This is a genomic window from Arthrobacter sp. JSM 101049 (genome assembly GCF_041679245.1).
Taxonomy (GTDB): Bacteria; Actinomycetota; Actinomycetes; order Actinomycetales; family Micrococcaceae; genus Arthrobacter_H.
This window is the reverse complement of the sequence record NZ_JBGFFC010000001.1, coordinates 1-115,343: the sequence shown is the minus strand read 5'-3', so window position 1 is coordinate 115,343 and position 115,343 is coordinate 1. Positions and strand designations below refer to the sequence as shown.

103 protein-coding genes, 3 tRNA genes, 1 pseudogene and 1 riboswitch (1 of these 108 running past the window's edge) are annotated in these 115,343 nt (G+C 69.8%); of the genes and pseudogenes, 79 read left to right on the top strand and 28 right to left on the bottom strand.

Going from position 1 to position 115,343, the window contains the following annotated elements:
- The 7 genes in view from AB8M85_RS00535 to AB8M85_RS00505 are tightly spaced (at most 53 nt apart) and all read left to right on the top strand, a layout consistent with a single transcriptional unit that may run on beyond the window.
- Positions 1-237 carry the 3' end of a DUF58 domain-containing protein gene (locus AB8M85_RS00535; RefSeq protein WP_372696822.1) on the top strand. The gene continues 1,158 nt to the left of window position 1, outside the view, so only the last 237 of its 1,395 coding nucleotides appear in the window; its start codon lies beyond the left edge, outside the window; the stop codon is at positions 235-237.
- On the top strand, positions 234-2,630 hold the full coding sequence (locus AB8M85_RS00530; RefSeq protein WP_372696821.1) for a transglutaminaseTgpA domain-containing protein: 2,397 nt from the start codon (positions 234-236) through the stop codon (positions 2,628-2,630). Before AB8M85_RS00535 ends, AB8M85_RS00530 begins: the two co-directional genes overlap by 4 nt.
- Positions 2,631-2,633: 3 nt before the next feature.
- Positions 2,634-3,827 (top strand): RDD family protein, encoded by a 1,194-nt coding sequence (locus AB8M85_RS00525; protein ID WP_372696820.1) that lies wholly within the window; start codon positions 2,634-2,636, stop codon positions 3,825-3,827.
- Positions 3,824-4,672, top strand: coding sequence for a PP2C family serine/threonine-protein phosphatase (locus AB8M85_RS00520; protein ID WP_372696819.1), 849 nt, complete (start codon positions 3,824-3,826; stop codon positions 4,670-4,672). Before AB8M85_RS00525 ends, AB8M85_RS00520 begins: the two co-directional genes overlap by 4 nt.
- The gene (locus AB8M85_RS00515; protein ID WP_372696818.1) at positions 4,669-6,477 is read left to right on the top strand and encodes an FHA domain-containing protein; all 1,809 of its coding nucleotides are present in this window, start codon (positions 4,669-4,671) and stop codon (positions 6,475-6,477) included. Before AB8M85_RS00520 ends, AB8M85_RS00515 begins: the two co-directional genes overlap by 4 nt.
- Positions 6,474-8,225: a protein kinase gene (locus AB8M85_RS00510; RefSeq protein ID WP_372696817.1), complete on the top strand. Its 1,752-nt coding sequence runs from the start codon at positions 6,474-6,476 to the stop codon at positions 8,223-8,225. Before AB8M85_RS00515 ends, AB8M85_RS00510 begins: the two co-directional genes overlap by 4 nt.
- A gap of 53 nt (positions 8,226-8,278) precedes the next feature.
- Positions 8,279-8,980, top strand: a complete 702-nt coding sequence (locus AB8M85_RS00505; RefSeq protein WP_372696816.1) for a hypothetical protein — start codon at positions 8,279-8,281, stop codon at positions 8,978-8,980.
- A 222-nt stretch (positions 8,981-9,202) separates the two neighbouring features.
- On the opposite strand, the gene AB8M85_RS00500 is transcribed toward AB8M85_RS00505, so the two are convergent.
- Positions 9,203-9,700, bottom strand: a complete 498-nt coding sequence (locus tag AB8M85_RS00500) for a hypothetical protein (protein WP_372696814.1) — start codon at positions 9,698-9,700, stop codon at positions 9,203-9,205.
- A gap of 177 nt (positions 9,701-9,877) precedes the next feature.
- Between AB8M85_RS00500 and ligA the strand changes: the two genes are divergently transcribed.
- Complete coding sequence (ligA, locus tag AB8M85_RS00495) at positions 9,878-12,238, top strand: NAD-dependent DNA ligase LigA (RefSeq protein WP_372696813.1); 2,361 nt, start codon at positions 9,878-9,880, stop codon at positions 12,236-12,238.
- A complete protein-coding gene (locus AB8M85_RS00490; protein WP_372696812.1) occupies positions 12,235-13,071 on the top strand; it encodes an inositol monophosphatase in 837 nt (278 codons plus the stop codon). Before ligA ends, AB8M85_RS00490 begins: the two co-directional genes overlap by 4 nt.
- Before the next feature lie 7 nt (positions 13,072-13,078).
- Here the strand turns inward: AB8M85_RS00490 and AB8M85_RS00485 are convergent, their stop codons facing one another.
- The 8 genes from AB8M85_RS00485 to AB8M85_RS00450 all read right to left on the bottom strand — a co-directional run bounded on the left by AB8M85_RS00485 (position 13,079) and on the right by AB8M85_RS00450 (position 21,782).
- Positions 13,079-13,894 carry a sulfite exporter TauE/SafE family protein gene (locus tag AB8M85_RS00485; protein WP_372696811.1) on the bottom strand — a complete coding sequence of 272 codons (816 nt, stop codon included), beginning with the start codon at positions 13,892-13,894 and terminating at the stop codon, positions 13,079-13,081.
- A gap of 59 nt (positions 13,895-13,953) precedes the next feature.
- Positions 13,954-14,760: a glucosamine-6-phosphate deaminase gene (locus AB8M85_RS00480; protein ID WP_372696810.1), complete on the bottom strand. Its 807-nt coding sequence runs from the start codon at positions 14,758-14,760 to the stop codon at positions 13,954-13,956.
- Positions 14,761-14,818: 58 nt separating this feature from the next.
- Positions 14,819-15,799: an ROK family protein gene (locus AB8M85_RS00475; protein ID WP_372696809.1), complete on the bottom strand. Its 981-nt coding sequence runs from the start codon at positions 15,797-15,799 to the stop codon at positions 14,819-14,821.
- On the bottom strand, positions 15,796-17,271 hold the full coding sequence (locus tag AB8M85_RS00470; protein ID WP_372696808.1) for a glycoside hydrolase family 3 protein: 1,476 nt from the start codon (positions 17,269-17,271) through the stop codon (positions 15,796-15,798). The genes AB8M85_RS00475 and AB8M85_RS00470 overlap by 4 nt, the downstream gene beginning before the upstream one ends.
- Entirely contained in the window at positions 17,268-18,107 is an 840-nt protein-coding gene (locus tag AB8M85_RS00465; RefSeq protein WP_372696807.1) for a carbohydrate ABC transporter permease, read from the bottom strand. The genes AB8M85_RS00470 and AB8M85_RS00465 overlap by 4 nt, the downstream gene beginning before the upstream one ends.
- A complete protein-coding gene (locus tag AB8M85_RS00460) occupies positions 18,104-19,117 on the bottom strand; it encodes a carbohydrate ABC transporter permease (protein WP_372696806.1) in 1,014 nt (337 codons plus the stop codon). Before AB8M85_RS00460 ends, AB8M85_RS00465 begins: the two co-directional genes overlap by 4 nt.
- A 75-nt stretch (positions 19,118-19,192) precedes the next feature.
- Positions 19,193-20,560: an extracellular solute-binding protein gene (locus tag AB8M85_RS00455; protein WP_372696805.1), complete on the bottom strand. Its 1,368-nt coding sequence runs from the start codon at positions 20,558-20,560 to the stop codon at positions 19,193-19,195.
- Positions 20,561-20,630: 70 nt separating this feature from the next.
- The gene (locus AB8M85_RS00450; protein ID WP_372696804.1) at positions 20,631-21,782 is read right to left on the bottom strand and encodes an ROK family protein; all 1,152 of its coding nucleotides are present in this window, start codon (positions 21,780-21,782) and stop codon (positions 20,631-20,633) included.
- A 133-nt stretch (positions 21,783-21,915) separates the two neighbouring features.
- On the opposite strand from AB8M85_RS00450, the gene AB8M85_RS00445 reads away from it, so the two are divergent.
- The 6 genes from AB8M85_RS00445 (at position 21,916) to AB8M85_RS00420 (ending at position 27,778) form a co-directional block, all read left to right on the top strand.
- Positions 21,916-22,440 carry a GNAT family N-acetyltransferase gene (locus AB8M85_RS00445; RefSeq protein WP_372696803.1) on the top strand — a complete coding sequence of 175 codons (525 nt, stop codon included), beginning with the start codon at positions 21,916-21,918 and terminating at the stop codon, positions 22,438-22,440.
- Between the two features lie 86 nt (positions 22,441-22,526).
- Positions 22,527-22,823: an Asp-tRNA(Asn)/Glu-tRNA(Gln) amidotransferase subunit GatC gene (gene gatC, locus AB8M85_RS00440; RefSeq protein WP_372696802.1), complete on the top strand. Its 297-nt coding sequence runs from the start codon at positions 22,527-22,529 to the stop codon at positions 22,821-22,823.
- 3 nt (positions 22,824-22,826) lie between these two features.
- Positions 22,827-24,374 carry an Asp-tRNA(Asn)/Glu-tRNA(Gln) amidotransferase subunit GatA gene (gene gatA, locus AB8M85_RS00435; RefSeq protein WP_372696801.1) on the top strand — a complete coding sequence of 516 codons (1,548 nt, stop codon included), beginning with the start codon at positions 22,827-22,829 and terminating at the stop codon, positions 24,372-24,374.
- A gap of 1 nt (position 24,375) precedes the next feature.
- Positions 24,376-25,887, top strand: coding sequence for an Asp-tRNA(Asn)/Glu-tRNA(Gln) amidotransferase subunit GatB (gene gatB, locus AB8M85_RS00430; RefSeq protein ID WP_372696800.1), 1,512 nt, complete (start codon positions 24,376-24,378; stop codon positions 25,885-25,887).
- Between the two features lie 115 nt (positions 25,888-26,002).
- Positions 26,003-26,914 (top strand): aminoglycoside phosphotransferase family protein, encoded by a 912-nt coding sequence (locus tag AB8M85_RS00425; RefSeq protein WP_372696799.1) that lies wholly within the window; start codon positions 26,003-26,005, stop codon positions 26,912-26,914.
- A gap of 102 nt (positions 26,915-27,016) precedes the next feature.
- Positions 27,017-27,778, top strand: coding sequence for a type 1 glutamine amidotransferase domain-containing protein (locus tag AB8M85_RS00420; protein WP_372696798.1), 762 nt, complete (start codon positions 27,017-27,019; stop codon positions 27,776-27,778).
- A 25-nt stretch (positions 27,779-27,803) separates the two neighbouring features.
- Here the strand turns inward: AB8M85_RS00420 and AB8M85_RS00415 are convergent, their stop codons facing one another.
- Both AB8M85_RS00415 and AB8M85_RS00410 read right to left on the bottom strand, forming a co-directional pair.
- Positions 27,804-28,700 (bottom strand): ribonuclease Z, encoded by an 897-nt coding sequence (locus tag AB8M85_RS00415; protein ID WP_372696797.1) that lies wholly within the window; start codon positions 28,698-28,700, stop codon positions 27,804-27,806.
- A gap of 42 nt (positions 28,701-28,742) precedes the next feature.
- Complete coding sequence (locus AB8M85_RS00410; protein WP_372696796.1) at positions 28,743-29,651, bottom strand: LysR family transcriptional regulator; 909 nt, start codon at positions 29,649-29,651, stop codon at positions 28,743-28,745.
- A gap of 126 nt (positions 29,652-29,777) precedes the next feature.
- Here AB8M85_RS00410 and tdh point away from each other — a divergent pair, with 126 nt between their 5' ends.
- From tdh to AB8M85_RS00395, 3 genes are read left to right on the top strand one after another with little or no spacing between them, the layout of a single operon-like run.
- Positions 29,778-30,827: an L-threonine 3-dehydrogenase gene (gene tdh / locus AB8M85_RS00405; RefSeq protein ID WP_372696795.1), complete on the top strand. Its 1,050-nt coding sequence runs from the start codon at positions 29,778-29,780 to the stop codon at positions 30,825-30,827.
- A 25-nt stretch (positions 30,828-30,852) separates the two neighbouring features.
- Positions 30,853-32,052 (top strand): glycine C-acetyltransferase, encoded by a 1,200-nt coding sequence (locus tag AB8M85_RS00400; protein ID WP_372696794.1) that lies wholly within the window; start codon positions 30,853-30,855, stop codon positions 32,050-32,052.
- Between the two features lie 26 nt (positions 32,053-32,078).
- Complete coding sequence (locus tag AB8M85_RS00395) at positions 32,079-33,308, top strand: MFS transporter (RefSeq protein ID WP_372696793.1); 1,230 nt, start codon at positions 32,079-32,081, stop codon at positions 33,306-33,308.
- A gap of 143 nt (positions 33,309-33,451) precedes the next feature.
- On the opposite strand, the gene AB8M85_RS00390 is transcribed toward AB8M85_RS00395, so the two are convergent.
- Positions 33,452-36,724 carry an efflux RND transporter permease subunit gene (locus tag AB8M85_RS00390; protein ID WP_372696792.1) on the bottom strand — a complete coding sequence of 1,091 codons (3,273 nt, stop codon included), beginning with the start codon at positions 36,722-36,724 and terminating at the stop codon, positions 33,452-33,454.
- Positions 36,725-36,846: 122 nt separating this feature from the next.
- Here AB8M85_RS00390 and AB8M85_RS00385 point away from each other — a divergent pair, with 122 nt between their 5' ends.
- The gene (locus AB8M85_RS00385; RefSeq protein ID WP_372696791.1) at positions 36,847-37,311 is read left to right on the top strand and encodes a MarR family transcriptional regulator; all 465 of its coding nucleotides are present in this window, start codon (positions 36,847-36,849) and stop codon (positions 37,309-37,311) included.
- Positions 37,312-37,320: 9 nt separating this feature from the next.
- On the opposite strand, the gene AB8M85_RS00380 is transcribed toward AB8M85_RS00385, so the two are convergent.
- Both AB8M85_RS00380 and hutH read right to left on the bottom strand, forming a co-directional pair.
- Entirely contained in the window at positions 37,321-37,929 is a 609-nt protein-coding gene (locus tag AB8M85_RS00380; RefSeq protein WP_372696790.1) for a HutD family protein, read from the bottom strand.
- 46 nt (positions 37,930-37,975) lie between these two features.
- Positions 37,976-39,538 carry a histidine ammonia-lyase gene (gene hutH / locus AB8M85_RS00375; protein ID WP_372696789.1) on the bottom strand — a complete coding sequence of 521 codons (1,563 nt, stop codon included), beginning with the start codon at positions 39,536-39,538 and terminating at the stop codon, positions 37,976-37,978.
- A gap of 149 nt (positions 39,539-39,687) precedes the next feature.
- On the opposite strand from hutH, the gene AB8M85_RS00370 reads away from it, so the two are divergent.
- The 5 genes from AB8M85_RS00370 to hutI are packed head-to-tail and all read left to right on the top strand — an operon-like array spanning position 39,688 to position 45,872.
- Positions 39,688-40,413: an IclR family transcriptional regulator gene (locus AB8M85_RS00370; RefSeq protein WP_372696788.1), complete on the top strand. Its 726-nt coding sequence runs from the start codon at positions 39,688-39,690 to the stop codon at positions 40,411-40,413.
- Complete coding sequence (hutU, locus tag AB8M85_RS00365; RefSeq protein ID WP_372696787.1) at positions 40,410-42,104, top strand: urocanate hydratase; 1,695 nt, start codon at positions 40,410-40,412, stop codon at positions 42,102-42,104. Before AB8M85_RS00370 ends, hutU begins: the two co-directional genes overlap by 4 nt.
- A 2-nt stretch (positions 42,105-42,106) precedes the next feature.
- Entirely contained in the window at positions 42,107-43,414 is a 1,308-nt protein-coding gene (locus AB8M85_RS00360; protein WP_372696786.1) for an allantoate amidohydrolase, read from the top strand.
- Positions 43,411-44,655, top strand: coding sequence for a formimidoylglutamate deiminase (locus AB8M85_RS00355; RefSeq protein WP_372696785.1), 1,245 nt, complete (start codon positions 43,411-43,413; stop codon positions 44,653-44,655). Before AB8M85_RS00360 ends, AB8M85_RS00355 begins: the two co-directional genes overlap by 4 nt.
- Positions 44,652-45,872 (top strand): imidazolonepropionase, encoded by a 1,221-nt coding sequence (gene hutI / locus AB8M85_RS00350; protein ID WP_372696784.1) that lies wholly within the window; start codon positions 44,652-44,654, stop codon positions 45,870-45,872. The genes AB8M85_RS00355 and hutI overlap by 4 nt, the downstream gene beginning before the upstream one ends.
- A gap of 45 nt (positions 45,873-45,917) precedes the next feature.
- Here the strand turns inward: hutI and AB8M85_RS00345 are convergent, their stop codons facing one another.
- Positions 45,918-46,127 carry a hypothetical protein gene (locus tag AB8M85_RS00345; RefSeq protein ID WP_372696783.1) on the bottom strand — a complete coding sequence of 70 codons (210 nt, stop codon included), beginning with the start codon at positions 46,125-46,127 and terminating at the stop codon, positions 45,918-45,920.
- Positions 46,128-46,332: 205 nt separating this feature from the next.
- Here AB8M85_RS00345 and AB8M85_RS00340 point away from each other — a divergent pair, with 205 nt between their 5' ends.
- From AB8M85_RS00340 to AB8M85_RS00325, 4 genes are all read left to right on the top strand, one after another.
- Positions 46,333-47,889, top strand: coding sequence for an LTA synthase family protein (locus tag AB8M85_RS00340; RefSeq protein WP_372696782.1), 1,557 nt, complete (start codon positions 46,333-46,335; stop codon positions 47,887-47,889).
- Positions 47,890-47,974: 85 nt separating this feature from the next.
- Positions 47,975-48,718 carry a CPBP family intramembrane glutamic endopeptidase gene (locus AB8M85_RS00335; RefSeq protein WP_372696781.1) on the top strand — a complete coding sequence of 248 codons (744 nt, stop codon included), beginning with the start codon at positions 47,975-47,977 and terminating at the stop codon, positions 48,716-48,718.
- 54 nt (positions 48,719-48,772) lie between these two features.
- Positions 48,773-49,360 (top strand): TetR/AcrR family transcriptional regulator, encoded by a 588-nt coding sequence (locus AB8M85_RS00330; protein WP_372696780.1) that lies wholly within the window; start codon positions 48,773-48,775, stop codon positions 49,358-49,360.
- Complete coding sequence (locus AB8M85_RS00325) at positions 49,357-50,514, top strand: GDSL-type esterase/lipase family protein (protein ID WP_372696779.1); 1,158 nt, start codon at positions 49,357-49,359, stop codon at positions 50,512-50,514. Before AB8M85_RS00330 ends, AB8M85_RS00325 begins: the two co-directional genes overlap by 4 nt.
- 185 nt (positions 50,515-50,699) lie before the next feature.
- Here AB8M85_RS00325 and AB8M85_RS00320 read toward each other — a convergent pair whose 3' ends face one another.
- The gene (locus AB8M85_RS00320) at positions 50,700-51,344 is read right to left on the bottom strand and encodes a VOC family protein (protein WP_372696778.1); all 645 of its coding nucleotides are present in this window, start codon (positions 51,342-51,344) and stop codon (positions 50,700-50,702) included.
- A gap of 161 nt (positions 51,345-51,505) precedes the next feature.
- Positions 51,506-51,622, top strand: a riboswitch (SAM riboswitch).
- A gap of 67 nt (positions 51,623-51,689) precedes the next feature.
- Here AB8M85_RS00320 and AB8M85_RS00315 point away from each other — a divergent pair.
- Both AB8M85_RS00315 and AB8M85_RS00310 read left to right on the top strand, forming a co-directional pair.
- A complete protein-coding gene (locus tag AB8M85_RS00315; protein WP_372696777.1) occupies positions 51,690-53,045 on the top strand; it encodes a bifunctional o-acetylhomoserine/o-acetylserine sulfhydrylase in 1,356 nt (451 codons plus the stop codon).
- A 17-nt stretch (positions 53,046-53,062) separates the two neighbouring features.
- Complete coding sequence (locus AB8M85_RS00310) at positions 53,063-54,220, top strand: homoserine O-acetyltransferase (RefSeq protein WP_372696776.1); 1,158 nt, start codon at positions 53,063-53,065, stop codon at positions 54,218-54,220.
- Between the two features lie 27 nt (positions 54,221-54,247).
- Here the strand turns inward: AB8M85_RS00310 and AB8M85_RS00305 are convergent, their stop codons facing one another.
- A complete protein-coding gene (locus AB8M85_RS00305) occupies positions 54,248-55,048 on the bottom strand; it encodes an SGNH/GDSL hydrolase family protein (protein ID WP_372697681.1) in 801 nt (266 codons plus the stop codon).
- A 181-nt stretch (positions 55,049-55,229) separates the two neighbouring features.
- On the opposite strand from AB8M85_RS00305, the gene AB8M85_RS00300 reads away from it, so the two are divergent.
- Entirely contained in the window at positions 55,230-55,877 is a 648-nt protein-coding gene (locus AB8M85_RS00300; RefSeq protein ID WP_372696775.1) for an alpha/beta hydrolase, read from the top strand.
- A gap of 26 nt (positions 55,878-55,903) precedes the next feature.
- On the opposite strand, the gene AB8M85_RS00295 is transcribed toward AB8M85_RS00300, so the two are convergent.
- Entirely contained in the window at positions 55,904-56,131 is a 228-nt protein-coding gene (locus AB8M85_RS00295) for an RNA-binding S4 domain-containing protein (protein ID WP_372696774.1), read from the bottom strand.
- A 58-nt stretch (positions 56,132-56,189) separates the two neighbouring features.
- On the opposite strand from AB8M85_RS00295, the gene AB8M85_RS00290 reads away from it, so the two are divergent.
- The 16 genes from AB8M85_RS00290 to AB8M85_RS00215 all read left to right on the top strand — a co-directional run bounded on the left by AB8M85_RS00290 (position 56,190) and on the right by AB8M85_RS00215 (position 72,438).
- Complete coding sequence (locus AB8M85_RS00290) at positions 56,190-57,188, top strand: DMT family transporter (protein ID WP_372696773.1); 999 nt, start codon at positions 56,190-56,192, stop codon at positions 57,186-57,188.
- A gap of 103 nt (positions 57,189-57,291) precedes the next feature.
- Positions 57,292-58,677: a glycine--tRNA ligase gene (locus AB8M85_RS00285; RefSeq protein WP_372696772.1), complete on the top strand. Its 1,386-nt coding sequence runs from the start codon at positions 57,292-57,294 to the stop codon at positions 58,675-58,677.
- Between the two features lie 77 nt (positions 58,678-58,754).
- Positions 58,755-59,666: a GNAT family N-acetyltransferase gene (locus AB8M85_RS00280; RefSeq protein WP_372696771.1), complete on the top strand. Its 912-nt coding sequence runs from the start codon at positions 58,755-58,757 to the stop codon at positions 59,664-59,666.
- 83 nt (positions 59,667-59,749) lie between these two features.
- A complete protein-coding gene (gene dusB / locus AB8M85_RS00275; protein ID WP_372697680.1) occupies positions 59,750-60,928 on the top strand; it encodes a tRNA dihydrouridine synthase DusB in 1,179 nt (392 codons plus the stop codon).
- Positions 60,921-62,240: a deoxyguanosinetriphosphate triphosphohydrolase gene (locus tag AB8M85_RS00270; RefSeq protein ID WP_372696770.1), complete on the top strand. Its 1,320-nt coding sequence runs from the start codon at positions 60,921-60,923 to the stop codon at positions 62,238-62,240. Before dusB ends, AB8M85_RS00270 begins: the two co-directional genes overlap by 8 nt.
- 132 nt (positions 62,241-62,372) lie before the next feature.
- Positions 62,373-64,379 (top strand): DNA primase, encoded by a 2,007-nt coding sequence (gene dnaG, locus AB8M85_RS00265; protein WP_372696769.1) that lies wholly within the window; start codon positions 62,373-62,375, stop codon positions 64,377-64,379.
- Positions 64,380-64,442: 63 nt separating this feature from the next.
- A tRNA-Asn gene (locus AB8M85_RS00260) sits at positions 64,443-64,515 on the top strand.
- Between the two features lie 117 nt (positions 64,516-64,632).
- Positions 64,633-66,060 (top strand): lipase maturation factor family protein, encoded by a 1,428-nt coding sequence (locus tag AB8M85_RS00255; protein WP_372696768.1) that lies wholly within the window; start codon positions 64,633-64,635, stop codon positions 66,058-66,060.
- 108 nt (positions 66,061-66,168) lie between these two features.
- Positions 66,169-66,978, top strand: coding sequence for an SGNH/GDSL hydrolase family protein (locus tag AB8M85_RS00250; RefSeq protein WP_372696767.1), 810 nt, complete (start codon positions 66,169-66,171; stop codon positions 66,976-66,978).
- Between the two features lie 70 nt (positions 66,979-67,048).
- A tRNA-Asn gene (locus AB8M85_RS00245) sits at positions 67,049-67,124 on the top strand.
- Between the two features lie 181 nt (positions 67,125-67,305).
- Positions 67,306-68,097: a phage holin family protein gene (locus tag AB8M85_RS00240; protein WP_372696766.1), complete on the top strand. Its 792-nt coding sequence runs from the start codon at positions 67,306-67,308 to the stop codon at positions 68,095-68,097.
- A 93-nt stretch (positions 68,098-68,190) separates the two neighbouring features.
- On the top strand, positions 68,191-68,811 hold the full coding sequence (locus AB8M85_RS00235; RefSeq protein WP_372696765.1) for a CDP-alcohol phosphatidyltransferase family protein: 621 nt from the start codon (positions 68,191-68,193) through the stop codon (positions 68,809-68,811).
- Positions 68,799-69,707 carry a DMT family transporter gene (locus AB8M85_RS00230; RefSeq protein WP_372696764.1) on the top strand — a complete coding sequence of 303 codons (909 nt, stop codon included), beginning with the start codon at positions 68,799-68,801 and terminating at the stop codon, positions 69,705-69,707. Before AB8M85_RS00235 ends, AB8M85_RS00230 begins: the two co-directional genes overlap by 13 nt.
- A gap of 76 nt (positions 69,708-69,783) precedes the next feature.
- Positions 69,784-70,974: a glycosyltransferase gene (locus tag AB8M85_RS00225; RefSeq protein WP_372696763.1), complete on the top strand. Its 1,191-nt coding sequence runs from the start codon at positions 69,784-69,786 to the stop codon at positions 70,972-70,974.
- Positions 70,975-71,055: 81 nt separating this feature from the next.
- Positions 71,056-71,129 (top strand) — tRNA-Ile (locus AB8M85_RS00220).
- Positions 71,130-71,217: 88 nt separating this feature from the next.
- On the top strand, positions 71,218-72,438 hold the full coding sequence (locus tag AB8M85_RS00215; RefSeq protein ID WP_372696761.1) for a glycosyltransferase: 1,221 nt from the start codon (positions 71,218-71,220) through the stop codon (positions 72,436-72,438).
- On the opposite strand, the gene AB8M85_RS00210 is transcribed toward AB8M85_RS00215, so the two are convergent.
- A complete protein-coding gene (locus AB8M85_RS00210; protein WP_372696760.1) occupies positions 72,398-72,985 on the bottom strand; it encodes a murein hydrolase activator EnvC in 588 nt (195 codons plus the stop codon). The genes AB8M85_RS00215 and AB8M85_RS00210 overlap by 41 nt on opposite strands.
- Before the next feature lie 410 nt (positions 72,986-73,395).
- Between AB8M85_RS00210 and rpsB the strand changes: the two genes are divergently transcribed.
- The 6 genes from rpsB to AB8M85_RS00180 all read left to right on the top strand — a co-directional run bounded on the left by rpsB (position 73,396) and on the right by AB8M85_RS00180 (position 78,430).
- Entirely contained in the window at positions 73,396-74,301 is a 906-nt protein-coding gene (gene rpsB / locus AB8M85_RS00205; protein ID WP_372696759.1) for a 30S ribosomal protein S2, read from the top strand.
- A gap of 121 nt (positions 74,302-74,422) precedes the next feature.
- Positions 74,423-75,262: a translation elongation factor Ts gene (gene tsf, locus AB8M85_RS00200; protein ID WP_372696758.1), complete on the top strand. Its 840-nt coding sequence runs from the start codon at positions 74,423-74,425 to the stop codon at positions 75,260-75,262.
- Between the two features lie 180 nt (positions 75,263-75,442).
- The gene (pyrH, locus tag AB8M85_RS00195; protein ID WP_372697679.1) at positions 75,443-76,162 is read left to right on the top strand and encodes a UMP kinase; all 720 of its coding nucleotides are present in this window, start codon (positions 75,443-75,445) and stop codon (positions 76,160-76,162) included.
- A gap of 85 nt (positions 76,163-76,247) precedes the next feature.
- A complete protein-coding gene (gene frr / locus AB8M85_RS00190; RefSeq protein ID WP_372696757.1) occupies positions 76,248-76,805 on the top strand; it encodes a ribosome recycling factor in 558 nt (185 codons plus the stop codon).
- Entirely contained in the window at positions 76,805-77,764 is a 960-nt protein-coding gene (locus AB8M85_RS00185; protein ID WP_372696756.1) for a phosphatidate cytidylyltransferase, read from the top strand. Before frr ends, AB8M85_RS00185 begins: the two co-directional genes overlap by 1 nt.
- A gap of 81 nt (positions 77,765-77,845) precedes the next feature.
- Entirely contained in the window at positions 77,846-78,430 is a 585-nt protein-coding gene (locus AB8M85_RS00180; protein WP_372696755.1) for a DivIVA domain-containing protein, read from the top strand.
- 27 nt (positions 78,431-78,457) lie between these two features.
- Here the strand turns inward: AB8M85_RS00180 and AB8M85_RS00175 are convergent, their stop codons facing one another.
- From AB8M85_RS00175 to AB8M85_RS00160, 4 genes are read right to left on the bottom strand one after another with little or no spacing between them, the layout of a single operon-like run.
- Positions 78,458-79,945 carry a cation acetate symporter gene (locus tag AB8M85_RS00175; protein WP_372696754.1) on the bottom strand — a complete coding sequence of 496 codons (1,488 nt, stop codon included), beginning with the start codon at positions 79,943-79,945 and terminating at the stop codon, positions 78,458-78,460.
- Positions 79,942-80,268 (bottom strand): hypothetical protein, encoded by a 327-nt coding sequence (locus tag AB8M85_RS00170; protein ID WP_372696753.1) that lies wholly within the window; start codon positions 80,266-80,268, stop codon positions 79,942-79,944. The genes AB8M85_RS00175 and AB8M85_RS00170 overlap by 4 nt, the downstream gene beginning before the upstream one ends.
- Before the next feature lie 56 nt (positions 80,269-80,324).
- Positions 80,325-81,041, bottom strand: coding sequence for a LytR/AlgR family response regulator transcription factor (locus AB8M85_RS00165; protein ID WP_372696752.1), 717 nt, complete (start codon positions 81,039-81,041; stop codon positions 80,325-80,327).
- Positions 81,042-81,076: 35 nt separating this feature from the next.
- Entirely contained in the window at positions 81,077-82,264 is a 1,188-nt protein-coding gene (locus AB8M85_RS00160; RefSeq protein ID WP_372696751.1) for a sensor histidine kinase, read from the bottom strand.
- Positions 82,265-82,618: 354 nt separating this feature from the next.
- On the opposite strand from AB8M85_RS00160, the gene AB8M85_RS00155 reads away from it, so the two are divergent.
- On the top strand, positions 82,619-82,930 hold the full coding sequence (locus tag AB8M85_RS00155) for a DUF485 domain-containing protein (protein WP_372697678.1): 312 nt from the start codon (positions 82,619-82,621) through the stop codon (positions 82,928-82,930).
- Positions 82,927-84,564 (top strand): cation acetate symporter, encoded by a 1,638-nt coding sequence (locus tag AB8M85_RS00150; RefSeq protein ID WP_372696750.1) that lies wholly within the window; start codon positions 82,927-82,929, stop codon positions 84,562-84,564. The genes AB8M85_RS00155 and AB8M85_RS00150 overlap by 4 nt, the downstream gene beginning before the upstream one ends.
- A gap of 114 nt (positions 84,565-84,678) precedes the next feature.
- On the opposite strand, the gene AB8M85_RS00145 is transcribed toward AB8M85_RS00150, so the two are convergent.
- Positions 84,679-85,140 (bottom strand): Lrp/AsnC family transcriptional regulator, encoded by a 462-nt coding sequence (locus AB8M85_RS00145; protein ID WP_372696749.1) that lies wholly within the window; start codon positions 85,138-85,140, stop codon positions 84,679-84,681.
- 203 nt (positions 85,141-85,343) lie between these two features.
- On the opposite strand from AB8M85_RS00145, the gene pdhA reads away from it, so the two are divergent.
- The 3 genes from pdhA to AB8M85_RS00130 are packed head-to-tail and all read left to right on the top strand — an operon-like array spanning position 85,344 to position 88,951.
- Complete coding sequence (pdhA, locus tag AB8M85_RS00140; protein ID WP_372696748.1) at positions 85,344-86,471, top strand: pyruvate dehydrogenase (acetyl-transferring) E1 component subunit alpha; 1,128 nt, start codon at positions 85,344-85,346, stop codon at positions 86,469-86,471.
- Positions 86,468-87,475, top strand: a complete 1,008-nt coding sequence (locus AB8M85_RS00135; RefSeq protein WP_372696747.1) for an alpha-ketoacid dehydrogenase subunit beta — start codon at positions 86,468-86,470, stop codon at positions 87,473-87,475. The genes pdhA and AB8M85_RS00135 overlap by 4 nt, the downstream gene beginning before the upstream one ends.
- Complete coding sequence (locus AB8M85_RS00130; RefSeq protein ID WP_372696746.1) at positions 87,476-88,951, top strand: dihydrolipoamide acetyltransferase family protein; 1,476 nt, start codon at positions 87,476-87,478, stop codon at positions 88,949-88,951. It abuts the gene before it with no gap.
- A gap of 84 nt (positions 88,952-89,035) precedes the next feature.
- On the opposite strand, the gene AB8M85_RS00125 is transcribed toward AB8M85_RS00130, so the two are convergent.
- Together AB8M85_RS00125 and AB8M85_RS00120 are read right to left on the bottom strand one after the other, a co-directional pair.
- Positions 89,036-89,500, bottom strand: coding sequence for a GNAT family N-acetyltransferase (locus AB8M85_RS00125; protein ID WP_372696745.1), 465 nt, complete (start codon positions 89,498-89,500; stop codon positions 89,036-89,038).
- Positions 89,501-89,591: 91 nt separating this feature from the next.
- Positions 89,592-90,278: a TetR/AcrR family transcriptional regulator gene (locus tag AB8M85_RS00120; protein WP_372696744.1), complete on the bottom strand. Its 687-nt coding sequence runs from the start codon at positions 90,276-90,278 to the stop codon at positions 89,592-89,594.
- 152 nt (positions 90,279-90,430) lie between these two features.
- On the opposite strand from AB8M85_RS00120, the gene AB8M85_RS00115 reads away from it, so the two are divergent.
- From AB8M85_RS00115 to AB8M85_RS00085, 7 genes are all read left to right on the top strand, one after another.
- Positions 90,431-92,038, top strand: a complete 1,608-nt coding sequence (locus AB8M85_RS00115) for a carboxyl transferase domain-containing protein (protein ID WP_372696743.1) — start codon at positions 90,431-90,433, stop codon at positions 92,036-92,038.
- A gap of 7 nt (positions 92,039-92,045) precedes the next feature.
- Complete coding sequence (locus AB8M85_RS00110) at positions 92,046-94,136, top strand: biotin carboxylase N-terminal domain-containing protein (protein ID WP_372696742.1); 2,091 nt, start codon at positions 92,046-92,048, stop codon at positions 94,134-94,136.
- Positions 94,137-94,146: 10 nt separating this feature from the next.
- Positions 94,147-95,310 carry an acyl-CoA dehydrogenase family protein gene (locus AB8M85_RS00105; protein ID WP_372696741.1) on the top strand — a complete coding sequence of 388 codons (1,164 nt, stop codon included), beginning with the start codon at positions 94,147-94,149 and terminating at the stop codon, positions 95,308-95,310.
- 22 nt (positions 95,311-95,332) lie between these two features.
- Positions 95,333-95,878, top strand: coding sequence for a MaoC family dehydratase (locus AB8M85_RS00100; RefSeq protein ID WP_372696740.1), 546 nt, complete (start codon positions 95,333-95,335; stop codon positions 95,876-95,878).
- On the top strand, positions 95,875-96,699 hold the full coding sequence (locus tag AB8M85_RS00095; RefSeq protein WP_372696739.1) for a CoA ester lyase: 825 nt from the start codon (positions 95,875-95,877) through the stop codon (positions 96,697-96,699). The genes AB8M85_RS00100 and AB8M85_RS00095 overlap by 4 nt, the downstream gene beginning before the upstream one ends.
- Positions 96,700-96,796: 97 nt before the next feature.
- Positions 96,797-97,228, top strand: a complete 432-nt coding sequence (locus AB8M85_RS00090; protein ID WP_372696738.1) for a MarR family winged helix-turn-helix transcriptional regulator — start codon at positions 96,797-96,799, stop codon at positions 97,226-97,228.
- Positions 97,229-97,295: 67 nt separating this feature from the next.
- Entirely contained in the window at positions 97,296-97,718 is a 423-nt protein-coding gene (locus AB8M85_RS00085) for an organic hydroperoxide resistance protein (RefSeq protein ID WP_372696737.1), read from the top strand.
- On the opposite strand, the gene AB8M85_RS00080 is transcribed toward AB8M85_RS00085, so the two are convergent.
- Both AB8M85_RS00080 and AB8M85_RS00075 read right to left on the bottom strand, forming a co-directional pair.
- A complete protein-coding gene (locus AB8M85_RS00080; protein WP_372696736.1) occupies positions 97,719-98,417 on the bottom strand; it encodes a response regulator in 699 nt (232 codons plus the stop codon).
- Positions 98,414-100,030 carry an ATP-binding protein gene (locus tag AB8M85_RS00075; RefSeq protein WP_372696735.1) on the bottom strand — a complete coding sequence of 539 codons (1,617 nt, stop codon included), beginning with the start codon at positions 100,028-100,030 and terminating at the stop codon, positions 98,414-98,416. Before AB8M85_RS00075 ends, AB8M85_RS00080 begins: the two co-directional genes overlap by 4 nt.
- A gap of 203 nt (positions 100,031-100,233) precedes the next feature.
- On the opposite strand from AB8M85_RS00075, the gene AB8M85_RS00070 reads away from it, so the two are divergent.
- From AB8M85_RS00070 to AB8M85_RS00005, 14 genes and pseudogenes are all read left to right on the top strand, one after another.
- Positions 100,234-101,238, top strand: coding sequence for a Bug family tripartite tricarboxylate transporter substrate binding protein (locus AB8M85_RS00070; protein WP_372696734.1), 1,005 nt, complete (start codon positions 100,234-100,236; stop codon positions 101,236-101,238).
- Entirely contained in the window at positions 101,235-101,738 is a 504-nt protein-coding gene (locus AB8M85_RS00065; protein ID WP_372696733.1) for a tripartite tricarboxylate transporter TctB family protein, read from the top strand. Before AB8M85_RS00070 ends, AB8M85_RS00065 begins: the two co-directional genes overlap by 4 nt.
- A gap of 15 nt (positions 101,739-101,753) precedes the next feature.
- Entirely contained in the window at positions 101,754-103,415 is a 1,662-nt protein-coding gene (locus tag AB8M85_RS00060; RefSeq protein WP_372697677.1) for a tripartite tricarboxylate transporter permease, read from the top strand.
- A gap of 141 nt (positions 103,416-103,556) precedes the next feature.
- Positions 103,557-104,114, top strand: a complete 558-nt coding sequence (locus AB8M85_RS00055; RefSeq protein ID WP_372696732.1) for a hypothetical protein — start codon at positions 103,557-103,559, stop codon at positions 104,112-104,114.
- A 51-nt stretch (positions 104,115-104,165) separates the two neighbouring features.
- A complete protein-coding gene (dxr, locus tag AB8M85_RS00050; RefSeq protein ID WP_372696731.1) occupies positions 104,166-105,395 on the top strand; it encodes a 1-deoxy-D-xylulose-5-phosphate reductoisomerase in 1,230 nt (409 codons plus the stop codon).
- Positions 105,392-106,756, top strand: coding sequence for an RIP metalloprotease (locus AB8M85_RS00045; protein WP_372696730.1), 1,365 nt, complete (start codon positions 105,392-105,394; stop codon positions 106,754-106,756). The genes dxr and AB8M85_RS00045 overlap by 4 nt, the downstream gene beginning before the upstream one ends.
- Positions 106,749-108,431: a hypothetical protein gene (locus tag AB8M85_RS00040; RefSeq protein ID WP_372696729.1), complete on the top strand. Its 1,683-nt coding sequence runs from the start codon at positions 106,749-106,751 to the stop codon at positions 108,429-108,431. Before AB8M85_RS00045 ends, AB8M85_RS00040 begins: the two co-directional genes overlap by 8 nt.
- A gap of 41 nt (positions 108,432-108,472) precedes the next feature.
- On the top strand, positions 108,473-108,763 hold the full coding sequence (locus AB8M85_RS00035) for a YciI family protein (RefSeq protein ID WP_372696728.1): 291 nt from the start codon (positions 108,473-108,475) through the stop codon (positions 108,761-108,763).
- An 81-nt stretch (positions 108,764-108,844) separates the two neighbouring features.
- On the top strand, positions 108,845-110,005 hold the full coding sequence (gene ispG / locus AB8M85_RS00030; RefSeq protein WP_372696727.1) for a flavodoxin-dependent (E)-4-hydroxy-3-methylbut-2-enyl-diphosphate synthase: 1,161 nt from the start codon (positions 108,845-108,847) through the stop codon (positions 110,003-110,005).
- Between the two features lie 179 nt (positions 110,006-110,184).
- On the top strand, positions 110,185-111,096 hold the full coding sequence (locus AB8M85_RS00025) for a GNAT family N-acetyltransferase (protein WP_372696726.1): 912 nt from the start codon (positions 110,185-110,187) through the stop codon (positions 111,094-111,096).
- Positions 111,097-111,223: 127 nt separating this feature from the next.
- Positions 111,224-112,090 carry a hypothetical protein gene (locus tag AB8M85_RS00020; protein WP_372696724.1) on the top strand — a complete coding sequence of 289 codons (867 nt, stop codon included), beginning with the start codon at positions 111,224-111,226 and terminating at the stop codon, positions 112,088-112,090.
- 144 nt (positions 112,091-112,234) lie between these two features.
- On the top strand, positions 112,235-114,034 hold the full coding sequence (locus tag AB8M85_RS00015) for a proline--tRNA ligase (protein WP_372696723.1): 1,800 nt from the start codon (positions 112,235-112,237) through the stop codon (positions 114,032-114,034).
- 12 nt (positions 114,035-114,046) lie between these two features.
- The gene (locus tag AB8M85_RS00010; RefSeq protein WP_372696722.1) at positions 114,047-114,871 is read left to right on the top strand and encodes a sulfite exporter TauE/SafE family protein; all 825 of its coding nucleotides are present in this window, start codon (positions 114,047-114,049) and stop codon (positions 114,869-114,871) included.
- Between the two features lie 93 nt (positions 114,872-114,964).
- A pseudogene (locus AB8M85_RS00005) lies at positions 114,965-115,343 on the top strand (hypothetical protein); the annotation flags it as partial.

Genomic DNA, 115,343 nt, shown 5'->3' with positions numbered 1-115,343 from the left:
CGCACCACCGCGGACACCGTGCCCAACGCCTCCGTCTTCTTCCTGGTCACCGGCCCGGTGGCCACGCCCTCGGACCTGCGGCGGGCCAGCACCCACGTGCCCGTCGGAGTCCGCGCCTTCGCCGTCCGCTGCGGGACCGGACTGGAACCGGCCCGGGCGACCATCGGGGACCTCACCGTCGTCACCGTCGGCGACCTGTCCGAACTTCCCCTGATCCTGCACCAGGTGGCCTCGTGAACGCGTTGCTGAAGCACCTGCGCCCCCACCTGCCCACGGCCCGCCGGGCCATCGACGCCGCCGTCCTGCTCGTCTGCCTGGTTCTGGGCGTGCTGGGCCTGCACGCCGCGTTCGGGGGCAACGGCCGCTACCTCGCCGCCGGGATCGGCGGCGCCGTGCTGGGCCTGGTGCTGGCCCACTGCATCGTGCGCTACCGGCTGGCGTTCCTGCCCGCCGCAGCCGTCGGCATCGGGACCTACCTGCTGCTGGGCACCATCCTGGCCACCCCGGCCGAGGCCATCGCCGGGGTCGTGCCCACGCTGGAATCGCTGCGCATCCTGCTCGCCGGGGTCGTGCTCTCGTGGAAGGACGTGCTCACCGTTGCCCCGCCGGTCGGCATCCGCGCCGGCATGCTGGTGGTCCCGTTCCTCAGCGCCTACCTCACCGCCCTGGTCGCCGGCCTGCTCGCCTGGCGGCTGCGCTCGCCCTTCTGGAGCACGATCCCGGTCACCGCGATGTTCATCATCGGGATCGCGTTCGGCACCCGGGACGTGCCGCTGCCGCTGCTGCGCGGGCTGGTCCTGGTCATGGCCCTGGTCTGCTGGCTGGCCTGGCGCCGCCAGGTCGACCGGGCCGTCGGCCCCGAGATGCAGTCACTGCACGACGGCGGTGCCTCCCCCCTCGCCCGGGCCGGACTGCTGCGCCGGGTCGGGATGGGCGCGGTGGTGCTGCTGGTCGCCGGCGGGCTCACCGCCGTGGCCGCCCCGATGCTGCAGGGCGGTGAGCAGCGCCAGGTGCTCCGCGACGCCGTCGTGCCCCCGATCGACCTCTACGACTACCCCAGCCCGCTGATGCGCTTCCGCACCTACGTCAAGGACCAGGCCGAGGAGCCGTTGCTCTCGGTCTCCGGGCTGCCCGAGGGCCAACGGATCCGGCTGGCCGCCCTGGACACCTACGACGGCATGGTCTTCAACGTGGACCCGCGGTCCGGCGGGAACTTCACCCCCGTCGGGGACATCTCCAACATCAACTCCGCGGGCGGCGACGACCCGCTGCGGGCCCAGGGCACCCTGGACATCACCATCGAGGGCTACGACGGCGTCTGGGTCCCCGGCGGCGGCAAGCTGCTGGGCCTGGACGTGGCCGGCGACGGCGCCGGCGAGCTGGCCGGATCCCTCTTCTACAACGACGACGCCGAGACCGCCCTGTCGACCACCGGGCTGCAACGCGGCGACCACTACACCGCGCAGGTGGAGTTCCCCGTCCAGATCGACCGCAAGAAGCTGGAGGCCTACGGGCTCTCCGAGATCACCATGCCCAAGCTGGCCAACGTCCCGCAGGTGGTCTCCGGCACGGCCGCCGACATGGCAGGGGACGGGCGCACCGCCGTCGAACGGGCAGCGGCCATGGAGGGCATCCTCCACGAGACCGGCTACTTCTCCAACGGCAAGGAGAACGAGGTGCCATCCCTCTCCGGCCACGGCGCCGCGCGCATCGCCGCGCTGCTGGACGCCGAATCGATGATCGGCGACGACGAGCAGTACGCCGCGGCCATGGCCCTGATGGCCCGCGACCAGGGCATGCCGGCCCGGGTGGTCATGGGGTTCTACCCGGAGAAGTACAACCCATCCGGCACCGTGCAGCTCACCGGCGCCGACGTGCACGCCTGGGTGGAGATCGCCTTCGAGAACGTCGGCTGGGTGGCCTTCAACCCGACCCCGGACAAGGACAAGGAACCGACCCCGCCGCAGCAGGAACCCCAGTCGGTCCCGCAGCCGCAGGTGCTGCAGCCGCCGCCCCCGCCACAGGACGACGCCGACCTGCCGCCGGAAACGGCACCGGACCCCCAAGACGTCGACGAGAAGGAGGACGGCTTCTGGGCGTTCTGGGGCCCGATCCTGGCCACGGTGGGGATCATCGCGATCCCTGTGGCGATCCTGCTGCTGCCCCTGCTGCTGGTCGCCCTGCTGAAGCTGCGCCGCCGCAAGCGCCGCCGCCAGCGCGGCCGCCCCGCGGACCGGGTCAGCGGCGGCTGGAACGAGGTCATCGCCCTGGCCACCGACCTCGGCTCCCGGCCCGAGCCCAAGGGCACCCGGCGGGAGAACGCCGCGGCACTGGGCGGGGACTTCCCGCAGACCGCCGGCACCGGGGTGCTGCTGGCCCGCCGCGCCGACGCAGCGGTCTTCGGCCACAGGGAACCCTCCGAGGCGCAGGTAACCGACTACTGGAACCAGGTGGACGAACACCTCGCCGGCATGGCTTCATCGGTAGGATTCTGGGGACGCCTGCGCGGAAAGTACTCACCGCGTTCGCTGGTCCTCGACGCCACCGCACGCATCACCGCCCGGCGGGCCCAGCGCGGGGAACGCGGGCGGGCAGTCCGTAGAGTAGAGACAACCGAGGAAAAGGAGTAGCCGGTGGCCCAGAACCTGAACCTGGTCAACGCCGTGGCCGGGAAGCGCCTGGTGGCCGGACTGCTGGACATCGTCCCGGTGGTGCTCGCCTGGATGGTCTTCTACGCCGTGAACCTGTCCACGCTGGCCTCCAGAGAGTACCTGACGACCTCGGACCTGATCTCCGGGATGGCGACGTCCTCGATGCTGCTCACGGTCTTCGTCCTCGCCTACGCCGTCGCCGTCTGGGGCTGGGAAGCCCAGACCGGCAAGACGCCCGGCAACCTGGCGCTGGGCCTGCGCACCTGCGACGAGGACGGTTTCGCCCCGGGCTGGGGCAAGGTCTTCATCCGACGCCTGCTGGTCGGCCTGGCCGGGATCGTCCCCGTGGCCGGGCCGGTGATCATGCTGCTCTCCAACCTCTGGGACCCCCACCACCAGCGCCAGGGCTGGCACGACAAGGCGGCCCGCACGCTGGTCGTCGACGTGAACCAGGGACGCAACCCGATCACCACCGGCGGGCTGTTCGGCCCCTCGGCGTTCGCCCCCGGCGGCACCACCGCGCCCGGGCAGCCGGGCCATCCGGCCTACAACGAGTCCGCGCACCGCTGGCCGGCCCTGGCCCCCGAACTGGCCGATGGACCAATCACCGCGATCCCGGGTCGCGAAACCGCAGCCGCCCCGGCCCCGCAGCCTCAGCCGGCAGCGCAGGAAGCGGCCCCGGCCCCCGCGGCGCCGCAGCCTGCCCCCACGACCCCGGGTCCGTCGTCGTCCCCTGCCCCTACCCCAACCTCTTCGCCGGCCCCGGCCCGGGAGGGCGACGCGGCGCAGGCCGAGGACGACGCCGGCCATACCCAGTTGCGCACGCAGACTCCGGCGCAGGCCGCTTCGGGGGCACGACTGCGCTTCGACGACGGTCAGGTCCTGGCATTGGCCTCGACCGCGCTGGTGGGCCGGAACCCCGCGGCGCGGGACGGCGAGGACGTCGCCGAATTGTTCAACTACGCCGACATGGGCCGCTCCGTGTCCAAGACGCACCTGCACCTGGCGGCCGACAGCTCCGGGGTCTGGGTCACCGACCGCAACTCAACCAACGGCTCGGGCATCGCCGGGCCCGACGGCTCCCGCCGTCCGCTGGTCCCGGGGCAGTCCCAGCACGCCGGGCACGGCGAGACCGTGTACTTCGGCGACCGGTACTTCACGGTGGGACCCGCATGAGCGGCGCCGGAGCGGGCCCCGCGGACGGGGCCACCGGCGACCAGATCGCCCTGGTCTACGGCTTCGCCACCGACCGGGGACTGCGCCGCGCCCTGAACGAGGACGCCCTGCTGGCCGAGCGGCACCTCTTCGCCGTCGCCGACGGCATGGGCGGGCACGAGGCCGGCGAGGTCGCCAGCAGCCTCTGCGTGGGCACGTTCGCCCGCGGCCAGGAGCAGGCCGGGGAGTGGCTGACGCCCGAGGACCTGCAGGACTTCATGGTCTCCGCCGACCGGGCCATCCGCGAGGCCGCCGGATCCCGGGCCGGGACCACCGTGTCCGGCGCGGCACTGGTGAAGCAGGGCGAGGCGCCCTACTGGCTGGTCTTCAACGTCGGGGATTCGCGGACCTACCTGCTCTCCGGTGACGGGTTCCGGCAGGTCACCGTGGACCACTCCGAGGTCCAGGAGATGGTCGACCACGGCGAGATCACCGCCGAGGAGGCGCTGACCCATCCGCGCCGCAACGTCATCACCCGGGCCCTGGGCACCGGGGACGACAGCGTCGCCGATTTCTGGATGCTCCCGGCACGGCCCGGGGACCGGCTGCTGATCTGCTCCGACGGGCTGACCAACGAGGTCTCCGACGCCGCGATCCGCGACGTGATGCTCTCCCGGACCCCGCCGCAGATCGCCGTCGACGACCTGCTCCAGGCGGCCTTGCGTTCCGGGGGCCGCGACAACATCACGCTGGTCATCGTCGACGTACAGCTCGAGCACGCCGACGACGAGTCCGCCGACACCGCTCCACGGGAACGGATCGAGGACGGCATGACCAAACCACGCCTGGGGGGGAGCACGGAATGAGCAACCGGATCACCTACCAGCCCGGACCGTGGCTGGCCCTGGTGCGCCACGGCCACCTGGTGCTGCTGCCCGAGGGCACGGATCCCGGCCACGTCCAGGACCTGTGGGAGGCGCTGCAGGACGCACCCTCGGTCGAGACGCTGCTGTCGGCGGTGCTCTCCGCCCGCGGGCTGGCGCTGACGGGGATGGACCCCTTCGGGCTCGTCAGCCTCGAATCCGATGTGCACACGATCCTGCGCGGACCGGTCTCCCTGGCCGCCGAGGGCCGCGAGCTGAGCACCCACGTCAATGGCCACGGCGTCACCACGTGGATGGAACGGCGCATCCCGCGCCAGGAAAGCCTGGACATCGCGCTGGACGATGTGCTGCGCAAGAACGATGGCGGGGCCCCGCCGTGGCTGCCCATCGTCGAGGGGATCATTCCCTTTGGACGCCTGCATGTGGACCTGCCGGAGGAGCAACCCGGGGAGATCGAGCCCCTCTCGGCCCCGCAACCGATCGTCGAGCCCACGGTGGCGGAACCTGCCGCCCCACCGGCCGCCGGTGCACCTGCTCCCGTCGGATCCGCGGATGCCGAGGACGAGCGTTCCGTCGAGCCGTTCCAGGACGAACCGGATCCTGAGTCCGGCCAGGAGCCCGACACCCGGACGGACGACGGGCCGGAGGCCGAGCCGGCACCGGAACCGGACTCCGAACCAGAACGGGACGCCGATCCGGAACCGACACCGGACTCCGAACTGGAACCGGACTCTGAACCAGAGGAGCCGCAAGAGGCCGCCCCGGAAGCCGGGTCCGACAACGGGGCGGGCGCCGACGGCGACGCCGACCCCACCGGCGGGGACGCGGGCGTTTCCGTCGACGACGCGGACGATGCGAACACCATCCTGTCTGCCGCTGCCTACACGCCGGCTCCCGCGGTCGTACCGGCGCCCGTCCCACCGGCGCCCGTAGCCGCCGAGGACGAACCGGTCTCCGACGACACGATCGCCGGTCCCCATACCACCGACGAGGAGCTGCCCGACCCCGAGGAACTCATCGACGCCGTGCCGTGGCTGGCGGCAGCCCGTGCCCAGGACCGCGCCGAGGAGCAGGCCGGGACCCCGGACGACGACCAGGCGGAGGCAACCGATGACCAGCCCACGATCGCCTCGGCACCGGCCCAACCGGCCACCGATCACGCAGCGGGGACCGGCCGCCCCGGCGGTGCCAGCCGTGCTCCTGACCGCGCGTCCGGCCAGCCCGTCGACGGCGACCACGACGGGGACACCGTCATGCGTGGGGACCTGCCCACCCAGGTGCTGCCGGCGACCCCACCGGCCAGCGGGACCGGGCACAACCCGTCCACCGGACCCCAGGTCCTGGGACGGCTGTGCCCGGCGGGACACGCCAACCCGCCCACCTCGTCCTCCTGCGCGACGTGCGGGGCGGGGCTGAACGAGGAACCGCTCGAAGTTCCGCGCCCCTCGTTGGGCCGGATGGTGATCTCCGGTGGCGAGACGGTTGAACTGGACCGCCCCGCCGTCGTCGGCCGCCAGCCATCGGTCAGCCGGTCGGCCAGCGGGTCGATGCCGCGTGTCGTGCAGGTCAAGAGCCCCAGCGGGGACATCTCCCGTTCGCACCTGGAGGTCCAGCTGGAGGGCTGGCACGTCATGCTGCTGGACCTGAAGGCCACCAACGGAACCCTGCTCGTGCGCTCCGGGATGCCACCGCGCCGGCTGGGCCACGGGGAGAAGCTGATGTTGCTCGACGGCGATATCGCCGACCTCGGCGACGGAGTCTCGTTGCGGTTCGAGGGGCTGCTGTGAGCGGTAAGCGCCCACCGGCACCGCCGCCGTCGATCGAGGGGTTCGAGTACCTGAACCTGCTCGGCTCCGGGGGCTTCTCGGATGTGTACCTGTACCAGCAGGACCGGCCCCGCCGGAAGGTCGCGGTGAAGGTGCTGCTCTCGGACCTGAAGACCGAAAGCGCGCGCAAGCGGTTCGAGTCCGAGGCCAACCTGATGGCCCAGCTGTCCTCGCACCCCTACATCGTGACCATTTTCGAGGCCGACATCACCGCGGAGGGGCACTCCTACCTGGCCATGGAGTACTGCTCGCGCCCCAGCCTGGACGTGCGCTACCGCCGCGCCCGCCTCGGCGTGGACGAAGTCCTCTCCGTCGGCATCCAGGTCGCCTCCGCCGTGGAGACCGCCCACCGGGCCGGCATCGTGCACCGCGACATCAAACCCGCGAACATCCTGGTCACCGACTACAACCGCCCGGCGCTGACCGACTTCGGCATCTCCGGCACCACCGACGCGCTCGACGACGAGGCCGGGTTGTCCATCCCCTGGTCGCCACCTGAGGCCTTCACCGGCGGCTCGCCCAACGGCGTCCGCATGGACGTCTGGTCGCTCGGCGCGACGGTCTACACCCTGCTGGCCGGGCGCTCCCCGTTCGTCCGCGCAGGGGCCGACAACTCGCAGCGCGAACTCATCTCCCGCATCAACACCGCGCCCCTGGCTCCGCTGAACCGCCCGGACGTCCCCGCCGCGCTGGAGCAGACGCTGGCCACCAGCATGGCCAAGAACCCGGCAGCCCGCTTCGAATCGGCCCGCGACCTGGCCCTGGCCCTGCAACGCGTCCAGGCCGAGCTCGGCCTGTCGGTCACCGCGTTCGAGGTCATGGAGGAGCCCGCCGCCCGCGACGACCAGGGCGACGAGGACGACGGTGGCGAAGCCACCCGGGTGCGCCAGGTCGTCTCGATCGATCCCGAGGCAGCGACCGGCTCCGGCGGTCCAGGTGGGACCACCGGCCGTTCCTGGGCCGGGCCGGACTCCGGACCCACGGTGCATCGCCCACCACGGCACGACGGCGGTGCCTCCTCCGGCGCCCCAGCCCCCAGCGCGGGTGCCCCCGGGGAAACGGGGCCGGGTGCCCCGGACGACGCCACCATCATGCGTGGCCGCCTGCCCGACGGGTCGCTGGCCGGTTCACGGCCCCGCCAGCCGGACGACCGGTCCGCGGACGGCTCCGACGGGACCTCCGGCTCCCGCCCGCCGGCGTTCGCCGCGGGGGAGGAGCCGGGCGCCCGCGGATGGGTCCCCCAGGTGCCCCCGGGAAGCCGGGTCCCGCAGGTGGAGGGCCAGCGCTTCCCGACCGGGCTGGTGGCCGGCATCGGCGCGGTGCTGGCCATCATCATCGCCGGGATCTTCGTCGTCGCGGCACTGAACCGCGGAGTCCAGGACAACCAGGCCGCCTCCGGCCCTTCGCCGAGCCAGGGCCCGGCCGACGCGCTGCTCGGCCACGAGGGGGTCGTGCCGAAGGTGGAGGGCTTCGCGGCGACGACGGAATCGGGCAAGGTCACGTTCACGTGGAAGAACCCGGAGCCGCAATCGGGGGACGTGTACTACTGGGCACCGGTCACCGCGACGGAGCAGGGCGAGAACCGCAAGGCCGAGCAGCCCACGGCCACGACGCAGAAGGTCGAAGGGGCGCCGACCTGCATCCAGGTCGTCCTGGTGCGAACCACCGGCAAGGCCTCGGATGCCAGCAGGTACTGCGCCGAACGATAGTCTGGATGGTGGATAATCCTGGAGGACGACCAATAACGCAGGGGGCGCGAAGCATGGCCGAAGTGAACATAGATTTCTGCGGGGAGTGGTTTCCCGTCGCCGATGAGCAGGTCTTCACCATCGGGCGCGAAGGCGATCTGGAGATCGACGACAACCCGTACCTGCACCGCCGCTTCCTGACCGTGGCGTGCTACGACGACATCTGGTGGCTCTCCAACGTCGGCTCCCGTCTGTCGGCAACCATCGCCGACTCCACCGGGGGACTGCAGGCCTGGGTCGCGCCCGGGGCGCGCATCCCGCTGGTCTTCGGCCAGACCAACATCGTCTTCACTGCTGGTCCCACCACCTACGAATTCTCCGTCCACCTCACCAAACCCGCCTTCCGTCAGGAATGGAGCGCTGACGACGGCGACGGCCAGACGACCATCGGCCCGGTGGTGCTGACCGAGGCACAACGCGCCCTGGTGGTCGCCCTGGCCGAACCGATGCTGCGCCGCGACGGGACCGGCCTGAGCTCCATCCCGACGTCTGCCAAGGCCGCCCAACGCCTCGGCTGGCCGCTGACCAAGTTCAACCGCAAGCTGGACAATGTCTGCGACAAGCTCGACAAGTCCGGGGTGGCGGGGCTGCGCGGGGGCGCGGGCAAGCTTGCCACCAACCGGCGTGCCCGCCTGGTCGAACACGCGGTCACCTCGCACCTGGTCGTCCCGGCCGACCTGCCCCTGCTTGACGCGGAGCTGAACGCCGACGACTGATCCGGCGTCCTGCTGTTCCCGACCGACGGAGACGTGCTCGGCAGGCCTCGTCGAGTCCCCGGTCTTGATCCATGGATTCGGTCTTCCGGAGCACTGTTTGGAAGGCCGGCGTCGTGGCGGTCCTTCCACGGCGTGCAGAGCGGCATGCTGAACGGGGAGTCGTCGATCCAACGCGCAGTGCCTCATGTCAATGTGCTCGCCAAATTCAAGTGCGTGCCTCATCTAAAATGCTCGCCAAATGCTCATGCCGCGTGACCCTGGGAGTAGGTCTTGGTGGCGGCCAAGCGGCAGCGCCTTCGCGCCTCTCAGTTGAGGAATGAGGGCGCGATCTCGTCTATTAAGGGAAGGTGTCCGGGCTTCCAAGTAGAGATTTTTCCCTCCACGCGTCTCGATCTCCCAGCAGAGCCGCTCCAGGCATTTGGCGCGAGCACGTTCCTGACGCTTGGGATCAAGCGGGCCGGCAGCGACCACTACATGATCAAGCTTCAAGTCCGCGATGGCCCTCGCCGAGTGGAGCTTGTCCTTGTGTTCCAGGTCCCTCCAGTGCAGTTTGTGACCGGTCGTGTTGACGGAACGTATCGTTTCGCGCGCCAAGGCAGCGGCCGTAACGACCGTGAGAACGGCGCCAAGTAGAAATATCGGTGCGGGCACCCCGACAGAACGCATGCTCTCATCGCCCCATGCGTAGATTGCTTGGTTACTGTCGGCTGCTTCTTCCATGCTCCTTCTTCTTGTCGATTCCGACCTGCGGTTGAACGCTATACGCATACTGCAGGAATCCACATCGAGACCGCAGCCGAACCGGACGAGGTGTGCATAGCCGTCGTGTGTTCCGGGCCTGCGGGCCCCGTGCCGCGTCTGCTCCCACCCATCGGTCCGGTGGGGCAAGATAGGAGGGTGACGAAAACCGAGCAGAACACCCCGGACCGTTCCACTTCCGGCTCCGCCGAAGGCGCCACGACCTCGGCCGGCGAGGAGGTCATCCCCGCCGAGAAGCTGCGTGAGGAATACCAGCAGCTGATCGACGACGTCCGCCGCTACCGGATCGCGTACTACGTCGAGGACAACCCGATCGTCTCCGATGCCGAGTTCGACGTTCTGTTCCGGCGGCTGGAGGAGATCGAGCAGCTCCACCCCGAGATCGTCTCCAACGATTCGCCCACGCAGGAGGTCGGCGGCGAGGTCTCCGCCGCGTTCTCCCCGGTGAAGCACCTGACCCAGATGTACTCGCTGGAGGACGTGTTCTCCCTCGAGGAACTCACGGCCTGGCTCGAACGCGCCACCGTGAATGCGGGCAGCAGCGCTCCGAAGCACCGGCTGCGCTGGCTCTGCGAGGTCAAGATCGACGGTCTGGCCATCAACCTGCTCTACCGCGACGGCAAATTGGTCCGCGCCGCCACCCGCGGCGACGGCACCACGGGCGAGGACGTCACCCACAATGTGCTGACCATCAAGGAGATCCCCACCGAACTGGCCGGGGACAACTGGCCCACCGAGGTCGAGGTCCGTGGCGAGATCTTCTTCCCTTCCCAGAAGTTCCGCGAATTCAACGAGGCCCTGCTCGAGGCCGGCAAGCCCGAGCTGGCCAACCCGCGCAATGCCGCCGCCGGATCGCTGCGGCAGAAGGATCCGGCCGAGACGGCCAAGCGCCCGCTCGGGATGTACGTGCACGGCTTCGGCGTGCGCGAAGGCCTGGACGCGGCCTCCCAATCGGAGACCTACGAGCTGCTCAAGGCCTGGGGCCTGCCGGTCACCCCGTACTCGCAGGTGGTGGAATCCATCGACGAGGTGCTGGCCTACATCGAAAAGTACGGCGCCGACCGGCACTCGCTGGTCCACGAGATCGACGGGATCGTCGTCAAGGCCGACTCCTTCGCCATCCAGCGGGCCCTGGGCTACACCTCCCGGGTTCCCCGGTGGTCGGTGGCCTACAAGTACCCGCCCGAGGAGGTCCACACCAGGCTGCTGGACATCCGCGTCAACGTCGGGCGCACCGGACGCGTCACCCCGTACGGCGTGATGGAGCCGGTCAAGGTCGCCGGCTCCACCGTGGAGATGGCCACCCTGCACAACCAGGACGTGGTCAAGGCCAAGGGGGTGCTCATCGGCGACACCGTGATCCTGCGCAAGGCCGGCGACGTCATCCCCGAGATCGTCGGGCCGGTGCTGCCGCTACGGGAGGGCCGCGAGGACGAGCTGCACGAGTTCGTCATGCCCACCCACTGCCCCTCCTGCGGGACGGCCCTGGCCCCGGCCAAGGAGGGCGACGTCGACATCCGCTGCCCAAACGCGCAATCCTGCCCCGCCCAACTCACGGAACGTATCGCGCACCTAGGCGGGCGCGGTGCGTTCGACGTCGAGGCGCTGGGTGAGGAGGCGGCACTGGCGCTGACCGTGGGTCCCGGCCCCGACCCGGCGGAGCACGAGGGCATCGCCCGGCCCTCCGGGCCCGGACCGATCACCAACGAGGCGCAGGTCTTCGACCTGGCCACCGGCCACTCCGACGACACCTTGCGCGCGGCCCTGGCCGAGGTGAAGGTCTGGCGCGAAATCCGCAAAAAGGGAGTCGCCACCGGCACCTTCGAGCTGGTCCCGTACTTCTGGAGCAAGGGCAGCGAGAAGAAGCCCTCGGCGCCGACCTCCAACACCAAGAAGCTCTTCGACGAGCTGGAGAAGGCCAAGACCCAGCCGCTGTGGCGGGTCCTGGTGGCCCTGTCCATCCGCCACGTCGGACCGACGGCCTCGCGCGCGCTGGCCACCCACTACGGGTCCATACCCGCCATCCAGAAGGCCGTCACCGCCGAGGACGCCGTGGAGAAACTCGCCGATGTCGACGGCGTCGGTCCCATCATCGCCGAGGCGCTCATCGAATGGTTCGCCGTGGACTGGCACCGCGGAATCCTCGACGCCTGGGCCGCCGAAGGCGTGCGCATGGAGGACGAATCCCACGGCCAGACCGAACGCACGCTCGAGGGTCTGACCATCGTGGTCACCGGCTCGCTGGAGGGCTTCAGCCGCGACGAGGCCAAGGAGGCCATCATCACCCGCGGAGGCAAGGCGTCCGGCTCCGTGTCCAAGAAGACCAGCTACGTGGTCGCGGGTGAAGCCGCGGGATCAAAGCTGGACAAGGCCCAATCCCTCGGCGTCCCGGTCCTGGACGAGGACGGCTTCCGCGCCCTGCTGGAGAACGGACCCGCGCCCGCCGCCGACGAATCCACGGACGACGAATCCACCACCACCGATGGAGACACCGCATGAACCAGGCGCCCGAAACGACCCCCGACCTGGTCGACGAGCTGCTGGCCACGGCCCGCCGCGCCGCAGCCGCCGGAGCCGCGGTGCTGGCTGCCCGCCACGGCGTCCACATCGAGGCCGACACCAAATCCGCCGCCGGGGACTGGGTCACCGACTACGACCGCCGGGCCGAGCAGGCCGTCCGCGAGGTCATTACCGCCGAGCGCCCGCGCGACGCGATCACGGGCGAGGAATACGGGAGCACCACACCGGCCGACGCCAGCCCGTACCGCTGGTCGATCGACCCGCTGGACGGCACCGCCAATTTCGTGCGCGGCATCCTCTACTACGCCACCTCCGTCGCCGTCGCCGGGCCTGCACCGGAGGGCACTGGCGGGCAGGTCTGGCTCGCCGGCGTCGTGCAGGCCCCAGCCCTGGCCAGCACCTGGTGGGCTTCCCGCGGTGCCGGTGCCTGGCTCGGCGGCACCGATACCGGGGACGACGCCGGGGCACGCCGGCTTTCCGGGCCCGTATCCGGGGCGGCAGGGGCCCTGGTGTCCACGGGGTTCGGCTACGACGCCGAGCGCCGCGACTTCCAGGTCCAGGCGCTGGCCGGGCTGATGCCCGGCTTCGCCAACATGCGGCGGATAGGCTCGGCTGCCCTGGATCTGTGCATGGTCGCTGATGGCACGCTGGACGCCTACGCCGAATTCGGCACCGGCGAGCACGACTGGTCCGCCGGGGCGCTTATCGCCGAGGAGGCCGGCTGCCCGGTGCTCCGCCCAGACGGCGATCCGGGCTGGCAAGCGGCCGGCTACGTGGACTTCACCCGGTTGCCCGCGCCGCCGGTCGGCTGACGCCTCCTCAGGCCGGACGGATCAACAGCATCGAGGCGAGCACCACCACGAGCAGGGCGATGAACGCGATGGCATGGATGCGGTCGGGCATCCTGCCCACCAGGCGCTTGGCGACGGCGATGGTGGGCAGCGAGCCGGCCAGCAGCCCGGCCATCGCGAGCAGGTCGATGTAGCCGAGCCGGCCGGTGGCCAACGATCCGGTTCCCATGGGCAGTGCGAGGGCATACACGGCTGCCCCGACCACCGAGACGGGAACGGACAACGGGTTCGCCATCGCGGCCGAGGTGGCCATGGGCAGCCCCAGCCGGCGCAGCAACGGCACCGTCATGATGCTGCCTCCCACGCCCAGGAAGCTGGCCACGGCACCGATTCCGAGCCCGCCGGCACTCGTGGCCACCGGGCCGAGCCGCCGTTCCACGGTACCGGGGGAGCGGGAGATGAATCCGCGCCGCAGCAGCGAATCCACGATCGTAATGGCCAGGTAGGCGATGAACAGCAAGTGCAACACCGCATCCGGCACCCGCGTGGCCAGCAATGCACCGCCCAGGGCGCCGACTCCGATGTAGGCGGCCAGCGGGAAGAGCAGATCCGTGCGCAGCCTGCCGGATCTCCAATGCGCCAAGGAGGCGGATAGCGAGTTGACGATCATGACCGCCGTCGACGTCGCGACCGCCACCAGCATGGCGTCCTGCCCGGAGCCGGAGGCGAGGGCCAGTGCATAGACGACCGGGACGATCACGAAGCCACCGCCGAACCCGAACAGGACGGTCGTCAAGCCGGTCAGCACGCCGAAGGCCAGGAAGATCAGGATGGAGCTGAGCACCACCCGATCCTAGGTGACGGATCGATCTGCGGCGGCGTCCATGACCTGCGGGCAGGGTCTCACGACATGCCCAACCCGGCGGCAGCGTCGTCGTAGTAGGCGCGGTTGCGCAGCCCCGCTGCCGCCGCGGCGTCGAGGACGACGACGGCGTCGGGATGCCACTGCAGAATCGATGCCGGGCAGGAGCCGCTCAGCGGTCCCTCCAATGCGGCCGCCACGGCGGCGGCCTTGCCGGGGCCATTGGCCACGAGCACCAGCCGGTGGGCCCGGGCGATGGTACCCAGCCCCTGGGTGAGACAATGTGTCGGCACCGACGCCGCCCCGGGGAAGAAGCGGGCATTGTCCTCGCGCGTCCGGGCGGCCAGGCGCTTGACACGTGTCCGCGAGGCCAGGGCCGAGCCGGGCTCGTTGAAGCCCAGATGCCCGTTGGCGCCAATCCCGAGGATCTGCACGTCGATCCCGCCGGCATCGGAGATCTGCTGTTCGTAGGCTGCTGCCCTGAGGCGCAGATCCGCTGCGGAACCCGTGCTTGCATCGGGGACGTGCAGGCGTTCCACGGGGAGCCCGATGACCCGGCAGACCTCGCGCTCCAGAACGTTGCGGTAGGACTGGGGGTGGTTGGCCGGCAAGCCGACGTATTCATCGAGGGCAAACCCCAGCGCTGTGCTGAAATCGACGTCGGAACGGGCCACCGCGCGTCCCAGCGCCGCGTACAGCCCCAGCGGAGACGAACCCGTCGCCAAGCCGAGGACCGGCGCACGCTTCATGGCAGGCCCGTCTCCGGGCCAGCGGGGCCATCCGGAGATGACCGCGGCGGCTGCGAGGCCAGCGGTTTCGGCCGCCGATGCAGCGATCAGGACCTGCATGTCCGGGTCTTCCGTGTCCGGGCCCGGACCCCGGATCCCACGTCCGATCCGCTGCCGTTCATGCCGGGACCTCCGAGGCGTGTGGTGGCCGTGCTGGAACCGGAAGGGATGGGGGCCGGAGCAATGCCGCGCCCATTGCCCCGACGGGGATGTTGGGGGCCAACAGCTCGACACGTGACGCCAAGTGCAAGGAAGCCACGAAGCCGGAGGCCTGTTCACGGCGCTTCATTTCGTCGAGCAAGCCGGACTGGAGGCGGGCGCCCAAGCCTGTCAAGCCGCCTCCGACCACGATCCGATCGGCTCCGGTGGTCAGGGCCAGCATCTGGACGGCCAGGAACAACCCGGAGCACAGTTGGGCGCAGGCAGCCGCAGCGGCCCGATCCCCCTCCTTGGCTGCTTCAAATGGGTCCCCGCGCACTGGACCGGCCGAAGGCCATATGCGCTCCAGTGCCGACCCGGACACGAGCGTTTCCAGGCATCCCCATTGGCCACAACCGCACCGCGCTTCGCCGCCCATGGGCAGGTGGCCGATTTCCCCGAGTGAACCGTCCGGGCCGCGCAGGACCTCGCCGTCGCGAACCAATGCGGCGGCCAGCCCGGTGCCGAGGTTGAGGTAGGCGAGGGAGTGACGGGGCTGCGGGCCGGTCCCGCCATTGCCCCGGGGTGCGATGCCTTCACGCGCCAACCAGTGGTGGGTGCCCAAGGCCGCCGCCTTGACGTCATTATCGACGCAGACGGGACGGCCCAATGCGCCACCGAGGCGGGCGGCGAGGTCGATGTGGTCGACTCCCAGGTTCACAGCGTGCCGCACACGTCCGGTCTGCCGGTCCACGAGGCCCGGCATGCAGGCTCCAATGGAGGAGGGGGTTGCGCCTGACCCCGCGGCCGCCATCGCTTCACGAGCCAGGCGGACGGCCACCTCGATCACGCGATCCGGGCCATGGCCTGAGGGTGCCGTGCGCAGGACGGCGACCTCTCCGTCGTCCTGCAGGATGACGGCCGCCGTCTTGGTTCCGCCGATGTCCACTCCCAACTTCATGGCCTGACACGCTTCCGCGCTGCTGGGGCCGGTGCCGACGGGCTCGCATGCAGCAGCTGTGCCAACGCGGTGCCTACGGCCCGCGAGCCGCCGAAGGTGACGATGTCCGCAGCTGCCCTGGGCCAGCCGCATTCGACGAGGATGGCGGAATGCCCGGTGTCACGGAGGCGTTGGAGGACGCCGTGTGCCGGATGCCCGGGCTGCAGGCCGCGGGCCACGACGGCGACCTTCGCGCCCTGGGGAATGTCCGGCTCCGCGGTGGTGGCGTGGGCCGCAGCAGGTCCCCACGGGACGTGTCCTACTGCCATGTTCGCTTCGGTGTCGACTTGGATGATCGCTGCCGGAACCGGAAGGGCCAGCCAGGCTGTGGCCGCTGCACCGATCTCGAAGGCATCGGCGAGTCCTTCAACCATGGGGTCGGGAGCGCTGGCGCACGTCCTGCTCGTAGCATTGGGGGCCGGGATCGTCGCGGGGAAGCGACGCGCCAGCCGGGCGCAGCGCTGTGCCGCATCGTCCAGCCTCGTCTCCGGGATCCGTTCGGATTCGACCGCGTGGACGATGGCCTCAAGGCAGGCCTGGTAGAGTCCGGCGGTCGTCCCGGAGCCCAGGCACAACAGGTCGGCGCCCGCCTCCAGGGCTCGGACGGCGGCTTCGGGGATCCCTATTTCGGCGGATGCGCCGGCCATGTCGAGGGCGTCGGTGATGATGGTCCCCTGGTAGCCCATCCGCGTGCGGAGCACGCCTTGCAGGATGGTGGGGGAAAAGGTGGCCGGGTGGTGGGGATCGAGAGCCTCGACGATGATGTGGCTGGTCATGATCGCGGCACCGCAGGCCCTGGCGATGGCGTTGAAGGGCGCCAACTCCCGTCGGTGGAGGACCTGGGCCGTGGCGTCCACCCGTGGCAAACCGAGGTGTGAGTCGACAGTGGTGTCCCCGTGACCGGGGAAGTGCTTGGTGCACGATGCCACGCCGGTTGACTCGAGTCCGGCGACCCACGCCGCGCAGTGCCGCGCCACGAGAGCGGGGTCGCCACCGAAGCTGCGCACGCCGATCACCGGGTTATCCGGTGCCGAGTTCACATCGGCCACCGGAGCCAGGTTCAGGTTGATGCCGCAGGAGGCCAGCTCGGCCCCGATGGCAGCAGCGCTGGCGCGCGTGAGCGCAGTGTCGTCGAGCCGGCCGAGCACTGCGTTGCCCGGCTCGTCGGAGCCGGTGGGATAGTGCAGGCGGGTCACGTCGCCGCCTTCCTCGTCCACGGCCAGCAGTGCGTGCGGGGCATGGGCGCGCAACTGCGCGCAGAGCTGCCGCAGTTGGGCAGGGGAGGCCACATTGTCTCCGTAGAGGCAGAGGCCTGCGAGTCCGTCATCGTAGGCCTGCAGGACCCAGGCCGGGATCGTCGTGCCGCTGAATCCGGGCAGGAGCGTTCCTGCGGCCCGCCGTCTGAGGCTGGGACTGGGCCTGGCAGTGCTCATCCCTTGACCGCCCCGCCGACGAGTCCGCTGCTCATGCGTCCCTGGACGACCAGGAAGAAGACGATCACGGGGACGGCTACCAGGGTGGAGGCGGCCATGACCATGCCCCAGTCGGTTTCACGACTGGCACTGGCTTGGACGAAGCCGCGCAACCAGAGCGGAAGGGTCTGGGCCTGGTCTTCGGTCATTACCACGAGGGCGACGGTGAACTCGTTCCATGCCTGCAGGAATGCGTAGACACCGGATGCGACCAGACCCGGTGCCAGCAGCGGGAACGTGATGCGCAGGAACGCCTGGGTGCGGCTGAGACCGTCGACCATGGCCGCCTCCTCCAGCTCCACCGGGATCCCGGCGACGAATCCCCGCAGCATCCATACGGTGAACGGGACGACGGCGGCGGTGTAGAGGATGGTCAGGCCCACGACGTTGTTCAACAGCCCCACCGAGGACATCATCTTGTACTGGGCGATGAACAGTCCCTCGGCGGGGAGCATCTGGATCAGCAACAAGGCGAGGATGAACGAGCGTCGGCCGCGGAAACGGAACCGGCTGATCGCCAGTGCCCCGAGGAAGGCGATGACGAGGGTGGCCGCGACCGTCGCCAAGGTCACCGTCAACGAGACCCCCAAGGCGGGGAGGAAGCCGCCCGTGGCGAAGACCGCCGCGAAGTTGTCGAACGAGCCGCCGAAGGGCAGGAAGGTGGGTGTGGTGCTTTGCAGCACCACGTTGGGCAGCAGCGACGAGTTCAGCATCCAGTAGACCGGGAAGGCCCACAGCAGGGCGATCACGATGGCCAGCAGGGAGAACAGCGATGTGGAGATGCGGGCGGACCTCATGCGTCTTCCTCCTTCATCAGGGACCGAACGTAGTACCAGCTGACGGCCACCGTGATCAGCAGCATGACGATCGAGACCGCGCTGGCGGTGCCGAAGTCGCCGGCACCGACGCCGAGCTGGTAGATGTAGGTGCCGAGCAGGTGGGTTTCGTTGGCCACGCCTCCGGCGTCTTGCAGGAGCTTGATCTGCGTGAAGACCCGCAGATCCCAGATGAGTTGCAACAACAACACGATGGACAACACCGGCGCAATCAGCGGCAGGATGATGTGCCTGACCCGTTGGAGGCCGGCGGCACCATCCATGGCCGCCGCCTCGAGGACTTCCTCTGGGATTTGGGACAGTCCGGCATAGAGGCTCAGGGCGACGAAGGGGACGCTCATCCACACCACGATGATGGCGCCGATGGCGAAGAACGTGACCGGTTCCGCCAGCCAATTGTGTCCCGTGGCATCGACACCCAGCCGGGTCAGCAACCAGTTCAGGACGCCTCGGCGCCAGTCGACGAGCCACACCCACACGGTCATCGCCGCCACGAGCGGCATGGCCCAGGCAAGGAGCATGGAGACCTGGAGGACCAGCCGGGCCACGGTCCCCACGCGTTTCATCAGCAGTGCCAGCAAACCGCCGGTCGCCACCGTGGCGAAAGCACAGACCAGGCAGAACAGCAGCGAACGAGCCAGAACCGCCCACAGGGTCGGGTTCGCGAAGATAGCCACGTAGTTGGCCAACCCGACGAATTCCGGAGGCTGCCCGAATTGTTGCTTGAGTCCGAACTCCTGGAAGCTGGTGGCCACCTGCCAGGCGATGGGGTAGCCCAGCGCACCGACCAGGACCGCCACTGCGGGCAGTATCAGCAGCTGCGGAAGGATGCCGCGGCGCCGGTGCGGTCGTGTTCCAGCAGGAGCGGTTCCGGAGCGGACCCCGGGTCCTGGTGCCTTCGGTACATCCGGGGTGGCTGCCGGACCCCGCGGGGCCGCGGACTTCGGTGGTGCCTGGGTTCTGGACGACATGTCGGCCTTTCATCGCGGCGCACGAGCGGACAGCGGTGGTGTCCCGGCCCCAGGGGACCGGGACACCACACACGGCTACTTCATGTTCAGTTTCGGCGTGATCTTCGCGTCGTACTCCGCGGCCAGGGCCGCGAGGTCGGAGGAGTCGCGGATCTTGCCGAAGAACTCCTCGAGGATCTGCGAGGATTCCACCGCGGCCCATCCGGGTGCCGCCGGTGTCAACTTCGAGTTCGACGCCGAGGCGATGGCCGCCTGGGCGAACTGGTCGTCGCCCAGTGAGGAGTTGTAGTCGCTGTTGGCCGGGCCCAGCCCGGCCTTGCCGAGCATCTTCTGGTACTCCGCGGAGAAGATGATGCGCATCAGGTCCTTCGCGAGCTCGGGCTCCTGGGACTTTGCCGAGATGCCGATGTTCGAACCGCCCGCCAGGACCGGTGCCGGCTGGCCGTCGTTGCCGGGAAGGACGAAGGTGTCGAACTTCTTCTCGTTCCACGCACGGACGTTCTTGCCGTCGTCGCCCTTTTCCAGGTCGCCGATGGACCAGTGGGCCCACCCGGGCGCCATGATCGTTGCCGCGGCAAGCGATGTCTTGCCGGTGGGCTTTCCGGCGTCGTCGAGGATCTCATCGGCGTCGTTGATGTACAGCCACGGCGTGACGTCCTTGGCATCGGCTGGGGCCTTGGAGGCGTTGCGGTACAGGTCCTGGAGCTGTTCGAGGCCCTTGAGCGTGTTGGGATCGGAGAGCGTCGACTGCCATTGGCCGTCGACCTTCTTGGCCAGCTCCCCGCCGTTGGCGAAGATCCAGGAGATGCCATTGCGCCAATCCTGGCCGCCGATGAAGAAGCCCGAGAAGTTCTTGATGTCGCGGGGGTTCGCCGCGGTGATGTCCTTCACCGCAGTGTTGAACTCTTCCAGGGTGCCCGGCTGCTCGACACCGGCCTCTTTCCAGAGGTCCTTCCGAACGAACATGTAACGCGACCCGGAGTAGTAGGGCAGGGTGAACTTCTTCCCATCCACCGAGCCGGCCTCGACGAACGAGGGGATCAACGAATCGCCGCCGAGCTCGTCGTACATGTCGGACAGGTCCAGGAAGGCGCCCACGTTGGTGAAAGTGGGCGACTGGGTATTGCCCATCTCGACGACATCGGGGGTGTTGCTGGCATCGGGCAAGGCCGTGGTCATCTTCGTGACCAGGTCGCCCCAGCCCTGCTCCTCGATCTTCAGGGTGGCCCCGGTCTCGGCCGCGAATTCCTTCTTCAGGTAGCTGCGCAAGTCGTCCGGGGTGTCGCCTCCGGCGAGCCAGAGCGTGATGGATTTGCCGGCATTGTCGGCTGTCGAGGTCGAAGAACCCGCCGGCGATGGCGCTGCGGAATTCGTTGATCCGGCGCATCCCGAGAGCGCCAGTGCCGCGGCGGTCAGCGCCGCGAGGCCCATGAGCTTTTTCATTGCTGTTCCTTAGGTTTGTTCTTCGGGGCAATCGGTCGCTGCTCCGTCAGGTCACGCGCGGATCAAGAGGTCAGGCCACCCCCAAACAGTTCCAGAGAACCAGGACGGCTGTGCCGAGCAGGACGATGTCCTCGGGGGCGGAAGCCAAGCGGACGGTGACCAGTGGGGGCTGCTGGGGGAGCAGGCGCTCCCGGAGCGTTTGCTCTGCACTGGCGAGCAGGTCGCCGCCCAGCAGGTCGGAGGGGCCGCACAGCACGATGTCGGCCAGATCGAGGGCACCGACCACCGGTGCCAAGGCGATCGCGAGCCGTTCCCCGGCCGTGCGCAGGACCTCGGCAGCTGCCGCCACGGGGTCGGCATCCGACGCGGCCGCCTCCAGCCCGCGTTTGAGCGAGGGGACCGAGAGCCAGGTTTCGAGGCATCCGTCCCGGCCGCAGCTGCACTGTGTGCCACCGTCGGTTCCCACGGTGACGTGCCCGATTTCCCCGGCTGCGCTGTGGACGCCGCGAATTCGTTGTCCTCCGACGATCAGGCCGGAGCCCACGCCACGGCCGACCTTCACCAGGATCATGTCCGCGCAGCCTGCTCCAAAGGTGTAGTCGGCGTGTACGGCGGCATCGGCGTCGTTCGAGACCAGCGTGGGCAGACCGGTTTCGGATTCCAGGAGTGTGCGCAGCGGGACGTCTGTCCAGCCGAGGTTGGGTGCCGTGAGCACGACCCCATCCGGGTTGACGACGCCCGGGGTCCCCACGCCGATGCCCAGCAGTGGCGCTGTCGCCAGTTCTATGGCGCCACGGGCCATCTCCAGGACGAGGGCGAGGATTTCATCGCCGGTTTCGTGCACGAGCCGACGCTCGGTACGGGCCATGATGTTGCCATCGAGGTCCAGGATCGCTGCGCGCAGGATCGAGTCTTCGGCCAGGTCCATGCCGAGGATCTGCAAGCCGTGGCGGTTCACGTCCACCAGCGTGGCGCGTTTGCCAGGGCGAACGGCCTCCGTTTGGCCCAATTCGACGACGTGGGTGCGGTTGATCAGTTCGGCCACCAGGTCGGACACCGTGACCCGGGTCAGCCCCAGTGCGCGGGACACGTCCGCACGGCTCATCGGGCCTGCGGAATGCAGGGCCTGGAGCACCAGCGACAGGTTGTGCTCGCGCCCGTGGGAAGGGAGGGCGGCGTTTTCCATCGGCAGGTGGCGTCGACGCTGGGGGGTGGTCGTCATGAATGTTAGTAAAGAGTACTAACAATCAAGAAACAAGACATGGATCACATTTTTCTTCGAGGTGCTGCCACATCCGCCTCCCCGTCGGGGGCCGGTCGGGCGGGCGGCTCCGGCGGTGGCAAAATGGATGACGATGAATTCCTCGCCTGTGAACCCGCCGTCCCCGATCACCATCCGCCCGGCAATCGCCACCGACTACCCCGAGATCGCCCGGATCACCGTCGACTCGTACCTGTCGGCCGGTCACTTCGAGGACCCCGACCACCCCTACCTGAAGGTCGTCCAGCAGGTCGCCGAACGGCACGCCGCAGCGGAAATCCTGGTGGCCGAACGCGGCGGGTCCGTCATCGGCGCGGTGACGTTGGTGCGGGCCGGAAACCCGTATGCCGACATCGCCCTGGAGAACGAGCTCGAATTCCGCATGCTGGTCGTGGACCCTGCCGTCCAACGTTCCGGCGCCGGACGGGCGATGATGCAGGAGATCATCCGGCGCGGACGCGACATGGACGGGGTGGACACCATCTCGCTGACCACCGGCAGCAACTGGATGGCCGCCCAGGCCCTCTACGCCCACCTCGGCTTCCACAACGTTGTCGAACGGGACTGGTTCGTGCCCGACACCGACATCCTGCTCAAGGTCTACGTCCTGCCCCTCTGAGCGGCGGCCGCCCGGAGGGGGATCGCCTTCCGGTCCTGAACTAGACTGGTGGGGAAAACCCACCGCCCATGAATTCGGGGAGATACATGCCTGCCATCAGTCGTGAGGACGTTGCCCATCTGGCGCAACTGGCCCACCTGGAGATGAGCGAGACCGAGCTGGAGAAAATGACCGGCGAACTCGGTGTCATCGTCGACGCGATCAAGTCCGTGAGCGAGGCCGCCGGCGACGACATCCCGGCCACCAGCCACCCGCTGCCGCTGGTCAACGTGATGCGCGAGGACGTGGTCGGGCAGACCCTGACCCAGGACGAGGCGCTGCAGAACGCGCCCGACGCCGAAGACGGCCGCTTCAAGGTTCCGGCCATCCTGGAAGGGGAGTAGGACATGAACGAGATCATCAGGCTCTCCGCGGCCGACCTGGCCGCCAAGTTGCGTGACGGCTCCGTCACCTCCACCCAGGCCGTACAGGCCCACCTGGACCGCATCGCCGCCGTCGACGGCGGGGACCGCGGCGTCCACGCCTTCCTGCACCTGAACGCCGACGAGGCGCTCGCCGTCGCCGCCGAGGTCGACTCCATCCGCGCCGCCGGCGGTGCCGAGGCCGCGGCCCTGCACCCGCTGGCCGGCGTGCCGATCGCCATCAAGGACCTCATCGTCACCAAGGGCCAGCCCACCACGGCCGGCTCCAAGTTCCTCGAGGGCTGGATGAGCCCCTACGACGCCACCGTGATCGAGAAGATCCGCGCGGCCAAGCTGCCGATGCTCGGCAAGACCAACCTCGACGAATTCGCCATGGGCTCCTCCACCGAGCATTCCGCGTTCGGCGGCACCCGCAACCCCTGGGACCTGGACCGGATCCCCGGCGGTTCCGGCGGCGGTTCCGCTGCGGCCGTCGCAGCCTTCGAGGCCCCGCTGGCCCTGGGTACCGATACCGGCGGCTCCATCCGCCAGCCCGGCGCCGTCACCGGCACGGTCGGCGTGAAGCCCACCTACGGCGGCGTCTCGCGCTACGGCGCCATCGCCATGGCCTCCTCACTGGACCAGATCGGCCCGGTCACCCGCACGGTGCGCGATTCCGCACTGCTGCACGAACTCATCGGTGGACACGACCCGAAGGACTCCACCTCCATCGACCAGCCGGTGCCCGAGCTCGCCGCTGCCGCCGAACAGGGCGCCTCCGGGGACCTCACCGGTGTCAGGGTCGGCGTGATCCGCGAACTGCAGGGCGAGGGGTACGACGCCGGTGTCCAGGAGCGCTTCGACGAATCCCTTCAGCTGCTGCGCAGCGCCGGGGCCGAGATCGTCGAGGTCTCCTGCCCGAACTTCGAGTACGCCCTGGGCGCCTACTACCTCATCATGCCCTCCGAGGTCTCCTCGAACCTGGCCAAGTTCGACGGCGTGCGCTACGGCAACCGCGTGCTGCCGGCCGAGGGCCCGATGACCATCGAACGCGTCATGGGCGCCACCCGCGCCGCCGGATTCGGCGACGAGGTCAAGCGCCGCATCATCCTGGGCACCTACGCCCTGTCCGCCGGCTACTACGACGCCTACTACGGCTCGGCCCAGAAGGTCCGCACCCTGATCCAGCGCGACTTCGAGGCCGCGTTCGCCCAGGCCGACGTGCTCGTCTCCCCGACCTCCCCGGTCGTGGCCTTCGAACTCGGCTCGAAGCTGGACGACCCGCTGGCCATGTACCTCAACGACGTCGCCACGATCCCGGCCAACCTGGCCGGCATCCCCGGCATCACCGTCCCCGGCGGGCTCTCAGAGGACCTGCCGGTCGGCATCCAGTTCCTGGCCCCCGCCCACGAGGACGCCCGCCTCTACCGGGCCGGTGCCGCACTGGAGAAGCTGCTGGAGGACCGCTGGGGCGGACCGCTGATCAACCAGGCCCCCGAGCTGGCCGAATCGTCCAAGGAAGGTGTCGCCTGAGATGGCCCACGCAACGGAAGAACTCGTCGACTTCGATGAAGCCCTGGACCGCTACGACCCGGCCCTCGGGTTCGAGGTCCACGTCGAGCTGAACACCGCGACCAAGATGTTCTCCGACGCCCCGAACGCCTTCGGCGACGTCCCGAACACCAACGTCACCCCCGTGGACCTCGGCCTGCCCGGCGTGCTGCCGGTGGTGAACAAGAAGGCCGTGGAGTACTCGATCAAGATCGGCCTGGCGCTGAACTGCCAGATTGCCGAATACTGCCGCTTCGCCCGGAAAAACTACTTCTACCCGGACACCCCGAAGAACTTCCAGACCTCGCAGTACGACGAGCCCATCGCGTTCGACGGCTACCTGGACATCGAACTCTCCGACGGGGAGGTCTTTCGGGTGGAGATCGAACGCGCCCACATGGAGGAGGACGCCGGCAAGCTGACCCACATGGGCACCTCCGGCCGCATCCAGGGCGCCGATTTCTCGCTGGTGGACTACAACCGGGCCGGTGTCCCGCTGGTGGAGATCGTCACCAAGCCGATCCTCGGCGCCGGCAAGCGCGCCCCCGAACTGGCCAAGGCCTACGTGGCGGCCATCCGCGAGATCGTGAAGAACCTCGACGTCTCCGACGCCAAGATGGAACGCGGCAACGTCCGCTGCGACGCCAACGTCTCGCTCATGCCCAAGGGCACGACGACGCTGGGCACCCGCACCGAAACCAAGAACGTGAACTCGCTGCGCGCCGTTGAACACGCTGTCCGCTTCGAGATCGAACGCCACGCTGCAGTCCTGGACTCCGGCGAAAAGATCGTGCAGGAGACCCGCCACTGGCACGAGGACACCCGGACCACGACCTCCGGCCGCCCCAAGTCCGACGCCGACGACTACCGCTACTTCCCGGAGCCGGACCTGGTGCCGATCGTGACGACGAAGGAATGGATCGAGGAACTGCGCGCCCAGCTGCCCGAGCCGCCCGCCGAGCGCCGCAAGCGCCTGCAGGCCGACTGGGGCTACGCCGACGCCGAATTCCGTGACGTCGTGAACGCCGGCTTCCTGGACGCCATCGAGGAGACCATCGCCGCAGGTGCCAGCCCGGCGGTGGCCCGCAAGTGGTGGATGGGCGAGATTTCCCGCCTGGCCAAGAACGCCGACGTCGAACCCCTCGACCTGGGCGTCACCCCGGCGACGATCATCGAACTGAACTCGCTGATCGAAGCCAAGAAGATCAACGACAAGATCGCCCGACAGGTCCTCGAGTACGTCGTCGCGGGGGAGGGGACGCCGACCGAGATCGTCGAGAAGCGCTCCCTGGCCGTCGTCAACGACGATTCCGCGCTTGGTGCCGCGATCGACGAGGCGATGGCCGCCATGCCCGACGTGGTCGCGAAGATCAAGGACGGCAAGGTCCAGGCCATTGGTGCCCTCATCGGCCCGGTCATGAAGGCCACCCGCGGCCAGGCCGACGCCGGCCGGGTGCGCGAGATCGTGCTGGAGAAGCTCGGCGTCGAGGGCTGAGCCGCCGTCACACCGGGAAGCCATGCGCTTCCACACCGCCGCGGGCGGGCAGATCATCCGATCGGCCCGCCCCGCGGCGCGTCCGGGACGCCGCCGGAATGTGTACCGTGGTTTCATGAGCGGCAACGTGCCCCCGGATCCCGCCGGAACCATCCCGGCCCAGGACGTGGATGTGACCGACGCCCTGGTCCATGCCCTGCTCGCCGACCAACACACCGACCTGGCCGGCCGCCGCCTGGCCCGTGCAGCCAACGGGTGGGACAACATCGTCTACCGCCTCGGTGACGACCTCGCCGTGCGCCTGCCGCGCCGGGCCAGCGCCCACCAATTGCTGCTCAACGAACTGCGGTGGCTTCCCTTCCTCGCGCCCCGTCTCCCGTTGCCCATCCCCGCGGCCATCCGGCGGGGCCGTCCCGGTTCCGGCTACCCCTACCACTGGGCCGTCGTGCCGTGGTTCGAGGGCGAGAGCGCCGCCAGGCGTTCGGCGCGGGACCGGGATGGATACGCGGCCAGCCTGGGGCGGTTCCTGCGGCTGCTGCACGTCCCCGCGCCGGCCGACGCGCCGCACAACCGCGTGCGCGGGATCGCCCTGGCCACCCGGGGCGAGGCCTTCGCCGAACGCCTCCACGCCACGGCCCCGCCATTGGAGGGGCCGTGGCGGGAGATCTTCGAAGCCGGGGCCCGCGCCCGGCTCCACCGCGGCCCCCGGGTCTGGCTCCACGGGGACCCGCATCCCCACAACCTTGTCGTCGCGCCCGGTGCCGGGCCGGCCCAGCTGGTCGCCGTTGCCGATTTCGGCGATCTGACCGCCGGTGATCCGGCCAGCGACCTGGCCGCGGCCTGGCTGCACTTCACCGCCGCCGGACGCCAGGTGTTCCGCGCCGAACTGCGGTACGACGACGACACGTGGCTCCGGGCCAGGGGCTGGGCCGTCCACTACGGGTTGCTCATGGCCTCGATGCCGCCGGAGGACCCGCTGCATCCCGTCGGGATCCATGCCCTGGGTGAACTCGCCGCGGAGGCCTGATCCGCTCCGCTGCACGGAGCCGCCGGGCGTGGCCGCGGCGCCGGCCCTGTGCAGGGCAGGATCCCTGTCCTAGGGTGGGAACCCCGAGGAAAGGAGTACTTCATGAAGAAGATCCTGATGGTCCTGACCAGCGTCGACACGCTGGGCGACACCGACGAGGCAACCGGTTACAACGTGGCCGAGGCCGCCCATCCCTGGAAGGTCTTCAAGGATTCCGGCCATTTCGTGGACTTCGCCTCCATCCAGGGCGGACAGCCCCCGCGGGATGCCGTCGACACCTCCGACCCGATCCAGGTGGCCTTCACCGAGGATGAGACCACGCGGGCCGGCCTCTACAACACGGCCCGCGTCGAGGTGGTCGATCCCGACCAGTACGACGCCGTCTTCCTCGTGGGCGGGCACGGCACCATGTGGGACTTCCCGGGCAGCAAGGGCCTGAAGGACCTCGTGTCCGGCGTTTACGACGCAGGCGGGGTGGTCGGAGCCGTCTGCCACGGGCCGGCGGGGCTGCTGGACGTGGAACTGGCCAACGGGCTTCGGCTGGTCGAGGGGCGCAAGGTCGCGGCCTTCACCAACGACGAGGAAATCGCCGCGGGCAAGGACAAGGTCATCCCCTTCTACCTGGCCGACCGCCTCGAGGAGCAGGGCGCAACCCACGTCTCCGCTGACGTCTTCGAGGAGAAGGTCGTCGTCGACGAGCGGCTGGTGACCGGCCAGAACCCCGCCTCCGCTGCTGGGGTGGCCAAGGAGATGGAGAAGATCCTGGCCGAGGCCATCCACCGCGAGAAGGCGCAGGAGCAGAGTGATTCGGAGGCACTGCGCGCCGAGAAGGATGCCGGAAAGGCCGCCGCCGACGAGGGCTGAGCCCGCTGCGTGCCCGGCTCCGGGTTCACCGGCGCGTGGTGGGCCGGCGGCGAGGCAGCGGGATCCGGTCCAGGTCCTCTGCGGCGACCACCTCGGCATCCCCGGCCGTGGCCCGTGCCTGGGCGGCCAGCTCGCCGGTGTCCGCATACCGTGACGAGAAGTGGGCCAGGACCAGCACGCCCACGCCCGCCGATCCGGCCAGGGCACCTGCCTGCCCCGCTGTGAGGTGGCGGTAGCGGTCGGCGAGGTCGGCATCGTCGTCGCTGAACGTGCATTCGGCAACCACCAGGTCCGCACCTTCGGCCAGCACCCCGGCGCCCGGGCACGGGGCCGTGTCCATCACGAACGCGAAGCCCTGGCCCGGCCGGTGGATGCTGACCTCCTCGAGGCCGGTCCCGCCGAAGCTCCCGTCGCGCTGCAGGCGTCCGATATCCGGCCCCGAGATTCCCGCGGCGGCGAGCCGGTCCGGCAGCAGCGTCCTGCCGTCGGGCTCGTCCAGGCGGTAGCCGTAGGCCTCGATGCGGTGGTCCAGGGGGTGCACGACGAGCCCGGGGGCAACCGGGCCGGGGCCGGAGTGGGGGAGCAGGCGCAGGTCGAGGCCCGGGGTGGCCAGCGAAACCAGGGCCCGGACCACGTCGTCCCCGGACGCCGGGTAGTGGAGATCGACGGGATGCCGGACGCCGTCCAGCACCATCCGGGACAGCACACCGGGCAGCCCGTAGCAGTGGTCGCCGTGGACGTGCGTGAGGCAGATCCGGGTGACCTTGCTGGCGGAGACACCGGCCAGGAGCATCTGCCGCTGCGTCCCCTCGCCGGGGTCGAAGAGCAGGCCCTGCCCGTCCCACAGCAGCAGGTACCCGTTGTGGTTGCGCTGGCGCGTGGGGACCTGGGAGGCGGTGCCTAGGACCACGAGTTCGCGCATGGCACCGATTCTGTCATCCGGTGGGCGCGGCGGCGAGGGCTCCTACCCGGTGGCGCGATCGGCCATGGTCGCCCGCAACGCCTCGGCCACGCGGCGCACCGAGGCCCGGCGCATCGATTCCGGCCGGGCCAGTAGGTCGATCCGCCGGCGGTTGGCGATCCCCTCCAAGGGCAGCAGCACGACCCCGTGCCCCACCGATGCGCCGGCGGTATAGCGGGGGATGACCCCCAGGACGTTGCCGGTGGAGACGAGCGTGGCCACGGTGGCGTAGTCGTTGATCCGGTGGATGATCTGCGGGGCACCGCCGGATACGGCGGCAACGGCCGCGAGGATGTCGGCCGGGGAGTAGCCCTCGCGGCTGACCACCCAGCGCTCGCCGACCAGGTCCGCCGGTTCGACGGCGGTCCGGCCGGCCAGCCGGTGCCCCACGGGGACGGCAATGTCCAGGGGCTCATGGGCCAGGGGCAGGACCACCACCTGGTGCTCGGGCCAGGGTGGGGTGTGGTCCATCCGGTGTGCCAGGACCAGGTCGTAGCGCGAGGCCAGGGCCGGGAAGTCGTGCTGGGCGACGTCCTCGTCGGAGAACAACGGCTGCGGGCCCCCGGCCTCCTTCAGCCGCGCCAGCAGCGGGGCGAACAAGGACTGCCCCACCGAGTGGAAGCCCGCGAGCGTGACCGGTGCATCGGCGTCGTTCTGGTAGTTGCCGATGGCCGCCCGGGCATCGGCCATGGAGGCGATGACCGCGGCACCGGCGTTGGCCAGGATCCGGCCGGCGTCGGTCAGCACCAGGGTCCTGCCCTCCTTGCGGGTGAGCGGGACGTCCACGCCGCGTTGGAGCAGCGCCAGTTGCTGGGAGACCGCTGAGGGGGTCACGAACATCGCCTCGGCGACGGCCCGGACGCTGCCGAGGTCGCCGAGCTCGCGGAGGATCTGCAACTGGTGTACTTCCATTAGCCAATCCTAAATCGTGCGTTGAGATACTCGCGTATGTTCTTAACTATTTCTCCGCAGGCCGGGGTGCCACACTGGTGGCAGGCGGCGTGCTCCACGCCCCGCACGCAGCACAGTGAGGAACCCATGAAGGCCCTGTACAAATCCGGCCCGCACGCCGGGCTCGAACTCGTCGACCGCCCGGAACCGGCCACCGGCCCGCACGAGGTCAAGATCCGGGTCATGACCGCCGGCATCTGCGGCACCGACCTGCACATCCTCGCGTACGACGACGCCGCGCAGGCCATGATCAACGCGCCGCTGGTCCCCGGGCACGAGTTCTACGGCGAGGTCGTCGAGGTCGGCGAGCTGGCCACCCACGTCGCCGTCGGCGACCGCGTCTCCGGCGAGGGCCACGTGGTCTGCGGGATGTGCCGCAACTGCCGGGCGGGCCGGCGCCAGATGTGCATCAACACCGTCTCCGTCGGCGTCCAGCGCGACGGGGCGTTCGCCGAATACGTCGTCATCCCCGAATCCAACGTCTGGGTCCACCGCGACGAGACCATCACCCCGGAGCTCGGGGCGATCTTCGACCCGTTCGGCAATGCAGTGCACACCGCCCTGGCCTACCCACTGGTCGGCGAGGACGTGCTGATCACCGGCGCCGGCCCCATCGGGCTGATGGCCGCCGAGGTCGCCCGCCATGCCGGCGCCCGCAAGATCGTCATCACCGACGTCTCGGCACCGCGCCTCGAGCTGGCCCGCACCATGGGCGTGGATCTGGCCATCGACGTCTCGGCATCGCGCATCCGCGAGGCCCAGCGGGAGATGGGCATGGTCGAGGGGTTCGACATCGGCCTGGAAATGTCAGGCCACGCCAGCGCCCTGCCGGAGATGATCGACAACATGAACCACGGCGGCAAGATCGCCATGCTGGGGCTGCCCAGCACGCCGATCGACATCAACTGGGGCAAGGTCGTCACCCACATGCTCACGCTCAAGGGCATCTACGGACGCGAGATGTACGAGACCTGGTACGCCATGTCCGCCATGCTCGCCTCCAACGCCCAGCTGCGCGAGCGGATCTCCTCCATCGTCACCGACCGGCTGCCCGCCACCGAGTGGGAGGCCGGCTTCGAGGCCGCCCGCGCCGGACAGGGCGGCAAGGTCGTGCTCGACTGGACCGTCTTCCACTAACCCGCCGTCCCGAAAGGCAGCATCCATGTACTCCACCCTCAAGGACCAGCTCACCGCCGACCTGGCGGCGATCACCGACGCGGGCACCTTCAAGCACGAACGCCGCATCGACTCCGCCCAGTCCAGCCACATCGCCGCCGGTGCCCTGGGCGCCCCGGCCCGCGACGTGCTGAACTTCTGCGCCAACAACTACCTCGGCCTGGCCGATGACCCGCGGCTGATCGAGGCCGCCAAGACCGCCCTGGACGAGCGCGGGTTCGGCATGGCCTCGGTGCGCTTCATCTGCGGCACCCAGGACCTGCACCTCGAGCTCGAACGGCGCGTCTCGGCGTTCCTGGGCACCGAGGACACCATCCTGTTCTCCAGCTGCTTCGACGCCAACGGCGGCGTCTTCGAGTCCCTCTTCGGCCCCGAGGACGCGATCATCTCCGACGCGCTGAACCACGCCTCCATCATCGACGGCATCCGCCTGTCCAAGGCCCAGCGCTTCCGCTACGCCAACCAGGACATGGAGGACCTGCGCACCCAACTCACCGCCGCAAAGGACATGAACGACGGCGCCGGGCCACGCCGGTCGATCATCGTCACCGACGGGGTCTTCTCCATGGACGGCTACCTCGCCCCGCTGGCGGCGATCTGCGACCTGGCCGACGAATTCGGCGCCCTGGTCATGGTCGATGACTCCCATGCCGTGGGCTTCATGGGCGCCACCGGCGCCGGCACCCCGGAGCACGCCGGCGTCTCGGACCGGGTCGACATATACACCGGAACCTTCGGCAAGGCCCTGGGCGGGGCCTCCGGCGGCTACGTCTCCGGCCGTTCCGAGATCGTGGCCCTGCTGCGCCAGAAGGCCCGTCCCTACCTGTTCTCCAATTCCCTGGCCCCGGCCATCGTCGCCGCGACGCTCAAGGCCCTGGAACTTGTCGTGGAATCCGGGGAGCTGCGCACGAAGTTGTTCGAGAACGCCGCCCTGTTCCGCCGCCGGATGACCGAGGAGGGCTTCGAACTGCTCGACGGCGAACACGCGATCATCCCGGTGATGTTCGGCGACGCCGCGAAGGCCGCCCAGGTCGCCGACGCGATGCTCGAACACGGGGTCTACGTCACCGCCTTCAGCTACCCGGTGGTCCCGCGCGACGCAGCCCGCATCCGCGTCCAGCTCTCCGCCGCCCACTCGGCCGAGGACATCGAGGCCTGCGTGCGGGCCTTCGTGGCCGCCAGGTAACGCCGGTGTCCCGGGGGAGCGGCGTGATGCCCCTGGGGCGCAGCTATGCCTGGTTGTGGTCCTCGTCCGCGTTGTCCAACCTCGCCGACGGCGTCCTGAAGGTCGCCCTGCCGTTGGTGGCCTTGCGGTTCACCGATTCCCCGACGCTGATCGCCGGGCTCGGGGTGGCGCTGAGCCTGCCGTGGCTGCTGTTCTCCCTGCCGGCCGGTGCGCTGGCGGACCGCTGGGACCGGCGGCGCAGCATGCTCTCGGCGAACCTGGTCCGCGGCGGCGTCGTGGTGGCGCTCGGGCTGATCTTCGCCGCCGGCGCCGGAAACCTCTGGTGGCTCTACGGCGCCGCGGTCATCATCGGCAGCACCGAGACGCTCTACGACACCTCGGCGCAATCCATCCTGCCGCAGCTGGTCCCCGCCGCGGCCCTGGACCGGGCCAACGGCCGCCTGCAGGCTGCCGAGCTGACCACCAACCAGTTCATCGGCCCGCCGTTGGGCGGGCTGCTGGCCGCGGCCGGGGCGGCAGTGACATTCGCGACTCCGGCCGGGCTCTGGCTGGTGGCCGTCGGGGCCTTGTGGATGGTGCGCGGGAACTTCCGCATCGAACGCGCCGGGCCGCCGGTCACGCTGCGCGGGGACATCGCCGAGGGCTTGCGCTTCCTGTGGTCCAACCCCGTCCTGCGCGTACTGGCGGCCATGACCGGCATCTTCAACCTGGCCACCAGCGCCGCCTTCGCGGTCTTCGTGCTCTACGCCGTGGGCCCCACCTCCGTGCTCCATCTCGACGGGGCCGGTTACGGGTTGCTGTTGGCCTCCACCGCCGCCGGAGCCGTGGCGGGGTCGCTGTTCGCCGGCCAGGCGGTCGCACGGCTGGGACGGGCCGCCTCGCTGCTGATCGCCATCTGCACCGGTGCCCTGCTCGTCGGCACGCCGGCGCTGACCTCGAACGTCTGGGCGGTCGGAGCGGTTTTCGTGCTCGGCGGCATCGGGATTGCCTTCTGGAACGTCGTCACGGTGACGTTGCGCCAGCGCATCACCCCGGCCCGCCTGCTGGGCCGCGTCAACAGCGGCTACCGGCTGCTCGCCTGGGGCACCATGCCCATCGGGGCGGCGCTGGGCGGGGTGATCGGCGAGGCATGGGGGCTGCGGGCCGTCTTCGCCATCATGGCAGTGCTGACGCTGGCCCTGCTGGTCGGGCTCATCTGGGTGACCGACCGGCACATTGCGGAGGCCGAAGAGGCGGCAGAACGCGCGGCCCGGTGACGGGTCAGTAGTGGAACCGGCACGCGGCAATGAGGGCGTCATCGCCTTTTGCCTCCACGGAAGCCTGGGCGGCGTAGGGCCGGTGAGTGAGACCCTGCGAGGGGCCGTCCACGGCAGCGGATCGGCCCCTCGGGTGAACGAGGCTAGGCGTTCGTCGCGGTGTGCGGCGGCAGGTCGGCCTCGACCGGCGCCGCGTGCGCGCCGTGCCCGCCGGCCCGGGCGGCCTTGCGCTGTTCCCGCTTCTCCTGGCGGCCTTCCACCAGCCGGTAGAGCACCGGGACCAGGATCAGCGTCAGGGCGGTCGAGGAGACCAGGCCGCCGATGACCACGATCGCCAGGTCCTGGGAGATGAACCCGCTGGATCCGGTGACGCCGAGGGCCATCGGGGTCAGGGCGAAGATCGTCGCCAGCGCGGTCATGAGGATCGGACGGAGGCGTTGCCGGGCGCCGTTGACGACCGCTTCCTGCACGCTCTGGCCCTGTCGGCGGTATTGGTTGACCAGGTCGATCAGGACGATCGCGTTGGTGACCACGATGCCGATGAGCATGAGCAGGCCGATCAGCGAGGCCACGCCCATCGGCTTGCCGGAGGCGAGCATCAGCAGGATTGCGCCGGTGGCCGCGAACGGGATGGACACCAGCAGGATCAGCGGCTGGACCAGCGAGCGGAACTCGGCCACCATCAGCAGGTAGACGATCGCGATGGCCACCAGCATGGCCAGGCCCAGCTGCTTGAACGAGTCGGTCTGCTGCGTGCTGACGCCGCCGAGCTCGACCGAGACGCCGGCCGGAAGGTCCAATCCGTCGAGCTGGTCCTGCACCGCGGCGGTCACCCCGCCGAGCTCGCCCTCGTCCGGGGTGAGCGAAACCGTGGCCACGAGCTCCCCACCCTGGCGGCTGACCGATGAGGGGACACTGACGCGCTCGATCCGGGCGAGGTCCGAGAGCTTCTGGGGGCCGGTGGCGCTGGGCACGGTGAAGTCCTGCAGGTCCTTCATCGTCGAAATGGACGTTCCGGCGTCGACATAGACCGAGAGGTCCTTGCCGTCGATCCGGATGCTGTCCACCGCCTGCGGGTTCGCCGCCGAAGCGACCATGCCGGAGACCTGCATTTCGGTCAGCCCGGCCTCTGCTGCCTTCTGGCGGTCCACGGACACCTGGATCGTCGGCTGGTCGGCAGCCAGGTCGCTGGTGATGTCGGTGGCGTGCGGGGTGTCCTTGAGCGCCTCCAGGACTTGTTTCGAGGCATCGGACAGGGCCGACTTGTCGTCGTGGGCCTTGACGATGACGTCGACCGTGCTGCTGCCGTAGGCCGCGGCCTGGCCGACGGTGATCTGGTCGCCGTGCGGCAGTTCGGACAGCCGCTGCGAGATGGCGTCGCTGATCGCGGTCTGGTCGCCGTCGGGGTCCGTGTTGACTATGAACGTCGCGGAGGTTCCGCCGCCGCCGAGCATCGCGGCCAGGCCCTCTCCGCCGACACCGGCGGTCAGCAGGACGCTTTCGACGCCGTCGGAGTCCAACAGCGCGTCCTCCGTGGCCTGAGCCGTGGAGCTGAGGGTGTCCAGGTCAGTGCCCGAGGCGAACTTCTGGGTGACCTGGAGGCTGTTCTGTCCGGTGCTGCCCAGGAAGTCGACCTTCAGCAGCGGCAGGATCCCCGCGGTCAGCACCAGGATCAGCGCCGCGCCCACCAGGGTCCAGACGGGATGACGCTGGGTTCCGCGCAGGATCGGCAGGTAGCCGCGCTGCAGCCAGCCCTTGCGTTCCTTGTCCTCGGAGGCGGCCCGGACCTCTGCGGGATCGACCTCGTGCTGCGGCTGGCGCATGAACCAGTAGGCGAGGATCGGCACGATGGTCAGGGCCACGAGCAGGGAGGAGAGCATGGCGATGGCCACGGTCAGCGCGAAGGGACGGAACAGCTCGCCGACCATGTCCCCGACCAGGGCGATGGGCAGGAACACCATGATCGTCGTCAGCGTCGAGGCGGTGATTGCCCCGGAGACCTCCTTGACGGCGGTCAGGATGGCGTGGCGTTTTTCCTCGCCGTAGCTCAGGTGCCGTTTGATGTTCTCGATGACCACGATCGAGTCGTCCACGACGCGGCCGATGGCGATGGTCAATGCCCCCAGGGTCAGCATGTTCAGCGAGTAGCCGCCGAGATTCAACCCGATGAACGTCACCAGCACCGAGATCGGGATGGAGATCGCCGTGACCAGGGTCGAGCGCAAGGACAGCAGGAAGACCAGGATGACGACGACGGCGAAGGCCAGTCCCAGCAGTCCCTCGATGGCCAGGTGGCTGATGGACTGCTCGATGAACGGGGCCTGGTCGAAGATCGGGGTGATGGCCCCGCCCTTGCCGAGCGCGGCCTTGAACCCGTCGAGCTTGTCGTTGACGGCGTGGGAGATGGAGACGACGTCGGCGTCCGGCAGGGCGGTGACCTGGACCGACTGGCTGGGAACTCCGTTGGTGCGGGTGATGGAGGTCTGCTTTTCGGTGGTGATCTTGACCGTGGCGACATCGCCGATGGTCTTCACCGGACCGGCGGCGGGGGCCGCCGGCAACTGCGGGGCCTGGACGCCTTGCTGCCCGCCATTTCCAGTGCTGGCGTCAGCCCCGCCGGGCGTCGAGGGCTGCTGGCCGGCGCCAGCCGCGGCCCCGTCCCCCGCCGACCCGGCCGAGGGCAGTAGCGGCAGGGCCTTCACGGCCTGGAGAGATTCGACCGGGTCGCCGGCCTGGACGGACACGGATTCGTTGTCCTCGACGATGGTGCCGGCCGGGAGGGTCGTTCCGTTGTTCTGCAGCGCCGAGGAGATGCTCTGCCGGGTCAACCCGGCCGCGGCCAGCTTCTCGCTGTCCGGGGTGATCGTGATCCGCTGCGTGGTTTCGCCGCTGAGCTGGACGTCGCGGACGCCTTCGATCCCCTGGATCTCGGGCACGATGGAGGTTTCCAGGGTCTGGCTCAGGTCCTCTGCCGAGGCATCGGAGGAGGCCGTCAACATGACCACGGGGATATCGGAGGTGCTACCGGCGAGGATCTCCGGGGTGGACCCCTCGGGAAGCTGGGACGAGACGGTCTCGATGGCATCGCGCAGGCTCGACTCGAGCTTGTCCTGGTCCAGCCCGTATTCGGTCGAGACCGTGATGGTCGACACCGAGGGGGCCGACGTGGCCGCCACGGTCTCCACGCCGCTGACGCCCTTGAGCGCTTTGGAGAGCGGGAGGCTGATCTGCTCGTCGATGATCTCCGGGCTCGAGCCGACCGCGGTGGTCAGGACCGTGGTCTGCGGGATGCTGATCGCCGGAATCAATTCCTGCTTGAGCGAGCCCATGGAGATGGTGCCGGCCACGGCGATGATGAGCGTCAGCAAGGCGACGACGGCCCGGTTGGCCAGGCTGAGGCGGGCGAGATGGTGCACGGGTCGGATCCTTCGGCAGGCGGCAGGGGAACCCAGCGGATAAGCTGTAGCCGATTAAGCATAGCCTGTGGCTAAGCATTGGCGGCCCGTTCGGGGGCCGGTCGCTGAAGGGGGACGGGTTGATGGAGGAGCGGGACAGGCTCATGGCGCGGATCGACGACCTCGACTCCGCATCGCAGCGGATGCGCATGGATTCGTCCTTGGAAGCACTGCTGTCGCTGCCCTTGACAGTGCAGCAGCTGAAGGCCGCCGCCGTCATCATCATGGCCGGTGGGGACGCGACCGCGCAGCGGATCGCCGAGGTCCTACAGGTCTCGCTGGCGACAGTGTCGGGCATCGTCGACCGGCTGGTGAGCCACGGGGCCGTGGAACGGGTGCCCGACGAGCGTGATCGCCGGTCGCGCCGGCTGGTGGCCACCGACCGGGGCCGGGAGATGATCCAGTCGGTGCTCGTCGACGCGGAGACCGTCCGGCGTGCGGCGATGGCACGGATGGAGATCGCCGACCTGCGCGCGCTGGTGCAGGGCCTCGAGGCGCTGGCGAGGGTCGCCTTGACCGAGGAGGACCCGGAGCCGGGCGCGCAGTAGCGGCCGGGCTCAGGTGGGGTCGACGGAAACGACCGCGAGGAAACCGCGTCCGGAAATCTCCGGCGGTGTGTCGTCGTTGCCCACCACAGTATCCAGCCGGTCCAGGCCGGTGCCTTCCGCTTCCCCCGGCGTCGGGCTGACGGCGGCGGTGCCCTGCAACAACACGGCATGCTGGCCGCCGAACACCGAGTGCGGGCGCTTCTTGGACAGTTCGACGATCACGACGTGCCCGCGGTAGCCGGGGCCGGTGATGAGGTTCAGGTCCCGGATCGGGCCCTCGGGCAGGGCCGCGCTGGTCTCGGCTCCGCCGTCGAAGCGGAACGGCCGGTATTTCTGCAGGCCCTGCTCCGTTCCGTCCACGGTGAGCAGCATGAATTCGCCCTCGATGACGGTCAGGATCCGTTCACAGCCCTCGAACGTCGAGAAGCCGCCCTCCTTCGCCACGTCGGCGACGCTGATGCGCCAGTCCCAGCCCGGCCCGGAGGCCGGGCTGCCCCCGGAGCCGGGTTCCGCCGTCGTGCCGGAACGGGCGATCTCCACCGTGGTGCCCCCGCCGTTGCGCCAGCGTTCGGGGGAGAGATCGGCGAAGCGGATGAGGTGTGCGGGGGTGGTGCTCATGCGGGTGTCCTGACGTCGGGGGTGCTGGCGCCTACTGTAGCGGGGCCTACTGGAGCGGGTCGCTGGCAGCCGCGTTGGCGGCGGCGAGGATCGTGCCGTCGGCGACCAGGGTGTGCACTGCCTCGATCTCTGGGGCCAGGTACCGGTCGGTGCCCGGGCCCTCGACGACGCCGCGGATCGCCTGGCGGACCGCGGTGACGATCGGGGAGGACTTGGACGTGGCCAGGCCGCTGTCGCGCATGTCCAGGGCGCGCGCGCTGGTGAGCAGCTCGACGGCGAGTACGCGCTGCAGCCCGTCGATGGCACGGCGCAGCTTCAGCCCGGCGGCCCAGCCCATGGAGACGTGGTCTTCCTGCATGGCCGAGCTGGGGATCGAGTCCACCGAGGCGGGCACGGCCAGGCGTTTGAGCTCGGAGACGATGCCGGCCTGGGTGTACTGGGCGATCATGTGGCCCGAATCCACGCCCGGGTCGTCCGCCAGGAAGGCGTTGAGGCCGTGGCTGCGGGCCTTGTCCAGGAACCGGTCGGTGCGGCGCTCGGAGATGGAGGCCAGGTCGGCGACGGCGATGGCCAGGAAGTCCAGCACGTAGCCGACCGGGGCGCCGTGGAAGTTGCCGTTGGACTCGACGCGGCCGTCCGTGGTGACCACCGGGTTGTCGATGGCCGAGGCCAGTTCCAGGTCGGCGACGGATTCGGCGTGGGCCAGGGTGGCGCGCACCGCGCCGTGGACCTGCGGGGCGCAGCGCAGCGAGTAGGCGTCCTGCACGCGGGTGAAGGCGTGGGAGCCCTCCTTCTGCTCGGCGATCAGGGTGGATCCGGCGAGCACGGCGCGCATGTTCGCCGCGGAGGCGATCTGGCCGGGATGCGGGCGCAAGGCGTGCAGGTCCGGGGCGAGGACGTCGTCGGTGCCCAGCAGACCCTCGATGCTCATGGCCGCGGAGAGGTCGGCGGTGGCGACCAGGCGGTGCAGGTCGGCCGCGGCCATGAGCAGCATGCCCAGCATGCCGTCGGTGCCGTTGATCAGGGCCAGGCCCTCCTTCTCGGCGAGCACGACCGGCTCGATGCCGGCCGCGGAGAGGGCCTCGGCGGCCTCGACGAGGTCGCCGGCGGCGGTGCGGACCTTGCCCTCGCCCATGACGGCCAGGGCGCAGTGGGAGAGCGGGGCCAGGTCGCCGGAGCAACCCAGCGAGCCGTATTCGCCGACGATCGGGGTGATGCCGGCGTTCAGGACCGCCGCGTAGGCGCGGGCGACCTCGGGGCGCACGCCGGTGCGGCCGGTGGTCATGGTGTGCAGGCGGTTGAGCATCAGCCCGCGCACGACCTCGCGGTCGACCTCGGCGCCGGAGGAGGCCGCGTGGGAGCGGATCAGCGAGCGCTGCAGCTGGGCGCGCAGCTCGATGGGGATCTGCTTGGTGGCCAAGGCGCCGAAGCCGGTGGAGACGCCGTAGTGCGGGCGGGTGTCGGTGACCAGCGCGTCGATCACCGCGCGGGACTCGGCCATGGCGCGCATCGATTCCTCGGAGATCTCGACGCGGGCATCGTGGCGGGCCACGCGCACAACGTCGTGCGCGGCCAGGGGTGACGGGCTCAGGGTGATGGTCTCTGCCATGGGTTGTCCTTTCGGTGGGCCACCTCACAAGCCGGGCTTGCCAAGCGGTGCAATTCACGTTTCAATAAGTGAAACGCAAATTTTGGCTGGTGGCAAGACGAACCGCAGTGTGGTTCTCCTGTCCGCCGGCCAGCACCCCAGGAGGAACGATGGCCGAACCGTCCACGCGCACGGTGGAACGGGCGCTGCAGCTGCTCGGCTCCGTCTGCGATGCCGGGTACATCACCCTGGCGGAGGCCGCCCGTGAAACGGAGCTGTCGGCCTCGACCGCGCTTCGCCTGCTGCGCACGTTGGAGGCCAGCGGGTTCGTCCGCCGGGATCCCGAGGCCGGCTACCGGCCCGGGATGCGGATCGTCCAGCTCGGCGCCCAGGCCCTGAGCCACGAGTCGCTGGTCTCCCTGGCCATGGAGTCCCTGCGCCACCTGGTCGCCTCCACGGGCGAGTCCGCCTACCTCAGCGTCCCCTCGTTGGGCGGAACGGCCGCCGAGCACAGCGTCTACATCGCCGTCGAGGAGGGAACCCATTCGGTCCGCCATACCTCATGGGTCGGACGCAGCATCCCCCTCGAGGGCAGCGCCGTCGGCGTCGTGCTGCGCGGGAAGACCCCGGCGGAGGGCTACGTGGTCGTGGACCGCGGCGTCGAGAAGGACGTCACCGCGATCGCCGCGCCCATCACGGTGGGCCGCGGGGACGAGACCCGGGTGATCGCCGCGCTGTCCGTGGTGGCGCCCTCCTACCGCATGACCGCCGACCTCGTCGCCGCCATCGGCCTGCACGTCGCCGCGGAAGCCCACACCATCCTGACAGCACACAACGCCACCCCTATCGACACCGACGCCGGCACCGCCGCCGGCAGCAAGGAGCAGACGGCATGAGCCAGTCCTTCACCCAGCACGATCCCTCACGCAGCATCCGGGCCGCCCGCGGCACCAGCCTGACGGCCAAGTCCTGGCAGACCGAGGCGCCGCTGCGCATGCTCATGAACAACCTGGACCCCGAGGTCGCCGAACGCCCCGAGGACCTGGTTGTCTACGGCGGCACTGGCCGCGCCGCCCGCTCCTGGGAGGCCTTCGACGCGATCACCCGCACGCTGCAGACCCTCGAGGACAACGAGACCCTGCTGGTCCAGTCCGGCAAGCCGGTCGGCGTGTTCACCACCAACAAGTGGGCCCCGCGCGTGCTGATCGCCAACTCCAACCTGGTTGGCGACTGGGCGACCTGGCCCGAATTCCGCAAGCTCGAGGCCGAGGGCCTGATGATGTACGGGCAGATGACCGCCGGCTCGTGGATCTACATCGGCACCCAGGGCATCCTGCAGGGCACCTACGAGACGTTCGCGGCAATCGGGCGCAAGCTCTACGCGGACGACGGCGGCACCCTGGCCGGAACGCTGACCCTCACCGGGGGCTGCGGCGGCATGGGCGGGGCCCAGCCGCTGGCCGTGACGCTGAACGGCGGCGCCTGCCTGATCGTCGACGTCTCCGAGGAGCGGATGCGCCGCCGCGCCGGCAAGCGCTACCTCGACGAGGTCGAGACCGACCTGGACGCCGCCCTGGCCAAGGTGCTCGCCGCCAAGGCCGAGAAGCGCCCGCTCTCCGTGGGATACGTCGGCAACGCCGCCGCGGTCTTCCCCGAGCTGCTGCGCCGCCACCAGGCCGGGGAATTCACCATCGACATCGTCACCGACCAGACCAGCGCCCATGACCCGCTGAGCTACCTGCCCGTCGAATACACCGTCGACCAATGGGACGCCGAGGCCCAGGCCGACCCCATCGGGTTCACCAAGAAGGCCCAGGAATCCATGGCCGCCCACGTCGAGGCCATGGTCGGCTTCCAGGACGCCGGGGCCGAGGTCTTCGACTACGGCAACTCCATCCGCGACGAGGCCCGCCAGGGCGGCTTCGCCCGCGCCTTCGAGTTCCCCGGCTTCGTCCCGGCCTACATCCGCCCGCTCTTCTGCGAGGGCCTGGGCCCGTTCCGCTGGGTCGCGCTCTCCGGCGACCCGGAGGACATCCGCGTCACCGACGAGGCGCTCAAGGAGCTCTTCCCCGAGAACGAGCACCTGCACCGCTGGCTCGACGCCGCCGCCGAGCACGTCGAATTCGAGGGCCTGCCCGCGCGCATCTGCTGGCTGGGCTACGGCGACCGCGCCAAGGCCGGCCTGCTGTTCAACCGCCTGGTCGCCGAGGGCAAGGTCTCCGCCCCCATCGTCATCGGCCGCGACCACCTGGATTCGGGCTCCGTGGCCTCCCCGTACCGCGAGACCGAGGCCATGGCCGACGGCTCCGACGCCATCGCCGACTGGCCGCTGCTCAACGCCCTGACCGCCGCCTCGTCGGGCGCGACCTGGGTGTCCATCCACCACGGCGGCGGCGTCGGGATCGGCCGGTCCATCCACGCCGGCCAGGTCTCCGTCGCCGACGGCAGCGAGCTGGCCGCGGCCAAGCTCGAGGCGCTGCTGACCAACGACCCGGGCATGGGCGTCATCCGCCACGTCGACGCCGGCTACGACCGCGCCGTCGAGGTCGCCGCCGAACGCGGTGTCCGCATCCCGATGGCGGAGTAAGCATGCCGACACCCAGCACCGTCAACTCACTCATGGCGGCCATCGCCGAGACCGGACGCGATGCCCGCCGCGGCGGCTACTCCCGCCCCGTCTACTCCACCGCCGAACTGGACCTGCGCGAATGGTTCACGTCCGAGGCCACCTCCCGCGGCCTGGAGGTCGAACGGGACGCCAACGGCATCATCTGGGCCTGGTGGGACCTGCCGGCCGCCGTGCAGGCAGGGCACGACGGCGGTTCCCCCGCCGGTGCCGATGCCCGCCGCGGAGCGCTGGTCACCGGATCCCATCTGGACTCCGTCCCCGGCGGCGGGGCGTTCGATGGCCCGCTCGGCGTCGCCTCGGGGCTGGCCGCCTACGACGTCCTGGCCGCCCGCGAGGCCGCCGGTGACCTGCAGCGCAACCGGGCCATGGCCATCGCCGTCTTCCCCGAGGAAGAGGGGTCGGCCTTCGGCGTCGCCTGCCTGGGCTCCCGGCTGCTCACCGGCGCCATCGACCCCACCCGGGCCCTAAACCTGCGCGACGCAAGCGGCACCACCTTCGCCGATGCCTCCCGCGCCCAGGGGCTGGACCCCGACGCCATGGGCCGCGACGCGGCGGCCCTGGCGCGCATCGGCGACTTCGTCGAACTGCACGTCGAACAGGGCCTTGGCCTGAACGGCGAGGAGTACACCGATGCCGCCGGCCGCGGTCCCGCGGTGGCCGTCGCCTCCTCGATCCTCGGCCATGGACGTTGGCGGTTCTCCGTGACCGGGCAGGGCAACCACGCTGGCACCACGCTGATGGCCGACCGGGCCGACCCCCTGGTCGCCGCCGCCCAAATGGTCCTGGCCGTGCGCAAGACCGCAGCCGCGCAGGCCGACGCCCGGGCCACGGTCGGTCGGCTCGAACCCGTCCCGGGCGGCACCAACGTCATCGCCTCCCGCGTCGACTTCTGGACGGACGTGCGCCACCCCGACGACGCGGTCACCGCAGCCCTGGTCGAGCGCATCCACGGCCAGGCGCAGAAGATCGCCGCCTTCGAGGGCTGCTCGGTCACCATGACCGAGGAATCCTATTCGGACACCGTGCACTTCGATACGGCACTGTCCCGTGCCCTGCAGGGATCCGTGCTGCGCACCATCCCCGGGGCGCCGACGCTGTCCACCGGCGCCGGACACGACGCCGGAGTGCTGGCCGCCGAGGTCCCCACCGGGATGCTCTTCGTGCGCAACCCCTCGGGCATCAGCCACTCACCCGAGGAACACGTCGAGGACGACGACGCCACCGCCGGGACCATCGCCCTGGCCGACACCCTGGAGGACCTGCTGTGAGCGGACGAGGCGAGACCCTGGTCCGTGTTCCCGGACCCGTCAACGCCCACTCGCATGCCTTCCACCGGATCCTCCGCGGCCGCACCCACGAGGGCGCGGCCGGCGGAGCCGGGGACTTCTGGACCTGGCGGGAGCAGATGTACGCCGCCGCCGGGCACCTGGATCCGGCCGGCTACGAGCAGCTGGCCACCGCCGTCTTCGCCGAGATGGCCGTGACCGGGTGGACCGCGGTGGGGGAATTCCACTACCTGCACCACGGGCCCGCGGGCAGTCCCTATCCGGACCACGACATGGAACGCGCCCTGGCCTGCGCCGCCCGGGCCGCCGGCATCCGGCTCGTCCTGCTGGACACCTGCTACCTCTCCGGCGGGCTCGACGCCGCAGGGAACCCGGTGGACCTCAACGAAACCCAGCTGCGCTTCTCCGACCGGGACGCCGCCGGGTGGGCCGCCCGCCACGCCGGCCTCCGCGCCGCCCTGGCCGCCGACGAACCCGCCACCGCCGAGCAGGGCGCCGGCCTGGTCTCCCTGGGGGCGGCCATCCACTCGGTCCGCGCCGTCCCGCCAGCTGCCCTGGAGTCCATCGCCGGGGCGCTGGAACCGGGCGAGCCGCTGCACGTGCACCTCTCCGAACAGTCCGCCGAGAACACCGCCTGCCTCGCCGCCCACGGGCTCACCCCCACCGGCCTGCTGGCCGACCACGGGCTGCTCGGCCCGCACCTGTCGGCGGTCCACGCCACCCACCTCACCGACGCGGACATCACGGCACTGGGCAGGGCCGGCTGCTCGATCGTCATGTGCCCGACCACCGAGGCGGACCTGGCCGACGGCATCGGCCCGGCCCGCGAGCTCGCCGACGCCGGGGCCACGATCGCCCTGGGCACCGACCAGCACGCAGTGGTGGACCCCTACCTGGAGATGCGCGCGCTCGAACACGGCGAACGCCTGCGCACCGGCATCCGCGGCCGCTTCTCACCGGCCGAGCTGGCCGCGGCCTCCCGCGCGGGCGGCCTGCGCAGCCTGGGCCTGCCGGGGAACGACGACCACCTCCTGGTCGACGGCGCCAGCCTGCGCACCGCCGGCAGCCGGGAGGCCCAGCTGCCCTTGACGGCTACCGCCGCCGACGTCCACGCTGTGGTCATCAACGGCATCGAAGTCGCCCGGGACGGGATGCACACCCGGCTGGGCGACCCCGCGGCCTTGTTCCGCACCTTCACCACCGACCATGGGGAGCTGGCATGAGCTCGACACTGATCACCAACATCGGGGAACTGACCACGCTGGATCTCGACGGGCGGGTGCTGGCGGGCGCCGCCGTCGTCCTCGATCGCGGGCGCATCGCCTGGATCGGGCACCCGCGGCACGCACCGGCGACGGACGCCGTGTACGACGCCGGTGGCCGCGCCGCGCTGCCGGGCTGGGTCGACTCGCATACCCACCTGCTCTTCGCCGGCGACCGCGCCGCGGAATTCGAGGCCCGCATGGCCGGACAGGACTACGCCGCCGGCGGGATCAGCGTGACCATGGAGGCCACGCGCGCCGCAACCGACTACGACCTCACCCGCCTGCTCATGGGACGCGTCGCCGAAGCCGCAGCCGGGGGCACCACCTACCTGGAGACCAAGACCGGGTACGGGCTGGACGTCAACGAGGAGGCCCGGCACGCCCGGATCGCCTCCACGATCGTGGACCAGGTGACCTACCTGGGCGCCCACCTGGTCCCGCCGGGCGCCGACGCCGAGGAGTACACGGACCTGGTGTGCGGGGACATGCTCTCGGCGGTGCGCCCGTACGTGAAGTGGGCCGACGTGTTCTGCGAACGCGGGGCCTTCACCGAGGAGCAGTCACGCCGCGTGCTCGCCGCCTGCCGGGACGCCGGGCTCGGCCTGCGCGTGCACGGCAACCAGCTGGGCACCGGCCCGGGCGTGCGGCTGGCCGTGGAGTTCGCCGCGGCCAGCGTCGACCACGTGAACTACCTCGAGGATGCCGACGTCGAGGCGCTCGCCGGCACGTGGTCCGGCTGGAACCGCGAGTCGCGTACCGGCGAGGCCGGGACCGTGGCCACCTGCCTGCCCGCCTGCGACCTGTCCACCCGCCAGCCGCTGGCGGACGGACGCCGGCTGCTCGATGCCGGTGTGGAGATCGCGCTGGCCTCGAACTGCAACCCCGGCACCAGCTACACCAGCTCGATGGCCTTCTGCGTCTCCACCGCGGTGCTGCAAATGCGCCTGAGCCTGGCCGAGGCCCTGCACGCCGCGACGATGGGCGGGGCGATCGCCCTGGGCGTGCAGGACCGCGTGGGCAGCCTCGAGGTCGGCAAGCGGGGCGACCTGCAGCTGCTCAACGCCCCCTCGGCGGCCCATCTGGCCTACCGCCCGGGCATGCCGCTGACCGGGGCCGTCTGGCGGGCCGGCGAGCGGGTGGACCGCACCGCAGTCGGATCGGCACCTCTGGCCTGAGCGCGGCTGCCGTTGCCGTGCACCGCCGGGGCGCGGCCCGGCGTCTCAGTCCCGCGCTTCGCACAGGACACGGGCATCACCCACGTCCATCATGTCGCCGGGGGCCATCCGATCGAGGCACCAGCGCAGGTGCCAGTGCGGCTCACGCCCGGCGTTCGCGAACCCGTGGCCGAGGAGGAATTCCGCGGCTGGTCCGGGCGCGCTGAACTCCACCTCGCCTTCGGGGGTGTCGATGACGTAGCACGCGTTGCCCATGGCCCCTCCTGGTCTCCGGTCGGTGGCCCACGATACTCGTCTCCGTTGGTTGGGTAGGGCGAACAGGGTGAACGGCCCGCCGCCGCCAGGTGAACGGGTGTTGAACGGGTAGTCTAGGGGGACTATTCTTCTATGGGCCCGAAAACGGGCTGGATGTCAAGCATGTTCGGCGACCACCCGGACATCTGGAACGCGAGGTGGTGCCATGTCCGACCGGATTCTCCACGCCACCCGACGGGTCGGCATCGTCACGGGGCGGCTGCTGGTCTACGTCCTGATCTGGGCGGGGCTCGTGCTGCTCATCGCCGCCCTGGGCATCCGCCATTTCTGGGGCACGATCTCCGTGGGGCAGATGCTCCTGAACCTCGTGTCCATCCAGACCGACGGCGGGGGAGGGGCCATCGTCTGGATCGGCATCCTGGCCATCGGCGTGGCCCCCCTGCTCATCACCGTCGGGATCGCCCTGTGGCAGTACTTCCGGCGCCGCAAACGCCGCCGTTCCGGCGCCGGCCGGAGGCCCCGCCGCCCCGAGTGGATCATGCGCGGCGTCTCCACCGTGGTGGTCGCCGCGGTGGTCATCGGCGGGACCACCGCCTTCGCCACGACCGTGGGCGTAGCGGACTACATCAAGGCGGGGAACTCCGCCTACGACCTGGGCGACTACTACGTGGAGCCCACGGTCACCAGCGACCAGCACAAGCGCAATCTGGTGCTCATCTACCTCGAGTCCGGCGAGGCGACCCTCGCCGACGACCAGCTCTTCGAGAAGAACGCCTTCGCGCCGCTCCAGGAGGCCACGCAGGCCTCCGATGGCTGGCAGAGCGTGGAGGATTTCCAGCAGTACGAGGGCGGCGGGTGGACCATGGCCGGCCTGACCTCGACACAGTGCGGCATCCCGTTGAAGGGCATGGGATCCGTCGCGGGCAGCGCCGCCCTCAACCAGCTCGGCGACGACGTCGACAGCTACCTGGGCGGGGCCACCTGCCTGGGCGACGTGCTGGAGGACCACGGCTACACCAGCGTCTTCCTGGGCGGTGCCAACTCCGCCTTCGCCGCGAAGGACACCTTCCTGCGCGGCCACGGCTACTCCAAGGACATGGGCCTGGCCGACTGGCGGGCCGCCGGCGAACCGGCGAAGAACTTCCGCAGCGACTGGGGCCTGAGCGACGGACGCCTCATGGCCCACGCCAAGGAGCAGATCGACCAGCTGCACGCCCGGGCAGAGGATACCGGGCAGCCGTTCAACCTCTCCATGCTGACGCTGGACACCCATGAGCCGGTGCACATCTACGACTACTGCGATGTGGATACGCGCAGCGAGGTCACCTCGGCCTTCTTCTGCTCCATGACCCAGGTGGCCGGATTCGTGGACTACATGAAGGACAAGGGCTACCTCGAGGACACCGCAGTGGTGATCATGGGCGACCACCTCAAGCACATGAGCGCCGGCGACGCCTTCCACGAGCAGCTGGACCACCACGAGAACCGGACCATCTTCAACCGGATCTGGGTTCCGGGCGAGAACCAGAAGAAGCCGCTGCGCCCCCGGGTGGACCAGCTGAACATGTACCCCACGATCCTGGAGGCCGCCGGCCTGACCCTGCAGGAGCGTGCCGCCGGGTTGGGCGTGTCCGCCTTCGCCCCGACCGTCCCGGCAGGTTCTGCGCAGGCCATGGAACCCGAAACGTACAGCGACCTGCTGAGCTCGCGTTCCGCCCGCTTCTACGCCCAGGTCTGGGCCGGGGAGGACTCCGCCCGCTAGGAGGAGTCCTGGACCTGGCCGACGGGAGACTGCGTGCGCGAGCCGCGCACCGTCGTCGTGCAGCGTCCTGCCCTATGATGCACCCATGCGCAGCAAGAGCCTCTGGCCCGAAATCCTGATCGTCCTGGGGCTCTCCCTGGGGCAATCCGCCGTCTACGCGATCGTGTCGCTGGCCGACAAGCTCAGCCGAGGACCGTTGTCCGGCCAGACCACCACGATGAACAACGCGCTGAGCGACCGGCAGTACTTCGACCTGACCTACCAGCTGCTGGACATCGTGTTCGCGCTGGTCCCCGTGCTGCTGGTGTTCTACCTGTTCCACCTGGCCGGGCGCAACGGCTTCCGGGACCTGGGGTTCGACCTGCGCCGTCCCGGGCGCGATGCCTGGCAGGGCGCGGGGCTGTTCGTGCTCATCGGCGTCGGCACCCTGGGCGTCTACTGGCTCGGGCGCACGCTGGGGGTGACCACGGCAATCGTCCCGGAGGCCATGGCCCCCTATTGGTGGACCATCCCGGTGCTGCTCTTCTCGGCGATCCGCCACGGGATCCTCGAGGAGACCATCGTGGTCGGGTACCTCTTCGACCGGCTCCGGAGGCTGGGCTGGGGGACGTGGCCGATCATCCTGGCCAGCGCGGTGCTGCGCGGCAGCTACCACCTCTACCAGGGCTTCGGGCCGTTCCTGGGCAACGCCATCATGGGGGTGGTCTTCGGCTGGGTCTACACCAAAACCGGCAGGGTCATGCCGCTGGTGGTGGCCCATGCGCTGCTGGACACCGCGGGGTTCGTCGGATATTCGCTGATTGGCCCGGCCATCGGTTTGGGGACGTAACCCGAGAGAGCCTAATGCATGTAGGCAGAAACCAACATGATGTAGGCTGAGGGTATGAAACGCGAACCCCTCAGCCGTACCCGGCTCGTTGGCGCGGCCGCAGAACTCGCCGACCACGACGGCTTCGCCGCCGTCACGGTGACGGCACTGGCCCGCCAGGTCGGTGTGAAGCCCGCCAGCATCTACTCCCATGTGGAGGACCTCGCGGCCCTGCTCGAGGGGATCCACGAATTGGCCCTCGGCGAACTCGCCGACCACGTCGCCGGTGCCATCGCCGGGCGGTCCGGCCGCGACGCACTGGCCGGCATGGCCCAGGCCCACCGCGACTACGCGGGGCGGCACCCGGGCCGCTGGGCGGCCATGCAGCGTCCTGCCGGACCCGCCGTTGCCGGCTCCCCGGCCGCGCGGAAGATCGTCGAGTACACCTGGGCGGTCCTGCGGGCCTATGGGCTTCCCGAGCCAGAACTGGTGCACGCCACCCGATTCGTCGGGGCCACCATCAACGGGTACCTCGCCCTGGAGAAAGCCGGTTCCTTCGAACACCGCGCCGAACACACCGACCTGTCCTGGCAACGCGCCGTCAACGCGCTGGACCGGGCCCTGCAGACGTGGACCGAAGCCCACCCGGAAGGAACAGCATGATCACCACCACCCCCACCCCCGACCTCGTCCACGGCGTCGCCGACCTCGAGGAGACCGCCCGCGGGCTGCGGCCCCACCGGCTTCCCGCCTGGGTGCGCCGGCAGTATCCGGAGCCCCAGCTGATGGCCATGGAAACGCAGCCCTCCGGCGTCCGGGTCGCCGTCCGGACCACGGCGACGCACATCGAACTGGTGACGCACCCGGCACCGGTCGTGTATCCCGGAACCGAGCGGCCCCGGGGGCGCATCGACGTCTTCGTGGACGGCGAGTTGAGGTTCGGCGATGAACTCCGGGGTGGGGACGCCACGGAGGTCGACCTCGCCAGCGGTGCCATGCGGCAGGTGCCCGGGCCATCGCACACCACGGTCGTAGAAGGGCTGCCGACGACGACGAAGGCCGTCGAGTTCTGGCTGCCGCACAACGAGTCCCTCGAACTGGTCAGCCTGGCCTCCGATGCCCCGCTCGAGCCGCTGCAGCATCAGCGGCCGCTGTGGATCCACCACGGCAGCTCCATCAGCCAGGGGTCGAACGCCGCCTCGCCCAGCCAGATCTGGCCGGCGGTGGCCGCCCGCCGAGGCGGCGCCGAGCTGGTCAACCTCGGCCTCGGCGGCAGCTCGTTCATCGACCCGTTCATGGCGCGGGTCATCCGCGATGCGCCGGCGGACTACATCAGCGTCGCGTTCGGCATCAACGTCGTGAACCTGGACGCGTTGCGTATCCGCACCCTCGTGCCCGCGATCCACGGGTTCCTGGACACCATCCGCGACGGGCACCCGACGACCCCGCTGGTGCTCATCTCGCCGATCTTCTGCGGCATCCACGAGGAAACCCCCGGCCCCGGCGCCTTCGACCCCGCCAGCTTCGCCACGGGACAGGTCAAGTTCATCGCAACCGGCACCCCCGGGGACGAAGCCCTGGGGCGGCTGACGCTGCAGGTGATCCGCCGTGAAATGCGCTCGCTCGCCGAACGCCGGGCCGACGATGCGAACCTGCACTACCTCGAGGGGACGGACCTGTACGGCGCAGCGGACGCCGCCGACCTGCCGCTGCCCGACAACCTGCATCCGGACACCGCCGCCCACCGGCTGATCGGTCAACGCTTCACGGACTATGCCTTCGCCCCGTCCGGCCCGTTTGGGGGAGTGGAGGGATAGCGGCCGCCCGCAGCGAGACGTCGTCGGGACCCATCGGTCACGTCCGGACCGGCGCCCTCCAGCAGGTGCTGTCCTCCACCAACTGCCGGCCTCCCCAAGGACAGAGAACGACGGCGACCCAGGGGCCGCCGTCGTGCACTGACTGGAGTGGTGTCTTTGGTGGTGGTACCGGACCGGTGGCCGGATCAGAGGGTGATGGACCCCTTCGGAGTCTCGAAGGTCACCGACATGATGCCCGGGGTGCCGTTGGGCGCCTCCCACTCGACGGCGACATCGCCCAACGGCGACTCGGACGGGGTGCCCAGCCAATCCCGGACGCGTTCGACCGAGCCGGCGATCGTGATCCCGGAGATGCGGCTGTTCGGTTCCAGCGCCTTGGAGGGGTGCAGGTGCTCGGTTCCGTCGTCCCAGCGCAGCATGTACGGGACCTGGGGATCGGCGATCAGGCCCTTGATGCCGATCTGCTGCCAGGTCAGCTCCTGCCCGTCGGGGAACTTGCGGTTGCCCGGCACGGACGAGCGACCCAGCCGCTCCTCGAAGGGCACCAGGTCGTCCACGCAGACGCACCAGCCCATCCAGCCGCCTCCCATCTCGGAGCGGGCCCGGACGGCCTGCCCGAACGGCGCCTTGTCGGAGGCGGGGTGGTCCAGGACCTCCACGACCTCCAGGTACTGGGTGTTCAGCAAGGGGAAAATGACGTTCCTCGTGCCAAAGCGGGGGTGTACTCCGCCCTTGACGGACTCGATCCCCAAAGTCTCGGCTACTCGGGCAGCCGTGGCGGCCAGCCCATCTGGTCCGCATGCGTATGAAACGTGATCCAACCTCATCATGCGTTCATGATGGCACTTTGTGAGGTGCGTCTCGACTTAGGGCGCCCTAAGTCGTTCCGGATGCGTATTTCCCGGTAGCGACGCGCGCGAATGTTGCGGCCGGCGTCATATTGCCCACAGCCGGGTTGCGGGCAACCGCGCGATCGAGAACACTGGAGGCAGGTCATGAGCGCCAGCGTGAAACCCCGGTTTGCTGGCCGGCAACCCTCCACTCGCGGTGGGGTGCCCCGGGTGAAGACCTGGTCCGCCTCCACAAGGAGCACGGGCAAGCGCGGGTCACCTCCCGGCACTCCCCGCGGGGACGCCGCGGAACAGGGACCCCTGAGCAGTAGAAGGGGACAACACATGTCTTCAGCACCATGGTCTTTCGAAACCCGCCAGGTCCACGCCGGGCAGACCCCCGACTCGGCCACCGGGGCGCGGGCCCTGCCGATCTACCAGACGACCTCCTTCGTCTTCCCGAGCGCCGAAAGCGCCGCGGCACGCTTCGCCCTGCAGGAACTCGAACCGATCTACACGCGCATCGGCAACCCCACGCAGGAGGCGGTGGAGAACCGCATCGCCAACCTCGAAGGCGGAGTCGGCGCGCTGCTGCTGGCCTCCGGGCAGGCGGCCACCACCTTCTCGATCCTCAACGTCGCCGGCGCCGGGGACCACATTGTGGCCAGCCCCAGCCTCTACGGGGGGACGCAGAACCTGCTCAAGCACACGCTGGCGCGGCTGGGCATCGAGGTCACGTTCGTGGCCGACCCCGACAGGCTCGACGAGTGGCGGGCCGCCGTCCGGCCGAACACCAAGGCCTTCTTCGGCGAGGCGGTCTCCAATCCCCGCCAGGACGTCCTGGACATCGAAGGCGTCAGCTCCATCGCCCACGACGCCGGCGTCCCGCTGATCGTGGACAACACCCTGGCCACCCCCTACCTGATCCGTCCCATCGAGTGGGGCGCCGACATTGTGGTGCATTCGGCGACCAAGTACCTCGGCGGCCACGGCACGGCCGTGGCCGGGGTGATCGTGGACTCGGGCAACTTCGACTTCGCGCAGGATCCGGACAAGTTCCCGGGATTCAACACCCCGGACGAGTCCTACAACGGACTGGTCTTCGCCCGCGACCTCGGCGTCGGCGGCGCCTTGGGCGCGAACCTGGCCTTCATCCTCAAGGCCCGCGTGCAGCTGCTGCGGGACCTGGGATCCGCCGTCGCCCCCTTCAACGCCTTCCTCATCGCCCAGGGCCTGGAGACCCTCAGCCTGCGCATGGAGCGGCACGTGGAGAACGCGCAGAAGGTCGCCGAGTGGCTGGAGGCGCACGCCCAGGTCGACTCGGTGGCCTTCGCCGGGCTGGCCTCGAGCCCCTGGTACGACCGGGGTCGCAAGTACGGGCCGAAGGGCATTGGCGCCGTGTTGGCGTTCGAGATCGCCGGGGGAGAGCCCGCCGGTCGCGCCTTCGTCGACGGGCTGGAACTGCACTCCAATCTGGCCAACATCGGCGACGTCCGCTCGCTGGTGATCCACCCGGCCTCCACCACGCACTCCCAGCTCAGCGAGGCCGAGCAGGTTGCGGCGGGCGTGAGCCCGGGGCTGGTGCGGCTGGCCGTGGGCATCGAGCACATCGATGACATCCTCGCCGACCTCGAACTCGGCTTCGCTGCAGCGGCCGCTGCCGGCGATGCCGAACCGGTCGAAGCCCAGACCGCCCGGTGACCCCAGGGGTCGGCAACGTGACGGAACAGGTCCGCACCGGCAGCGCGCCGGTCATCCGCGACGGCATCCTCAAATGCGTCCCGATCGGTGGCTACCGGTTCGAGACCGGCGGATGGCTGCCCGAGGTGATGATCGGCTACGAAACCTGGGGGACGCTGAACGCCGACGCCTCCAACGCGGTCCTGTTGCTCCACGCGCTGACCGGGGACACCCACGTCTCCCGCGGGCACAGCCGCGAGGACGGCTGGTGGGATGGATTCGTCGGCCCCGGCCGCACCATCGACACCGACCGGTTCTTCGTCGTCGCCCCGAACATGGTCGGCGGCTGCTACGGCTCGACCGGCCCGTCCAGCCCCGACCCGGACGGGCGGCCCTGGGGCTCGCGCTTCCCGTTCACGACCGTCAGGGATTCGGTGCGCACCGAGGCCCGGCTGGCCGACTACCTCGGCATCCAACGCTGGCACTCCGTCGTGGGCGGTTCCCTCGGCGGGGCCCGGGCGCTGGAGTGGGCCATCGAATACCCCCAACGCGTCGCGAGCTGCGCGGTGATCGCCGCCACGGCCGTGGCCTCGGCGGAACAAGTGGCCTTCGGGCAGATCCAGACACAGGCCATCCGGCTGGATCCGGCCTTCCACGGTGGCGACTTCTATGCGGACGCCGCTGCGACGGGCCCCTCGGAAGCCGGACACGGCATCGGACCGGTCCAGGGCCTGGGCATCGCCCGACGGCTGGCCCACATCACCTACAGGTCTGAACCCGAGCTCGAGATCCGCTTCGGCCACGAGGGGCAGGGCGAGGAGGACCCCTTCGGCAGTGCGGACCACCAGCGCGGCCGCTACCAGGTCGAAAGCTACCTGGACCACCAAGCCGGCAAGCTGGTCACCCGCTTCGACGCGAATTCCTACATCGTGCTCACCGAGGCGCTGGTCGGACATGACGTCGGACGCGGCCGGGGCGGGGTCGACGCGGCCCTGCGCCGTGCCGAGGGGGTGGAGTTCTTCATTGCCGCCGTGGACAGTGACCGGCTCTACGTTCCCGAACAATCCGAACGCCTGGCCGCGGCGCTGCCGGCGGGTCCGCCGGTGCACTACATCAACTCGCCGATCGGGCACGACGGCTTCCTGACCGACATCGAGCAGCTGAACCAGGTGCTGCGCGCCGGGCTCTACGCCTGACCCGGGCGTCCGTCCAGCCGCCCGGGTCTAGTCGGAGTCGTCCTGTGGGTCCCCGGCGCCGATGCTGTGGTTCGCCGCGACCGGTGCGAACGGCATCGCCTCGGGCCGTTTGGCGGTGATGCCGTCTCCGCTGGACTGGTGGCGCAGGCGGCGCAGGACCCAGGGCGCGAGGTGGGTGCGTGCCCAGACCAGGTCCTCGCGCCGGGCGGTCCGCCACGGCTTCGGTTCCGAAGGCCGGGTTTCCAGGGGCTTGAGCTCATGTTCGACATTGAGGGTCTCGAGCACCATCATCGCAATCGTGTGGTGGCCCAGTGGGGAGAAATGTAGCCGGTCGGGGGCCCACATGCGCGGCTCGTGCAAGTCGCGCAACGCCCACATGTCAGCGACGATCGCGTCGTGGCGGGCTGCCACGACGCGCAGGTTCTCGTTGTAGATGGCCACGCGGCCCCGCATGGAACCCAGAACCGGGGTCTCGCCGATGTCGGGCCCGTTGAACAACAGGACGGTGGCCCCCGTCGCGGCCAGCTGGCCGATGAAGCCATCCATGGCCACGGCCAGCGCATCCGGGTCGCCGCCGGGCCGCAGGACGTCGTTGCCGCCCGCGCAGACGGTGACCAGGTCCGGCTGCAAGGCCACTGCCGGCTCGAGCTGCTCCGACACGATCTGGTTCAGCAGTCGACCGCGGATCGCCAAGTTGGCGTAGGCGAAGTCCTCGACACCGCGGCTGAGCTGCTCCGCGACGCGGTCCGCCCAGCCCCGGTTCCCTCCCGGGCTCTGCGGATCCGGGTCCCCGATGCCCTCAGTGAAGGAATCGCCCAGCGAGACCATCCGGCGCCAGGGATGGCGTGCGGCGTCGGGGGAGGCATCCTGCGGGTGTACTGGCGACGACACGTTGCTACTCACGGGTACATTGTTCCACCGGGCAACGATGTTGACCACCCGGTGCACCAGGCGCCCGTGCTGCTGTCGCCGGATCCACGGCCGCGGCATCCCGTGATTCAATGGCGGCATGACTGCCACCTTGCCCCAGCCCGTCGTTGCCTGGTCCCGCCCCGAAGCCGAGCGCGCCGGCACGCCCCTGCTCGTCCTCTTCCACGGCTACCTCTCCCACGAGAAGGACCTGATCGGCCTGGCGCCGATGCTGCCGGAGGAGTTCACGCTGGCCTCGGTCCGGGCGCCCCACGCCATGGGCCCGGGCTACACCTGGTTCCCGCTGATGCACGAACCCGACTACTCGACCGACCGCGTCGTCGACGCCGTGCAGGACGTCTGGGCATGGCTCGACGGCGTCAAGGAGCAGCACTCGTCGGTCACCGTACTGGGCTTTTCCATGGGGATGGCCGTCGCCACCTCCGTCCTGCGCCACCGCCCGGCCGAGATCTCCGCAGTCGTGGGCCTGTCCGGCTTCGCCGTCCCCGCAGAGGGCAATGCCTTCTTCGACGACGAGGGGACCAAGGCCGCCCGGCGGCCGCTGTTCTGGGGCCGCGGACAGGCGGACAACGTCATCACCGAGGACAAGATCGACTTCACCCTCGATTGGGCCGGGGAACACACTGACCTGACCAAGATGCTCTACACCGGCATGGCGCACAGCGTCTCCGAGCCGGAAATGAAGCACGTCTCCGAGTTCCTGCGCCACCACGTCCTGGAGCAGTAGGACCGGGGCGGCCCGGAGGAGCAGCGCTATTCGGCGGCGACGACGACGGTCTCGTCACCGAGGGTGACCGTGTCGCCCACGTGCAGCTGCTTGCCCCGCCGGGTCTCGATGTCCCCGTTGACCTTGACCATGCCGTTCTCGACCAGCTCCTTGGCATGGAAACCGTCCTCGGCCAGGCCCGCCAGCTTCAGCAGCTGGCCCAAGCGGATGGATTCGTCGCGGATGCTGATGGGCTGTGGCTGGTCTGGAGTCATGGGTCCATCTTCCGTCACGATGTGCCCGGCCGCCAACGCGCGGCTAGCATGACCTGCGATGAACTCTGCTCCCGCGGCTACCGCCCTCACGCGCCACCTCCCCCTCTGGGCCGGACTGGTCCTGGCCATCATCGGCGGGCTGATGATGCCCATCCAGGGCCGCGTCAACGGTGCGTTGTCCGAGCAGATGGGCGATGGCAATGCCGCGGCCGCACTCAGCTTCGCCGGCGGGACGCTGCTCATGATCCTCGTCTCGGTGCTCCTGCCCAGCGGACGTGCCGGGCTGGCCGCCATGCGCCGGGCCGTCGCCGGCCGGGAGTTCCCGCGGTGGTACCTGCTGGCGGGGCTCAGCGGTGGCTACATCGTCTTCGGGCAAAGCCACGCCGTGCCGCTGATCGGCGTCGCCCTGTTCACCGTGGCCATCGTGACCGGCCAGACCATCAGCGGCCTGATGGTCGACCGTGTCGGCTTCGGCCCCGGTGGCAAGCGGTTCATCACCGCCCGACGGATGGCCGGGGCGGTGCTGATGATCATCGCCGTGCTCTGGGCGGTCTCACCCCGCCTTGAGACCTCCGCCGGGGGCCTGGCCTGGCTGTTGCCGGTGTCCCTGCCCTTCACCGCCGGCCTATTCATGGGCTTCCAACAGGCCATGAACGGGACCCAGACCGCCGCCTACGGCACCCCCATCACGGCCACGCTGGTCAACTTCCTCACCGGCGGCACCGCCTTGTTCATCGTCTGGGGCCTGCGGTCGATCGGGTCGAGCCCGCACCTCACCTTCCCGAGCGACTGGTGGCTGTATACCGGAGGTGCCTTTGGCTGCGTGTTCATCGCCATCGGCGCGCTGCTGGTCAAATCCCTGGGCGTCCTGGTCTCCGGACTGTGCATGATCGCCGGCCAGCTCATCGGTTCGCTGGCAATCGACATCATCCTGCCGGCACCGGGCACCGTCGTGGCCCTGGCCACAGTCCTGGGCACCTTGTTGACCCTCGCCGCCGTCGTGCTGGCCAGCATTCCCACGGGACGAAGGCCGCATCTGGACAAGCCCCGGACGTAGCCCGAATTGCCCGCTGCCACGGCGCTCGCGCTAGGCTTGACCGGTATCCCTGCCCCGTTACGGACCGCAACCAGCGGCCTCGTGGACCATTGGAGTTAATTTCATGGCGCCCCAGTCCAAGCTCGACCAGGTCATCTCACTCGCCAAGCGGCGCGGATTCGTCTTCCAGGCCGGTGAGATCTATGGCGGTTCGCGCTCGGCGTGGGACTACGGGCCCCTGGGTGCGGAGCTCAAGGACAACATCAAGCGCGAGTGGTGGCAGAACTTCGTGCGCGGCCGCGAGGACATGGTCGGGCTGGATTCCTCGATCATCCTGCCCAAGCAGGTGTGGGAGGCCTCCGGCCACGTGGCCACCTTCACTGACCCGCTGGTCGAATGCACCCAGTGCCACAAGCGCCACCGCCAGGACCACCTCATCGAGGCGTTCACCGAGAAGAAGAAGCGCGAACCGCAGGACGGCATGTCCGAGATCGTCTGCCCGGATTGCGGCACCAAGGGCGGCTGGACCGAACCGCAGCTGTTCTCCGGGCTGGTCAAGACCTACCTGGGCCCCGTCGACAACGAGGCCGGGCTGACCTACCTGCGCCCCGAAACCGCGCAAGGCATCTTCGTGAACTTCAACAACGTGCTCACCGTCTCGCGCAAGAAGCCGCCGTTCGGCATCGGCCAGATCGGCAAGGCCTTCCGCAACGAGATCACCCCAGGCAACTTCATCTTCCGCACCCGCGAGTTCGAGCAGATGGAAATCGAGTTCTTCACCGCCCCCGAGGACGCCCCCCGCTTCTTCCAGGAGTGGGTCGACGCCTGCTGGGCCTGGTTCATCGACCTGGGCATCAACCCGGAGAACATGCGCCAGTTCGACGTCCCCGAGGACGAGCGGGCCCACTACTCGGCCGGGACGATCGACTTCGAGTACCGCTTCGGCTTCAAGGGCTCGGAATGGGGCGAGCTGATGGGCGTGGCCAACCGCACCGACTACGACCTCGGCTCCCACACCCAGGGCTCCGGCACCGACCTGAGCTACTTCAACCAGGCCACGGGCGAGCGGTTCACCCCGTACGTCATCGAGCCCTCGTTCGGCCTGACCCGGTCGATGATGGCCTTCCTGGTCGACGCCTACACCGAGGACGAGGCCCCCAACGCCAAGGGCGGCGTGGACAAGCGCACCGTGCTCAAGCTCGACCCGCGCCTGGCCCCGGTCAAGGCCGCGGTGCTGCCGCTGAGCCGCAACGAGGAGCTCTCGCCCAAGGCGAAGGCCCTGGCCGGCGAACTGCGCAAGAACTGGAACATCGACTTCGACGACGCCGGGGCCATCGGCCGCCGCTACCGCCGCCAGGACGAGATCGGCACGCCGTTCTGCATCACCGTTGACTTCGACACACTCGAGGACCAAGCCGTGACCATCCGCGAACGCGACACCATGAGCCAGGAGCGCGTCGCCCTGGACCAGGTGAAGTCCTATCTGGCCGGGCGGCTGCTCGGAGCCTGACCCCACGACGGGCCGGCTGCCCACGGCAGCCGGCCCGCACGTCTTTCAGCCCACTTCAACACCGCATCAGGAGCAACATGAGCAACCTCACCTACCGATCGTGGCAAGAAGGCGATGACCTGGCATTGCTGCAGATCCTCGGGGATCCGTCCACGCCGCAGGCGCACATCGACCGCACGATGCTGCGCGCCGACAGCGACGACCCCTGGGCCCGCACGCTCGTCGCCGTCGACGATGGGGTCCCGGTGGGAGCCGGCACGCTCTTCGAGTCCTCCCTGCACCCCGACCGGCTCTGGCTCTTCGTCGAGGTCGCCCCGGCACTGCGCCACCGGGGGGTGGCCACCGAGCTGCTGCGCCGCCTGCGCGAGTTCCCCGCGCCGTCCGGAGTCACCGCGCTGAAGTCCCGCTTCACCGTCGAAGGTGCCGAGGGCGAGGCTGCCGCTGCGTTCACCGCCTCCCTGGGCCAGGAGCAGATCATGCGCTCGCGCGGGGTCGTCGTCGAGCCCGGCGCGCTGAAGCTGCCCGTGTTCGACGAGGCCGGCCTGACCCTGGAGGAAGCGGCCACCGGATCCGTTGAACTCTCCCAGGTCGTCGCCGACTACTACAACGCCGTACACGACTGGGACCGCGCGCAGATGACCCTCGGCCGCGCCCAGACGATGCTGCTCAACGACGCCACCGGGGCCAAGGGCGCCATCGTGCTGCGCGACAAGCCCAAGGACGCCGGCGGCAAGATCCTCTCCTTCGCCATCAGCTACGAACCCGACCGAGTTGATGCCCCGGCCGACGTGCTGATGGGGTGGGACCCCACGCTCTCCGATTCCGATGCGCGCGAAGCAGTTCGCGGCCTGCTGGCCATGCTGGCCCACCAGTACCCGGTCAAGCTCGAGGTCGACGACGCCATGGCCCCGCTCTCGGACCTGGTGGACGAACTCATGACCGCCGGCCAGGCCACCGTGGTGACGACCACGATCATCGTCGCCAACTGACCCGCGTCCGGCGGGCCGCTTTCCCCAGCCGACGTGGGTCGTTCGGAGGATTTGGACGCCTTTGAGAGAATAGGGGGGTGAGCGTGATTTCCCCCGATACCCAGACCCCGCCGAAGCTGGCGCTGCCACCCCTGCAGCTCGGCCGGTTCACCGTGGATACCCCGGTCGTTCTCGCGCCGATGGCGGGCATCACCAACACTGCGTTCCGCCGGCTCTGCCGAGAATACGGCGGCGGCTTGTATGTGGCGGAAATGGTCACCTCCCGGGCGCTCGTGGAGCGCAACGAGCAGTCGATGCGGATCATCTCCCATGACGACGACGAGGACATCCGCTCCGTGCAGCTCTACGGGGTGGATCCGGCGACCGTGGGCGCCGCGGTCCGCCTGATCGTCGAGGAGGACCGCGCGGACCACATCGACCTGAACTTCGGCTGCCCCGTCCCCAAGGTCACCCGGCGTGGCGGGGGAGCGGCCCTGCCCTGGAAGACCGACCTGTTCACCGCAATCGTGCAGGCAGCCACCCGCGAGGCAGCCCGGGGCGACGTCCCGCTGACCATCAAGATGCGCAAGGGCATCGACGAGGACCACCTGACCTTCATCGAGGCCGGCAAGATGGCCCGCGACGCAGGCGTCGCCGCCGTCGCCCTGCACGGGCGCACCGCCAGCCAGCACTACTCGGGCCAGGCCGATTGGAACGCCATCGCCGAACTGCGCAACGCCTTGCCCGACATCCCGGTGCTGGGCAACGGCGACATCTGGAGTGCGGAGGACGCCATCGCCATGGTCGAGCAGACCGGCGTCGACGGCGTCGTCATCGGCCGCGGCTGCCAGGGCCGCCCCTGGCTCTTCGGGGACATCCAGGCCGCCTTCGAAGGCTCGGACCGCCGCTTCCGGCCCGGTCTGGCCGAGGTTGCCGCGTCATTCCAGCGCCACGCCGAACTGCTCGTTGACTACTTCGAGGATGAGGGCAAGGCCCTGCGCGACATCCGTAAGCACGTGGCCTGGTACTTCAAGGGCTACGCCGTCGGCGGGGACCTGCGCGCCGCCCTGGCCGCCGTGCCGACCCTGGAGGTGCTGGCCGAACTGCTCGCCCAGCTCGACCAGGACGCACCCTACCCGGGAGTCGACGCAGAGGGCCCCCGAGGCCGGGCCGGATCGCCGAAGCGCCCGCACCTGCCCGACGGCTGGCTGGACAGCCGCACCCTGGGCGAGGACCACCGCGCCCAGATCTCCGCCGCCGAGCTGGACGTCTCGGGTGGCTGAACTCGACGTCCGCCGCAGCCCGGCCGGCTACACCCCCTTCGACGAGGAACGCTGGCTCGCCGAACCGGAGAAGAAGTCCTACCGCACCAGCTTCGAGCGCGACCGCGCCCGCGTCCTGCACTCCTCGGCCCTGCGCCGCCTCGGCGCCAAGACCCAGGTCGTCGCCCCGTACTCCGACGACTTCGTGCGCACCCGGCTGACCCACTCGCTGGAGGTCGCCCAGGTGGGCCGCGAACTCGGCGCCACCCTGGGCTGCGACCCCGACGTCGTGGACACCGCCTGCCTCTCCCACGACCTCGGCCACCCGCCGTTCGGCCACAACGGCGAAAAGGCCCTCAATGAGCTCTCCGCCGGCATCGGCGGGTTCGAGGGCAACGCGCAGACGCTGCGCCTGCTCACCCGGCTGGAAACCAAGAAGTTCCACGCCGACGGCGAACCCGCGGGCCTGAACCTCACCCGCGCCACCCTGGACGCTGCCTGCAAGTACCCCTGGCGCCGTACCGACGCACCCATCCACAACGGCCGGCCGACCGGCAAGTTCGGTGTCTACGAGGACGACCTGCCCGTCTTCGAGTGGTTGCGCTCCGGGCACGACGGCGGTGCCGCCGTGGCCCCCGAGCCCCGCCAGAAGTGCGTGGAGGCCCAGGTCATGGACCTGGCCGACGACATCTCCTACTCGGTGCACGACGTCGAGGACGCCATCGTGGCGGGCCGCTTCCAGCTGCGCTGGATCCGCGATGCCGACCAGCGGGCCCGCGTCGTCGACTGCACCCGGCGCTGGTACCTGCCCGAGGTGGACCCCTCCGCCATCGACGCGGCCCTGGCCCGCCTGGAGGCCACCGCCGAATGGGTCGAGGACTACGACCAGTCCCGCAAGGGCGCCGCGGCGCTGAAGGACATGACCAGCCAGTTCATCGGCCGGTTCTGCCAGTCAGCTTTCGAGGCCACCCGGGCCGTCTTCGGGCCGACCCGGCTGACCCGTTTCAACGGCCGGCTCATCGTGCCCGAGGAGACCGACCACGAGATTGCCGCCATGAAGGGCCTGGCCGCCGCCTACGTGATGACCAGCCAGGAGCGCCAGCCGATCTACCAGCGCCAGCTCGAGGTCCTCGGCGAACTGGTGACCCTGCTCCATGAGACCGGCGACCGCTACCTGGATCCGCTGTTCTCCGAGGACTGGCGCGCCGCCACCGACGACGCCGGACGCCTGCGCGCGGTCATCGACCAGGTCGCCAGCCTCACCGACTCCTCCGCCAAGGAATGGCACGCCACCCTGGTCCAGGGCCACTCCTTCACCCTCGAGCTCTTCTGACCCGACCCGCTCGTCCAACACGACCAGTACGACGGCGGTGCCACAGCCCGTGCCCGGCCCGCCTGCCACGGTGGTCCACAGGCTGCAGGCATCCGGGGAATCCGGTGCCACGACGGCACTAGACTGGGAGCCATGGCCGGCCTGATCAAACGCGAAGACATCGACGAGGTCCGCTCGCGCACGGACATCAAGGAAGTCGTCGACGGCTACGTCACGCTCCGTTCGGCAGGCATCGGCTCCTTCAAGGGCCTGTGCCCCTTCCACGACGAGCGCAGCCCCTCCTTCCACGTCCGGCCCCAGGTCGGCACCTTCCACTGTTTCGGCTGCGGCGAATCCGGCGACGTCATCTCCTTCATCCAGAAGATGGACCACACCACGTTCTCCGAGACCGTCGAACGGCTGGCCGCCCGCATCGGCTTCGAACTGCACTACGAGGACGGCGGCTCCGGCCCGAGCCGCCAGGAGGTTGGCCGCCGCCAGCGCCTGCTCGATGCGCACAAGGTCGCCGAGGAGTTCTTCCGCGCGCAGCTGCTCACCGAGGAGGCGGCGACCGGCCGGAAATACCTCGCCGACCGCGCCTTCGACCGCGAGGCCTGCGAGCACTTCGGCGTAGGCTACGCCCCGCGCGGATGGGACCCGCTGCTCAAGCACATGCGCCACAAGGGCTTCCACGAGGAGGAACTCAAGCTCACCGGCATGTTCTCCGAGGGAAACCGCGGGATCTACGACCGGTTCCGCGGCCGGCTGATCTGGCCCATCCGCGACCTGACCGGCGCCACCATCGGCTTCGGGGCCCGCAAGCTCTACGAGGACGACCAAGGACCGAAGTACCTCAACACCCCCGAGACCCAGCTCTACAAGAAGTCCCAGGTCCTCTACGGGGTCGACCTGGCCAAGCGGGAGATCACCAAGAACCGGCAACTGATCGTCGTCGAGGGCTACACCGACGTGATGGCCTGCCACCTCTCGGGACTCGGCACCGCCGTGGCCACCTGCGGCACCGCCTTCGGCGCCGACCACATCAAGATCGCCCGCCGGCTGCTCCAGGACGACGGAACCGGCGGCGAGGTGGTGTACACTTTCGACGGCGACGCTGCCGGCCAGAAGGCCGCCCTGCGCGCCTTCGACGAGGACCAGAGCTTCATCGCCCAAACCTACGTGGCCGTGGAACCCACGGGCGCGGACCCCTGCGAACTGCGCCAGCACCGCGGCCCCGAGGCGGTCAAGGAGCTCATTGCCTCCAAGCGCCCCCTCTTCGAGTTCGCCATCCGCGCCGGGCTGAAGAAATTCAACCTGGACACCGTCGAGGGCAGGGTCCAGGCCCTGCGCGCCTCCGCCCCGATCGTGGCGGCGATCCGCGATTCGGCCATGCGCCCGGCCTACTCCCGTGAACTGGCCGGCTGGCTGGGCATGGACATGGAAGACGTCAACCGGGCCGTCGGCGCCGCTGCCAAACGCTCCCGGGAGGCGCCCCGCTCCGACACCGGGCCGGGCCAGCGGTCCGCCGGCCCCGATGGCGGGCACCGGGGCGGCCCGGGGCGCCGGCCCGAGACACGGGATCCGGGATACCGCGCCGGTGGCAACGGCCAGCACCCGGGCCCCGCGTATGGGCCGGAGGCAGGGAACCAGGGATCCGCCGTCGTGCAGGAATCCCGGGGCCCGGCCTTCGAACGCCCCGACGTGCGCGACCCGGTGACGCGCATGGAACGCGAATCCCTCGAGGTGGTGCTGCAGCAGCCCGGCCTGCTCAACGCCGAACAATGGCAGGCGTTCTATGCCGCCCGGTTCCTGGCGCCCGTGCATGCCGCTGTCCACGATGCCGTCCGCGCCGCCGGGGCCGCCGGGGCCACCCCGGCCCAGTGGGTGGAGTCGATCCGCCAGGAGGTCCCGGACCCGCTGCGGCCCTTCGTCTCCGAACTGGCGGTCAACCCGCTGCCGGCGAACTCCGAGGAGGGCCTGGCCAAGTACTGCCAGGGCATCATGAACCGGTTGTTCGACCTGCAGATCACCCACCAGAAGGCGGACCGGATCGGGCAGCTGCAGCGGATGGACCCGGCAGCCGATCCCGAGGGCTACCAACGGATCAACCGCGAGCTGATGGAACTGGAACTGCGGCGCCGGGCCCTGCGCCAGGACTAGCGAAGGGGCCGGGGGCGATTTAGCAACCCCCGCTGGGCTCTTGTATAGTCGTATCTGTTGCTTTCCCCCGTAGCTCAATTGGCAGAGCATTCGACTGTTAATCGAAGGGTTACTGGTTCGAGTCCAGTCGGGGGAGCGGATCCGGGACGCCCCCGCCACTGATTGATCGTGGCGGGGGCGTTCTGCATGTCCGGTGCCGACCGGTCGACGCGGTCGGTGTACCCGGCCGCGGCGCCGGACCTACGATGGGGCCATGGACTGGCTGGCCGCACCGGACTACTGGATGGCGCGGGAGATCCTGCAGCGCGGGGTCGCCGCCCTGTTCATCGTCGCCTTCGCCTCCACGCTCAACCAGTTCCGCCCCTTGCTCGGCGACCACGGCCTCCTGCCGGCGCCACGCCTGCTGGCCGGCTCCGGGGCGCGCGGTCCCTCGCTCTTCACCCGCTGGGGTTATTCGGACCGGAAGCTGACGGCCGTGTGCTGGGTCGGCATCGTCGTGGCCGCCGCGCTGGTCGCCGGGCTGCCGCAGGCCGGACCGGCGTGGGTGCCCTTGGCCGCGTTCCTGCTGCTCTGGGGGCTCTACCAGTCGATCGTGAACATCGGCCAGGTCTTCTACGGGTTCGGCTGGGAGATGCTGCTGCTCGAGGCAGGATTCACGGTCGGCCTGCTCGGTTCGCACCAGGTGGACCCGCCGCGGACGATCCTGCTGCTGACCGTCTGGCTGGTGTTCCGGCTCGAATTCGGGGCCGGCATGATCAAGTGGCGTGGGGATCCGGCCTGGCGCGACCTGACCGCGCTGTATTTCCACCACGAGACCCAGCCGATGCCCGGCCCCCTCAGCCGCCGGGCCCATCTGGCCCCGCGCTGGTGGCACCGTTGCGAGGCGGCGGGGAACCACGTGGCCCAACTGGCCGTGCCGTTCCTGCTCTTCGTCCCGCAACCGGTCGCCTCCATCGCCGCTGCCATCGTCATCATCACCCAGCTGTGGCTGGTCGCCTCGGGCAACTTCGCCTGGCTGAACTGGATCACCATCGTGCTGGCCTGCTGCGCCGTCAACGACGCCGCCTTCCGCACCGTCCTGCCCTTCCTGCCGCCGGAGGCTTCCGCCACTGCGGTATCGCCGGATCCCGGACCGGTCTGGTGGATCGTGCTCGTGCTGGCCGCCACCGTGTTGCTGGTGGTGGCCGGCATCCCGGCCCTGCGCAATCTGTTCTCGCGCCGCCAGCTGATGAACGCCAGCTTCAACCGCTGGCAGCTCGGCAATGCCTACGGGGCGTTCGGAAGCGTGACCCGCGAACGCGTCGAGGTCGTCATCGAGGGGACCCTGGAGGACGAAGGCGGGTGGCGGGAATACGAGTTCCGGGGCAAACCCGGCGATCCGCGGCGGCGCCCCCGGCAATTCGCCCCCTACCACCTGCGCTTGGACTGGATGATGTGGTTCCTGCCGCTGGGGTCGGTCCACCAGCGCTGGTTCCACGCCCTGCTGTCCAAGTTGCTGGTGGCCGACCGCGCCGTCCTGGACCTGTTGCGGGTGGATCCCTTCGACGGCACGCCCCCGGCACGGGTCCGGGTGCTGACCTACCAGTACCGTTTCGCCACCGATGCCGAACGCCGGGCCGAGGGCTGCTACTGGATTAGATCCGGCCGGCGCCTGGCCATCGGCCCGGTTGAACGAGGCTAGGTCCGCGCCGCGGTCGCACCCGCTCGGCCACTGCCCGCCAAGTGGAGTTCGGCGGGAGGACACCGGGCCTATGCCTGCCGGTCACGTCGCGGCCGTAGCGTCGCGGACATGGCACTGCGCTTCGTGGCGATCGGCGATTCCTTCACCGAGGGGGTAGGGGACTGGGAGCCCCGGTTGCCCAACGGGGTCCGCGGCTGGGCGGACCGCGTGGCCAAGCAGCTGGGCAAGGCCGACCCGCGGTGGGAGTACGCCAACCTGGCCATCCGCAGCCGGCGGCTGCGCGGGATCATCGACGAACAGCTCGAACCCGCCCTGGCCCTGCAGCCGAGCGTCGTGACCTTCTACGCCGGTGGGAACGACCTGCTGGAATTCCGCCAGGACCTGCCCGCCCTGCTGGAACTGTACTCGCAGGCGGTCGCCCGGCTCTGCGCCTCGGGGGCCCGGGTGCTGCTGTTCACGGGGTTCGACATCGCGCTGCATCCGGTGCTCGGGCCCCTGCGGCGGCGGAACGAGCTCTTCAATGCCCACGTCCGCGCCCTGGCGGCCGAGTACGGGGCGACCCTGGTGGACTACTGGGCCTGGGACGTCTACCGCGACCGGCGCCTGTGGGGCAACGACAAGCTGCACATGAACCGCGCCGGGCACCGCTACATGGCCATCAGGATCCTGGAGATCCTCGGCATCGACCACCGGCTGGCGTTCGAGCCCCTCGGGCCGCACGCCCGGGTGGGGCCCGGCCAGGCCCTGCTGCGCGACGTCGAATGGGCGCGCCAGTGGGTCGTGCCGATGTTCGGGCGGCGGCTGCGGGGGATCACCCTGGGCGACGACCTCGGTCCGCGGTGGCCTGATCCGATCCGCCCTGCCGAGGGGATGAAGAAGCTGTACCGGGCACGACGGCGGGAGCCGGCTTCGGAGTGATCCACTGGTTCGGCGCGGAGGGGCGATTCGAATTTCGCGGGGCGCCCTGATAGGGTTTTACTCGCTTCATTCCCCCGTAGCTCAATTGGCAGAGCATTCGACTGTTAATCGAAGGGTTACTGGTTCGAGTCCAGTCGGGGGAGCCAGCACCGGACGTCCACCCCGCCGCGAGACGGGGTGGACGTCCTTTTGTGTCTCCATCTGCGGCCTGCCGGCCGGCGTTGGCGGCAGGGCGTGCCCGGGCCGTCCGGGAAACCCCACGTCAGGCAAGATGGTAGGTTTTTGAGTGCACAGGCCCGTCTGGGCCGCCACCGAAGGAGGACCAGGATGACACGCACAACGTCCGGACGTCGCCCATCGTCGTTCACCGGCCTGCTCAGGCTGGTCGGCCGACTGGTGCCCAAGCAGCTGCATGACGAGATCCAGCTGGCCATCACCCAGATGAAGACCAAGGGGATCCAGGCCGGGATCGGTGCCGCGCTGGCATTGGTGGCCGTCGTCTTCCTGGCCTTCATGGCGGTCGCCCTCATCACCTCCGGCATCCTCGGGCTGGGCCTGGTCTTCAAGCCCTGGCTTGCCGCGCTCATGGTGGCAGCGCTTTTCCTGATCATCGCCGCGATCCTGGCGCTGGTCGGCATCACCAAGATCAAGAAGCAGATGCCGCTGATTCCCGAGGACGCCATCCGCGGGGTGAAATACGACCTCGGCGTGCTGAAGGAGGGGCGTTCCTTCGATCCGTCCACGCTGGACGAGAAGAAGCCGAAGAAGGACAAGGCGGCAAAGGACCAGCAGAAGGACCAGGCGGAGAAGCCGGCGCCGGTGCCGTACCACGAGCTGCTCAGGCGCTCGCAGGCCCGCCGCGAACACCTGGCCGAGATCCGCGACGACCTGGCCCCGAAGCTGGACGTCAAGCGCCAGGCCAAGGAGAAGTCCGCCACGGCCAAGACCTACGCACGGGACGGCAAGCTGCGGGCACGCCACGCCCTGCACGAGCGGACGCACCAGCAGCCGCCGGCCGATGCCGGGCAGCTGCTGAAGGACCGTTGGCAGCCGCTGGCGGTCATGGGGGCCTCGCTGGTCGCGTTGGCGGCGTTCGTGCGCAAGCTCAGCAAGTCCTGACCGAACCGGTCCCGCCTCCCGGCCGGACGCAGCCAGGACGGCAACACCGGGCCGGTGCACGGCCCACGGACGGCGGGGAAAGGGGAAGCGCGCGTGAGGATCATCGGTGCCGGCGGCCGCGATGACATCGAGTACCGCGAGCTGGAAACGTTCTGGACGTTGCCCAACCTGATCACCGTCCTGCGCTTCGGGCTGGTCCCGGTCTTCGTGGTGGCCGTCGTCGCCGACCACTACGCCTGGGCCACGATCGTCCTGGTCATTCTCGGCGGCACCGACTGGATCGACGGCTACGTGGCCCGGCGGCTCAACCAGATCTCCACGGTCGGCAAGTGGCTGGATCCCGTGGCCGACCGGGTGGCCCTGATCGTGGTCGTCATCGTCTTCGTCGTGGACGGCATCGCCCCGGCCTGGCTGGTCTACTCGATCGTGATCCCCGATGCGGTGCTCATCGTCAATGCCCTGGTCCTGTTCCACGGCAGCCCGAACCTGCCGGTGAACACGCTGGGCAAGATCCGTACCGCCCTGCTGCTGGTCGGCACACCCCTGCTGCTACTGGGCCAGGTCGACGCCAGCGAGAGCGACACCCTGCAGGCCCTGGCCACGCTGCTGTTGGGCATCGGCTGCCTGCTGCATGTGGTGGCCGCCGTCATCTACTTCCGACAGGCCCGGCGCAAGGCGCGCACGCTGCGATCCGGGGGAACATGGTCTGGGTAGCAGTCTGCTGCGCCGTGGCCGCAGCCTTCTTCCTGGCCTTTGGATCCCAGCGCCAGGGAAGCGCAGTGCGGGCCAGCAGCGGCGGGCTGGCCGTCTCCTCGCAGGGCATCCTGCGCATGCTGGCCAACCCCCGCTGGCTGGCGGGCCTGCTGCTGATGGGCATCGGCATGGTCCTGAACGTCTACGCGTTGGCCACGGCGCCGCTGACCGTCGTCCAGCCCATCGGGGCAATCGCGCTGGTGATCACCACGGTCGTGAATGCCCGCGACCAGGGCATCCGGATCAACCGGCCGACGGTGCTCGCCATCACCGCCTGCATCAGCGGAAGCATCGGGTTCGTCCTGCTGGCCATCAACGTCACCGTTGCCACGCACGAAATCAGCCGGCCCCAGGAGCTGGCCACCGTGCTGCTGCTCGCCGTCGTCACCGCGCTGCTCATCGGGATCCTGGTGGTGTTCCGGCACCGGACGGGTGCCTTCATCTACATCATGGGCGCCGGCGTCCTCTTCGGATTCGTCGCCGTGCTCGTGCGCACCATCGCCATCGGCCTGCTGGACCCCAACGGGAAGCTGCTGGGCAACATCGCCTGGTACGTCATCCTCGCCGTCGCCGTGGCCGGCCTGCTGGGCACCTACTGCGTGCAGAACGCCTATTCGAGTGGTCCTCCGGACCTCGTCATTGCAGGATTGACCGTCATCGACCCGATGATCGGCATCGCCATCGGCATCGGCATCCTAGGGGAGCTGCGACCCGACGTGCATCCCGTCGTGGCGATGTCCATGGTCGCGGCCGCCCTCATTGCTATCGTTGGAGTCATCGCGCTGTCGCGGCATCATCCAGATGTCCTCCAGCGACAGGAAGAAGCACGACGCCGGCAAGCGCCGTCGGGAAGCTAGGACCGGCCCGCCGCCCAGTGCAGACGCAGTGCCCGAACCAGCCGTCCGAACCACAAGCAGCAGGAGCCAGCCCCCAGTGAGCGGTGACCACCCCCTGACCATTCTGATCGCCGCGGACACCTATCCGCCGGACGTGAACGGGGCCGCGGTTTTTTCGCACCGGTTGGCCACGGCCATGGCCAACCGCGGCCACACCGTGCACGTCGTTGCCGCCCGCGAGGTCAACGGACCCGGAATCGTCGAGCAGCGTGTCGAGGCGACCGTGCATCGGCTGAAATCCCATAGCCAACCCACCGCCTCGACGCTGCGCCTGTGCCTGCCGTGGGAAGCCAAGCCGGACATCGGCCGCATCCTCGACGAGGTCAAGCCCGACGTCGTGCACGTCCAATGCCACTACATGGTGGGCCAGGCCGCCGTGCAGGAGGCCGCCCGCCGAGGGATCCGGACGATTGCGACGAACCACTTCATGCCCGAGAACCTGGACCCGTTCCTGCCCTTCCCGAAGTGGTTCAAGCGCATTGTCGCTCGCAACTCCTGGCGGGACATGGGCAAGATCATGGGCAAGGCGGCAGTCGTCACCACACCCACCCCGTTGGCCGCCCGCGCCATGATGCGCCACGCCCGCCTGCGCAAGGTCCTGCCGCTGTCCAACGGCATCAACGCCGCCAACTACCAGTTGGAGGCGGGCGAAAACGTGGAGCGGAAACCCTGGCCGATGGTGTTGTTCGTCGGCCGGCTGGCCGTGGAGAAGAATGTCAACGTCCTCATCGAGGCACTGGGTCTGACCACCTCCTCACCGGCACCGCACCTGACCGTGATCGGCTCAGGGGAGCAACGCGAGCCGCTGGAGCGACGTGCCGCCGAGCTCGGGCTGTCGGACCGTGTCCACTTCACCGGCCACGTCGACGACAGCGCGCTGCGCACCGCCTACCTGCAGGCCGACGTGTTCTGCCAACCCGGGACCGCGGAGCTGCAGTCGCTGGTAACCCTCGAGGCGCTGTCGGCCTCGACCCCCGTTGTCCTCGCCGATGCCATGGCATTGCCGCACCTGGTGGACGACGGCGTCAACGGCTACCTGTTCGAACCCGGCAATGCCGCCAACCTCGCCCGAAAGCTGGACACCATCCTCGCCCTCGACCCCGAGGGGCGGGCCCGGATGGGTGCGGCAGGTCTGCAAAAGGCCGAACAGCATAGCGAGGCCAAATCCATGGACATCTTCGAGGCGCTCTACCGTGGGGCCGACGCCGACGACTTCCTGCCGGGCTGACCACCGGCGCGGAAAGAAGGCCCGGCCCGGGGTTTCCATTAGGATGGCAAGGGCCGCCATGCCAGTGGCCGGCGGCCGCGCGGGGCGATAGCTCAGTTGGTTAGAGCAAGGGACTCATAATCCCTGGGTCGTGGGTTCAAGCCCCACTCGCCCTACCCACCCGGCCGGTGCGCAGCGGCGCGCCGGCCGGATCCACGTCCACGGCACAGGTCCGGAAGCCGGGCCCCGATCCGGAGGTCCAGCATGAACCGTGCACTACACATTGCGATGTTCGCCGACCAGCATCCCCGGACCCTGGGCGGAATGCAGACCTCGGTTCAATTGCAGCGCAAGTTCCTGCAGCGCGCCGGCCACCGCGTCACGATCGTCTCGCCCGGGCTGCGCCCGCGTCACACGGCACCGGATCCCGACGTGCTCACGATGCCCACCCTGCCGTTGGGGCCCGGCGAATACGGCCTGAGCCTGCCATCGCGCCGCACCATCCACACCGTGGTCACCGGGCTGCGCCAACGCGGGGCACCGGATGTCATCCACGTCCAGGCAGACTTCTGGGGTGCCGTCGTCGGCTACGCGGCGGCCGCGATCCTCGACGTGCCGGTCGTGCACACCATGCACAACCACGTCGAAGCCGGCCTCCAGGCGACGATGCCACTGCCCGGACTCCTCCAACGCGGCTTCGGGCTCATGCAGCGGCGGGTGCTGCGGACCGGCGCCCCCGCGCCGGCCGACGCCTGGGCCTACCTGCGCGGCTTCGCCGCCCGGGCCGCAGCGGTCACCGCCCCCTCCACGCACTTCGCGGAGCTGCTCCAGGACCACGGCGTGTGCTGGAAGGCCGAGGTCATCCCGACCGGGCTGGATGACGATGTGGCGCGGGAACTGCTCGCAGTGCCCCGCGACCGCTGCCCGCGGGAGCGTCCGGTGTTGACCTGGATCGGCAGGTTCAGCGCGGAGAAGCGGCTGATCCCCTTCCTGCAGGCCGTGGCATCCTCGGGGATCCGCGCCGACGTCCAGGTCTTCGGGGACGGGGCCGAGCGCCACCGTGCCGAACGCCTCGCCGTCGACATCACTGCTGCTTCGATCACCTTCCGCGGACGGGTGCCCTACGGGCAGATGCTGGCCGAACTGCGCCGCAGCGACGCCCTGGTCCAGACCTCGCAGGGCTTCGAGACGCAGGGCATGACGGTGTACGAGGCAGCTGCCCTGGGCACCCCGACCATACTCAGCGACCACCGCATCGCCGCCGACCTGCCCGAGGACCTGCTCTGGCTCACCGCAGACGACACCATCGAGGGGCTTGCCCGCACGCTGGCCGCTGCCACCGCGGAGCTGCGCCAGGGGCGCCGGGAGCCGGACGGGCCCGTGCAGGCCGAACGCTTCCTGCAAAGCCGGCAAACCGCCCGGATGGTCGATGTCTACCGCCGGGCTATGGCCGGTCCGAACCCGGGGGGACCGGAAGCAGGATAGACGGCCGCCGGTCCATCACCAGCGAGAGCGGATCGATGTAGGCGCCGTGACGGCGCACGCCCCAGTGCACGCACACTGCGGAACAGTGCCCGCCGGTACCCACTGTCCCCACCACCTGGCCCCGGGCGACTGCCTGGCCGACCGACAGGCCGGCCACAGCTGGCTCGAAGCTGGAGACCAGGTCGTCGCCGTGGTCCACCGTGATGACCGGGCGGTCGACCACGGTGCCGACGAAAGCCACCACCCCCGGTGCGGGGGAGCGCACCCGCGTTCCCCTTGCTGCCCGCAGGTCGACCCCGCGGTGCCCCGCGCCCCATTGCGTTGCCGGGGGATCGAACCCCTGCAGGAGGCCCTCGGGCCCGCCCAGCGGCCAATGCCAGGCCCCGACAGGGGACGGGAGCCCGTCGTCGGTGGAGACGGCCGCCACCGGCTCCACCGGGCCAGCGGCCTGTGGCGCCGGGACGCCGGCTGCTCCCGGCCCCTGGAGCGCCAGGGCCGCGGCGACCACCAGGATGCCGCAGGTTCGTTGCCTGAAGGGGTTCGTCATGATCCGATCTTGCCCACCTCCCCGGGGGCAGAGGCGGCGCGGATCCAGCCGGTGGAAAACGCCCCGGAACCGGCGCATGTGGAGGAGCCGAGGGCGGTCGGTGCGGCGACGGCGCTGTAGTACACTGGTAACCGCAGTTCTGTGCGTCGATGACCTATGCCCATGGGTCGCAGGCACCGGAACTGACTTCGCGCAGTGCACCTCCATCCACCGCCGTCGTCCCCGGACGGCGTCAACGGCGGATGGAACCAGCCGCCCACGGTCCGGAAACCCGGTAGGCGGCCGGGACCGCCACCGGTGGGCACTGCCAGGGGCGCCGCCAACCGGCGGAACGCCAGAGAACCGAAACAACAGGTGGTTACCGCGATCCCCCCGGGGATCGGACTGCTACCGCCGGAAGGAGTTGCGACATGCCCGTCGTAACCATGCGCCAGCTGCTCGACAGCGGCGTCCACTTTGGACACCAGACCCGTCGCTGGAACCCGAAGATGAAGCGCTTCATCTTCACCGAGCGCAACGGCATCTACATCATCGACCTCCAGCAGTCGCTGTCCTACATCGATCGGGCCTACGAGTTCGTCAAGGCCACCGTCGCCCACGGCGGCACCGTGCTGTTCGTCGGCACCAAGAAGCAGGCCCAGGAGGCCATCTCCGAGCAGGCCACGCGCGTCAACCAGCCGTACGTGAACCAGCGTTGGCTCGGCGGCATGCTGACCAACTTCGCCACGGTCTCCAAGCGCGTCTCGCGCATGAAGGAGCTCGAGGAGATCGACTTCGACGACGTCGCCGGCTCGATGTACACCAAGAAGGAACTGCTGCTGATGCGCCGCGAGCTCACCAAGCTGCAGACCAACCTGGGCGGCATCCGCAACCTGACCAAGGCACCGTCGCTCCTCTGGGTCGTCGACACCAAGAAGGAACACCTCGCCGTTGACGAGGCCCAGAAGCTGAACATCCCCGTCGTGGCCATCCTGGACACCAACTGCGATCCGGATGAAGTCGACTTCCCGATCCCGGGCAACGACGACGCCATCCGCTCCGTCAATCTGCTGACCCGCGTCGTCGCCGACGCCGTTGCCGAGGGCCTCATCGCCCGCAGCAACAAGCAGAACGGCACCACCGAGGCCGCCGCCGAGCCGATGGCCGAGTGGGAGCGCGACCTGCTCGAGGGCAAGTCCGAGGAGCCTGCCGCCGAAGCAGCAGCCCCCGAGGCCGCCGCCGAAGAGGCACCGGCCGCCGCCGAGGCACCCGCCGCCGAAGAGGCAGCCCCGGCCGCCGAGGCAGCACCCGAAGCCCCGGCCGAGGACGCCAAGTAACAACGTAGGGCTACTGGAGCCGGCGGGCCACACGGCCCGCCGGCTCCCTTCAAACCGGGCCGCGTCCCCCGCGGACGGCCCGTGGGAACAAGCTAGATCACCACTGAGAATGGGGTTGCACATGGCGAACTACACCGCCGCTGATATCAAGGCGCTTCGCGAGCGCACCGGCGCAGGCATGATGGACGTGAAGAAGGCCCTCGACGAGGCCAACGGCGATGCCGAGAAGGCCATCGAGATCATCCGCGTGAAGGGCCTCAAGGGCGCCACCAAGCGCGAAGGCCGCTCCACCGCCGAGGGCCTGGTGGCCGCCAAGGTCGTCGACGGCACCGTCGGCGTCATGATCGAGGTCAACTGCGAAACCGACTTCGTCGCCAAGAACGACAAGTTCATCGCCCTGGCCGACAAGGTCCTGGACGTGGCCGTCTCCACCGGCGCAGCCGACCTGGACGCCCTGCTGGCCGCCGACGTCGACGGCAAGAAGCTGTCCGACGTCGTCGTCGAGGAAGGCGCCATCCTGGGCGAAAAGGTCGTCGTCCGCCGGCTGGCCCGCCTCGAAGGCGCCACGGTCGATGCCTACCTGCACAAAACCTCCAAGGACCTCCCGGCCCAGGTCGGCGTCCTCATGGCCGTCGACGGCACCGGCGAGTCCGCCCAGACCGTCGCCCACGACGTCGCCGTGCACACCGCGGCACTGGCCCCGACCTTCCTGACCCGCGAGGACGTCCCCGCCGAGACGGTTGCCAACGAGCGCCGCATCGCCGACGAGACCGCCCGCGCCGAAGGCAAGCCGGAAGCCGCGCTCACGAAGATCGTCGAAGGCCGCCTGACCGGGTTCTTCAAGGAGATCGTGCTGCTGGACCAGCCGTTCGCCAAGGACTCCAAGCAGCTCGTGGGCAAGGTGCTCGAGGGCGCCGGCGTCACGGCTACCGGGTTCGCCCGTTTCCGCGTAGGCTCCTAGCAGCTAAACGGCGGCCGGATTCCGCCCGCCCATGCGGCAGTGAACAAGGGGGCGGCCACCACTACGGTGGCCGCCCCCTTGCCACGCCCAGACCATTCCAGAAACCCAGCACGACGGCGGACCCCGGTCCGCGACAGGAGGCCCACCGTGGAAGCAACCCAACAGGTAGAACCGACGCAGATCACCACCGAGGCCGGGAGCCGCCGCAGGGTCCTGCTCAAGCTCTCCGGCGAGGTCTTCGGCGGCGGCAAGCTCGGCGTGGACCCCGTGACCGTGCGCGGCGTCGCCGAGCAGATCGCCGCAACCGTCGGGCAGGTCGAAACCGCCATCGTCGTCGGCGGCGGGAACTTCTTCCGGGGCGCCGAGCTCTCCCAGTCGGGCATGGACCGCTCACGTGCCGACTACATGGGCATGCTCGGGACGGTCATGAACTGCCTGGCCCTGCAGGACTTCCTGGAGCAGGCCGGCGTCGAAACCCGCGTGCAGTCCGCGATCAGCATGGCCCAGGTTGCCGAGGCCTACATCCCGCGCCGGGCCATCCGCCACATGGAGAAGGACCGCGTGGTCATCTTCGGTGCCGGGGCCGGGCTGCCGTACTTCTCCACCGATACGGTGGCCGCGCAACGCGCCCTCGAGGTGCGTGCCGACGTCGTGCTCATGGCCAAGAGCGGCGTGGACGGCGTCTACACCGCCGACCCGAAGAAGGATCCCACCGCCGAGCGGCTGGCGACGCTGACCTACGACGAGGCCCTGCTGAAGAACATCCGCGTCATGGACCAGACGGCGATGACCATGTGCAAGGACAACGGCCTGGAGATGATGGTCTTCGGGATGGAAGGCAACGGCAACGTCACCCGCGCCATCCGCGGCGAGGCCCTGGGCACGCGCGTCACCGTCTAGCAGGTGCGCCGTGGCATAGGATGAATGCTGAGCGTGGAACCCACCCCGGACCCCCTGTCGGGCCCGGAATCATAAGGAGAGAGTAGTGATCGAGGAAACCCTGCAGGACGCCAACGAGAAGATGGAGCGCACCCTCGAGGCGGCGAAGGAGGACTTCGCCACGATCCGCACCGGGCGGGCCAACCCGGGGCTGTACTCCAAGGTCCTGGTGGACTACTACGGCTCGGCGACGCCGCTGCAGCAGCTGGCCTCCTTCGCGGTCCCGGACGCGCGGACCATCCTGATCACCCCCTACGACGTCACGGCGCTGCGCGAAATCGAGAAGGCGCTCAGCGACTCGGAGATCGGCGCCAACCCGTCCAACGACGGCAAGGTCATCCGCGTCACGCTGCCCGAGCTCACCGCCGAGCGGCGCAAGGAATACGTGAAGATCGTCAAGGGCAAGGGCGAGGATGCCAAGGTGGCCATCCGCAACCACCGCCGCAAGGCCAAGGACGCGATGGACAAGATGGTCAAGGACGGAGACGTCGGCGAGGACGACGGCGCACGCGGGGAAAAGGACCTCGACGCGCTGACGAAGAAGGCGACGGATTCCATCGACGAGCTGCTCAAGCGCAAGGAAACTGAGCTGCTGGACGTCTAATGCCCACTCCGACGCAACCCGACGGCGCCGCCAGCGGCCACGGTGAAGCGCCGGGGGCCCATTCCGCGGCACCGGCACCGCTCTCGCGGCGCCAGCTGCGCGAGCAGCGGGCCGCCAAGCCCTCGCGGGCCGGCCGGGACCTTCCGGCGGCCATCGGCGTGGGCCTCGTCCTGCTCGCCGCGGTGCTGCTGGGGCTGTTCTTCGTTCCCCTGGCCTTCGTGGGGATCGTCGCCGTGTTCGCGGTCATCGGCTCCTGGGAAGTCAGCCGCGCCCTCATCTCGGCCAAGACGGAGGTCCCGTTGCCGCCGTTGGCCGTGGCCGGGATCGTCCTTCCCTTCTCCGCCTACTTCGGCGGACCGGAAGCGCTCGGGTTCGCCCTGGCCGGCAGCGTCCTGCTGGTGCTCGTCTGGCGGCTGGTCGAAGGCGCGGCCGGGGCGTTCCGCTCGGTGGTCGCCTCCACCTTCGTCGTGTTGTGGGTCCCGTTCCTGATCAGCTTCGCCGTCCTGCTCCTGCAGGAGGACCATGGACGGATGCTGGTGGCCATGGTGCTGCTGCTCGTGGTGGCCAACGACACCTTCGGCTACCTGGTCGGCGCGTTCTTCGGCAAGCACCCGATGGCCCCCAAGATCAGCCCGAAGAAGTCCTGGGAGGGCTTCGCCGGATCCTGCGCCGGCGCGATCGCCGTGGGCATCGCCTGCGTGGCGTTCCTGCTCGGGCAGCCCTGGTGGATCGGCGTCCCGCTGGCCCTGGCCACGGTGGCCGCAGCGACCGCCGGGGACCTGGCCGAGTCCATGGTCAAGCGCGAACTGGGCCTGAAGGACATGAGCAACCTGCTGCCGGGCCACGGCGGCGTGATGGACCGGCTGGACTCTGTGGTGTTCTCGATGCCCGTCGGATACATCATCTCGGTGCTGCTGCTGCCCGGGGCGGACCGCGTGATCGGGCTCCCGCTGCCCTAAGATGGTTGCTGTAATGCGGTGGTCCGACGAGACAGCCGGGGAAATGTTCGCCATGTGCAATGCAAGCTTGAGGGAAGTTCAGTGAGCCAGGAAACCCAGCAGAAGACCCAGACCCCCTTCGAACGGGTCGATTCCAAGGAATACGGCTACAACGTCAAGCAGGTCGACCACTTCCTGGCCCGGGCCCGTGCCACCTACAACGGGACCGGCGACGACGAGAGCGTGGTCACCAGCCACCTGGTCCGCCGCACCTCCTTCGAACCGCAGAAGGGCGGCTACGCGGCGCAGGACGTCGATGCGGCACTGGACCGCCTCGAGGACGTCTTCGCCCAGCGGGAGCGCGACGCGCTGATCGAGACCGCAGGCGAGGACGCGTGGCTCGAACAGGTCGGCCACCTCTCGGCCATCCTGCGCGGACGGCTCCACCGCGAGCCCGGCCAGCGGTTCCGGCGCCCCAGCCGCCGCAACGTGCCCAGCTACAACGTCGAGGACGTCGACACCTTGTGCGGGCAGCTGCTGGAGTACTTCGAGCAGGACGTGCCGATGAGCGTCGACGCCGTCCGCCGGGCTTCGTTCCGCGAGGCCGTGGGCCAGGACGGCTACGAGGAGAGCCAGGTCGATGCCTTCCTCGACCGCGTCGTGGAGCTGATGGCCTCCATCGACTGACGGGCGCCCTGCCCGCCCCTGCTGCGCCTACCGGCGCGGCGGCGCCGCGCCCACCCGTTCGGGGGCGTGCAGGCGGGCCATCACCGCCGTCGTGGTCCGTGGGGACTGCCCCGCGGTGGACAGCGAGACGACCACGGTGACCAGGAACGCCAGCGGGACCGTCCACGCGGCCGGCTGCACGGCCAGGTCGCGCGCAAACCCCTCCAAACCGGGCAGCAGGGAAGCGGCCAGCATCGAGACGGCACAGCCCGCGGCCCCGGCCAGCATCCCGGCCACCGCCCCGGCGGCGGTCAGCCCGCGCCACCAGATCCCCAACAGCAGCAAGGGGCAGAGCGTGGAGGCCGTGAAGGCGAACACGGAGCCGATGGCCCCTGCCAGGGCCAGCGTGTTGGTGCCCAGCGCCAGCAGCAGCGGGATGACGCTGGCCAGCACCGTGGAATAGCGGAACCCGCGCACCGTGCCGCCAAACAGGTCCTGGCTCATCACCCCGGCCAACGAGACCACCAGTCCCGAGGTGGTGGACATGAACGCCGCGAACGCGCCGCCGATTACGACCGCGGTCAACAGGTTGCCGGCCGTCCCGCCCACGATCCGCGCCGGCAGCAGCAGCACGGTCGCATCCGCGTTGCCGGCCGTGGCCAACTCGGGCAGGTGGACCCGGCCCAGGACCCCCAGCACGGTGGGGAAGAGGTAAAACACCGAGAGCAGCCCCAGCACGATCGCCGTCGTCCGCCGGGCCGAGGGCCCATCGGGGTTCGTGTAGAACCTGACCAGCACGTGCGGCAGCCCCAGAGTGCCGAACAACAGGGCGACGATCAACGAGATCGTCCCGTAGATCCCCGAGGTGCCGATGGCCGCCTGGGGCAGGTCGAAGGCCAGGCCGTTGCCGGTGGGGGAGCGCCCGGCCACCCCGAGCTGGAGCAGCATGAACACTGTCGGCACGGCCAGGGCGCCGAGCTTGATCCAGAACTGGAACGCCTGCACGAAGGTGATCGAGCGCATCCCGCCGGCGAGCACGGTCAGGCAGACCACCGTCATGACCAGCCCGGCGCCCAGCCACCCGGGCAACCCGGTGGTGATGCCCAGCGTCAGGGCCGCCCCGTGCAGCTGGGGCACGATGTAGAGCCAGCCGACCACGACCACCAGCACGCTGGTGACCAGCCGCGCCACCCGGCTGCCCAGGCGCGTCTGGGCGAAGTCGGGCAGGGTGTAGGCCCCGGAGCGGCGCAACGGGGCGGCCACGAAGAGCAGCAGCATCAGGTAGCCGGCCGTATAGCCGATCGGAAACCACAAGGCGTCCTGGCCGGAGACCACGATCAGCCCCGCGATGCCCAGGAAGCTGGCCGCCGAGAGGTACTCCCCGCCGATGGCCGAGGCGTTCCACCAGGGCCGCACCGTGCGCGAGGCGACGTAGAAGTCGCCGGTCGTGCGCGAGAGCCGCAGTCCGTGCACCGCGATCAGTACCGTGGACAGGACGACGACGGCGATCGCCGCCAGGGAGGTGCCCGCGTTCATTCGCCGGTCACGTCCCGGTACCGCGCCTCGTAGCGGGCGCTGGCGCGGTTGTACAGGAAGGCGCCGAGCAGGATGATCGGATACACCCCGACCCCCAGCACGATCCACGGCAGCGGGACCGTCAGGATCCGGATGGCATGGATCTGCGGCCACGCCGCGACCACGACGGCCAGGCAGAGCAGCAGCAGCAGGAAGCCCAACGCCACCGACAGGGACAGCCGCAGCTGGGACCGGATCAGTGACCTGACGTAGAACTCGGCGGCGGGGTCGTCGACGGCCCGGCGCCGGGCGAAACCCAGCGGCGCGCCCTCCGGGGCGGTCACGCGCACCCGCCCCGCAGCGGGAGGAAGGTCTCCGGGCCGCGGCGTACCGGACCCGGTCACAGCGGCCGGATCCGGTTGGCTGCCAGCTGCTCGCGCAGCAGGGGCAGGGCGCGCCGGCTGACCGGCAGCTCGACGTCGCCGATGACCACGGCCGCCTTGCCCGGGGCCATCCTGACCTTCTCGACGCGGCACATCGCCACCAGGTAGCCGCGGTGGATGCGCAGGTAGCCGGCCGGGCCCCACTGCTGCTCCAGGTCGTTGAGCGGGACCCGGATGAGGTAGCTGGCGTCGGCGGTGTGCAGCCGGGCGTAGTCGCCCTGGGCCTGGACGTAGCGGATCTCGTCGCGGCGGATCATCTTGGTGATCCCGCCCTGGTCCACGGTGACGACCTCCGGCTCGGCGGGACCGTCCTGGAGCAGCTCGCACACCCGGCGGACCGATTCGGCCAGCCGCTCGGGGCGGATCGGCTTGAGCACGTAGTCCACCGCCGCCAGCTCGAACGCCTCCAGCGCCTGTGCCTCGTCGGCGGTGACGAAGACGACGGCGGGAGGCCGGCTGAAGCGCGAGATCACCCGGGCGATGTCCAGCCCCGACAGGGAGGGCATGTGGATGTCCAGGAAGAGGGCGTCGACATCGAATTCCTCCAGGGCCTTCAGGGCCGCGGCCCCCGAGGTCGCCCGGTGGATCTGGCCCACGCGGGCATCGCCGTCGAGCAGGAAGGCCAGTTCCTCGACGGCGGGCAGCTCATCATCGGCGACGACGACATTGATCATGCCCCCAGTCTAGGGACCGGGGTGACCTGCGGCACTTAGGCGGGCGGTCCGGCGTCGTATCCGGGTTGGAACTTGGGGATCCGCAGGGTGATCAGCGTCCCGGCCCCCGGCGCGGTGTCCACCACCAGGCCCTGGCCGTCCCCGTAGAGCTGGCGCAGGCGCACGTCCACGTTGCGCAGGCCCACGTGCACCCCGTCGGCGGTCCCGGCCAGGACGGCGCGCAACGCCTTCGGGTCGATGCCCAGCCCGTCGTCCTCGACGGTGATCTCGGCGAAGGCGCCCGCATCGGAAGCGGTGATGCCGATCAGCCCGCCGCCGGCCTTGCCCTCCAGGCCGTGCCGGACCGCGTTCTCCACCAGCGGCTGCAGGGACAGGAAGGGGATGACGGTGCTGAGCACCTCGGGGGCGATGGAGAGCGAGACGCGGATCCGGTCGCCGAACCGCGCCTTTTCCAGCAGCAGATACCGGTCGATCGCCTGCAGCTCCTCGGCCAGCGTGGTGAAATCCCCGTGCCGGCGGAACGAATACCGGGTGAAGTCCGCGAATTCGACCACGAGGGTCCGGGCCCGCTGCGGGTCGGTGTTGATGAAGGAGGCGATCGCATTGAGGCTGTTGTAGATGAAGTGCGGGCTGATCTGCGCCCGCAGGGCGCGCACCTCGGCCTCCATCAGCAGGGCGCGGGATTCGTCCAGCTCGGCCAGGCCCAGTTGCGCGGCGACCCAGGCGGCCACCTCGCTGGTGGCCCGCACCAGCCCGGCATTCGCCCGCGGGGCCAGGGCGACCACGGTGCCCACCGCATTGCCACGCACCAGGATCGGCGCGTAGACCCCGTCCACGCCACCGCCACGGACCACCTGGGTGCGGGCGGCCCGGACCGCCTGGGCCGCGTGGTGTTCGAGCTCGGCGCTGCCGGGGCCACCGGAGTCGGCGAGCGGCCCATCGAGGGCGAGCACCGCCGTCGTGCTGGTGATGGCCAGCCCCTCGCACCCGAGCACGTCCCGCAGGTGCCGGGCCGCCCGGGAGGCGCCCTCGGCCTGCAGGCCGGCGGTGAAATGCGGGGCCGCCTGCGAGACCCGGTGCAGCGTCTCGTAGGTGGCCCGGTCCGCGTCGGTCCCCAGGTCGCGGGAGGCGCGCAGGATGCGGAACCCGAGGTAGCACACCACGGCCACGGAGATCGTCAGGATCGCGATGATCAGGATGGTCTGGGTGGCGAGGGACAGCATGCAGACAGCTTAGACGGACGCTGCCGCCCGGCCCGGAGGCCCCTCGCGTGGCACCGGGGGGATGACCGTTCGCCGGGAGGGCCGACCGCTCGGCGCATGGCCGACACCGTTGGGCCACCCGGACCGGTGACGCACTTCACTATCGCGGGGGCGTCCCCGAGAGTGATGGAAGTCACCCCTCCGCCCGCTGCCCGTGGACGACACCGCGGCAGCGGCGGACGGTGCCACCACTTTGAGGAGGAAAAAATGGCACACCCCACCACCCCCGAGCCGATCCCGGAGGACCTGGCTGGCCCCGGCGTCGACGCCGGGGTCCGGACCGGCAGCCACCCGGACGAGGCCGCCGCGGAATTCATGGCCGTCCAGGCCGGCGACGAGTTCCAGGAACTGCGCCGCACGCACCGCAGCTTCGTCTTCCCGATGGCCATCGCGTTCCTGGTCTGGTACTTCGCCTACGTCCTGCTGGCCGACTATGCGCACGACTTCATGTCCATCAAGCTGGCGGGCAACATCAACGTCGGGCTGGTCCTGGGGCTGCTGCAGTTCGTCTCGACGTTCGGCATCACCGCCGCCTACGTCCACTTCTCGAACAAGAAACTGGACCCGAAGGCCACCGCCCTGCGCGAGCGGCTCGAGGCCACCGTTGACGAAGGAGACCTGAAATGACCGTCCTGGCCACGACCGCCGCGGTGCCGCTGGCGGCAGCTGCGGAATCCACCTCGGTGGGCAACCCGTTCGTCAACATCGGCATCTTCGCCCTCTTCGTCGGGGTCACCCTCGTGGTGGTGCTGCGGGCGAGCAAGAACAACAAGACGGCCGCCGACTACTACGCCGGCGGGCGGTCCTTCACCGGGACCCAGAACGGCACCGCAATCGCCGGGGACTACCTCTCGGCCGCGTCCTTCCTGGGCATCTGCGGGGCCATCGCCATCAACGGCTACGACGGCTTCCTGTACTCGATCGGCTTCTTGGTCGCCTGGCTGGTGGCCCTGCTGCTGGTCGCCGAGATGCTGCGCAACACCGGCAAGTTCACCATGGCCGACGTGCTCTCCTTCCGTCTGAAGCAGCGCCCGATCCGCATCGCGGCGGCCATCACCACCCTGGCGGTGTGCCTGTTCTACCTGCTGGCGCAGATGGCCGGGGCCGGGGCCCTGGTCTCGCTGCTGCTGGGCATCGACGGGCGGCTGGGCCAATCGCTGGTCATCACCGTCGTCGGCGCGCTGATGATCGTCTACGTACTGGTCGGCGGCATGAAGGGCACCACCTGGGTGCAGATCATCAAGGCGTGCCTGCTCATCGCCGGTGCGTTCATCATGACCATCTGGGTGCTCTCGATGTACGGGTTCAACCTCTCGAGCCTCATGGGCGACGCCGTCGCCACGGCGAACAACCCGGCCCTGCTGGATCCGGGCCTGAAGTACGGCGCCTCGGAGACCTCCAAGCTCGACTTCATCTCCCTGGCCCTGGCCCTGGTGCTCGGCACCGCCGCCCTGCCACACGTGCTGATGCGCTTCTACACGGTCCCCACCGCCAAGGAGGCCCGCAAGTCGGTCGTCTGGGCCATCTGGCTCATCGGCGCCTTCTACCTGTTCACCCTGGTGCTCGGCTACGGCGCCGGTGCGCTCATCGGCCCGGAACGGATCGCCAACGCCCCCGGCGGCGTGAATTCGGCGGCACCGCTGCTGGCGTTCGAACTCGGCGGCCCGATTCTGCTCGGGGTCATCTCCGCCGTCGCCTTCGCGACCATCCTCGCGGTGGTTGCCGGGCTGACGATCACCGCGGCGGCCTCGTTCGCCCATGACATCTACGCCAACGTCATTGCCAAGGGCAAGACGACCCCGGCGAAGGAGATGAAGGTCGCCCGGCGCACCGTGGTCGTCATCGGCATCCTGGCCATCCTGGGCGGCATCGGCGCCCAGGGGCAGAACGTGGCGTTCCTGGTCGCCCTGGCCTTCGCGGTAGCGGCCTCGGCGAACCTGCCCACGATCGTCTACTCGCTCTACTGGAAGCGCTTCTCCACGCAGGGCGCGGTCTGGTCGATGTACGGCGGCCTGGCCGCGGCGATCCTGCTCATCGTCTTCTCGCCGGTGGTCTCCGGCACCGAGAAGTCGATGATCGTCGGGGCCGATTTCGCGATCTTCCCGCTGAGCAACCCGGGCATCATCTCGATCCCACTGGCATTCCTGCTGGGCTGGCTGGGCACCGTGCTGAGCAAGACGAAGGAGGATCCGGCCAAGCAGGCCGAAATGGAGGTCCGTTCGCTCACCGGTGTCGGCGCCGAGAAGGCCGTCGAGCACTAGCCGCGGGTCGATCGCACCCCACCACCCGGGGGACGACGACGAGGGGCCGGATCCGAGGATCCGGCCCCTTCGCCGTGCCCGGGCGCCAAGGCGCTGCCGGTCGGCGGCCCGCGGCTACCGGTTCCCCAGCAGCGGGCGCATGCGGTGGGGGATCAGCTCGGCCATTGACAGCGAGGTGTCGGCCCGTTCGATGCCGTCGATGTCCAGGATGGCGCCGTGGACCCGGAAGAGGTCCTCCGCCCCGCGGGCGACGACGCTGGCCAGGATGTCCGCCGTTCCGCTGAGCCCGTGGGCTTCCACGACCTCGGGGATCCGGGCCAGGGCGGTGGTGATCTCGCCGAGCTTCTTCTGCTCCACGTGGATGTGCACGAAGCTGGTCAACGGGTAGCCCAGGGCGGCCGGGTTGATGCGGCGCTCGAACGAGAGGAACGCGCCATGGTTCTCCAGCCGCGTCATCCGGGCCTGCACGGTGTTCCGGGACAGGCCCAGGGTGGCGGCCAGGGCCACGGTCGTGGCCTTGGGGTCCCGCACGAGCGCGTCGAGCAGCCGGCGGTCGGTCTCATCCAAGTCGCTCATAATGCACAAGGTTATCAGGTAGGCAACGACAGCGATTGGGCACTCTGCTCAACCAGGAAGCACATGGTTGTGCGGGCTGCGTCTTGTGAGTATCGTCACAGTACAGGCGCGACGAGGATGCCGGGCCTGCCGCACGGGCGGTGGATGACCCATCCGGCACCCGGCGAGTCGGCCGACGAACAACGAAGGACGCAGCGGAGACCATGAACACGCCACAGACAGCGGGCGGTCAGGACGCGGGGCTGATCCAGCTCATCGATCCCGACGGACGGCGCGCCCCCCACGAGGAATTCGACCCCTGGATCACCGACGTCGACGCAGGGGTGCTGGGCCGCCTGTATACCGACATGGTGGCCATCCGCCGGATCGACCAGGAGGGCACCGCACTGCAGCGCCAGGGCGAACTCGCCCTCTGGCCGCCGCTGCTGGGCCAGGAAGCGGCCCAGATCGGTGCCGGACGCGCCCTCGAAGACGACGACTTCATCTTCCCCTCCTACCGCGAGACCGGCCTGGCCTACTGCCGTGGCGTCGAGGCCGAGGACATCCTGCGCGTGTGGCGCGGCAACGCCTACAGCGGATGGAACCCCTTCGGCAAGAACATGGCCACGCCGCAAATCATCATCGGCGCCCAGACCCTGCACGCCGCCGGATATGCCATGGGCATCAAGTACGACGGCGGATCACAGGCCGCGATCACCTTCTTCGGCGACGGGGCCACCAGCCAGGGCGACGTCAACGAGGCCATGGTTTTCGCCGCCAGCTACCAGGCACCCGTGGTCTTCTTCTGCCAGAACAACCACTGGGCCATCTCCGAACCGGTGCAGCTGCAGAGCAACACGCACATCGCCGACCGGCCCGTGGGCTTCGGGATCCCGAGCCTGCGCGTGGACGGCAATGACGTGCTGGCCTGCCTGGCCGCCACCCGCATCGCCCTGGACCGGGCCCGCACTGGAAACGGCCCGACGTTCATCGAGGCGGTCACCTACCGGATGGGCCCGCACACCACCGCCGATGACCCCACCCGCTACCGCGACGCCAACGAACTGGACCTCTGGGCGGCCAAGGACCCGATCGAACGCATCGAGAAGCACCTGGACGGGCTCGGCGTCGACACCGCTGAGCTGAAGGCCACCGCCACCGCCGTCGCCGATGCCGTGGCCGGCAAGCTCCGCAAGGCGATCATCGGGCTGGAGGACCCCGACCCGATGGACGTGTTCGAGAACGTCTACTCGCAGCCGCACGCCACCCTGGAGCGCCAACGCGAGCACTACGCGCTCTACCAACAGCAATTCGCCGAGGCCGGATCGGCGACGGAAGGGGGAGCGCGATGAGCACGCTGACCTTCGGCAAGGCCCTGAATGCGGGCCTGCGCCAATCCATGGAAGCCGACGCGAAGGTCGTGCTGATGGGCGAGGACATCGGCCAGCTCGGCGGCGTCTTCCGCATCACCGACGGGTTGCAGAAGGACTTCGGCCAGCACCGGGTCATCGACACCCCGTTGGCGGAATCGGGCATCGTCGGCACCGCCGTGGGCATGGCCTACCGCGGCTTCCGGCCCGTGGTGGAGATCCAATTCGACGGCTTCGTCTACCCGGCCTTCGACCAGATCGTCAGCCAGGTCGCCAAGCTGCACTTCCGCACCCACGGCCAGGTCTCCATGCCCCTGACGATCCGCATCCCCTTCGGCGGCGGCATCGGCTCGCCCGAGCACCACTCCGAATCGCCGGAGGCCTACTTCGCCCACACCGCTGGACTGCGGGTGGTCGTCCCCTCCACGCCCCAGGACGCATACGTGATGCTGCAGCAGGCCATCGCCTGCGACGACCCGGTCGTGTTCTTCGAGCCCAAACGCCGCTACCACGAACGCGGGGAGGTCGACCTCGACGCCGGCGTCACCGGCCCCGGGCTGGACCGAGCGGTGGTGCGCCGGGCCGGATCCGACGTCACGCTCGTGGCCTACGGCGCCCTCGTGAAGACCGCCTTGGACGCGGCCACCGCCGCCGAGGACGAGGGCATCTCGGTCGAGGTCATCGACCTGCGCTCGCTCTCCCCGGTCGACTACGCCACCGTGGAGGCATCGGTGAAGCGGACCGGGCGGTTGGTTGTCACCCACGAGGCGGCCCAGACGCTGGGCCTGGGGGCCGAGATCGCCGCCAGCATCACCGAACGCTGCTTCTACCACCTCGAGCACGCGCCCGTGCGGGTGACCGGCTTCGACATCCCCTACCCCTACTCCAAGCTCGAGATGCACCACGTTCCCGATCTGGACCGCATCCTCGACGGGGTGGACCGGGCGATGGACCGCCCCAATTCCCTCAGCTCCCTGGAAGGCTAGATGAGTACCGTGTTGAAGGTTTTCAAGCTCCCCGACCTCGGCGAAGGACTGACAGAATCCGAAATCGTCAACTGGAAGGTCGCCGTCGGCGAGACCGTCCAGCTCAACCAGGTCATCGCCGAGGTGGAAACCGCCAAGGCCGTGGTTGAACTGCCCAGCCCGTACTCCGGCGTCGTGACCGAACTGCACGAGCAGCCCGGCACCGTGGTGGAAGTCGGCAATCCGATCGTGACCTTCGACGTCCCCGGCGACGGTGCCGACGACGATGGTGCCGACGACGCGGGTCCGGCTGCCGCCGAGGAGGCTTCCGGGGGCCCGGCCCAGCGCGAACCGACCCTGGTCGGCTACGGCGCCGCAGTGGAAACCGGCAAGCGCCCGGCCCGGAAACCGCGCCCGAACGCCGCGGCAGCGGAGACGACGGCCGCTGCTGCTGGTTCCGCGGCGGGGGCCACCGGCGCGCCGGTTCCGGCGGAACCGGTCGCACCGGACCAGGAGAGCGCGCGGGCGGCGGAGCCCTCCGCGCCCGCACCCTCCGCACCGGCCACCGGGACAGGGGAGCGGCCGCGCTGCACGCCCCCGGTGCGCAAGTTCGCCCACGACCTGGGCATCGACCTCGAACGGGTCACGGGAACCGGCCCCTACGGCTTGATCACCCGCGATGATGTCACCGCGGCCCAGGAGCAGGGCGCACGCCACGAGGATGCGGCACCGTCGGCTGCAGTGTCCCCCCAGGCCGCCGAGGCTGGCGGGGGAGTGCGGACCCTGGGCGGGGGCCCGCGGGAGGTGCGCACCCCGATCAAGGGCATCCGCAAGCACACCGCACAGGCGATGGTGGACAGCGCCTTCACCGCGCCGCACGCCACCGAGTTCCTCACCATCGACGTGACGCCGATGATGGAGCTGCTCGAGCGGTTGCGCGCGGACCGTGCCTACCGGGACGTGAAGCTGACGCCGCTGACGATCGCGGCGAAGGCCGTGTGCATCGCATTGGAGCGCCAGCCCACGCTGAACTCGCGCTGGGACGCCGAGGCGCAGGAAATCGTCCAGCTGAACTATGTGAACCTGGGCATTGCCGCGGCGACGCCGCGCGGGCTGATGGTGCCCAACCTCAAGGATGCGCAGGGGCTGGACTTCCGTGCCCTGGCCACTGCGCTGGGCGAGCTGGCCGCAACCGCCAAGGCGGGCAAGACGGCCCCGGAGAATCTGCGTGGGGGCACGTTCTCCATCACGAACATCGGTGTCTTCGGCATCGACGGCGGCACGCCGATCCTCAACCCCGGCGAGGCGGGCATCCTGGCGCTCGGCCAGGTCCGCGAACAGCCGTGGGGCCATCGCGGCGAGGTCGTGCTGCGCCAGGTCACCACACTGAGCCTGTCCTTCGACCACCGGCTGGTCGACGGGGAGCAGGGCTCGCGGTTCCTGGCCGATGTCGGCACGATCATGGCCGATCCCGGCATGCTCATCACGATGCTCTAACGGCAGGCACACGAAAAAAAGGGAGGCGCCCGGCGGATCACCGCCGGGCGCCTCCCTTTCACCCTTGTGGGCCGTAAACCGGCCTCAGGCCAGTTCCATGATGTATTCCTTCACCACTGCCGCCCGGGCGTTGGCGAAGCCGTCGACCTCGCCGACGACCGTGAAGCCGCGGCGCTCGAGCACCTTCTGGCTGCCGATGTTGTCGGTGACCACGCGGGCGCGGATCGGGCGGGCGGTGATCTCCTGCAGGAACTCGTCCACGGCGGAGGTGGTGACGCCCTGGCCCCAGTAGGCGCGGTCGGTCCAGAAGCCGATCTCCACGCCGTCGTCGGCGGTGTAGGCCATGACGTTGCCCACCGGCTTGCCGTCCTGCTCGATGGTGCGCACGGTGACGTCCGGATCGGAGAGGATCGAGGACCAGTGGTGGTTGAACACCCCGCGGTCCGCGGGGTTCTTGGCGGTGAATGCGGCCATCACATTGGCCTCGGGATCCTGCTGGTGCTCGAAGAACCAGTCCAGGTCCGCGGGCTCGACTGCACGAAGCTTCACGGTCGTACCTCTCTAGACAACGATGTCGGTGGTCTTTCACGGTCCGGATGGCGGACGTGATCCCCACCAGACTACCGGTGTGTCGCCCGTCCTAGCGCACCGGGGCCTGCAGGGCCGCCAGTGCCATGGCCACCAGCCGGCGGCGCCGGGCCGCCGGGTCCACCGCCGAACGGTGCGCCGAGTGCGGGGTCGCGTTGATCAGGCCGAACACGGACTGGGCCCGGAAGCGCGCGGCGGCCTCGTCCTCGTCCGGGTGCAGCAGGCGCAACTGGGCGGTCCAGACCTCGATGTAGGCCCGCTGCAGGCGCCGCACGGTGGCCGCGTCCGCCTCCGAGAGGCTGGCCATGTCGCGGTCCTGGACGCGGATGACGTCGCGGTGGCCGAGCGCGAAGTCGACCTGGAAGCCCACGAGCTCGGCCAGCACCCCGGCGGGGGTGCCGCCGGCGCGCGCCACCGCGCTTCCGCCGTCGTACAGGTCGTGGCTGACATCGGTGAGCAGGGCACCGAGCACGGCTGCCTTGCCGGGGAAGTGGCGGTAGACGGCCGGCCCGCTGATGCCCGAGGCCGAGCCCAGGTCCTCGATCGAGACGCCGTGGTAGCCGTGCTGGGCGAAGAGCCGGGCGGCCTCTGCCAGCAGCGTGGAGCGGCGGGTGGCCTTGGCGCGGCTGCGTCCGGTCGGCGCGGCGAGCGGGACGGCCGGGACCTCGCCGGGTTCGCCCGCGGGCCAGCCGTGGCCTGCTCCGGCGTGTCCGCCCGCGGGACGGGGGTCGTGCTGCACGGGGCGCCTCCTGACGACGTGGGCCAGCACACAATCGGCACTGGACATTCCAGTTAATGGATACTAACGTCTATTTCAGTTAGTACCTATTAACTCAACGAGGCCGGGGCGAGTTCCCGTGGCCCTCCCGACGACGCCGAGGAAGCACACGCATGGAAACCCTGGCCTCCCACCTGGACCCGGCGGCTCCGGCCTTTGCCGAGAACGAGACCGCCCAGCGCACGCTCGTCGACGCCCTGCGGGCCCGGCTGGACACGGTCGCCCGCGGCGGCAGCGAGAAGTCACGCCGCCGGCACACCGACCGCGGCAAGATGCTGCCGCGCGAACGCGTCGACGCCCTGCTGGACGAGGGCTCGCCGTTCCTGGAGATCGCACCGCTGGCCGCCGAAGGGATGTACGACGGCGAATGCCCCGGCGCCGGGATCATCACCGGGATCGGGCTCATCCACGGCCGCCAGGTCCTGGTCATCTCCAACGACGCCACCGTCAAGGGCGGCACCTACTACCCGATGACGGTCAAGAAGCACCTGCGGGCCCAGGAGATCGCCCTGGAGAACCACCTGCCGTGCATCTACCTGGTCGATTCCGGCGGAGCATTCCTGCCCCGCCAGGACGAGGTCTTCCCGGACCGCGACCACTTCGGGCGCATCTTCTACAACCAGGCCAACCTCTCGGCACGGAAGATCCCGCAGATCGCCGCCGTCCTGGGCTCCTGCACCGCCGGCGGCGCCTATGTGCCGGCCATGAGCGACGAAACGGTGATGGTGCGCAACCAGGGCACCATCTTCCTGGGCGGACCCCCGCTGGTGAAGGCCGCCACCGGCGAGGTCGTCACCGCCGAGGAGCTCGGCGGGGCCGACCTGCACTCGCGCACCTCCGGCGTCAGCGACCACCTCGCCGAGGACGACGCCCACGCCCTGCAGATCGTCCGCGACATCGTCGTGACCCTGCCGCCCCCGGCGCCTCCGGCCTGGGAGGTCACCGGGGCCAGCGAACCCGTGGCGGACCCCGAACAGCTCTACGGTGCGGTCCCCGTCGACGTCAACGGCCGCTACGACGTCCACGAGGTCATCGCCCGCATCACCGACGGCAGCGGATTCCACGAGTTCAAGGCCAACTACGGCACCACCCTGGTCACCGGGTTCGCCCGGATCCACGGCCACCCGGTGGGCATCGTGGCCAACAACGGCGTACTGTTCTCCGAATCCGCGCTCAAGGGCGCGCACTTCATCGAACTGTGCGACCAGCGCGGCATCCCGCTGGTGTTCCTGCAGAACATCTCCGGGTTCATGGTCGGCCGCGACTACGAGGCCGGCGGCATCGCCAAGAACGGCGCCAAGATGGTCACCGCCGTGGCCACCTGCCGGGTCCCGAAGCTGACCGTCGTCATCGGCGGCTCGTTCGGCGCCGGCAACTACTCGATGTGCGGGCGGGCCTACTCGCCGCGCTTTTTGTGGATGTGGCCGGCCGCGCGGATCTCCGTCATGGGCGGCAACCAGGCCTCCTCCGTGCTCTCCACCGTCAAGCGCGACGGGATCGAACGCGCCGGCGGCACCTGGGACGACGCCGACGAGGAGGCCTTCAAGGCCCCCATCCGCGAGCAGTACGAAACCCAGGGCAACCCGTACTACTCCACCGCCCGGCTCTGGGACGACGGCATCATCGACCCCGCCGACACCCGCCGGGTACTCGGCCTCGCCCTGGACGTCTGTGCCACCGAACCCCTGCCGGACACCTCGTTCGGCGTCTTCAGGATGTGACCCCGCGATGACCGAAAACCAGACCGAAAACCACCCCGAGGCCCCGCTCTTCGGCACCGTGCTGGTGGCCAACCGCGGCGAGATCGCCGTGCGCGTGATCCGCACGCTGCGCCGGCTGGGCATCCGCTCCGTCGCCGTCTACTCCGAGGCCGACGCCGGCGCCCGCCACGTGTGCGAAGCAGACGACGCCGTCTGCCTGGGCCCCGCCGCCGCAGCGGAAAGCTACCTGGACATCGACGCCGTGGTCCGCGCCTGCCGCACCTCCGGCGCCCAGGCCGTGCACCCCGGCTACGGGTTCCTCTCCGAGAACCTCGACTTCGCCCGCGCCCTGGAAGACGCGGGGATCACCTTCATCGGCCCCAGTGCGCACTCCATCAACCTGATGGGCGACAAGATCCGCGCCAAAAACCATGTGGCCAGCCACGGCGTCCCGGTCGTCCCCGGCGTCGCCGACCCCGGCATGGACGACGCCGCCCTCATCGAGGCCGCCGACGGCGTCGGGTTCCCGCTGCTGATCAAGCCCTCCGCCGGGGGCGGCGGCAAGGGCATGCACGCCGTGGAGAGCGCCGCCGAGCTTCCCGCCACCCTGCAGACCGCACGCCGTGTCGCCCGCAGCTCCTTCGGCGACGACACGCTGCTGCTCGAACGCCTGGTGCGCAGCCCCCGCCACATCGAGGTCCAGGTCCTGGCCGACACCCACGGGAACACCATCCACCTCGGCGAGCGCGAATGCTCGCTGCAACGCCGCCACCAGAAGGTCATCGAGGAGGCCCCCGCACCCCTGCTGGAAATGCTCGACGACGGTGCCTCCATCCGCGAGCGGATCGGGGCAGCGGCGGTCGACGCCGCCCGTTCGGTCGACTATGTCGGCGCCGGAACCGTCGAGTTCCTGGTCTCCGACGAGAACCCCGGCGAGTTCTTCTTCATGGAGATGAACACCCGCCTGCAGGTCGAGCACCCGGTGACCGAGGAGGTCGTCCGCGTGGACGGGCAGCGGATCGACCTCGTCGAATGGCAGGTCCGCGTCGCCGCCGGCGAGGCGCTGGGGTTCGGACAGCAGGCCATCGGGCTCTCCGGGCACGCCATCGAGGCGCGCGTCTACGCCGAGGACCCCGCCCAGGGGTTCCTGCCCTCCATCGGCACGATCCTGCGCGCCGAGGACGCCGTCGGCGAGGGCATCCGCACCGATTCGGGCATCGCCACCGGCTCCGAGGTCACCCCGCACTACGACCCGATGCTCGCCAAGGTCATCGCCCACGGGGCCGATCGGCCCCAGGCCCTGGCGCGGCTCGACGCCGCCCTGGCCTCCACCATCGTGCTCGGCGTGGAAACCAACCTGGAATACCTGCGTGCCCTGCTCGCCGAGGAGGACGTGCAGGCCGGCCGGCTGGACACCACGTTCATCGACCGCTGGGGAACCCAGCCCAAGCGCCAACCCACCGACGCCGAGCTGCAGGGCATCGCCGCGCGCTTCCTGGCCCTGGAACCCCCGGCTGCGGGCCGCTCCGGTGCCTGGAGCGCCGACGGCTGGCGGCTGGGCAGCCACCGGCGCCGCACCCTGGCCCTGGAGATCGACGGCGAACTGCACCAGGTGCAGCTGCCACCGGCCGCGGCACCCGGCGCACCCGAGTGCGACACCGCAGGCACCGCCGTCGTGCCCGCGTTCGAACCGGTTCCCGGCACCGGCGGACGGGAGGCGTGGATCGGCTCCGCCGGGTACAACGCCCACGTGCGCTGGCTGGACCGGCGCGCACTCGTGCACCGCCACCTGGCGACCATCGAACGCGAGGAGGCCGGCGGCGACCCGGAATCCCGCTCGCCCATGCCCGGCACCGTCGTCTCGGTCCTCGTGGCCACCGGCGACCACGTCGAGGCAGGCCAGCCGGTGCTCGCGGTCGAGGCGATGAAGATGGAACACCCCCTCACCGCGGGCCTGGCTGGCACCGTCACCGTCCACGTCGCCGTCGGCGACCACGTCGCCGCCGGGGCCTGCGTGGCCACCGTGCAGCCCGACCCCGAACCGACCATAGACGCAGCAGACACCACAGACACCGCAGCGGCCTCCGGCGCGCCCACCGCCACCGCCCCCACCAGCTAAGGACCCCCACATGCCGAACCTCGAACTCGAAGACGACTACCAGGACCTCTCCGACACCGTCCGCGACTTCGCCGACACCGTCGTTGCACCGGTCTCCGCCAAGCACGACGAGGAACACAGCTTCCCCTACGAGGTCGTGTCCCAGATGGGGGAGATGGGCCTGTTCGGCCTGCCCTTCCCCGAGGAGCACGGCGGCATGGGCGGGGACTACTTCGCCCTCGCCCTGGCACTGGAACAGCTCGGCCGCGTCGACCAGTCGGTGGCGATCACCCTGGAGGCCGGCGTCTCGCTCGGAGCCATGCCGGTGTACCGCTTCGGCACCGACGCGCAGAAGCAGGAATGGCTGCCGCAGCTGGCCAGCGGGCAGGCCCTGGCCGGGTTCGGCCTGACCGAGCCGGAGGCCGGCTCCGACGCCGGCGGCACCAAGACCACCGCACGGCTCGAGGACGGGAACTGGGTGGTCAACGGCAACAAGGAGTTCATCACCAACTCCGGCACCGACATCACGCAGTTGGTGACCGTCACCGCGGTCACCGGCACCTCCGAACGCGCCGACGGATCCGTGAAGAAGGAGATCTCCACCATCCTCGTGCCCACCGACACGCCCGGCTTCACCGCCGAGAAGGCGTACAACAAGGTCGGCTGGAACGCCTCGGACACCCACCCGCTGACGCTGAAGAACGCCACCGTCCCGGAAGCGAACCTGCTCGGGGAGCGCGGCCGCGGCTACGCCAACTTCCTGTCCATCCTCGACGAGGGCCGCATCGCCATCGCCGCCCTGGCCACCGGCGCCGCCCAGGGCTGCGTCGACGAGTCCGTGCGCTACGCGAAGGAGCGCAGCGCGTTCGGGCAGAACATCGGGAAGTACCAGGCCATCCAGTTCAAGATCGCCCGCATGCAGGCCCGCGCCCACACCGCCCGCCTGGCCTACTACGGCGCCGCATCGAAGATGCTCGCCGGCAAGCCGTTCAAGACCGAGGCCGCCATCGCCAAGATGGTCGCCGGCGAGGCAGCCATGGACAACGCCCGGGACGCCACCCAAGTCTTCGGCGGCTACGGCTTCATGAACGAGTTCCGCGTCTCGCGCCACTACCGCGACTCCAAGATCCTCGAGGTCGGCGAGGGCACGACCGAGGTCCAGCTGATGCTCATCGCCCGCGAGCTCGGCCTGTAGCCCCGGACCCAAGGAAGGCACCATGAACGACACACCAGGGCACGACGGCGCAACCTCCTCCGCCGCTTCCACCGGGCAGCGCATCGTCCAGCGCGGGCTCTACTTCGACGAGCTGGAACTGGGCACCGTGTACGTGCACAGCCCGGGTAGGACGATGACCGAGACGGACAACGTCCTGTTCACCACCATGACAATGAACACCCAGGCCCTACACCTGGACGCCGCCTGGAGTGCCACCCAGCCCTTCGGGCAGCGGCTGGTCAACTCGATGTTCACCCTGGCCACGCTGGTCGGCCAGTCGGTCGGCCAGCTGACCCAGGGGACCATCATCGGCCAGCTGGGCCTGTCGGATGTCAGCTTCCCGCACCCGCTCTTCCACGGGGATACCCTCTACACCGAAACCGAGATCACCGGCCTGCGGCCCTCCACGTCCCGGCCCGGCCAGGGCATCGTGACCATGAAGCACACCGGCCGCAACCAGGACGGCACCGTGGTCGCCGAGGCCTCGCGGACCGCGCTGATGTGGACCGCGGCGGGGCACCGGGCCGCGGGGGAGGACCGGGCATGAGCGCCGGCAGCCACCCGGCGTTCACGATGGGCCCGGCCATCCTGTTCTGCCCCGCCGACCGGCCCGAACGCTATGCCAAGGCTGCCGCCCGGGCCGACGCGGTGATCCTCGACCTCGAGGACGCCGTCGCACCGGCCGGCAAGGCCGCCGCCCGGCAGGCCATGCTCGACACGCCGCTGGATCCGGCGCGGACGATCATCCGGGTCAACCCCGTCGGTACGGATGACTTCCCCGCGGATCTCGAGGCGCTGCAGGGGACCGGGTACACCACCGTCATGCTGGCCAAGACCGAGGCCGTCGGGCAGGTCCGGCAAGTGGGCGGCTACAGTGTCGTCGCCCTGTGCGAAACGGCGCTGGGGATTCTCAACGCCCCGGCCCTCGCCGCGGAGGAGAACGTCGTGGCCCTGATGTGGGGCGCCGAGGACCTAGTGGCCTCGCTCGGCGGGACCTCGAGTCGCCACGAGGACGGGCGCTACCGCGACGTCGCCGTGCATGCCCGGGCCGCCGTCCTGCTGGCTGCCGGTGCCTCCGGCAAGGCGGGCATCGACTCGGTCTACATCGACATCCCCGACGCGGAAGGCCTGGCCGCGGAGAGCCGGGACGCCGTTGCCAGCGGTTTCGCGGCCAAGGCCAGCATCCACCCCGCCCAGATGCCGGTGATCCGCGAGGCCTACGCGCCGGATCCGGCGGCAGTGGTCCGGGCCCGTGCCATCCTGGCAGCGGCCCGGACCGCCCATGGCGTGTTCTCCTTCGAGGGGCAGATGGTCGACGAACCGCTGCTGCGCCACGCCCGCCAGCTGGTGGCCCGCGCGGGGGAGTAGGCCCCACCGGGCTGCATTGGGCTCTGCTGCATCGTCCAGTGTCGGAACCTTCACCGATTAGGTTGCGCGCAATTAAGTTGTACGTTATGTTTATTTCATGATGCCGACCGATCCGCTCGTCCTGGAAGCCCAATTGTGCTTTTCCCTGTACTCCGGGGAGCGCACCGTGGGCGCGGCCTATCGGGAATTGCTGGCGCCACTGGGCCTGACGTACCCGCAGTACCTGGTCATGCTCGTGCTGTGGGAGGACGACGGGCAACCCGTGTCGGCCCTGGGGCGGCGGCTCGGTCTGGACAGCGGGACCTTGTCGCCGCTGCTGAAGCGGCTGGAGGCCGCGGGCAGGATCACCAGACGCCGCTCGGACGGCGACGAACGCGTCGTCCGGGTCCACCTGACCGACGACGGGGCGGCCCTGCGTGCCGACGCCGTCTCCATTCCCGGCCACCTCGCCTCCCGCATGCCTCTCACGGCAGCGGAAACCGGCGAACTGCGGCGGCTCCTCGGCAAGATGTGTGGCCACGACGCCTAGGCCACCCGGTGCTGCAGCCATCGCGCCACCCCGACCACCCCGAACACCATCACCTGGGAGAAAAACCATGAAGACGCTCTACACCGCAGAAGCACTTGCCACCGGAGCCGGCCGTGACGGGCATGTTGCCACCACCGACCGCCGGGTCGACCTCGACCTGGCCGTCCCCGAAACCATGGGTGGCTCCGGCAATGGCGCGAATCCCGAACAGCTCTTTGCCGCCGGTTATGCGGCCTGCTTCCACAGCGCCCTGCAGCTGGTTGCCCGCCAGCAGAAGGTGGACATCGAGGGTTCCAGCGTCGGTTCCGAGGTCCACCTCGGTGGCCTCGACGGGGGCGGATTCGGCCTGGCCGTGACCCTGGAAGTCACGCTGCCCGAGGTGGATCCGGCGGTCGCCCGCGGGCTCGCCGACCGGGCGCACGAGGTCTGCCCCTACTCCAACGCCACCCGGGGCAACATCGAGGTCGACATCCGCGTCTCCGACGACTGATCAGCGGGCCGCGGCGTCGGTGCCTGCCGCGGTGCGGTAATAGCGCCGCTGGGGACGGCCGGGGCCATAACGTAGCCGGACCCCGGCGGCTCCGGTCTCCACCAGGTACTCCAGGTAGCGGCGCGCGCTGACCCGCGACGTCCCCAGCACCTCGGCGGCCTCGGAGGCCGCGACATCGGCATCGGCCGAACGGAGCAGGTCCTCCACCCGCTGCAGCGTCTCTGCGCTGAACCCCTTGGGCAACTTCTCCGCCGTCGCGCCCCGGCCGCCGGCGAGTCCGAACACGCGGTCGATGTCCGCCTGCTCGGCAGTCTGCGCGGCATCCAGCGGCCGGTACGTCGCCGCGTAGTGCTCCAGCCGGTCCACCAGCTCCCGGCGGGTGAACGGCTTCATCAGATAGTGGACGATCCCGCCGCGCAGGGCGCTGCGCACCGTGTCGGCCTCGCGGGCCGCGCTGATGACCAGGACGTCCAGTTCCGGGACCACCTCACGCAGACGACGCAGCAGCTCCAGCCCGCCGATGTCGGGCAGATGGATATCCAGCAGGACCAGGTCCGGGGTGACCCGGCGGACCTCGGAGAGCGCCTGCGCCCCGCTCTGGGCGACGCCGCAGACCTCGAAACCGGGAACCGCCGCCACGAACCCGGTGTGGATGCGCGCCACCATGAAGTCGTCGTCGACGATGAGGACCTTGATCATTTGCCGGCCTCCCGCGGCAGGACGGCCGTGAAGACGGCACCACCGTCGTTGTGCATGGTCGCCGTGCCGCCCCGGCGTTCGCACACCAACCGGGTCAGGGCCAGACCAAAGCCACGTCCGGCCGAGGACACCGAGGCCTTGGAGCTGTAGCCCTGTTGGAAAATCCGCTCCTGCATGGCGGCGTCGACCCCCGGCCCGGAATCCCTGACCGTCGCGGTGATCCGGCCGTCCCGGTCCTCCAGATGCAGCTGCACGAGGGCATCGGGCAGACCGGCGACGGCGTCCAGCGCGTTGTCCACCAGGTTGCCCACCACGGTGACCAGGTCGCGGGAGAGCTCCTCATCGACCCGGCCCAACGCCGTCTCCGGGGCCATCCGGATCGAGACGCCGCGCTCGCCGGCGAGGCTGGACTTGGCGATCACCAGAGCAGCGACCGCCGGATCGAGGATGCGGTTGGTGACGTTGTCGACCAGTTGCGTCCGGCTGAAGCTCACCCCGTCGACAAAGCCCAGGGCCTCGTCGTACTCGCCCAGCTGGAGCAAACCGGAAATCGTATGCAGCTGGTTGGCGAATTCGTGGGTTTGCGCCCGGAGGGTATCCGTGGTGGTCCGGGTGGTTCCGAGCTCGCTTTCCAAGGTGGAGAGTTCGGTGCGGTCGCGCAGGGTCGTCACCCAGCCGATGATCCGGTCGTGTGCCTGCATCGGCCGCCGGTTGAGCACCACCAGCCGCTCGCCGACCAGGAGCAGCTGGTCGGCCTGGGCAGGACCCTGCGTGAGGGCCTCCCGCAGCGTGGCATCGACCCCCAGCTCCGCGAGAGTGCGCCCCTCACTGGTATCGGGCCAGCCGAGCAGGTCGATGGCGGCGTCGTTGACCAAGGCGATGCGACCACGCGGATCCACGGCAACCACCCCTTCCTTGATGCCGTGCAGGATGGCCTCGCGGTGTTCGACCAAGCCGGCGATCTCATCCGGCTCCATGCCCAGGGTCTGGTGCTTCACCCGGCGGGAGAGCAGCAGGGACCCCACCGTGCCGACCGCCAGGGACACCCCGAGATAGGTCAGCAGGTTCGGGACCGTGCTGCCCAGGCGCTCCCAGACCGAGGGATAGGTTCGCCCCACGACGGCGACGCCCACCAGGGCCCCGGAGTTGTCCAGCACCGGGACATGGGCCACCAGGGTCCGCGCCCGGCCGCTGGCCACCGAGCCGGTCCAGGACCTTCCCTCCATGACGTCGCTGCCCGCCAGCTCCAGTGGTTCCCCGAGTTGCGAGGGGTCGGAGGAGGCCACGATCAGCCCGTCCTTCCGGGCCAGCTGGGACAACGAGGCCCCGGAGACGGCTCGGACCGACTCGGCGACTGCGGGCAGGGCCGCGCCCAGCCGGGGCCGGGCGTCGGGCAGCATCGACCTGACAACGGGCATGGCGGCGAGGGTTTCGGCGGCCGAGAGCGCCCTGCGGCTTTCCATCCGTTCAAAGGTCCGCTCGGACTGGGCCAGCGAGATGAACAGGACGCCGACCAGGACCGCGAGGACGATCAGCAGCTGTAGGGCCAGGAACTGGCTGGAGAGCGTGAGCCGTCGACGGTCCGTCGGGGCGCTGGCAGCTGCTCGGGACACGGGCACGGCCTTCCTGGGCACCGGAGCCGCCGATGCCGCATCATGGGGCGGGGAACGGATGAACTCTACACAGGGTCCCGCACGACGGCGACTGTGGCAGGTAACACAATGAACACAAGTTTCACTGCGACCACAAGCGTGACCGCCGTCACTGCGCTGCTTAGCGTGGTTCCATTCGCACCCCCAAGTGAAAGAGGTACACCATGCGCCGCAGAAGCGCGCTCAAGCTGTCCGCACTGGCCGCAGGTATCATGCTCGCCGCCTCCGGCTGCGGGGTCACCGGCTCCGCCGACTCCGCGGCCAGTTCGGCCGAGGCAGGTCCGGTGACCGGACTGCGCATCATGGTCCCGAATACCCCGGGCGGCGGCTACGACACCACGGCCCGTACGGCGGCCCAGGTCATGGAGGAAGCCGACATCACCAGCGGCACCGAGGTCTTCAACCTGGCCGGCGCCGGTGGAACCGTGGGCCTGGCCCGCATCGTCAACGAAAAGGGCAACGGCAACCTGGAGATGCTGATGGGGCTCGGTGTCGTGGGTGCCAGCTACACCAACGACTCCGACGCGAAGCTGACCGAGACGACCCCCATCGCCAAGCTCATTGAGGAGCCGGGCGCGATCATGGTCTCGAAGGACTCGCCCTACAAGACCATCGACGATCTGGTGAAGGCCTGGAAGGCCAATCCAGCCAAGATCAGCGTCGGCGGTGGCTCCTCGCCGGGCGGACCCGACCACTTGCTGCCGATGCAGTTGGCCCAGACCATCGGCATCGACCCGAAGGAGGTCAACTTCGTCTCCTACGACGGCGGTGGCGATCTGCTGCCGGCCATCCTGGGCAACAAGCTCGACGTCGCGGCGTCGGGTGCCGGCGAATTCCTGGAGCAGATCAAGTCCGGAGACATCCGGGTCCTGGCCACCAGCGGCGAGGAGCGCCTGGACGGCGTGGACGCCCCGACCCTGAAGGAATCGGGCATCGACCTGGTCTTCAGCAACTGGCGCGGCCTCGTGGCCCCTCCGGGAATTTCCGATGACGACAAGGCCAAGCTCATCGACACCGTCACCAAGATGCACGAGAGCGATGAGTGGAAGGAAGCCCTGAAGAAGAACCGGTGGACCGACGCCTTCATCACCGGCGACGACTTCGAGTCCTTCCTGCACGACCAGGACCAGCGGGTCGCCGACGTCCTGCAGAAGCTGGGGCTGGCGTGAGTGAAGTTGCCACCCGGCATACCAGCCGCTCCGAGCTGGGCTTCGCGGCCCTGCTCGGAGCGGTTGGGGTGGTGGTCCTCGTCGACGCCGCCACCCTGCATGCCCCGTATTCCCAAACCGATCGCATCGGCCCGCAAACCGTGCCGTACATTGTCGGCGGCCTCCTGCTGCTGTGCGCGATCTTCCTGGCCGTCAAGGTCCTCCGCGGCGATGTCGCCGAGCCCGACGAAGGCGAGGACGTCGACCCCAATTCCCCCATTGGCTGGCGGACCGTGCTGCCGTTGATCGGCTTCTTCATCCTGAACATCGTCCTGATCAACCCCCTGGGCTGGGTCATCTCGGGAACCGTGCTCTTCTGGGGCAGTGTCTGGTCCCTGGGCAGCCGCCATTACATCCGCGACGGCATCGTCTCGCTCCTGATGGCGCTGGGGACCTTCTACGGCTTCTACCTCGGCCTGGGCATCCACCTGCCGGCCGGCGTCCTGGAAGGGGTGCTTTAAGTGGATACCCTCAATATGCTCATGCAGGGCTTCGCCACTGCGGCGACGCCCATGAACCTGCTCTACGCTTGCCTCGGCGTCCTGCTGGGCACCGCTGTGGGCGTGCTGCCCGGAATCGGCCCTGCCATGACCGTGGCGCTGTTGCTGCCGGTCACCTATGCCGTCGAGCCGACCAGCGCCTTCATCATGTTCGCCGGCATCTACTACGGCGGCATGTATGGCGGCTCGACCACCTCGATCCTGCTGAACACCCCCGGCGAGTCCTCGACGGTGATCACCGCTATCGAGGGCCACAAGATGGCCAAGGCCGGACGCGCGGCCCAGGCCTTGGCCACCGCGGCCATCGGTTCCTTCGTCGCCGGAACCATTGGCACGGCCCTGCTGGTGACCTTGGCACCACTGGTGGTCAAATTCGCGGTCAGCCTGGGGGCCCCCAGCTACCTGGCCATCATGATCCTGGCGCTGATCGCGGTCACCGCGGTGCTTGGCTCCTCGAAGCTGCGCGGCTTCGCCTCCCTCGGGCTCGGCCTGGCCATCGGCCTGGTCGGCATGGACCCGGTCTCCGGGCAGGGGCGCCTGATCTTCGGCCAACCGCTGCTGTCCGACGGGGTCGACATCGTCGTCGTCGCCGTGGCCATCTTCGCCCTCGGCGAGGCACTCTGGGTAGCCGCCCATCTGCTGCGCACCAAGACCCAGACGATCCCGGTCGGTCGGCCCTGGATGGGCAAGAGCGATTGGAAGCGGTCCTGGAAGCCCTGGTTGCGCGGCACGGCCTTCGGGTTCCCCTTCGGCGCCCTGCCCGCCGGCGGTGCCGAGATCCCGACCTTCCTGTCCTACGTGACCGAAAAGAAGCTCTCCAAGCATCCGGAGGAGTTCGGCCACGGCGCCATCGAGGGCGTCGCCGGTCCCGAGGCGGCCAACAACGCCTCCGCTGCCGGAACCCTGACCCCCATGCTGGCCCTCGGCCTGCCGACCAACGCCACCGCCGCGGTCATGCTGGCTGCCCTCATGCAATATGGCATCCAGCCAGGACCGCTGCTCTTCGAGAAGGAGCCCGTGCTGGTCTGGGCGCTGATCGCCAGCCTGTTCATCGGCAACACCCTGCTGCTGCTGATCAACCTGCCGCTGGCCCCGCTCTGGGCCAAGCTGCTGCAACTGCCCCGCCCATACCTCTATGCCGGCATCCTGTTCTTCGCCACGCTGGGCACCTTCGCGGTGAACAGCCAGGCGTTCGACCTGGTCCTGCTGCTGGTCCTGGGGCTGCTCGGCTTCGCCATGCGCCGCTTCGGCATCCCCGTGCTACCGCTGATCCTGGGGGTCATCCTGGGCCCGCGCATCGAAGAGGAACTGCGCAAGGCCTTCCAACTGAGTTCGGGGGATCCCATGGGCCTGGTCAACGAGCCGGTCGCCGTGGTCGTGTATGCGATCATCGCGCTGGTCCTGTTGTGGCCGCTGGTCATGTTCGTGGTGCGCAAGGCGCGCCACCGGACGGCTCCGGCCGGTGGCTTCGGCCAGCTGCCTGCCGTGGACGACGAACCGACTGGCGGGGACACCCCGGACCAGGGCGTCTCGACCACCTCCGGGACGAACTCGGACACGGACGCCGTCTCCGACGAGGCGACCCGGCAGCGCACGGTACCGAACCGCGAACCGCACGATCCGCCGTCGTACTCCTGAGTACCAGTCGTGCTCCTGAGTACCGGCAGGATAGACGCACGCAGGCCCGGTGCCATCGACCCACGGACAGTCGACGGCACCGGGCCCTGGTGCGTGTCGGGGAACCGGCGGTGCGTCCGCGGGCTCTGGCAGACTGGCTCCATGCACGACGAGGAACCGGACCCCACCTACACGACGATCGAGGGCGTTCCGTATGTGCGCCTGTTCGTCGACCACGGGGAGAGCCCGGTGTGGACCTGGGAACCGCTGGACTACGCCGAGCTGCAGTTGCCGGCCGAGCTGGAGACGCGAATGCGGACCTGGGAGGCCGCGTTCTACGCGCTCGGGCCCGAGGCGGCAGGTCCGGGTCCCGCAGCCCAGCGCCACCGGGCGGAGGGGATCCTCCTCGCCGGGCAGCTGGCCGGCGAACTCGGATCGCCCCTGGCGGTGCACTACGCGTCGGCCGATCCCCGTGCCGGCCACGACGTGGACATCGGCTACGGCGTCGACGGCGGAGAGGTGGGCCAGCGGCCGTCGCTGGCGGACCCCGCGATCTTCCACGTGGGCACCTTCCCCGTCCGGCCCGCCGTCAGCGGGCACATCGCCTGGATGGTCCAGCACCCCTTCGAACAGCACGGCGACGACGGAGCCGGGGCACTGGATGCCGACTGGAGCGACCTCGCAGACGGGGACGGTCCCGACGGCAACGACGACCGCTAGCGCCGGGTGCGGGATGCGTGCGGTACCGGCGGCGTGCGCGATACTGGAGTCATGGAGTTCCGCGAGCCGCAGCACAGCACACTTCCCCTGAACGATCCCCGCCGCATCGTCCTGCTCGGCTCGACCGGCTCCATCGGCACACAGGCCATCGAGGTCGCCGACCACGCCCCCGAACGCTTCCGCATCGTCGCGCTCGCCGGCGGCTCCAACCTCGAACTGCTCGCCCGGCAGGCCGTCCACACCCGCGCCGAGGTCGTCGCGCTCGCCGACGGCGACGTGGACCAGCTGCGCCGGCGGATCCACGACCACGCCGAGCTCGCCGGACACAGCACCTACCGCCCCGAACTGCTCCACGGCCCCACCGCGGCAGCCCGCGTCGCCGGCTACCCGGGGGCCGACGTCGTGCTCAACGGCATTACCGGCTCCATCGGCCTGGCGCCCACGCTGGCGGCGCTGAAGGCCGGGCACCTGCTGGCGTTGGCCAACAAGGAATCGCTCATCGCCGGCGGCGCCCTGGTCAAGGACGCCGCAGCCCCGGGCCAGCTGGTCCCCGTCGACTCCGAGCACTCGGCGATCGCCCAGGCCCTGCGCGCCGGCACACCCGCCGAGGTCGCCCGGCTCATCGTCACCGCCTCCGGCGGCCCGTTCCGCGGCATGACCCGGGCCCAGCTGATGGACGTCACCCCTGCCCAGGCACTGGCCCACCCCACCTGGGACATGGGCCAGGTCATCACCACCAACTCGGCGACCATGGTCAACAAAGCGCTCGAGGTCATCGAGGCGCACCTGCTCTTCGACGTGCCGCTGGAACGCATCGAGGCCGTGGTGCACCCGCAGTCGATGGTGCACTCCATGGTCGAGTTCGTGGACGGCGCCACCATCGCCCAGGCCTCCCCGCCGGACATGCGCCTGCCGATCGCCCTGGGGATGGGCTGGCCCGCCCGGGTCCCCGGCGCCGCCGCCGGCTGCGACTTCACCCGCGCCTCCGAGTGGACGTTCGAACCGCTGGACGAGGACGCCTTCCCGGCCATCCGCCTGGCCAAGGCCGCCGCCCGCGCCTCCTCCACCCACATGGCCGTCTACAACGCCGCGAACGAGGAGGCCGTGCACGCCTTCCACGCCGGGGCCATCCGCTTCCCCGAGATCGTCGACACCGTCGAGGCGGTGGTGGCGGCGTACGACGCCGGAACCACCTCCGGGGGCGGACTCACCGTGGACGCGGTGCTGGCTGCGGAGGCGTGGGCACGAAAAGCGGCCGCGGATCGTTGGGGGCAGATGTGACTGTTCTCCTCTTCATCGCCGGCGTGCTGATCCTCGCGATCGGCGTCGCCGTGTCCATTGCCCTGCACGAGGTCGGCCACCTGGTGCCGGCCAAGGCCTTCGGCGTGCGCGTGCCGCAGTACATGATCGGCTTCGGCAAGACGCTGTTCTCCCGCAAGCGCGGCGAGACCGAATACGGCCTCAAGGCCATCCCGCTCGGCGGCTACATCTCGATGATCGGGATGTACCCGCCCTCGGCCACGACCCCGGAGGGCAAGGTCAAGGCCTCCGGCACCGGGATCTTCTCGCAGATGGCCGACGAGGCCCGCAAGGCCGCCGCCGAGGAGCTGCAACCCGGCGACGAGCACCGCATGTTCTACAAGCTGCCCGTGTACAAGCGCGTGGTCATCATGCTCGGCGGGCCCTTCATGAATCTGGTCATCGCGTTCGTGCTCTTCGCTGTGCTGCTCTCCGGCTTCGGGACCGTCCAGTCCACCACCAACGTCACCGAGGTCTACCAGTGCGTGGTCAGCCAGGCAGACCAGCAGGCCCGCGGCGGGGACGACACCGCGGCCAACTGCCAACCCGGCGACCCAAAGGCCCCGGCCTACGCCGCCGGCCTGCGCCCGGGGGACCGGATCACCTCCTTCAACGGCCAGGACGTGCGCGAATACCAGTGGGATGAGCTGACCACGATGATCCGTGCCTCCGCCGGCAAGACCTCGCAGCTGACCTATCTGCGCGACGGCACCGAGCACACCACGACGATCACCCCGCTGCTCACCCAGCGCCCGGCCCTGGACATCAACGGCCGGCCCAAGACCGATGCCGGCGGGAACACCGAACTGGTCAGCGTCGGGTTCGTCGGCATGGGCTCGGAACCAAAGCAGATGACCGTGCCGCTGACCGAGGTCCCCGCCGCCGTCGGCGAGAACGTGCGGGCCGTGGCCGGGATCGTCATCGACCTGCCCGCGCGCCTGGTCGCCGTGGGTCAGGCCGCCTTCTCCGACGCGCCCCGCGACCCGAACGGGCCCATGTCGGTGGTCGGCGTCGGCCGCATCGCCGGCGAGGTCAGCGCCATGGACGAGATCCCGCTCAAGGACCGCTTCGCCACCCTCATCGGCCTGGTCGCCAGCCTGAACATCGCCCTGTTCGTCTTCAACCTCATCCCGTTGCTGCCGCTGGACGGCGGCCACGTCATCGGCGCCCTCTGGGAGGGGCTGCGTCGCACCGCAGCGAAGATCTTCAAGCGGCGCGACCCCGGCCCGGTGGACATCGCCAAGCTGATGCCGCTGACCTACGTGGTGGCCATCCTGATGATGGGCATGGGCGCCCTGCTGATCTACGCCGACATCGTCAAGCCGGTCGATATCTTTGGTTGACGCACCCCGCCCCCGCAGGATCACCGCGACGGCAGCTGCAGCGCTGGCCGTCGGCCTGGTCCTGTCCGGCTGCACCGGCTCCGGTCCCGCAGAGCCCACCTCCCCGAGTACGACGGCGGAATCCACCCCGTCCGCCAACCCCGACCAGGTGCGCCTCACCACGCCGAAGGCCGGCGTGCACCAGCTCCCGGGCAGGGGAGCGGATCTGGCCCTCGACGCCAGCCGGGCCTTCTTCGCCCACGCACCTGCCGCCGTCGTCCTCGAGACGGGGAATGCCAAGGATCACGACGGAAAGCAGCCCGGCGGAAAGCAGGCCGACGACAAGAAGACCGACGACAAGAACGGGAAGGCAACCCCAGACGACGGCGGCGACGCACAGGCCGCGGCGCAGCGGGCCGAGGACCTCGGGATCCCGCTGCTGCTTGCCCCGGAGACCGCGGACCAGTCCACCGCTGTCGGCGCCGAACTTGACCGGCTCGGCGCCACGACCATCATCCGCTATGGTGCACCACAGCCCCGGAACGCCGCCGACGGCAGCGCCAGCCCGGCCTCAGGGTCGTCCAGTGGTCCGGCCTGGGACGTCGAGGTGGTCGACGGGACGGATCCCGCCGCCGAGATGCCCCCGGTGCAGGCGGCGGCCCCGGCCAACGATCTGGCCGCCGTCGCCCTCACCGGGAACGACGACCCCGGGACCCGCGCCGGCCTGGCCACCGCCCGCGCCGCCGGTGCCACCGTGCACACGATGGCTTCCCCCGATCCGCGGGCCGAGAAGGACCGCGGCTTCTTCCGCAAGCATGCCGACAGCGCGCTCTTTGCCCTCGGCGACGGCTACGGGCCGGCCAAGGAATTCGCCGCGTTGGCCCGGACCGCCGCCACCGGTCCCGAACTGCCCGGCGGCGGGCAGATCGTCTTTCCGCAACGGCGCATGGTCGCCCTCTATGGCACCCCCGGTACCGGCTCCCTGGGCGTGCTCGGCGAGCAGGGCATCAAGGCCTCCATCACCCGGGCCAGGAAACTGGCGGCCCGGTACCAGCCCTACAGCAAGCAGCAGGTCCAGCCGGCCTTCGAGATCATCGCCACCGTCGCCTCCGCCAGCGCCGGCAAGGACGGAAACTACTCGACGTACGTCCCGGTCAAGACGATCGAACCCTGGGTGGAGGCCGCCCGGAAGGCGGGGGTCTACGTCGTGCTGGACCTGCAGCCGGGCCGCAACGACTTCCTCACCCAGGCAAAGCACTACGAGCGGCTGCTCAAGTACCCCAACGTCGGCCTCGCCTACGACCCGGAGTGGCGGCTGAAACCCCACCAGCGCCACATGGCCCAGATCGGGTCCGTGTCCGCCGCCGAGCTGAACCGGACGAACGACTGGCTGGCGCAGCTGACCCGGAAGCACCGGCTGCCACAGAAGGTCGTGATCCTGCACCAGTTCCAGCTGGGGATGATCCGCGACCGCGCGGACCTGGACACCTCGCACCCCGAACTCGCACTGGTCCTGCACGCCGACGGCAACGGCAACCCCGGCCAGAAGATGGCGACCTGGAACGCCCTGCGTCGCGACCTGCCCCAGGGCATTCGGATGGCGTGGAAGAACTTCATCGACGAGGACTCGCCGACCTTCACCCCGAAGCAGACCTTCGACGTCAACCCGAAACCCTGGTTCGTGTCCTACCAGTAGCCCGTCCCGGCTCCGCCGGAGCGGAACGTACACTGGGGACCATGACGATCTTTGCCGTGGAATACGTATATGCCGCCGGGTCCGACGCCGCCCGGGACGAGCACCGCCCCGACCACCGCGCCTTCCTGGGCGGACTGTCCGGCGACTTCTCCCTGGTGGCCTCCGGCCCCTATGTCGACGGATCCGGCGCCCTGCTGCTCATCAAGGCCGCCTCCGAGCAGGCGTTGGCCGAGAAGCTCGGCGAGGACCCGTTCAACGCCAACGGGCTCGTCTCGGCGGTGCGCCTGACCGAGTGGAGCCCCGTCACCGGTGAGCTCTCTCACCACGCCTGAGCCCGTCGGCGGCCCCACGTCCCCTCCACAAGGGGGATAATGGGGACGGACGAACCACCACCTGAATACCCGGAGGATAATTTGACCTCGGTCAGCCTTGGAATGCCAGCCGCCCCGCCACCGGTGTTGGCCCCGCGGCGGAAAACCCGCCAGATCAAGGTCGGATCGGTCGGCGTCGGCTCCGAATCCCCGATCAGCGTGCAGTCGATGACCACCACGCCGACCACCGACATCAACGCCACGCTGCAGCAGATCGCCGAGCTGACCGCCTCCGGCTGCGACATCGTGCGCGTGGCCTGCCCCTCGGCCGACGACGCCGAGGCGTTGCCGATCATCGCGAAGAAGTCGCAGATCCCGGTCATCGCGGACATCCACTTCCAGCCCAAGTACGTCTTCGCCGCCATCGAGGCCGGCTGCGCCGCGGTCCGGGTCAACCCCGGGAACATCCGCAAGTTCGACGACCAGGTCAAGGAGATCGCCCAGGCCGCCAAGGACCACGGCACCTCCCTGCGCATCGGCGTCAACGCCGGCTCGCTGCACCCGGACCTGATGAAGAAGTACGGCAAGGCCACCCCCGAGGCCCTCGTCGAATCCGCCGTCTGGGAGGCCTCCCTGTTCGAGGAGCACGACTTCCACGACTTCAAGATCTCCGTCAAGCACAACGACCCGGTCGTGATGGTCCGCGCCTACGAACTGCTCGCCGCCCGCGGCGACTGGCCGCTGCACCTGGGCGTCACCGAGGCGGGCCCCGCCTTCCAGGGCACCATCAAGTCGGCCACCGCCTTCGGTGCGCTGCTCTCGAAGGGCATCGGCGACACGATCCGCGTCTCCCTCTCCGCCCCGCCGGTGGAGGAGATCAAGGTCGGCAACCAGATCCTGCAGTCGCTGAACCTGCGCCCGCGCAAGCTCGAGATCGTCTCCTGCCCGTCCTGCGGCCGCGCCCAGGTCGACGTCTACACCCTCGCCGACCAGGTCACCGCCGGGCTGGAGGGCATGGAGGTCCCGCTGCGCGTGGCCGTCATGGGCTGTGTCGTCAACGGTCCCGGCGAGGCCCGCGAGGCCGACCTCGGCGTCGCGTCCGGCAACGGCAAGGGCCAGATCTTCGTCAAGGGCGAGGTCATCAAGACCGTCCCCGAGGACCAGATCGTCGAAACGCTGATCGAGGAGGCGATGCGCATCGCCGAATCCATGGAGACCCCCGAGGACGGCGTCGGCGCCGCCCCGACCGTGTCGGTGTCCTAACCGGCCCCACCCGGCACGGTCTACCGGCTGCGGTCCGGCCGCCTGGTTTGGCCAGCGGAACCTGCCGGGGGACCGCGCTGGGGGACCGTTCCCCCGGGCCCGCGTCATGCGGTTTCGCCCCAGCCCGGATTCTGCAACACTTTGGCTAAGACGCCAGGTCGCCGAGGGAGGGGGAGACGATGTCCAGGATCCTGTCCCGGTCCGTCCCGTGGTTCCCCGTACCCAAGGGCCGTTACACCGGCGGAGAGCCGCTCGGCGATACCGTACGCGTCCTCGCTGCCGAGGACACCGCCGCCCTGCGCGGACTGGTCGCCCGCGACCCGGTGGCGAACATCTTCATGGACGCCCAGCTCGATGCCACCGCCTCGGCCGCGCCCACCCCGGGCGGCTCCCTGGTCCTAGGCCGGTACGACGGCGGGGAGCTCCGGTCTGCCCTGTGGGTCGGGGCCAACCTGGTCCCCATCCAGGCCGGACCCGAGGACGCCGTGCCCTTCGCCACCGCGGTGCTGGGACTGCACCGGAACTTCTCCTCCATCTTCGGCCCCGCCAATGCCGTCCTGCCGCTCTGGGACTCGCTGCGACCCGAATCAACGCAGGAGGCCTTCGACGTCCGCGGCCGCCAACCGCTGATGGTCCTCTCCCAGCCGCCATCCATGCTGCCCTCGACCCGGGTCCGCCGCTCCACCGCGCAGGACTACGACGCCGTCCTGCCGGCCTGCGCGGCGATGTTCCAGGAGGAGCTGGGCTACTCTCCGCTGGATGCCGGCGGCTCGTTCTACCGCTCACGGGTGCGCTCGCTGATCCAGCACGGCCACTCCTTCGTCGACCGGGCCGCCGACGGGACCATCCGCTTCAAGGCCGAACTCGGAACGGTCTCCGCACATGCCACACAGATCCAGGGCGTCTGGGTCCACCCGTCCCACCGGGGCGAAGGCATCTCCGGGCCGGCGATGGCGGCCGTGGTGGGATCGGCATTGGCCCTGGCACCGCTGACCAGCCTGTACGTCAACGACTACAACCGCCCGGCCTTGGCGACCTACCGGCGCGTCGGGTTCGAGCAGGTGGGGGAGTTCGCCACGGTGCTCTTTTGAGGATCCCCGCCCGACGCGCACGACGACGCAGTACCCCGCGCCCTGCCCACCGTGGCGGGCATTCGCTACGCTGGAAGCAGGACAAGCGGCACCAGCAGGCCGCAGCAGACCGCCACGAGGGGGGACCATGGGCAGCATACGACGGCCGCACGACCCCTCGGGCGGGGCCGCTGTCTCCGCACGGCACCGCCGACGGGGAACGACGGCGATGATGCTGCTGGTTCCCCTGGCGCTGGCCGCCTGCTCCGGCACGCCGGGCCCCGATGCCGACAGTTCCCCGGCCACCGCAACCATGGCAACCAGCGGGGCACCGTCGTCGTCCGCGGAATCGGAATCCGCGACGGGGAGCGCGGAGACCGGATCATCGGCGGGTACGACGGCGCCGCCGCTGACCGGGCCGCTGCCCTCCTTCACCGCAGAGGAACTGGCCGAGGCCGCCCGCGAACTGGCCGCCGACCATTCCGGGGCGCGGGTACGCACGAACGAGGAGATCGCCGCCCTGGCCGACTCGGGCCGCGCGCTGCTCGACGACATGGACATCACCCCCTCGAAGTGCGCGCCCTTCATGGACAACCAGGAAGCCACGCTGCCCGCCGGGGCCGCGATCGCCTCCGTGACGATCCCCGGCGATTCGGTGGAACGCGAAACCTACATCAGCCTGGCCTCCTATCCCGAGCCGCAGGACGCCGCCCAAGCCGTCGACCGGACCAACGGGCTTCTGGTCCATTGCGCGAACTTCACCCTGCAACTCAGTGGCACGAAGGGCACCGCGACACTCAAGGACGAGGCCGCCGGGACCGACGCGGCCTCCACCGCCGCCTACTGGATGGACGTCGAGGCCGGCGACCAGAGCGTGGCCAGCTACACGGTCTCGGGCAGCGACGGGGCCGTCGTCGTATCCGTCACCACGCGCGCGGACCAGGAGGCTGACATCGACCCGTCCGACGTCGCGGCCATGGTCGACGAGGCGCTGACCGCCCTGCGGACGCAATAGCTTCGGCCCCTCCACCCAGCGTCGGGACCGCCGGTTCCGGCGCGGTGTTCGGCCCATCGCCGGGCACCGGGTAAGTTGGAACCGTCCCGACACGGACACCATCCCCACGATCAGCGGCCCAGCCCGCGGAAATGGACAGCAAGCGTGGTCCTGCGACTTTCCACCATGTTCCTGCGCACCCTGCGCGAAGACCCGGTCGACGCCGAAGTCGACAGCCACAAGCTGCTGGTGCGGGCCGGATACATCCGCCGCGCGGCCCCGGGCATCTACACCTGGCTGCCGATGGGTTTGCGCGTGCTGGCCAAGGTCGAGGCGATCGTCCGCGAGGAGATGAACGCCATGGGCGGCCAGGAGGTGCACTTCCCGGCTCTGCTGCCGCGCGAACCTTACGAGGCCACCGGGCGCTGGACCGAGTACGGCGACGCGCTGTTCCGCCTGCAGGACCGCAAGGACGCCGACTACCTGCTGGCGCCGACCCACGAGGAAATGTTCACCCTCCTGGTGAAGGACCTGTACAACTCGTACAAGGACCTGCCGGTGTACCTCTTCCAGATCCAGAACAAGTACCGTGACGAGGCGCGTCCCCGCGCGGGCCTGCTGCGCGGACGCGAATTCATCATGAAGGACTCCTACTCCTTCGACATCGACGACGCCGGGCTGGACACCGCCTACGCCAAGCACCGCGAGGCCTACCTGAAGATCTTCGCCCGCCTGGGTTTGGAGGTCCTGCCGGTCAAGGCGACCGCCGGGGCGATGGGCGGCTCGAAGTCCGAGGAGTTCCTGCACCCGACCCCGGTCGGGGAGGACACCTTCGTGCGTTCCGCCGGCGGCTACGCGGCGAACGTCGAGGCCGTGACCACCGTCGTGCCCGCGGACATCGACTACTCGGAGGCGCCGGCCCTGGACGTCAAGGACACCCCCGACACCCCCACCATCGACACGCTCGTCGAGGTGGCCAACCAGGTCGCCCCGCGCGCCGAGGGCCAATGGAGCGCCGTCGACACCCTGAAGAACGTGGTGCTGGCCGCCAAGCTGCCCACCGGCGAACGCCGCCTCGTCGTCATCGGCCTGCCGGGAGACCGCGCCGTGGACCTCAAGCGCGTCGAGGCGAACATCGCCGGACACCTCGAGGTCGGCGGTGAAGTCGAGATCGAAGCCGCCACCGAAGACGACCTCAAGAAGAACCCGGGGCTCGTCAAGGGCTACATCGGCCCGGGCAACGGGCTGGACCAGGCGGTGCTGGGCACCGAGGCCTCCACCGGGATCCTCTACCTGGTCGACCCGCGCGTGGTCTCCGGCACGTCCTGGATCACCGGTGCCAACGAGCCCGGACGCCACGTCTTCGGGCTGGTGGCCGGCCGCGACTTCACTTGGGACGGCACCATCGAATGCGTCGAGGTCCGTGAAGGGGATCCGGCTCCCGATGGCTCCGGTCCGTTGGAGACGGCCCGCGGCATCGAGATGGGGCACATCTTCCAGCTCGGCCGCAAATACGCCGAGGCGCTCGAGCTCAAGGTGCTCGACCAGAACGGCAAGCTGGTTACGGTGACCATGGGCTCCTACGGCATCGGCGTCACGCGCGCGGTGGCGGCCCTGGCCGAGACCAACCACGACGACCGCGGCCTGATGTGGCCGCGCAATGTCGCCCCCGCCGACGTCCACCTGATGGTCACGGGCAAGGGCGCCGACCTCTTCGAGGAAGCCGAGAGGATTGCCGCAGCACTGGACACCAAGGGCATCGAGGTCATTTTCGATGACCGCCCGAAGGTCTCGGCCGGCGTGAAGTTCGGCGATGCCGAACTGGTGGGCGTTCCCACGATCGCCGTGGTCGGACGCGGTCTGGCCGAGGGCCTGATCGAGGTCAAGGACCGTGCCAGCGGATCCGCCGAGAACGTCCCCGTGGCCGAGGTCGTCGATTACCTCGTCCGCGCCGTACGCGGCTAGCACCGGCCTCCCGTGGACTGGACGTCCCTGCTGAACGGTTCCGGGCTGGAGGACATCCAGGCCGGAACCGTCGTGCTGGTGATCGTTGCCGGCCTGGCTGCCGGCTGGGTCGACGCGGTGGTCGGCGGTGGGGGGCTGCTGCAATTGCCCGCCCTCCTGCTCGTCCCCGGCATCACGCCCGTCCAGGCGCTGGCCACGAACAAGCTCGGGTCCATCTTCGGCACCACCAACAGTGCCGTCACCTACTACCGGCGCGCCCACCCGGACCTGAAGACCGCCCTGCCCATGGCGGGCATCGCCTTGATCGGCAGCTTCGGTGGGGCGATCGTGGCTACGCTGCTGCCTGCATCGGTGTTCAAACCCATCATCGTCGCGGCGCTCATCGCCGTGGCCGTCTTCACCGCGGCCAAGCCCACCGTCGGCGAATTGACCGCCTTGCGGCACACCGGACGCAGACACCACGCGGTGGCCGGACTGATCGGACTTGTGATCGGCTTCTACGACGGCCTCATCGGACCGGGGACCGGATCCTTCCTGATCATCGCCATGGTCGTCTTCCTCGGATACAACTTCCTGGCCTCCAGCGCCAAGGCCAAGATCGTGAACATGGCGACCAACCTCGGGGCCTTGGCTTTTTTCCTGCCGACAGGGCACCTGCTGTGGGGGTTGGGCCTGCTGCTGGGGCTGGCGAACATGGTCGGCGGCTACCTCGGGGCACGGATGGCGGTCCGCAGGGGCAGCAAGTTCATCAGGATCGTTTTCCTGGTGGTGGTCGGCGTGCTCATCCTGCGCTTGGGATACGACGTTCTCCAGGAGAACATCCTCCACCGCGCCTGAGACGGACAGCGTCGACACTTCCCTCGTCCACGGGCCCCTCACAGGGCTGTTTTCCGGGGTTTTCCGGGGGGTGTCCCCGATAAACTAGAACACATGTACGAAGAACCCGTGTCGGGCCCCCGACCTACGCTGCAGGCTCCGGAGCCTGCCGTGGCCGGGACTGCTGCCGTCCCGGGCCCGGATGCCGCGGGTGCTGGTGCCGGTGTTGGTGCCGGTGCGGATCCGGTGGACCCGCGGGAGTTGCTGACCGCATTCCTGGCGACGCTGCCGGATGTGGCGGTGGGCCCGCTGGGGGAGGCGGCCCTGGTGGATGTGCTGGCGTTGGCGGAGGCGGGGAAGAACGCATTGGCCGGGCTGCAGGCCCGGGCCGAGGTGGCGTTGGATGCGGTGGTGCGGGCCCGGCACGAGGCCGAGGGCGTGGAACGGTCCAAGGTCGGTGCCGGTGTCCATGCCCAGATCGCGTTGGCCCGTT

Coding starts and splice junctions, on each gene's coding strand:
- AB8M85_RS00315 (WP_372696777.1), top strand. CDS start 51,690: ATGTCTTCAGCACCATGGTCTTTCGAAACCCGCCAGGTCCACGCCGGG.
- AB8M85_RS00490 (WP_372696812.1), top strand. CDS start 12,235: ATGAACCAGGCGCCCGAAACGACCCCCGACCTGGTCGACGAGCTGCTG.
- AB8M85_RS00035 (WP_372696728.1), top strand. CDS start 108,473: ATGACGATCTTTGCCGTGGAATACGTATATGCCGCCGGGTCCGACGCC.
- AB8M85_RS00080 (WP_372696736.1), bottom strand. CDS start 98,417: ATGATCAAGGTCCTCATCGTCGACGACGACTTCATGGTGGCGCGCATC.
- AB8M85_RS00070 (WP_372696734.1), top strand. CDS start 100,234: ATGCGCCGCAGAAGCGCGCTCAAGCTGTCCGCACTGGCCGCAGGTATC.
- AB8M85_RS00385 (WP_372696791.1), top strand. CDS start 36,847: ATGGAGGAGCGGGACAGGCTCATGGCGCGGATCGACGACCTCGACTCC.
- tdh (WP_372696795.1), top strand. CDS start 29,778: ATGAAGGCCCTGTACAAATCCGGCCCGCACGCCGGGCTCGAACTCGTC.
- hutI (WP_372696784.1), top strand. CDS start 44,652: ATGAGCTCGACACTGATCACCAACATCGGGGAACTGACCACGCTGGAT.
- AB8M85_RS00055 (WP_372696732.1), top strand. CDS start 103,557: ATGCACGACGAGGAACCGGACCCCACCTACACGACGATCGAGGGCGTT.
- AB8M85_RS00060 (WP_372697677.1), top strand. CDS start 101,754: ATGCTCATGCAGGGCTTCGCCACTGCGGCGACGCCCATGAACCTGCTC.
- AB8M85_RS00100 (WP_372696740.1), top strand. CDS start 95,333: ATGAACGACACACCAGGGCACGACGGCGCAACCTCCTCCGCCGCTTCC.
- AB8M85_RS00325 (WP_372696779.1), top strand. CDS start 49,357: ATGATCACCACCACCCCCACCCCCGACCTCGTCCACGGCGTCGCCGAC.
- AB8M85_RS00480 (WP_372696810.1), bottom strand. CDS start 14,760: ATGCAGGTCCTGATCGCTGCATCGGCGGCCGAAACCGCTGGCCTCGCA.
- AB8M85_RS00330 (WP_372696780.1), top strand. CDS start 48,773: ATGAAACGCGAACCCCTCAGCCGTACCCGGCTCGTTGGCGCGGCCGCA.
- AB8M85_RS00300 (WP_372696775.1), top strand. CDS start 55,230: ATGACTGCCACCTTGCCCCAGCCCGTCGTTGCCTGGTCCCGCCCCGAA.
- AB8M85_RS00175 (WP_372696754.1), bottom strand. CDS start 79,945: ATGAACGCGGGCACCTCCCTGGCGGCGATCGCCGTCGTCGTCCTGTCC.
- AB8M85_RS00020 (WP_372696724.1), top strand. CDS start 111,224: ATGGGCAGCATACGACGGCCGCACGACCCCTCGGGCGGGGCCGCTGTC.
- hutU (WP_372696787.1), top strand. CDS start 40,410: ATGAGCCAGTCCTTCACCCAGCACGATCCCTCACGCAGCATCCGGGCC.
- AB8M85_RS00305 (WP_372697681.1), bottom strand. CDS start 55,048: ATGGTCTCGCTGGGCGATTCCTTCACTGAGGGCATCGGGGACCCGGAT.
- AB8M85_RS00105 (WP_372696741.1), top strand. CDS start 94,147: ATGCCGAACCTCGAACTCGAAGACGACTACCAGGACCTCTCCGACACC.
- AB8M85_RS00215 (WP_372696761.1), top strand. CDS start 71,218: ATGAACCGTGCACTACACATTGCGATGTTCGCCGACCAGCATCCCCGG.
- AB8M85_RS00090 (WP_372696738.1), top strand. CDS start 96,797: ATGATGCCGACCGATCCGCTCGTCCTGGAAGCCCAATTGTGCTTTTCC.
- AB8M85_RS00395 (WP_372696793.1), top strand. CDS start 32,079: ATGCCCCTGGGGCGCAGCTATGCCTGGTTGTGGTCCTCGTCCGCGTTG.
- AB8M85_RS00445 (WP_372696803.1), top strand. CDS start 21,916: ATGAATTCCTCGCCTGTGAACCCGCCGTCCCCGATCACCATCCGCCCG.
- AB8M85_RS00185 (WP_372696756.1), top strand. CDS start 76,805: ATGCCCACTCCGACGCAACCCGACGGCGCCGCCAGCGGCCACGGTGAA.
- AB8M85_RS00115 (WP_372696743.1), top strand. CDS start 90,431: ATGGAAACCCTGGCCTCCCACCTGGACCCGGCGGCTCCGGCCTTTGCC.
- rpsB (WP_372696759.1), top strand. CDS start 73,396: ATGCCCGTCGTAACCATGCGCCAGCTGCTCGACAGCGGCGTCCACTTT.
- AB8M85_RS00230 (WP_372696764.1), top strand. CDS start 68,799: ATGGTCTGGGTAGCAGTCTGCTGCGCCGTGGCCGCAGCCTTCTTCCTG.
- gatB (WP_372696800.1), top strand. CDS start 24,376: ATGGCCCACGCAACGGAAGAACTCGTCGACTTCGATGAAGCCCTGGAC.
- AB8M85_RS00240 (WP_372696766.1), top strand. CDS start 67,306: ATGACACGCACAACGTCCGGACGTCGCCCATCGTCGTTCACCGGCCTG.
- AB8M85_RS00410 (WP_372696796.1), bottom strand. CDS start 29,651: ATGGAAGTACACCAGTTGCAGATCCTCCGCGAGCTCGGCGACCTCGGC.
- AB8M85_RS00280 (WP_372696771.1), top strand. CDS start 58,755: ATGAGCAACCTCACCTACCGATCGTGGCAAGAAGGCGATGACCTGGCA.
- pdhA (WP_372696748.1), top strand. CDS start 85,344: ATGAACACGCCACAGACAGCGGGCGGTCAGGACGCGGGGCTGATCCAG.
- AB8M85_RS00130 (WP_372696746.1), top strand. CDS start 87,476: ATGAGTACCGTGTTGAAGGTTTTCAAGCTCCCCGACCTCGGCGAAGGA.
- AB8M85_RS00505 (WP_372696816.1), top strand. CDS start 8,279: ATGGCCGAAGTGAACATAGATTTCTGCGGGGAGTGGTTTCCCGTCGCC.
- AB8M85_RS00155 (WP_372697678.1), top strand. CDS start 82,619: ATGGCCGTCCAGGCCGGCGACGAGTTCCAGGAACTGCGCCGCACGCAC.
- dxr (WP_372696731.1), top strand. CDS start 104,166: ATGGAGTTCCGCGAGCCGCAGCACAGCACACTTCCCCTGAACGATCCC.
- AB8M85_RS00085 (WP_372696737.1), top strand. CDS start 97,296: ATGAAGACGCTCTACACCGCAGAAGCACTTGCCACCGGAGCCGGCCGT.
- AB8M85_RS00145 (WP_372696749.1), bottom strand. CDS start 85,140: ATGAGCGACTTGGATGAGACCGACCGCCGGCTGCTCGACGCGCTCGTG.
- AB8M85_RS00150 (WP_372696750.1), top strand. CDS start 82,927: ATGACCGTCCTGGCCACGACCGCCGCGGTGCCGCTGGCGGCAGCTGCG.
- hutH (WP_372696789.1), bottom strand. CDS start 39,538: ATGGCAGAGACCATCACCCTGAGCCCGTCACCCCTGGCCGCGCACGAC.
- AB8M85_RS00110 (WP_372696742.1), top strand. CDS start 92,046: ATGACCGAAAACCAGACCGAAAACCACCCCGAGGCCCCGCTCTTCGGC.
- AB8M85_RS00255 (WP_372696768.1), top strand. CDS start 64,633: ATGGACTGGCTGGCCGCACCGGACTACTGGATGGCGCGGGAGATCCTG.
- tsf (WP_372696758.1), top strand. CDS start 74,423: ATGGCGAACTACACCGCCGCTGATATCAAGGCGCTTCGCGAGCGCACC.
- AB8M85_RS00025 (WP_372696726.1), top strand. CDS start 110,185: ATGTCCAGGATCCTGTCCCGGTCCGTCCCGTGGTTCCCCGTACCCAAG.
- AB8M85_RS00320 (WP_372696778.1), bottom strand. CDS start 51,344: ATGATGAGGTTGGATCACGTTTCATACGCATGCGGACCAGATGGGCTG.
- AB8M85_RS00340 (WP_372696782.1), top strand. CDS start 46,333: ATGTCCGACCGGATTCTCCACGCCACCCGACGGGTCGGCATCGTCACG.
- AB8M85_RS00420 (WP_372696798.1), top strand. CDS start 27,017: ATGAAGAAGATCCTGATGGTCCTGACCAGCGTCGACACGCTGGGCGAC.
- AB8M85_RS00460 (WP_372696806.1), bottom strand. CDS start 19,117: ATGTCGTCCAGAACCCAGGCACCACCGAAGTCCGCGGCCCCGCGGGGT.
- AB8M85_RS00520 (WP_372696819.1), top strand. CDS start 3,824: ATGAGCGGCGCCGGAGCGGGCCCCGCGGACGGGGCCACCGGCGACCAG.
- AB8M85_RS00455 (WP_372696805.1), bottom strand. CDS start 20,560: ATGAAAAAGCTCATGGGCCTCGCGGCGCTGACCGCCGCGGCACTGGCG.
- AB8M85_RS00370 (WP_372696788.1), top strand. CDS start 39,688: ATGGCCGAACCGTCCACGCGCACGGTGGAACGGGCGCTGCAGCTGCTC.
- AB8M85_RS00465 (WP_372696807.1), bottom strand. CDS start 18,107: ATGAGGTCCGCCCGCATCTCCACATCGCTGTTCTCCCTGCTGGCCATC.
- AB8M85_RS00470 (WP_372696808.1), bottom strand. CDS start 17,271: ATGAGCACTGCCAGGCCCAGTCCCAGCCTCAGACGGCGGGCCGCAGGA.
- AB8M85_RS00295 (WP_372696774.1), bottom strand. CDS start 56,131: ATGACTCCAGACCAGCCACAGCCCATCAGCATCCGCGACGAATCCATC.
- AB8M85_RS00095 (WP_372696739.1), top strand. CDS start 95,875: ATGAGCGCCGGCAGCCACCCGGCGTTCACGATGGGCCCGGCCATCCTG.
- dnaG (WP_372696769.1), top strand. CDS start 62,373: ATGGCCGGCCTGATCAAACGCGAAGACATCGACGAGGTCCGCTCGCGC.
- AB8M85_RS00400 (WP_372696794.1), top strand. CDS start 30,853: ATGTACTCCACCCTCAAGGACCAGCTCACCGCCGACCTGGCGGCGATC.
- AB8M85_RS00335 (WP_372696781.1), top strand. CDS start 47,975: ATGCGCAGCAAGAGCCTCTGGCCCGAAATCCTGATCGTCCTGGGGCTC.
- AB8M85_RS00500 (WP_372696814.1), bottom strand. CDS start 9,700: ATGGAAGAAGCAGCCGACAGTAACCAAGCAATCTACGCATGGGGCGAT.
- AB8M85_RS00450 (WP_372696804.1), bottom strand. CDS start 21,782: ATGACGACCACCCCCCAGCGTCGACGCCACCTGCCGATGGAAAACGCC.
- AB8M85_RS00515 (WP_372696818.1), top strand. CDS start 4,669: ATGAGCAACCGGATCACCTACCAGCCCGGACCGTGGCTGGCCCTGGTG.
- AB8M85_RS00380 (WP_372696790.1), bottom strand. CDS start 37,929: ATGAGCACCACCCCCGCACACCTCATCCGCTTCGCCGATCTCTCCCCC.
- AB8M85_RS00345 (WP_372696783.1), bottom strand. CDS start 46,127: ATGGGCAACGCGTGCTACGTCATCGACACCCCCGAAGGCGAGGTGGAG.
- AB8M85_RS00160 (WP_372696751.1), bottom strand. CDS start 82,264: ATGCTGTCCCTCGCCACCCAGACCATCCTGATCATCGCGATCCTGACG.
- AB8M85_RS00475 (WP_372696809.1), bottom strand. CDS start 15,799: ATGAAGTTGGGAGTGGACATCGGCGGAACCAAGACGGCGGCCGTCATC.
- gatA (WP_372696801.1), top strand. CDS start 22,827: ATGAACGAGATCATCAGGCTCTCCGCGGCCGACCTGGCCGCCAAGTTG.
- gatC (WP_372696802.1), top strand. CDS start 22,527: ATGCCTGCCATCAGTCGTGAGGACGTTGCCCATCTGGCGCAACTGGCC.
- AB8M85_RS00165 (WP_372696752.1), bottom strand. CDS start 81,041: ATGATCAATGTCGTCGTCGCCGATGATGAGCTGCCCGCCGTCGAGGAA.
- AB8M85_RS00425 (WP_372696799.1), top strand. CDS start 26,003: ATGAGCGGCAACGTGCCCCCGGATCCCGCCGGAACCATCCCGGCCCAG.
- AB8M85_RS00415 (WP_372696797.1), bottom strand. CDS start 28,700: ATGCGCGAACTCGTGGTCCTAGGCACCGCCTCCCAGGTCCCCACGCGC.
- AB8M85_RS00250 (WP_372696767.1), top strand. CDS start 66,169: ATGGCACTGCGCTTCGTGGCGATCGGCGATTCCTTCACCGAGGGGGTA.
- AB8M85_RS00290 (WP_372696773.1), top strand. CDS start 56,190: ATGAACTCTGCTCCCGCGGCTACCGCCCTCACGCGCCACCTCCCCCTC.
- AB8M85_RS00285 (WP_372696772.1), top strand. CDS start 57,292: ATGGCGCCCCAGTCCAAGCTCGACCAGGTCATCTCACTCGCCAAGCGG.
- AB8M85_RS00360 (WP_372696786.1), top strand. CDS start 42,107: ATGCCGACACCCAGCACCGTCAACTCACTCATGGCGGCCATCGCCGAG.
- AB8M85_RS00210 (WP_372696760.1), bottom strand. CDS start 72,985: ATGACGAACCCCTTCAGGCAACGAACCTGCGGCATCCTGGTGGTCGCC.
- AB8M85_RS00135 (WP_372696747.1), top strand. CDS start 86,468: ATGAGCACGCTGACCTTCGGCAAGGCCCTGAATGCGGGCCTGCGCCAA.